The sequence below is a fragment of the Xenorhabdus yunnanensis genome (assembly GCF_028598805.1).
GTDB classification, from domain to species: domain Bacteria; phylum Pseudomonadota; class Gammaproteobacteria; order Enterobacterales; family Enterobacteriaceae; genus Xenorhabdus; species Xenorhabdus yunnanensis.
Map to the genome: position 1 here is coordinate 1 of NZ_JAQRFI010000005.1, position 115,343 is coordinate 115,343.

91 protein-coding genes, 1 tRNA gene and 2 pseudogenes (1 of these 94 running past the window's edge) are annotated in these 115,343 nt (G+C 41.1%); 38 read left to right on the plus strand and 56 right to left on the minus strand.

Annotation, left to right across the window (positions count from 1 at the left end):
- Positions 1 to 152 precede the first annotated feature (152 nt).
- The 15 genes and pseudogenes from PSI23_RS03280 to PSI23_RS03350 form a co-directional block, all read right to left on the minus strand.
- Entirely contained in the window at positions 153 to 476 is a 324-nt protein-coding gene (locus tag PSI23_RS03280) for an IS630 transposase-related protein (protein ID WP_273553739.1), read from the minus strand.
- A gap of 128 nt (positions 477 to 604) precedes the next feature.
- Positions 605 to 973 (minus strand): IS630 transposase-related protein, encoded by a 369-nt coding sequence (locus PSI23_RS03285; RefSeq protein ID WP_273553400.1) that lies wholly within the window; start codon positions 971 to 973, stop codon positions 605 to 607.
- A 48-nt stretch (positions 974 to 1,021) separates the two neighbouring features.
- Positions 1,022 to 1,699, minus strand: a pseudogene (locus PSI23_RS03290) (tyrosine-type recombinase/integrase); the annotation flags it as partial.
- Positions 1,700 to 2,108: 409 nt separating this feature from the next.
- Positions 2,109 to 2,375 carry a helix-turn-helix domain-containing protein gene (locus PSI23_RS03295; protein ID WP_038209717.1) on the minus strand — a complete coding sequence of 89 codons (267 nt, stop codon included), beginning with the start codon at positions 2,373 to 2,375 and terminating at the stop codon, positions 2,109 to 2,111.
- The gene (locus tag PSI23_RS03300) at positions 2,368 to 2,610 is read right to left on the minus strand and encodes a hypothetical protein (RefSeq protein WP_143187370.1); all 243 of its coding nucleotides are present in this window, start codon (positions 2,608 to 2,610) and stop codon (positions 2,368 to 2,370) included. The genes PSI23_RS03295 and PSI23_RS03300 overlap by 8 nt, the downstream gene beginning before the upstream one ends.
- Before the next feature lie 1,450 nt (positions 2,611 to 4,060).
- On the minus strand, positions 4,061 to 5,947 hold the full coding sequence (locus tag PSI23_RS03305) for an AAA family ATPase (RefSeq protein ID WP_273553740.1): 1,887 nt from the start codon (positions 5,945 to 5,947) through the stop codon (positions 4,061 to 4,063).
- 2 nt (positions 5,948 to 5,949) lie between these two features.
- Positions 5,950 to 6,474, minus strand: coding sequence for an ABC-three component system middle component 2 (locus PSI23_RS03310; RefSeq protein WP_273553741.1), 525 nt, complete (start codon positions 6,472 to 6,474; stop codon positions 5,950 to 5,952).
- Entirely contained in the window at positions 6,462 to 7,592 is a 1,131-nt protein-coding gene (locus tag PSI23_RS03315; RefSeq protein ID WP_273553742.1) for an ABC-three component system protein, read from the minus strand. The genes PSI23_RS03310 and PSI23_RS03315 overlap by 13 nt, the downstream gene beginning before the upstream one ends.
- Positions 7,593 to 8,017: 425 nt before the next feature.
- Positions 8,018 to 8,599 (minus strand): hypothetical protein, encoded by a 582-nt coding sequence (locus PSI23_RS03320; RefSeq protein ID WP_273553743.1) that lies wholly within the window; start codon positions 8,597 to 8,599, stop codon positions 8,018 to 8,020.
- Positions 8,589 to 9,305, minus strand: coding sequence for a hypothetical protein (locus PSI23_RS03325; RefSeq protein WP_273553744.1), 717 nt, complete (start codon positions 9,303 to 9,305; stop codon positions 8,589 to 8,591). Before PSI23_RS03325 ends, PSI23_RS03320 begins: the two co-directional genes overlap by 11 nt.
- A gap of 737 nt (positions 9,306 to 10,042) precedes the next feature.
- A complete protein-coding gene (locus PSI23_RS03330; RefSeq protein ID WP_273553745.1) occupies positions 10,043 to 10,615 on the minus strand; it encodes an SLATT domain-containing protein in 573 nt (190 codons plus the stop codon).
- A gap of 7 nt (positions 10,616 to 10,622) precedes the next feature.
- Positions 10,623 to 11,936, minus strand: a complete 1,314-nt coding sequence (locus PSI23_RS03335; RefSeq protein WP_444876144.1) for a nucleotide-binding domain-containing protein — start codon at positions 11,934 to 11,936, stop codon at positions 10,623 to 10,625.
- A gap of 962 nt (positions 11,937 to 12,898) precedes the next feature.
- Entirely contained in the window at positions 12,899 to 15,337 is a 2,439-nt protein-coding gene (locus PSI23_RS03340; RefSeq protein ID WP_273553828.1) for a toprim domain-containing protein, read from the minus strand.
- Positions 15,338 to 15,439: 102 nt separating this feature from the next.
- Entirely contained in the window at positions 15,440 to 16,654 is a 1,215-nt protein-coding gene (locus tag PSI23_RS03345; protein ID WP_273553747.1) for a tyrosine-type recombinase/integrase, read from the minus strand.
- Positions 16,655 to 16,847: 193 nt separating this feature from the next.
- Positions 16,848 to 16,935: transfer RNA gene (locus tag PSI23_RS03350), tRNA-Ser, on the minus strand.
- 182 nt (positions 16,936 to 17,117) lie between these two features.
- Between PSI23_RS03350 and tusE the strand changes: the two genes are divergently transcribed.
- Positions 17,118 to 17,447, plus strand: coding sequence for a sulfurtransferase TusE (gene tusE / locus PSI23_RS03355; protein ID WP_273553829.1), 330 nt, complete (start codon positions 17,118 to 17,120; stop codon positions 17,445 to 17,447).
- Positions 17,448 to 17,462: 15 nt separating this feature from the next.
- On the opposite strand, the gene yccX is transcribed toward tusE, so the two are convergent.
- Positions 17,463 to 17,741, minus strand: coding sequence for an acylphosphatase (gene yccX, locus PSI23_RS03360; protein ID WP_273553748.1), 279 nt, complete (start codon positions 17,739 to 17,741; stop codon positions 17,463 to 17,465).
- A 224-nt stretch (positions 17,742 to 17,965) separates the two neighbouring features.
- Between yccX and hspQ the strand changes: the two genes are divergently transcribed.
- Positions 17,966 to 18,286, plus strand: coding sequence for a heat shock protein HspQ (hspQ, locus tag PSI23_RS03365; RefSeq protein WP_273553749.1), 321 nt, complete (start codon positions 17,966 to 17,968; stop codon positions 18,284 to 18,286).
- A gap of 55 nt (positions 18,287 to 18,341) precedes the next feature.
- Here hspQ and PSI23_RS03370 read toward each other — a convergent pair whose 3' ends face one another.
- Together PSI23_RS03370 and helD are read right to left on the minus strand one after the other, a co-directional pair.
- Positions 18,342 to 18,755, minus strand: coding sequence for a CoA-binding protein (locus PSI23_RS03370; RefSeq protein WP_273553750.1), 414 nt, complete (start codon positions 18,753 to 18,755; stop codon positions 18,342 to 18,344).
- 173 nt (positions 18,756 to 18,928) lie between these two features.
- A complete protein-coding gene (helD, locus tag PSI23_RS03375; RefSeq protein ID WP_273553751.1) occupies positions 18,929 to 20,983 on the minus strand; it encodes a DNA helicase IV in 2,055 nt (684 codons plus the stop codon).
- A gap of 66 nt (positions 20,984 to 21,049) precedes the next feature.
- On the opposite strand from helD, the gene yccS reads away from it, so the two are divergent.
- The 11 genes from yccS (at position 21,050) to PSI23_RS03430 (ending at position 34,352) form a co-directional block, all read left to right on the plus strand.
- Entirely contained in the window at positions 21,050 to 23,260 is a 2,211-nt protein-coding gene (gene yccS, locus PSI23_RS03380) for a YccS family putative transporter (RefSeq protein WP_273553752.1), read from the plus strand.
- Positions 23,261 to 23,568: 308 nt separating this feature from the next.
- Entirely contained in the window at positions 23,569 to 24,597 is a 1,029-nt protein-coding gene (locus PSI23_RS03385) for a radical SAM protein (RefSeq protein WP_273553753.1), read from the plus strand.
- A gap of 4 nt (positions 24,598 to 24,601) precedes the next feature.
- A complete protein-coding gene (locus PSI23_RS03390; RefSeq protein ID WP_273553754.1) occupies positions 24,602 to 25,960 on the plus strand; it encodes an ATP-grasp domain-containing protein in 1,359 nt (452 codons plus the stop codon).
- A 4-nt stretch (positions 25,961 to 25,964) separates the two neighbouring features.
- The gene (locus PSI23_RS03395) at positions 25,965 to 27,176 is read left to right on the plus strand and encodes an MFS transporter (protein WP_273553755.1); all 1,212 of its coding nucleotides are present in this window, start codon (positions 25,965 to 25,967) and stop codon (positions 27,174 to 27,176) included.
- A 34-nt stretch (positions 27,177 to 27,210) separates the two neighbouring features.
- The gene (locus PSI23_RS03400) at positions 27,211 to 28,359 is read left to right on the plus strand and encodes a DegT/DnrJ/EryC1/StrS family aminotransferase (RefSeq protein ID WP_273553756.1); all 1,149 of its coding nucleotides are present in this window, start codon (positions 27,211 to 27,213) and stop codon (positions 28,357 to 28,359) included.
- The gene (locus PSI23_RS03405; RefSeq protein ID WP_273553757.1) at positions 28,356 to 29,207 is read left to right on the plus strand and encodes a hypothetical protein; all 852 of its coding nucleotides are present in this window, start codon (positions 28,356 to 28,358) and stop codon (positions 29,205 to 29,207) included. The genes PSI23_RS03400 and PSI23_RS03405 overlap by 4 nt, the downstream gene beginning before the upstream one ends.
- The gene (locus PSI23_RS03410; protein WP_273553758.1) at positions 29,197 to 30,576 is read left to right on the plus strand and encodes a P-loop nucleotide/nucleoside kinase family protein; all 1,380 of its coding nucleotides are present in this window, start codon (positions 29,197 to 29,199) and stop codon (positions 30,574 to 30,576) included. The genes PSI23_RS03405 and PSI23_RS03410 overlap by 11 nt, the downstream gene beginning before the upstream one ends.
- A complete protein-coding gene (locus PSI23_RS03415; protein ID WP_273553759.1) occupies positions 30,573 to 31,412 on the plus strand; it encodes a hypothetical protein in 840 nt (279 codons plus the stop codon). Before PSI23_RS03410 ends, PSI23_RS03415 begins: the two co-directional genes overlap by 4 nt.
- 1 nt (position 31,413) lies before the next feature.
- Positions 31,414 to 32,499 carry a GNAT family N-acetyltransferase gene (locus PSI23_RS03420; RefSeq protein ID WP_273553760.1) on the plus strand — a complete coding sequence of 362 codons (1,086 nt, stop codon included), beginning with the start codon at positions 31,414 to 31,416 and terminating at the stop codon, positions 32,497 to 32,499.
- A gap of 9 nt (positions 32,500 to 32,508) precedes the next feature.
- On the plus strand, positions 32,509 to 33,672 hold the full coding sequence (locus tag PSI23_RS03425; protein WP_273553761.1) for a hypothetical protein: 1,164 nt from the start codon (positions 32,509 to 32,511) through the stop codon (positions 33,670 to 33,672).
- Positions 33,673 to 33,824: 152 nt separating this feature from the next.
- Entirely contained in the window at positions 33,825 to 34,352 is a 528-nt protein-coding gene (locus tag PSI23_RS03430; protein ID WP_273553762.1) for a nucleoside 2-deoxyribosyltransferase, read from the plus strand.
- 46 nt (positions 34,353 to 34,398) lie between these two features.
- Here the strand turns inward: PSI23_RS03430 and PSI23_RS03435 are convergent.
- A pseudogene (locus PSI23_RS03435) lies at positions 34,399 to 35,022 on the minus strand (TfoX/Sxy family DNA transformation protein).
- A 241-nt stretch (positions 35,023 to 35,263) separates the two neighbouring features.
- Between PSI23_RS03435 and sulA the strand changes: the two are divergent.
- Both sulA and ompA read left to right on the plus strand, forming a co-directional pair.
- On the plus strand, positions 35,264 to 35,836 hold the full coding sequence (gene sulA / locus PSI23_RS03440) for an SOS-induced cell division inhibitor SulA (protein ID WP_273553763.1): 573 nt from the start codon (positions 35,264 to 35,266) through the stop codon (positions 35,834 to 35,836).
- Positions 35,837 to 36,192: 356 nt separating this feature from the next.
- Positions 36,193 to 37,299, plus strand: coding sequence for a porin OmpA (gene ompA / locus PSI23_RS03445; RefSeq protein WP_273553764.1), 1,107 nt, complete (start codon positions 36,193 to 36,195; stop codon positions 37,297 to 37,299).
- A gap of 84 nt (positions 37,300 to 37,383) precedes the next feature.
- Here ompA and matP read toward each other — a convergent pair whose 3' ends face one another.
- Positions 37,384 to 37,833, minus strand: coding sequence for a macrodomain Ter protein MatP (matP, locus tag PSI23_RS03450; RefSeq protein WP_273553765.1), 450 nt, complete (start codon positions 37,831 to 37,833; stop codon positions 37,384 to 37,386).
- Positions 37,834 to 38,035: 202 nt separating this feature from the next.
- Between matP and PSI23_RS03455 the strand changes: the two genes are divergently transcribed.
- A complete protein-coding gene (locus PSI23_RS03455; RefSeq protein WP_273553766.1) occupies positions 38,036 to 39,766 on the plus strand; it encodes an AAA family ATPase in 1,731 nt (576 codons plus the stop codon).
- An 85-nt stretch (positions 39,767 to 39,851) separates the two neighbouring features.
- A complete protein-coding gene (gene fabA, locus PSI23_RS03460; protein ID WP_273553767.1) occupies positions 39,852 to 40,370 on the plus strand; it encodes a bifunctional 3-hydroxydecanoyl-ACP dehydratase/trans-2-decenoyl-ACP isomerase in 519 nt (172 codons plus the stop codon).
- Positions 40,371 to 40,475: 105 nt separating this feature from the next.
- Here fabA and rmf read toward each other — a convergent pair whose 3' ends face one another.
- The 6 genes from rmf to rlmKL all read right to left on the minus strand — a co-directional run bounded on the left by rmf (position 40,476) and on the right by rlmKL (position 48,409).
- A complete protein-coding gene (gene rmf, locus PSI23_RS03465; RefSeq protein WP_273553768.1) occupies positions 40,476 to 40,634 on the minus strand; it encodes a ribosome modulation factor in 159 nt (52 codons plus the stop codon).
- Positions 40,635 to 40,769: 135 nt separating this feature from the next.
- Positions 40,770 to 41,390, minus strand: coding sequence for a membrane integrity-associated transporter subunit PqiC (gene pqiC, locus PSI23_RS03470; protein ID WP_273553769.1), 621 nt, complete (start codon positions 41,388 to 41,390; stop codon positions 40,770 to 40,772).
- Complete coding sequence (pqiB, locus tag PSI23_RS03475) at positions 41,390 to 43,039, minus strand: intermembrane transport protein PqiB (protein WP_273553770.1); 1,650 nt, start codon at positions 43,037 to 43,039, stop codon at positions 41,390 to 41,392. Before pqiB ends, pqiC begins: the two co-directional genes overlap by 1 nt.
- A 1-nt stretch (position 43,040) precedes the next feature.
- Complete coding sequence (gene pqiA / locus PSI23_RS03480) at positions 43,041 to 44,309, minus strand: membrane integrity-associated transporter subunit PqiA (RefSeq protein WP_273553771.1); 1,269 nt, start codon at positions 44,307 to 44,309, stop codon at positions 43,041 to 43,043.
- Positions 44,310 to 44,358: 49 nt separating this feature from the next.
- Positions 44,359 to 46,269, minus strand: a complete 1,911-nt coding sequence (locus tag PSI23_RS03485) for an ABC transporter ATP-binding protein (RefSeq protein ID WP_273553772.1) — start codon at positions 46,267 to 46,269, stop codon at positions 44,359 to 44,361.
- Positions 46,270 to 46,273: 4 nt separating this feature from the next.
- A complete protein-coding gene (rlmKL, locus tag PSI23_RS03490; RefSeq protein WP_273553773.1) occupies positions 46,274 to 48,409 on the minus strand; it encodes a bifunctional 23S rRNA (guanine(2069)-N(7))-methyltransferase RlmK/23S rRNA (guanine(2445)-N(2))-methyltransferase RlmL in 2,136 nt (711 codons plus the stop codon).
- A gap of 120 nt (positions 48,410 to 48,529) precedes the next feature.
- Between rlmKL and PSI23_RS03495 the strand changes: the two genes are divergently transcribed.
- Positions 48,530 to 49,642: a YcbX family protein gene (locus PSI23_RS03495; RefSeq protein WP_273553774.1), complete on the plus strand. Its 1,113-nt coding sequence runs from the start codon at positions 48,530 to 48,532 to the stop codon at positions 49,640 to 49,642.
- A gap of 256 nt (positions 49,643 to 49,898) precedes the next feature.
- On the opposite strand, the gene PSI23_RS03500 is transcribed toward PSI23_RS03495, so the two are convergent.
- The 3 genes from PSI23_RS03500 to pepN form a co-directional block, all read right to left on the minus strand.
- On the minus strand, positions 49,899 to 50,450 hold the full coding sequence (locus PSI23_RS03500; protein WP_273553775.1) for a cell division protein ZapC: 552 nt from the start codon (positions 50,448 to 50,450) through the stop codon (positions 49,899 to 49,901).
- 159 nt (positions 50,451 to 50,609) lie between these two features.
- Positions 50,610 to 51,620: a quinone-dependent dihydroorotate dehydrogenase gene (gene pyrD / locus PSI23_RS03505; RefSeq protein WP_273553776.1), complete on the minus strand. Its 1,011-nt coding sequence runs from the start codon at positions 51,618 to 51,620 to the stop codon at positions 50,610 to 50,612.
- A 404-nt stretch (positions 51,621 to 52,024) separates the two neighbouring features.
- Complete coding sequence (gene pepN, locus PSI23_RS03510) at positions 52,025 to 54,643, minus strand: aminopeptidase N (RefSeq protein WP_273553777.1); 2,619 nt, start codon at positions 54,641 to 54,643, stop codon at positions 52,025 to 52,027.
- Between the two features lie 456 nt (positions 54,644 to 55,099).
- On the opposite strand from pepN, the gene pncB reads away from it, so the two are divergent.
- The 4 genes from pncB to PSI23_RS03530 all read left to right on the plus strand — a co-directional run bounded on the left by pncB (position 55,100) and on the right by PSI23_RS03530 (position 60,796).
- Entirely contained in the window at positions 55,100 to 56,314 is a 1,215-nt protein-coding gene (pncB, locus tag PSI23_RS03515; protein WP_273553778.1) for a nicotinate phosphoribosyltransferase, read from the plus strand.
- A gap of 207 nt (positions 56,315 to 56,521) precedes the next feature.
- Positions 56,522 to 57,922, plus strand: coding sequence for an asparagine--tRNA ligase (asnS, locus tag PSI23_RS03520; RefSeq protein WP_273553779.1), 1,401 nt, complete (start codon positions 56,522 to 56,524; stop codon positions 57,920 to 57,922).
- A gap of 307 nt (positions 57,923 to 58,229) precedes the next feature.
- Positions 58,230 to 59,363, plus strand: coding sequence for a porin (locus PSI23_RS03525; RefSeq protein WP_273553780.1), 1,134 nt, complete (start codon positions 58,230 to 58,232; stop codon positions 59,361 to 59,363).
- 242 nt (positions 59,364 to 59,605) lie between these two features.
- On the plus strand, positions 59,606 to 60,796 hold the full coding sequence (locus PSI23_RS03530; protein ID WP_273553781.1) for an amino acid aminotransferase: 1,191 nt from the start codon (positions 59,606 to 59,608) through the stop codon (positions 60,794 to 60,796).
- Between the two features lie 125 nt (positions 60,797 to 60,921).
- Here PSI23_RS03530 and PSI23_RS03535 read toward each other — a convergent pair whose 3' ends face one another.
- The 5 genes from PSI23_RS03535 to PSI23_RS03555 form a co-directional block, all read right to left on the minus strand.
- A complete protein-coding gene (locus PSI23_RS03535) occupies positions 60,922 to 61,554 on the minus strand; it encodes an MBL fold metallo-hydrolase (protein ID WP_273553782.1) in 633 nt (210 codons plus the stop codon).
- 62 nt (positions 61,555 to 61,616) lie between these two features.
- Entirely contained in the window at positions 61,617 to 62,165 is a 549-nt protein-coding gene (gene mepK, locus PSI23_RS03540) for a peptidoglycan L,D-endopeptidase MepK (protein ID WP_273553783.1), read from the minus strand.
- Positions 62,166 to 62,533: 368 nt separating this feature from the next.
- A complete protein-coding gene (gene ldtD, locus PSI23_RS03545; protein WP_273553784.1) occupies positions 62,534 to 64,252 on the minus strand; it encodes a L,D-transpeptidase in 1,719 nt (572 codons plus the stop codon).
- A 255-nt stretch (positions 64,253 to 64,507) separates the two neighbouring features.
- On the minus strand, positions 64,508 to 65,221 hold the full coding sequence (gene aphA / locus PSI23_RS03550) for an acid phosphatase AphA (RefSeq protein WP_273553785.1): 714 nt from the start codon (positions 65,219 to 65,221) through the stop codon (positions 64,508 to 64,510).
- Between the two features lie 162 nt (positions 65,222 to 65,383).
- Positions 65,384 to 66,238, minus strand: coding sequence for a LysR family transcriptional regulator (locus PSI23_RS03555; protein ID WP_273553786.1), 855 nt, complete (start codon positions 66,236 to 66,238; stop codon positions 65,384 to 65,386).
- A 396-nt stretch (positions 66,239 to 66,634) separates the two neighbouring features.
- On the opposite strand from PSI23_RS03555, the gene PSI23_RS03560 reads away from it, so the two are divergent.
- The 10 genes from PSI23_RS03560 (at position 66,635) to PSI23_RS03605 (ending at position 76,605) form a co-directional block, all read left to right on the plus strand.
- The gene (locus PSI23_RS03560) at positions 66,635 to 67,789 is read left to right on the plus strand and encodes a serine/threonine protein kinase (protein WP_273553787.1); all 1,155 of its coding nucleotides are present in this window, start codon (positions 66,635 to 66,637) and stop codon (positions 67,787 to 67,789) included.
- A 113-nt stretch (positions 67,790 to 67,902) separates the two neighbouring features.
- On the plus strand, positions 67,903 to 69,000 hold the full coding sequence (gene truD / locus PSI23_RS03565; protein WP_273553788.1) for a tRNA pseudouridine(13) synthase TruD: 1,098 nt from the start codon (positions 67,903 to 67,905) through the stop codon (positions 68,998 to 69,000).
- A gap of 16 nt (positions 69,001 to 69,016) precedes the next feature.
- Positions 69,017 to 70,360: a B12-binding domain-containing radical SAM protein gene (locus PSI23_RS03570; RefSeq protein WP_273553789.1), complete on the plus strand. Its 1,344-nt coding sequence runs from the start codon at positions 69,017 to 69,019 to the stop codon at positions 70,358 to 70,360.
- A complete protein-coding gene (locus tag PSI23_RS03575) occupies positions 70,357 to 71,016 on the plus strand; it encodes a 2OG-Fe(II) oxygenase (RefSeq protein WP_273553790.1) in 660 nt (219 codons plus the stop codon). The genes PSI23_RS03570 and PSI23_RS03575 overlap by 4 nt, the downstream gene beginning before the upstream one ends.
- A complete protein-coding gene (locus PSI23_RS03580; protein ID WP_273553791.1) occupies positions 71,009 to 71,620 on the plus strand; it encodes a 2OG-Fe(II) oxygenase family protein in 612 nt (203 codons plus the stop codon). Before PSI23_RS03575 ends, PSI23_RS03580 begins: the two co-directional genes overlap by 8 nt.
- A gap of 16 nt (positions 71,621 to 71,636) precedes the next feature.
- Positions 71,637 to 72,947, plus strand: a complete 1,311-nt coding sequence (locus PSI23_RS03585; RefSeq protein ID WP_273553792.1) for a carboxyvinyltransferase — start codon at positions 71,637 to 71,639, stop codon at positions 72,945 to 72,947.
- 21 nt (positions 72,948 to 72,968) lie between these two features.
- Positions 72,969 to 74,081 (plus strand): pyridoxal phosphate-dependent aminotransferase, encoded by a 1,113-nt coding sequence (locus PSI23_RS03590; RefSeq protein WP_273553793.1) that lies wholly within the window; start codon positions 72,969 to 72,971, stop codon positions 74,079 to 74,081.
- On the plus strand, positions 74,081 to 74,797 hold the full coding sequence (locus PSI23_RS03595; protein ID WP_273553794.1) for a tyrosine-protein phosphatase: 717 nt from the start codon (positions 74,081 to 74,083) through the stop codon (positions 74,795 to 74,797). The genes PSI23_RS03590 and PSI23_RS03595 overlap by 1 nt, the downstream gene beginning before the upstream one ends.
- On the plus strand, positions 74,790 to 75,305 hold the full coding sequence (locus PSI23_RS03600) for a P-loop NTPase family protein (protein ID WP_273553795.1): 516 nt from the start codon (positions 74,790 to 74,792) through the stop codon (positions 75,303 to 75,305). Before PSI23_RS03595 ends, PSI23_RS03600 begins: the two co-directional genes overlap by 8 nt.
- Before the next feature lie 70 nt (positions 75,306 to 75,375).
- Complete coding sequence (locus PSI23_RS03605; RefSeq protein WP_273553796.1) at positions 75,376 to 76,605, plus strand: MFS transporter; 1,230 nt, start codon at positions 75,376 to 75,378, stop codon at positions 76,603 to 76,605.
- A gap of 170 nt (positions 76,606 to 76,775) precedes the next feature.
- On the opposite strand, the gene PSI23_RS03610 is transcribed toward PSI23_RS03605, so the two are convergent.
- The 11 genes from PSI23_RS03610 to cmoM all read right to left on the minus strand — a co-directional run bounded on the left by PSI23_RS03610 (position 76,776) and on the right by cmoM (position 91,612).
- Positions 76,776 to 78,107 (minus strand): hypothetical protein, encoded by a 1,332-nt coding sequence (locus tag PSI23_RS03610; protein ID WP_273553797.1) that lies wholly within the window; start codon positions 78,105 to 78,107, stop codon positions 76,776 to 76,778.
- Positions 78,104 to 79,345, minus strand: coding sequence for an ATP-grasp domain-containing protein (locus tag PSI23_RS03615; RefSeq protein WP_273553798.1), 1,242 nt, complete (start codon positions 79,343 to 79,345; stop codon positions 78,104 to 78,106). The genes PSI23_RS03610 and PSI23_RS03615 overlap by 4 nt, the downstream gene beginning before the upstream one ends.
- A gap of 40 nt (positions 79,346 to 79,385) precedes the next feature.
- Positions 79,386 to 81,275, minus strand: a complete 1,890-nt coding sequence (locus PSI23_RS03620; protein WP_273553799.1) for a hypothetical protein — start codon at positions 81,273 to 81,275, stop codon at positions 79,386 to 79,388.
- Between the two features lie 87 nt (positions 81,276 to 81,362).
- Positions 81,363 to 82,028 (minus strand): 2OG-Fe(II) oxygenase, encoded by a 666-nt coding sequence (locus tag PSI23_RS03625; protein ID WP_273553800.1) that lies wholly within the window; start codon positions 82,026 to 82,028, stop codon positions 81,363 to 81,365.
- Between the two features lie 45 nt (positions 82,029 to 82,073).
- On the minus strand, positions 82,074 to 83,009 hold the full coding sequence (locus tag PSI23_RS03630) for an aldo/keto reductase (protein ID WP_273553801.1): 936 nt from the start codon (positions 83,007 to 83,009) through the stop codon (positions 82,074 to 82,076).
- Positions 83,009 to 83,224: a hypothetical protein gene (locus PSI23_RS03635; protein ID WP_273553802.1), complete on the minus strand. Its 216-nt coding sequence runs from the start codon at positions 83,222 to 83,224 to the stop codon at positions 83,009 to 83,011. The genes PSI23_RS03630 and PSI23_RS03635 overlap by 1 nt, the downstream gene beginning before the upstream one ends.
- Positions 83,225 to 83,601: 377 nt before the next feature.
- A complete protein-coding gene (locus tag PSI23_RS03640) occupies positions 83,602 to 84,189 on the minus strand; it encodes a GrpB family protein (protein WP_273553803.1) in 588 nt (195 codons plus the stop codon).
- A gap of 155 nt (positions 84,190 to 84,344) precedes the next feature.
- Positions 84,345 to 88,808 (minus strand): chromosome partition protein MukB, encoded by a 4,464-nt coding sequence (mukB, locus tag PSI23_RS03645; protein WP_273553804.1) that lies wholly within the window; start codon positions 88,806 to 88,808, stop codon positions 84,345 to 84,347.
- Positions 88,805 to 89,527, minus strand: coding sequence for a chromosome partition protein MukE (mukE, locus tag PSI23_RS03650; protein ID WP_273553805.1), 723 nt, complete (start codon positions 89,525 to 89,527; stop codon positions 88,805 to 88,807). The genes mukB and mukE overlap by 4 nt, the downstream gene beginning before the upstream one ends.
- Positions 89,508 to 90,830 (minus strand): chromosome partition protein MukF, encoded by a 1,323-nt coding sequence (gene mukF / locus PSI23_RS03655; protein ID WP_273553806.1) that lies wholly within the window; start codon positions 90,828 to 90,830, stop codon positions 89,508 to 89,510. Before mukF ends, mukE begins: the two co-directional genes overlap by 20 nt.
- Positions 90,827 to 91,612 (minus strand): tRNA uridine 5-oxyacetic acid(34) methyltransferase CmoM, encoded by a 786-nt coding sequence (gene cmoM, locus PSI23_RS03660; protein WP_273553807.1) that lies wholly within the window; start codon positions 91,610 to 91,612, stop codon positions 90,827 to 90,829. The genes mukF and cmoM overlap by 4 nt, the downstream gene beginning before the upstream one ends.
- Positions 91,613 to 91,781: 169 nt before the next feature.
- Here cmoM and elyC point away from each other — a divergent pair, with 169 nt between their 5' ends.
- Positions 91,782 to 92,639, plus strand: a complete 858-nt coding sequence (gene elyC / locus PSI23_RS03665; RefSeq protein ID WP_273553808.1) for an envelope biogenesis factor ElyC — start codon at positions 91,782 to 91,784, stop codon at positions 92,637 to 92,639.
- Between the two features lie 116 nt (positions 92,640 to 92,755).
- On the opposite strand, the gene kdsB is transcribed toward elyC, so the two are convergent.
- From kdsB to serC, 10 genes are all read right to left on the minus strand, one after another.
- Positions 92,756 to 93,505 (minus strand): 3-deoxy-manno-octulosonate cytidylyltransferase, encoded by a 750-nt coding sequence (gene kdsB / locus PSI23_RS03670; protein WP_273553809.1) that lies wholly within the window; start codon positions 93,503 to 93,505, stop codon positions 92,756 to 92,758.
- Positions 93,506 to 93,508: 3 nt separating this feature from the next.
- Positions 93,509 to 93,688, minus strand: a complete 180-nt coding sequence (locus tag PSI23_RS03675; protein WP_086110168.1) for a Trm112 family protein — start codon at positions 93,686 to 93,688, stop codon at positions 93,509 to 93,511.
- A 127-nt stretch (positions 93,689 to 93,815) separates the two neighbouring features.
- Positions 93,816 to 94,811 (minus strand): tetraacyldisaccharide 4'-kinase, encoded by a 996-nt coding sequence (gene lpxK / locus PSI23_RS03680; protein WP_273553810.1) that lies wholly within the window; start codon positions 94,809 to 94,811, stop codon positions 93,816 to 93,818.
- Entirely contained in the window at positions 94,808 to 96,556 is a 1,749-nt protein-coding gene (gene msbA / locus PSI23_RS03685; protein WP_273553830.1) for a lipid A ABC transporter ATP-binding protein/permease MsbA, read from the minus strand. The genes lpxK and msbA overlap by 4 nt, the downstream gene beginning before the upstream one ends.
- A 35-nt stretch (positions 96,557 to 96,591) precedes the next feature.
- Positions 96,592 to 98,883, minus strand: coding sequence for a ComEC family protein (locus PSI23_RS03690; protein WP_273553811.1), 2,292 nt, complete (start codon positions 98,881 to 98,883; stop codon positions 96,592 to 96,594).
- A gap of 305 nt (positions 98,884 to 99,188) precedes the next feature.
- Positions 99,189 to 99,479, minus strand: coding sequence for an integration host factor subunit beta (gene ihfB, locus PSI23_RS03695; protein WP_273553812.1), 291 nt, complete (start codon positions 99,477 to 99,479; stop codon positions 99,189 to 99,191).
- A gap of 72 nt (positions 99,480 to 99,551) precedes the next feature.
- Positions 99,552 to 101,225, minus strand: a complete 1,674-nt coding sequence (rpsA, locus tag PSI23_RS03700) for a 30S ribosomal protein S1 (RefSeq protein ID WP_273553813.1) — start codon at positions 101,223 to 101,225, stop codon at positions 99,552 to 99,554.
- Positions 101,226 to 101,418: 193 nt separating this feature from the next.
- Complete coding sequence (gene cmk / locus PSI23_RS03705) at positions 101,419 to 102,105, minus strand: (d)CMP kinase (RefSeq protein ID WP_273553831.1); 687 nt, start codon at positions 102,103 to 102,105, stop codon at positions 101,419 to 101,421.
- Between the two features lie 207 nt (positions 102,106 to 102,312).
- Entirely contained in the window at positions 102,313 to 103,608 is a 1,296-nt protein-coding gene (gene aroA, locus PSI23_RS03710) for a 3-phosphoshikimate 1-carboxyvinyltransferase (RefSeq protein ID WP_273553814.1), read from the minus strand.
- 153 nt (positions 103,609 to 103,761) lie between these two features.
- The gene (serC, locus tag PSI23_RS03715; protein ID WP_273553815.1) at positions 103,762 to 104,850 is read right to left on the minus strand and encodes a 3-phosphoserine/phosphohydroxythreonine transaminase; all 1,089 of its coding nucleotides are present in this window, start codon (positions 104,848 to 104,850) and stop codon (positions 103,762 to 103,764) included.
- Between the two features lie 512 nt (positions 104,851 to 105,362).
- Here serC and PSI23_RS03720 point away from each other — a divergent pair.
- The gene (locus tag PSI23_RS03720; protein ID WP_273553816.1) at positions 105,363 to 108,419 is read left to right on the plus strand and encodes a non-ribosomal peptide synthetase; all 3,057 of its coding nucleotides are present in this window, start codon (positions 105,363 to 105,365) and stop codon (positions 108,417 to 108,419) included.
- A gap of 81 nt (positions 108,420 to 108,500) precedes the next feature.
- Here the strand turns inward: PSI23_RS03720 and ansB are convergent, their stop codons facing one another.
- A complete protein-coding gene (gene ansB, locus PSI23_RS03725) occupies positions 108,501 to 109,544 on the minus strand; it encodes an L-asparaginase 2 (protein ID WP_273553817.1) in 1,044 nt (347 codons plus the stop codon).
- Positions 109,545 to 109,692: 148 nt separating this feature from the next.
- Between ansB and ycaO the strand changes: the two genes are divergently transcribed.
- The 4 genes from ycaO to pflA all read left to right on the plus strand — a co-directional run.
- Positions 109,693 to 111,456, plus strand: a complete 1,764-nt coding sequence (gene ycaO, locus PSI23_RS03730) for a 30S ribosomal protein S12 methylthiotransferase accessory factor YcaO (RefSeq protein WP_273553818.1) — start codon at positions 109,693 to 109,695, stop codon at positions 111,454 to 111,456.
- 345 nt (positions 111,457 to 111,801) lie between these two features.
- Positions 111,802 to 112,659 (plus strand): formate transporter FocA, encoded by an 858-nt coding sequence (gene focA / locus PSI23_RS03735; protein WP_273553819.1) that lies wholly within the window; start codon positions 111,802 to 111,804, stop codon positions 112,657 to 112,659.
- A 54-nt stretch (positions 112,660 to 112,713) separates the two neighbouring features.
- Positions 112,714 to 114,996, plus strand: a complete 2,283-nt coding sequence (pflB, locus tag PSI23_RS03740) for a formate C-acetyltransferase (RefSeq protein WP_273553820.1) — start codon at positions 112,714 to 112,716, stop codon at positions 114,994 to 114,996.
- A 279-nt stretch (positions 114,997 to 115,275) separates the two neighbouring features.
- Positions 115,276 to 115,343: the beginning of a pyruvate formate lyase 1-activating protein gene (gene pflA / locus PSI23_RS03745; protein WP_273553821.1), read on the plus strand. It continues 673 nt past the right edge of the window; 68 of the gene's 741 nt are visible here — the first part of the coding sequence; the start codon lies at positions 115,276 to 115,278; its stop codon lies off the right edge, out of view.

A 115,343-nucleotide genomic window follows, 5' to 3' on the forward strand; every position in this document is an offset into this window, starting at 1 on the left:
CGTGTGTACCGAAGCAGCGCCATCCTTTTGTCGAATAGCCGTGTGTACGGGGCATAGATTGCGCAAAGCCGCTTTCATCGAGATAAACAATCGGTTTTCCCGCCTGTTCATCATGGTGAATGCGCTCGACAAATGCCTGACGGATCTGGGCATCAGCGTTGGGAGGTCTTAGCGTTTTTTTTGACAGTAATCGTAAGCTGTTTCAAGGCGTAATGGATAGCAGACTGTGCAACGCCTAAGCGTTTTGCCCTTTCCCATTGATAGTCATCGGGGTAATTTTTGACATCCATAATGCGCGCCTCATCACTGATTTTCGTGGGCGGTTTATCACGGGTCATACAAGGCGCTATTTTATGACTCCACCGAAATAAGGTACGCATAGAAATGTCAAAATGGGCACTGGTTTGTTCGAAAGTCAACGAATGCTTGTCTTTGTATGCCAGTACTCGCTTGCGAAAATCCAAACTGTAGCCCATCTTACTTTATTCCTTGTCAGTTGAATCCAGATATTATGCCATATTAATATGATTCTGCTATATGTTGACGTGGCATCGACTGAGCAAAACCACTTTCATCCAAATACACAATCGGCCTGCCAGTCCGTTCATAGTCGCTGATGCGCTCGATAAATGCCTGACGAGCCTGAAGAGCAGCGCGAGGGTGTTTTAACGTTTTTTTTATGGGTGATCCGAAGCCGTTTCAAGGCGTAATGAATAGCCGATTGTGAGACACCTAAACGTTTTGCTCTTTCCCATTGATAGTCATCGGGAAAGTTTTGGACATCCGCAATGAGCACCGCATCAGGGATTTTTGTGGCGGGTTTATCGCGGGTCATGCAAGGTTCTATCTTATTGCACCACCGAAACAAGGTGCGCATGGAGATTTCAAAATGGGCACTCGTTTGTTCGAAAGTCAACGAATGCTTGTCTTTGTATGCCAGTACTCTCTTTCGAAAATCTAAACTGTAGCCCATCTCGTGTTATGCCTTGTCGTCTAGGGTTTAGGTATTATGTCATATTAATATGATTTGGCTATATTTATCAATAGAACGGAGAAATTCAGGTAATTCATCTACTGAAAGGTGAGCGTAGTGTTCGCGCTGATGAGGAATAAAGGCTCTCGCCAAATCTGGTGCGGGGTTATATTCTGCTCTACCAGTAATGATTGCATATGTCCAAACTTCACCGCAGCGCTGGCGAACTTTCTTTAATTTCTCTGTTGCTCCGCGCTTTTCCATGATAGAAAGCACTTCGAGTAATTCCATCGGTTTAATATCAACAATTGGACGCTCACCAATATAAGGGAAAACGTCTTTTTCAAATGCGTCCATCATATCTTCACGATAACCAACCGACCATCTGTCTTTGCGCCCGTTATACCATTCAAGCGCTATATTCTTAAATGTGTTTTCTGTTTGGTTAATAGCTGCCGTTTTCTCTGCTTTTCTGGCTTCACTGGGGTTAATACCATTAGCCACCAGCTTTCTTGCTTCATCGCGTTTGGTTCTGGCCTCAGTAAGTGTTACCACTGGATAGATACCTAACGATATCATTTTAGTTTTACCAGCGAACTGATAGCGGTATCGCCAACCTTTTGAGCCATTGGTATCAACCAACAAAGATAGCCCGTTACCATCTGCCAGCGTGTATGATTTTTCTTTTGGTTTGGCTCGTTTGATAGCCAGATCCGTCAGCTTCATAAATCACCAATATTGTATAGAAAAATTGTAGAGAGAAATTCTATACAAAAAACTATACAACAAATTGTAGAGATTTAGGAAGATGGTAGTAGACTTTGGGATATTGAGATTTTGCGCTAAGGCTTGATTTATCTGGAGGAGAGCACAATACTGGTATGTTAACATATTAATATTTAATAAATTAATTTTATTAAAAAAATCACATACCCCCAGTTGTACCCCCACATTATTTTGCTACATCAAGTCTGGTAGATTTTACGTGGAAATTAGATTTATAACTTTTTAATCATCACGTTAAAGCAAAAAAGCCATGAGATTTGGAAATGGTCAAATTTGGCTGCCATTTCACGCTCAAGGCTTCATATAAACATTTATCATTTTTAAGAACTAGATCACAAATTAAAACGGGTTATTCCTGTGGTTTATCGCGAACCTTACGTTCAATTAACCGACCATACATATCAAAGTAACGGCTAGGCCAGATTTCAGAGGGATGTATACCGAGATAATCTGCGATTATCCATTCGCCTTTAGGCCAGGGACGACTGAGAGTGTTTGCTAGTGTAGATGAACTGAGTCCCGACTCACGAGAGACAGCCGCTAAAGTTGTACCTCGTTTACGTAACGCAGCAATAATATCGGCTTGATGCCAGTCATTTTTAACATTGTTATTCATTCCTGCTACCCCTTCCATTAATTAATATTGATGGTGGCGATTCAGACAGGGTTCGCGGACTGGGTTCACACCAGCGAGGCATAGCCTCCCCCGCCTGAATCACCATTGAAAGGGCGAATGCAGGCACACTGGTAAAACTTCTTACCAGTGTCTGTGAACACAAGGCCGCGACGCCTTGACCATTGGATTGTGCCAATGGCGGGAATACTTTAACTGATTGTATTATCGGACTCAATAACCGAACGGCTAAGTTTAACGACTATAAACACTCTCAACATTCCGAATGCTTAATTCTTCAATCAACCAGCCCATCAATTTTTTTTACTTATACCTGACAACATGCAATCTCTGGCGCGCGACAATTCGGACAAAACAAAAAATGTCTGCCTTGCCCTTGATCGATATTTGTGCGCCAGAGTGAACGCAAGTTGAGGTATTGCGGGGTATCGGTTGAGTACTCAGTACTGCCGCCTGTATTAACAGGTCATCCCCACCGGCTAAAAGCCAGCCTCGATATCGTCAAGTTCTCCTTTTTCAATCTATAAAATGCAGTGTCAGATTCACAGGGTGGTTAATCAGTCCAGAGCCTGTCAGAGTTGTGTTGCTCTTTGGCTACGGCGTCACTTTCAGCGGTAAACCGGCAAAAAGTGACGCCTTGAGTTCCGCGAACAATCGGCAGAGGTTATGCCAGCGTTGAAATGCCAGCAGACATCGCAAAACGCCGTAAGGTTAAATGTCAAACGGTAGTCATGTTAATGGATTAGCTGTAGAAAAACTGTCTGTTGAATAATTCAAACAGAGATAGATAAGAGTATGTACGGATGCGCAAAAGCTATCCCTTTGCTCATTGAAGATAAATAGGATTTATGTTGCTTTGAAACGCCAGTGTATGAACCCACGTTCAATACACTTTGGTAACAAGATAGATATCCTTTTGGGTTATCTATTAGTTTAAGAGACCTTCATTGCCAGACGATGGTTTAGGTGTCTTGGCAATATCTGCTTCCAAAAGTGTGCAGATGTACCGCAATTATGCTCTCTCTTTCAGGCTACGAGAGTTTTGTTTCGCCACCCGAAGGCGATCCTGACAGGCGATGGATCATTAGTGTACATGGAATATTAGCGGCTGTGGTGAGTAGGGTCAACAAATTATGTTATGGATTAATTGGAATCTAATCTATCAAATATAACTTGTATTAGCCGCGATTTGACCTGACGCTATTATGGTAGGGTGCGATTAAACTTGACGGCCGACTATGAGCGAGGAATAGAAATTGACTTTACAGGAACACAGAATGCTCTGAAAGTGGATGATTCGTTTAATCAAGAGGCTTACAGAAAGAGTATCTCATTACCCCAGAGGCAGTTTTACACCAACAAAATGGTTTCCATATCGTACTGTTCTAAAATAGATTTTTTGGTGTAACCCACATGAAGTACCCTTTTAAGATGATCTAACGTTCTTAAGGAAAAATCACTCTGTTCAGCACGTAGTTAAGCAGAGAATCTACCGTGGTAATGTCTCTTTGTTGATTGGTGGAGTGGGCAATGAACGATGATGATGACTGTGAAAAATATCGAGTCTCAAAAGTCATCATCATACACATTGCTCAACCAATAGGGGGATTATCAACGACTTCATACGAAAAACTTAGAACATATTTTTCAAAAACATCGGTCTCCTCTTACGAGATTGCTGAATTTTCGCCGGGCACTGGAATCAGTGCTGCGCGTTCTTCGGCCTCGGCATATTCACCCGCAAACCATTCGTAATGAACTTCTGTGATAATTGAAGCTGGCGGTTCTTTGTTTTCAATAACAATTACTTGTATGGTATCTGGTAATTGGGCTAGTGAATGCCAGAATCCGGCTTCGACACCCGCGGAAATTGGTTCGTCTGAGCCCGATACCTTGGCCGCCTCTTTCTTCTTGTAACTGGTCAGTGGCGAGTCGATTACCACTATCCCAGGGTGCGGTCGCCCATTGTTAACACAGTACTTTAAGAGTCCAATGATAAAGGCCGAATAGAGTATTGCTCGAACCCCCTTGCCGTGTGACTGCCGAGGTTGACCGTCAACAACAATGTCGTATTCTTTCTCATCAAAGGAAACTCGAGGCTTGGAACTCCATTTCCACTCGGTCAAAATTGCTTCTATCTCTCTGCAAAGGTCAGTCAGTGATTGGGAAGACAGTCCTCCCCATTCCAGTTTTGTTTGGTTGCTTTCGGTAAGCGATTTTTGGAGATCTCTTTGGAGCTTATGCAGTTCCCCCCATCTTTGGAAATCAGTATACTCAGCGTCTCTTTCGGCCCGGTACTCGAGCTTTTTTTCGAGGTGTTCTGCGGTGTGGGTAAGTAGAGGCGTCAAGTTACGGGTGAGATTTCCCTGTAGAATAGTAAGTTCGGTCTGAGCATTGTTTTTTTCTTGTTCCAGCTCTACTTTTCTTTGGTCGAGACTACCAATTGCTTTTTGGAGGTCAGCTAGATACGCATGAATCTTTGCAGCTTCCGCTGTTGCAGAACGCCGAATTTCATCGCTGTTCATCAGCATCTGCGTTCTTTCACTGTGGTAATGGTGGAGAGTTATATTTTGTCCGCAGAGAGAGCAAGGAACCTCTTGAAGAGACTCAAAGTAGTGAGCTCCTTCCGTAAGAAAGTCCAACCGTCTTAGGTCGGAGTGGTATCGTTCTTCGAGCAGGCTATATCTCAATTGGATTTCAGTCACACCCAACAATTGAGATTCAGCTTTTAACGTAAGCGCTGTTGCTACCTGCATTTCCTCGTGTAAACGGGAAATATTGGCTGTTGCTTTTTCGACCTCTTCGGTCAATCTCGCAATCATATCATCAAGCTCATCGTCATATTCCGGATCAGACTGGAGGCTTTCCGAACTAGCTCCAAAGCGTTCTTCAAGCGGCTGAAGCATCTCTTGCACAACCTCAAGTTTCGCTTGCAGCCGTGCTTTTATGATTTCAGTTTTTTCCTCGGTTACAATTCCAGCATCGTCTATGCCAGTGAGAATATACGAGAACATGCGTTTTCGAGCGGTATCGTCAAAACTGGTGCGACCGGTTACTGGCGAGTATTCGTCGATGATGGATACTTCATCGACTAGGAATAGGGGCGCAAGTGTACGGATAGAAAGGCGTTGCGTTGCGCCACGAGCATTCTTGCGCAACTTAGCCTCCTTAATTCCTGCGAATGGGAAAAGTATTGAGGTAACGTCAGGTCTCTGACTCTTGCCTTTACGGACAGGTGCTATCGTCTCGCCTTTTCCATCAATGCCGCGGATTGGGAAGTAATGAGCCACTAGTTTGCCGCCATCCAACGCACGAGTTAGGGTTAGCACCTCGTTTTTGGAATTTTCAAACTCAACAAAAAGATGTGTGTAAGAGATTGCCTCTTTAGGCTTTTTTTTAAGCTTTTCAGCACCAAGGATATAGTCTAAGCAGCTAATAAGATAGCTTTTGCCGGTTTCCGATTCCCCCGCCAGAATGTTCGCGCCACTATCGAAATCCACATAAGCATCTTGAACGCCACTTCCGCGCAAAAGAATTTTTCTTATCCTAAGCATTTTCACAATTCCAATAAGTCTATTGCGGTCAATCGGTCAAATTCAGAGCCCCATCGGCCCACATTTTGTGTCATAAATGAAGCAAGCTCGTCATTTGAGAAGTGACGAAACTGTTTTGTTACCCATAAGGCTCGTTCTGCAAGCTCATTTGCATAAGGGGACGCTAAGAGCTGCACAAACCTTCCAGTTAACTCGGAAGCCTGATACAGAATTCCTTCGGGAGAAAAGACAGCCTCGATCAATTCCCTCGAGAGCATCAAATTAAGCCCTGCTTGTATTGAACTACGCTTCACAAGAAGCTCTGCCCCCCGATGAGGAACCGCTGGGTGAAGACTCTTAGGCCCACCTTGTACGTCGCTGGTATGCACAAGGAGGTAGTCATAAGATACGATTCTTTGTAGATCCATAGCCATATTACCAGCTGCGTATAATATGAAGAGTGCACGAAAACCATACTCTAAGGGTGAGTTAAAAGGCCTTTCTTCAAAGTGTCTCTCTATTTCTGAAATTTCAATTATGGGTTGCACCAGTCAATCACCTTATCGTTGGCCAATTGATGGCAAATCCCTTCACGGTCTTTACTCGTGACGTGAACAGCAAGCGGATGCGCACCAAGTTGTAAAGTTTGTGCAGCCTTTACAGTACTTTTCAGACGGACTAATGGCGTCCCTTCGTGATCTGAGTATGTGTAATACAGCCCATCATTAAATTCACCCAGCAAGGTATTAAAAAATGTTTGATTAGCCATTTGATCTCTAGCAAGCTCCTTCAACCCTTCCGCACAATAAAAGGTAATTCGAGAACGTTCGAAAAGTTTTACATGGCTAATACTGTTTTCAAAATCAGAGAAAGTCCGAACTGGGTTTGCTATATCATTGCTAATGACGGCGTAAAGCTGCTGAATATATACGGTTTCTATAGGATCGACTGCTGATGGAGGGGCTTCGGGCGGATCGCGTTCAATTAGAGGTGCGCCAAAGATCGTGAGATGAAATGAGGTTTTTCTATGTTCTTCGAGTAAATCATGTGGCTGCTTTGCACGAAAAATACTGAAATCAAATGTTTCGATGTAGCTTCGGAGCTCGATTGTCAGGGGGATATCATGTTTTGATGTGATCGCTTTGGCATAAGTCGTCCACCCGGAAAGAATTGCCTGTTTGAGTTTTTCTGGAGTGTCAAGAAGATCTTGAAATGGTGATGTGACACCTTTGTGTGTAACAAAATAGTATTCTTCAGGTGCTGTGTAGTCCCCGGAAAAAGTATAAAAAATAACTTTTGCGATTTCGACACCAGCCTTTGGAAGCCCTAGATTGGCATCATAATGCTTGCATTGATACAGGTACCATCGTCGAGGTAAAACATCTACTGGGTCAAGCCATACAACTATGTCCCGTCCCTTATCCCCAGCACCGCCACGCTGCTGTACTTCATTTACATATTGCTGCTTGGCAAGGTAATCAGATGCCCATTCGAGTGTGAAACGTTCAAATTCGGCAGCACTGAATTGCGCCAGACGCACAAGAGGTGCGATAGGTAGCCCTACACCCAACCCAAGCAACCGAGCATTAGCGCCCGGCCAGGGGGTAGGCACAGATAATTCGCTAAGCGTAGAGCCAAGACCCTGTTTTATTTCCTCTACCACCATACCCTCCATGCAGAAGTGATATCTAAATGTTTTATTTAGTAAATTTCTTTTCCAAAATTACCACATATGGTACATGAAAAGTAAGTAAATATATTGGTTGGCCCTCCCAGTAGACGATCTAGGTCTCTTGATTCAGTGCCACTGGTAAGCCTCATACTTCACATCTTTCTGGTAGAAAGCTTTAATCGTCGTCCGGACCTGCCCCCCATTTGTTAACATACCGTGATTTTAGCTATGTCTGCTTCTGGCACAGGGCTGCCCACACAAAGAATTTCTGGCAACTATGAGCGAGAAGCTGACATGACATCTGAAATAATGAAGCCACTTTAGAAGACTAGGGCAATTGATTTCTTAGGCCAGCCCTCGAAACTTCACATATGGCCCTTAGCCCTAAAAGGGTTCGCTCAAATCTGAGCTAATACACATTACTCTTTCCAGGGAATGCGCCAAATGCTGCCATCGTCACTTTTCCAGGCTCCGCCCTCACGTTCATCCATGCGCAGACATTTTTCTTTCTTGTCTCCACATATCGACCAGCGTAATTTTCCTACCTCCAGTTGCTTATCAAGATTGGTCAGTTCTGCTCGGCGTTGCTGAATCTCATCCATTGATGGCACCAGTATCATCATAAGCACCGACACCAGCAGCACAAACCCCACTTGAGCACCCACGAAATAGAACCAGGATCGAAAATTAAGTTTTTTCTCGGCTTCCTGATATAAATTTGCCGCTTTTTCTGCCGCCTTGTCTGCTTCCTTAAACTTTACACTTAGCAGTTCCGCCGTCCGGTTCGCGGTGGTTTCCACCGACTCACTTATGCTGCGAGTAACGTCGTTTTCCAAATTCCGAAGGCGAGCATCAACCTTTTTGGTGAAAGAAGCCAAAACCACCGTTGCTTCCCGGGACTTTTCTCCGTCGCCTCTCGCCGCCTTCAATAACGTATTAGCCGCTTCAAAAAACAACTGAACATCATGATCCGTCAGATGCTTTTCCCTGCTATCGCTCATAATTCCATCCTCGCTCTTTCTTCAAAATTTTCTCTTTAACTTCCATCTCCAGTGCCTTTGTGCGCCTTATCTCCTTATCATGCTGGTACGTCATCCATTGTCCGTAAGACATATTAAGTTCCATCAAATCTTCCAGGGCAACGAACTCCATAGACCCACCGGAGCCTACAATAACTATTAGCGCCCCTGCCCCAGTTTCTTCCACCCCCTGGCACCAGCGCACCAGTTTTAGATAATCCTTTTCAATCTGTGGTCGCTCATGGTCCCGCTGAGAAATTGCATCATCGACCACTGAGTTGATGAATCTTTCCAGTGCGTAAGGCTGCCGCTTATGAATTTTCGTGTCAAAGGCGTCAAGATAAGGAGAAAAAAAGGTTTCAACACCACTTAATCGTGATGGAGCAGTTTCCACATACCAGTGCACCCGACGGGAGATTATTTCCATCTGCGGCTTCCTTTGCAGGATAACCGATAGTTTCTGGTATCGCTCCACCTCTTTAGTGGAGTAATTTCCTTTCGCTTTAAACTCGATAAGACGTAATGTGCCGGGAAAGGCAATCAAAACATCACCCAGTGCTGTATCTTCGGGAGTCTGCTGTAGCAGGCCCACAGCGCCAGGGATATAACCGGATTTCAGACGCCCGCCTATGGATACACCTAGACCATAGAGAAAATTTCCAATTACCACATTTTCATACAGTTTCACGGATATCCTTCCTTTAAATGAGGCTTTTTCACATCAGGTGGGAAATTCATCCCTTCATAGAATCCCTACATTCGCGTTGCTCCAAGGGTGCCCCATTGAGTTTGACTGACCAATAAAATGCTAAACTCCCTGATTTATCAAGATAAAAATTTAATTCGATGGAAATTGGTAGAGGTGAGAAGACGAAGGGAATCGAACACTTATATAGAGCTTGGACAGCTCTCGCTCTGTATATAAGCGACTCTTTATAGGCCATACTTCTGGTCGTGATTTGTTTTCCCATTGATTAATACACAGCGGTGCTTGCAACGCCTGTTTCGTGGCACGATGCTGCCCACACAAAAAATCTCGGGCAGCTATGCGAGAAATATATACATTCACACATGTACGTCATACCTGCCGGACTACTCTAATGCCAGAGTTAAGGAAATATAGAATATCTCGCTGTAATATTTTTAGAAATACAAGATTTACCGTTTCATTTATTAATGAAAACGTTATTCTTTTAGCAACAAAAATATCCTGAAATATTTACTGTCTCACTTTTTATTCAAAATCTAACTACTGGAAAATGACCATTCTGTATGCTTGAGGTATCAACAATTGAGTCTGCCAAAAATAATATGATGTATTTATTGCTTCCTGAATTTAGCGAATGATATAATTTAGTGAGCAAGAATAAAAAAATATAGTTAGATCTCCTTAAAATATAAGGATGCCAACTGCATGGAACTGTGTTATCTAAACGTAAAAAAAACAATCGTGGTAAGAATAATTAATCCAACAAAAAAACAAAAGGAAAATAGTATCTTGTCTTTGATCGTCAGTTTTAGCTCATCTTCAACCCAGTCTTTCTCAAGTTCACAAAAAAATTTATAATGTGCATACCAATTACTACCAAATATCTGTTTGCTGATCGTTGTATTGTAAAATTTTGTCATGAGTGAATTAACTTCTTCCTGAGTCTTATCATAGTCAAAATTTGTAGCTGATCTAACATTCCGATAAATCACCTCAAGTTCGTTAAAAATCTTAGTCTGTTCAATTCCTGCAGACTCATAATTTTTCTTTTCTGAATCATAGAACTGAATATACATTGTCGCAACACCGAAAAGGATTAAAATTGCAGAAATTATATTCGTAGCAAGTTGTGGTATAAAAAGTGCCAAAATACCAATTGCAAGTGATATAAAGCTAATCCAGCCGGAAGCTTTACAAATTATATCGTAGGTGGCAAAATTTTTTTTAGCCCCAAAACCTACATTATACCCGTAACGCGCAATTACCTTTAACATCTCTGTCTGTGTCATGTAAACCTCAGTTAATGGGTACTTCGATTTGGGCTCGACCAACTACGACCTCATTTTTAATCACATAGCATTCTACGATATGGTCGCCATGGAAATCGGTTGATTCTTTTTTGGTTCGGGAGCCATTATCCGGAAGGAGTTGCCCCCTTATCAGATTTCTTCGCTGTGCTTCATCACCAACGTTAAGCACCTTCCATAACACACTATAAGGCTCTTCCACGGTTATAGAAGATATGTCAATTTTGAACAGCAAACTCTTTTTCGGAGAAAGTCTGAACCTTTTTAGCAGCATATTTCTGAGGCTTTGCGTCTGGAATCCGTCCTGTGTCACTGTACAATCAAGATCAATATGGTGTTTTATATCAATCGGATATCTATCTTCGATGAACTCTTCTGTATCGTCCCAACCTGAACTATCTGTCGCAAGAGATTCAATCCCATTAAATGCTTCGAGCGTAACGGCTTTACGTCTAGGAAATGCTCTACCAAAAACTTTTCGCCACTTATCGTTTTCACTATCTGCGCCCTCTGAATCTATAGCATCACAGCAAAGCGAGTAAGCATCAGCAGCCGCGCGACCAAACCAAGGCGATTTTACCCTTACGTGCTGACCACTTCCGAGGGCATGATATCGTTCTTTTCTTTCTTCATTTGATAAAAATTCAAAAAAATCTCTCGCCAACTCCCCTAGGCTACCACTCCCCGTACTATCATATTTTGAAGTTGAATCGAGAAACCTGTAGGCCAACGTATCTATAAGCAAGCCCCCCATGTTGACACCATTCCTGTTCTTCCATGCCCTGACCATTTTACATAACTTACGCAGATTCTTTGATTTATCGCGAGTAAAAACAGTCATCGCAGCTATTTCTTCGACAGGTTTAGTAAACTTCCAAGAGCCACCATAGTAACTTTCAGGATATTTGAAACCTCCATCTGCCTGCCTGAATACGGGCTGAACTTCTATTTGGAAATTTTTAAATATTACCTGAACTACTAGCCTGTCTTTTTTTACTGTCTGATCAGGATACTCTTCAGCCAGTATTTTCCTGACATCGCTGAGTAAGTTAGACTGACCGTTTTCCCTACTGTTATAGTATTCATATTGACTGGCTGGCATAATATAGAGCATATCAAGATCTGAAATTCCCTTGATGGCTGTATGTCTGCCGATAGAACCGACCTTTAACCTATTTGCTACACGAGAGTCGGTTCCTCGGATTGCAAGGTTCAGCGATTTGGTGATTTTCCTATAGTGGTAGCTGATCTTCTTGGCCTGTTTCAGGTCTACTTTTAAATTTTCCAGTAACTTACTAAACATCTCCTTTTTACCCACTGCATCCCCCACACACATTATAAAATATAAATTAACATTATCATTGAGTTCATGGATTTAACAGCACATTTTGAGCACTAACTTTAGGTTTTCTTACTATTGCAGATTACACAAATTCTCTATTAATCCTTAACGCAGCACATCCTTTTTACAAGAATATCTAGATACTGCACACTAAATCACTCCGATTTACAGATCATCACAGAGTGTTGTTCCTCGTCAACCACTTGCCCTGACTTGTGATTTGTACGCAACCAATATTTTTCCACAACCACTTTTAGGTTAAATTAACTATCAATATGAATAATCATGTAGAGTAATTATTTAACACATCCCTGTTAACTGTTACTACCCCGCATTATTAATAATCCGTAGAATTGGTAACGTTCGCTTCTGGCACAAAGCCGCCTATCTGGTTAGGTTTCATTTAAATCATAAATGATTCCAGATCGAGTCTATTTGGTAATCACATTGGTACAACTAACTCTTCTTGTCCAAAATCAGGCTAAAGGTAATTTCCAATGATTTAGATGTAGTAGTTCAAACCCACACTGACGCGCTACGCTTGTCTTCTCCAAGCTACCGGGTTAATGCATTAGCCCGGTAACTCGGAGAGCTAAAAGATCACCTGCCAGAGAAAACATTTTTACCTACCCCCTCCCTATTAAAGAATTATGGATAAAACTGTTCACCCTGTTCACCTTTGAATAATTTTATTTAAATTCATACCGTTAAAGGGTGATGAGTTGAAATTAAACTCTTCATTACTCTTCACCCAACCGTTCACCTCCAACCAGAAAAAAGGTGAACAGTGATGAATAGTTGTGAACAGTTTTAAAATAACTATTCACCCTATAATACATTGATATATCTTATTTAAATTATAAGGTGAACAGTGGTGAACACTTTTTTATATTTCTTTGAAAAATACCTGAAATCAGAAAAAATTATTCTTCTGGCTGGCTATTCCTTGTCAGTTTCGGCATCCATTCGATAGCAGTATCAAAATTCAGGCTCAGATTGCTACGAATTCCCTGTTTGCTTTTCTTGCGTAAATATTGCTGGCTGTATTCTGCTAGTGCGCCCGGCATATCCATACCGAAGCGAGTCACGGAAACAGGTTTATTCAGGTTATTGCCTTTCATATAAGCAAGATAGGTGTGATAAAGGTACTTACGAGGATTGAACGGCATAATTTCCGCATTGCCGATTAACAAGCCATCAGGTTCATGGGAAGCAATGAGATAACCGCAAAAATCGATCAATGGATCTGTGCCGCGTTTGATATCCAGCGCCTCCGCAGATTTCTGCTGCTCTGCCAGTAAACGCCTTGCTGATTGTGGATCAGCAAATCGATGCAGCAAATGCCGGATAATCACGGGCAATTCTGCCGCAATTTTATCCCGCAGGAGCGGATCACGTTCATTTTCCGGCACGATTTCGGAAAAATTAAAAATCACCCGACGCCGCGATACTCCACCACTGCGATCACTGAAACTCATGGCATTATTGTTCACTGCCAGTACAACAGCGGGAATACGGGTTGAATAGGGTTGTTTGTGCTTTGGATCAATAGCAACTTCATCGCCGCCAGTAATCGCCTTGATTCCTGAACCATCACCCACATAGCGAGTTTGGTCTGGCAGGATAATCAGCGAATAGCCGACAATCAACGCCCGTTCTCGTGGGTTTTCCAGTGCTGCCATACTTGCGGAAACGGTATTGCCTTTACCTGCTAGCATGGAACAAATTTCGGCAAAGATACTTTTGCCACTGCCTCCGGCTCCGGTGACTTCCAGAAAAAGTTGCCAGTCATAACGGTTCGCCAGCACCATAAACAGCGCCGCTAGTACTCTATATGCTTTGCTTTCACAGTTGGCAGTTGCTTGATTGAGCCAGCGCCAGAATTGTGGTGCGTGATCTTGCAGAGTTTCCCACGAAACAGGGGAATTGAATTCAACGTCATTGGCAAGCAATAGACAATCATTTTTGCGGTGAGGCCGAAACTGGCACGTTTTCAGGTCAAAAACACCATTATTGAATCCGATTAAGTGACGTTCTGGAGGCTGCATCATGGGAAGTTGTAATTTCAAAGCGTCTACGGCTGAACTAATACCATGCGGTGAATACGGTAGTTTCCCTTCCATAAAAGCAGCCACCATTTCCCGCCTTAAATCACGGTCACTGACCGGACGCCAGACAATACCGTCATAGTGATGAACGGTTTCTGAAGCACCATCCAGTGCTAAATCACCGTTATAACGTGTCAGCAATACTTCCCCGCGCTGGCTGGCTCCCATTTGGCATAATGTCAACTTAGATGACTCAGCATCATTGGATTGAATAGCTTCTTTTTTCTTGGTTAATGCTGGTTGATAAAGCCCCTGAGCAAAGGCTTGTTGTGCTATTTCCACACCGTGTTGCTGGCGATAATCATCCCAATCAGCTTTTAATTCCGTAGGCGGTAGCGTTACCCATCCGCTGATCGCTTTGGCTGTTTTCTCTGCTGCAACCTTGCCGATATTCTTTTTCAGTCTACCGTTTTTGTCTCGTTCTTCCGGTTCGTGCCAGTCGTTATCGGCGGCAATTATGATTCTGGAATTTGGGTACTGCTCTCTAACCTGCTTGGCAACAATCAATAGGTTACTTTCATCAATCGCTGCCAATACCACGCCTTTATGTAGTTGACTGACAGTTAAAGCTGTAGCATAACCTTCGGTAATGATGATTGTGTCCAGAGTTCCGGTAATCTCAGATACAGGGATAAAACTGCCTTTTTTCTGTGTACCTGCAACAAGGCGTTTTTCGCCATTCGGCTTGATGGTCTGTGCGCCCGTGATTGTGCCATCCAGCATTTGAGTGTTCAGCAACAAAGAACCATCTTTTAATAACCGCTGATTGGGGCATTGCAGTCCCTTTTTCACCAGATATTGAGATTCACCCGTAACAGCAGTCGCAACCAGTGCCGCGATACGTTCAGCAATTGGCTTAGCGTTCCTAGTCAGCGTTTTGGCTGATTTGTGTTCTGGCAAAGGCAATGCCAACGCATCTGCAATAATTTTTGCAGCGTCAAAAATTGAGATCTCTTTGGTTTTAGCCACTAAATCCAATCCATCACCATAGTTCGGAGCGTCACACTGGCGGCAATGCCAGTTGCCGTGATGGTGATCGTCGATAAAGTGGAAACGGTCAGTGCCACCACAGACAGAGCAAGCGCCATGTTTACCCTTTTCGGGAATATCAATACCACAGGCAGGTAGCAGATTTTCCCAGTGATACATGGCGGATTTTTTTACTGCTTGGATAAAATCGAGTGTTTTTTGTTCGTCTGTTTTATCTGAAGATGTAAATTTAGGATGAGTTTGGTTAGACTGTGTATCAGCCATCATCGTTACTCCAATTAACGGTTATTGGTCAGACGCCTCAGATGTGTTACAGCACTCTGGGGCGTTGCTTTTTATGTTACTTTTCTTAAAAAATCTCTATCTTTATGCCCTTTTGCCAAATTTTCCGATCAGCACATTTTCGCCTTGTTCCAGCATCTCCATATAGTCGGCGTACCATTGCAGCATTTCCCTACGGCCATCCAAATATTGAGCGTGGTTGTATGTACCTCGGATGCTGTTTTTATCGACGTGCGCAAGCTGTTTTTCAACCCATGCCGTGTTGAAATCTTGATCATGCAGAATGGTACTCATGGTGTGCCGGAATCCGTGACCTGTCGCCCGCCCTGAATATCCCATGCGGCGGATCATAGTATTGATTGCCATATCAGATATATGCTTTCTGTAATCTGTCCGGCTTGGGAAAACATACTGATAACTGCCGCTGATAGGCTGAATCTGCTTCAATAAATCGATAACTTGCTCTGATAGTGGCACTACATGAGTGCGGCGCATTTTCATTTTTTCGGCTGGAATTGTCCAAACAGCCTTATCTAAATTAATCTCTGACCATTCAGCTTTACGAAGTTCTCCCGGACGAACACCCGTTAATATCAGCATTCGCAAAGACGTTCTGACTATCTGACTTCCCATATATTTATCAATGGAACGGAGAAATTCAGGTAATTCATCTACTGAAAGGTGAGCGTAGTGTTCGCGTTGATGAGGGATAAAAGCACTCGCTAAATCTGGAGCTGGGTTATATTCTGCCCTGCCAGTAATAATTGCATATGTCCAAACTTCACCACAGCGTTGGCGAACTTTCTTTAATTTATCGGTGACGCCTCTCTTTTCCATAATAGAAAGGAGGTCTAATAATTCGAGGGGTTTTATTTCAGCAATCGGGCGATGACCAATATAAGGGAAAACGTCTTTTTCGAATGCGTCCATCATATCTTCACGATAACCAACAGACCACCTGTCTTTTCTTCCCTCGTACCATTCACGCGCAATGCTTTCAAAGGTATTACTGATTTCTCCCTGAGCTGCCAATTTCTTTTGTTTTTTATCTTGGTTGGGATCAATACCTTCGGCTATCAGTTTCTTGGCTTCATCACGTTTTCTTCTGGCCTCTGCCAACGTAATAAGCGGAAAAGTACCAATAGCGAGTAACTTTTCTTTTCCTGCAATTCTGTATTTCAGTCGCCAGTATTTAGAACCGGTTGTCTTTACCAGCAGATATAAACCGCCGCCATCCGATAGCTTAAAATCTTTATTTTGGGGTTTTACTGTTTCAACTTGTCGGGCTGTTAGTTTCATATTTCTAGCATCCTTGCCCCTCACAGTAACGGGGGTATTTTTTTAGGGGGTACAGAAAGTTACCCCTATATATACCCCCTGACTGGGGTACATTGCAATAGATGCCAGTAGACGTTAGTAGAGCTTTATTTGGGAGTTTTCGTTGATTTTACTGGGAAAAGTAGACTTTAAGAGATGCTGCTAGAAGTGTAGATGGCGGAGGAGGAGAGATTCGAACTCTCGGATGGTTTCCCATCGGCGGTTTTCAAGACCGCTGCCTTCAGCCGCTCGGCCACCCCTCCGCGATGTCGAGCACTATAAACATCACTGTTATCAATGTAAAGCATTTATCTGTTCAACTGCCGTTAATTTATTCACGACACTGTCTATTGGTCTATTTATTCAGCATTTTTAGTAATCTTTCTTGGGAATAGAGGTGATTTTTGCTAAATTGCAGCCATCGTTATTGGATGGTAAAAAAGTTATGTTGGTATTTGAAGGTCGTGAGATCGAAACCGATGCACAGGGTTATCTAAAAAATTATAGTGATTGGCAAGAAGCCATAGTTCCTATCATTGCCGAGCAGGAAGCGATTACTTTAACCGAACAGCATTGGGAAGTTATACGTTTTGTACGTGAATTCTATGAAGAATTTAATACTTCACCCGCTATTCGTATGTTAGTCAAAGCGATCTCTCAAAAATATGGTGAGGAGAAAGGAAATAGCCGTTATCTCTATCGCCTATTTCCTAAAGGGCCTGCAAAGCAGGCAACAAAAATTGCTGGCCTTCCTAAGCCAGTCAAATGTATTTGACTTATTCATCCGTCGCTAATGGCGGATGCTAAAATCACTCATCTCTTCTGCTTCACAAAACTGAGATTGGAAATGTTCTATTTTGGCACTCGGCGGCCCTCCCTGCTCTAGCCAATGTATTAACATTTTGATTTGTGCGTCATTGCCGCAAGCAACAATTTTGACGCTTCCATCATTCATATTGCGGACATATCCCACCAGCTGGTTCTTATTTGCCCAACGGTAGGTGTGATAACGGAATCCAACGCCCTGCACCCTTCCGTAAACATAAATAGTAATGTTATATTCAGTCATTGTTGCATTCCTCCCTAATTAAGTGGTAAGAACTTTGAAATGTTAAACCCACTTTTGGTATTGTATTTTATATACGCAACAGCTAACCTAAAAATATGAGGTGGCGATCACATGCCATCTTGGTTTCAAAAATCATGCAGAAATTCCGGTTACCGGGTGTGCGCTTGAAATTTACCTTACTGTCCTTATATAAGAGTCATTGCAAGGTTTCTTTGGAGGTGACTATGATGATCGCCAGCAAATTCGGTATCGGCCAGCAAGTACGACATAGGTTGCTGGGTTATTTGGGTGTTATTGTAGATATTGATGCTGAATATTCTTCAGAACAGCCGCAGGAAAATGATATTGCATCTAATGCTACCTTACGTTCAGCGCCGTGGTACCACGTTGTAATGGAAGGTGACGATGGACAACCCGTCCAGACCTATTTAGCAGAAGCTCAATTGACTTACGAAACATCAGATGACCATCCAGAACAATCTTCTCTGGATGAGTTGGCTGAAGCTATCCGCAGTCAATTTCAAGCTCCGAGACGACGAAATTAAATGCTTATATTCTAATCATAACCGTGAGGTGGTGAATAAAAAATCGCCGCCTTGTTTACTTTTCCATTCCCAAACGCGGGATTTCAATTTTGGGACAACGATCCATCACAACGTCTAGCCCTGCCTTTTCTGCCAGTAATTTGGCTTCTTCATTGATAATTCCTTTTTGTAACCAAAGTACTTTAGCGCTAATGGCAATAGCTTCCTCTGCAATACCATAAGCAGCTTCTACATTGCGAAATACATCAACCATATCAATCGGTTGTTTAATATCAGATAATTGGCCTACAACGGACTGGTTCAATAAAGTTTGCCCTGACAGTTTAGGGCTGACAGGAATAACTTTGTATCCCTGATTCAGTAAGTATTTCATTACCTTATAACTTGGACGATCTGTTTTCTCACTCGCTCCGACTAATGCTATGGTTTTAACCTTTTCCAGTATATCCGCTCTATATTGATCACTCATTTAACCCCCTTATACTATCCTGTGCCATTTGTCTTTCAACTTGTGTTTTTCACTGCCTGCACTGCAATCTGCGGCTTATTGGGTATAAACCATTACTCAATGAAAGATTAGAATGATTCCATCGACAATCATTAGGGAGAAATTAACTCTCCCTATTCTAATAAGAGTTACGCTTAAGGCTTACGCTGAACCGATACTCCCAATTGCACCAACTGATGAATGAAAATCGATGGTTTTTTCGGCTCCTGCATTAACCAAACCTGCTTTTTCGCTCGCGTCAACGCGACATATAGAAGGCGACGCTCTTCCGCATCAGGGAAATCTTCAGGTTGTGGCAACAAAACCTGTTCCATCACGGATTCCCTCTCTGGTGCTGGAAAACCGTCTTTTCCCTGCTGCAACCCCAAAATAATGACATAATCTGCTTGTTGCCCTTTAGATGCATGAATTGTCATAAATTCAATTTTCAAATTCGGCCAGCGCGTAGACGCTTTTTTCAATAATTCTGATTTGAGATGATGATAACGAGCCAATAATAAAATGGTTTCCTGTTTGGTAACATAGCCACTCATTTTATTCAGCAGCGCTTCCAACTGCTCTTCCGATAAAATCACCACCGATTTTTTATTGCCTTTTGTCAGGCTATCGAGTGGCTTGGTTAATTGATGAGGATTTTGCTGTACAAATCGGTTGGCGATTTCCCCGATACGATCATTGAAACGATAAGTCGTATCCAATGCACATTCAGCTCCTTTCCCAAAATAGGTTGCAAATGCTGTCGTTAATGTTAATTCAGCACCACTAAAACAATAGATTGCCTGCCAATCATCTCCCACAGCAAATAAATGGCTTTGCTTATTTTGTGCTTTCAGTGCTGTTAATAACTTCGATCTCAATGGTGAAATATCTTGAAATTCATCCACCAAAATATGTTTCCACGGACTGATAAATCGACCTTTCTGTAAAATATTTACTGCCTGATGGATTAAACCAGAAAAGTCAACTGCGCCCTCAGACTTCAATGCCGATTTCCAAGCTTTCAGCAAAGGTGCCATAAGCCGTAAACGTTTCTGAAATACATCGATATAAGTAGCAGGAGCCTGCTCAATCATCTCTTTTTGGCTACCGCCATGCATACGAATTAACTCTAGCCAACGCTCCAAACGAATTGATAAACGAGCCGCCAATGACTTATCATGCCAATATTCACCTTCCGGCAGTTGCCAATCCAATTCTTCGTTCAACCATTCCCGCCAACCTTTAGCCTGCGCTTTTTTCTCTCCACACTGTTTTTGCCATTCTTGAATGAGAAAATCCCAGCGTTTTTGAGCATCAGTTTCCAGCGCGCTAATCTTCGGTGACTTATTGCTGCCTTGCTGAATAATATGCAATGCCAAAGCATGAAATGTTTTTGCTTTTATTTCTTTTGTTTCCAAACGTGCCTGAATACGTTCATTCATTTCGTCAGCAGCCTGACGACCAAAAGCAAGCAGCAAAATTTGTTCAGGAAGTGCTTGTTGGCGTAACAATAACCATCCAGCACGAGCAACCAAAACAGAAGTTTTTCCGCTACCCGCACCAGCCAATACCAGAATGTTCTGTTCACCATTAATAACCGCCTGACACTGAGAACGATTAAGTGGTGATGTTTCTATTGTCTGGAAAAATTGTCCATATTGCACCAATATGTGATCAATCCATTGCTGGTTCAGAGTTTGAATTGTTTTTTCACCATTATCCAACCAATCCAGACAGGTCTTATAATCGTCACGACAATTTTCAAATTGTGCAATTCGTTGTAATGGTAAAGGTAAAGCCTGAAATGTTTCTTGGATTTGCTGCTGCACAGAAGCTAAATCTGCGGTTTTCAGCCAACGATTTTGTTGTTTGATTTTAACTATTTCATTCAATTGAGCCGCCAAGGCATCAGCACTGACATCACTCATGTCGAGGCTCCACGTTTGCCATTCCTTTAATAAGTAATGATAAAAACGCTGTGTTTGCTGCCATTCAGTACCATGCAGACGAACCACTTTTCCTTCTGGTAATTCAAATTCCAGTTCCCCCCAGACAATCCCTCGCTTACACTGAATACCAATTAATTGATTAAATGGAATAAGGTACTGGTGTCTATCACCACTGACTTCAATGCCAGCATTAAGTAGACGTACCCGATTATAAGGGTGTTGAGCGAGGCGTTGGCCGATTTGCGTTGATTTTAGTTCCATTGTCGTGGCACCGTACCTGAAAATTGTTGAACTACTTCATCACGTAAATGTTGTTAGGGGTATTTTGTGCTAACGGTTTTATCCAGCTCCCGCCATTTCCTGTATAACAGTCACACCCTCTATTATATCCGTATATTCATTGCACTAACAGGAACCACTCTTATCCCTTGGTTATTAGGGGAAGAACTTAAAATAACAATTCCACTGCTATTAGGTGTCGTTGCAGCAGCATTAACAGATTTAGATGACCGCTTGGTCGGGCGTCTGCGCAATCTCACCATTACCTTAATTTCTTTCTTTATCGCTTCCGCGTCTATTACCCTATTGTTTCCTTATCCATGGCTTTTTATGCTTGGTTTGGCTGTATCCACTTGTGGCTTTATCTTGCTTGGTGCATTGGGGCAACGTTACGCGACCATCGCCTTTGGCGCTTTGTTGATTGCTATTTATACCATGCTCGGTTCGTCAATATTCCCTATCTGGTACCAACAGCCTTTATTACTGCTCATTGGGGCAATCTGGTATAACTTGCTGACATTAACAGGCCATTTACTATTTCCTATTCGCCCCTTGCAAGAAAATTTAGCCCGCTGTTATCAGCAGCTTTCAGCGTATCTCTATGCCAAAACAAGCCTGTTTGATCCCGACTCTGAGACCGAGGAATATAAACAATCTGTGTTTGATGTTGCCATGGCGAACAGTGTGTTAGTCGCAACGCTCAATCAGACCAAGAGTTCTTTGTTAAGTCGTTTGAAAGGAGATAGAGGGCAACGGGGTACTCGCCATACGTTGCATTATTATTTTGTAGCTCAAGATATCCATGAGCATGCCAGTTCATCCCATGTTCGGTATCAAAAACTAAGAGAAGTATTTCGCCACAGTGATATTATGTTCCGCGTTCAGCGACTGCTTTCCATGCAAGCCAGAGCATGTGAACAAGTTTCACAAACTATCGTCCTGCGTAAGCAATATCAACATAATCCACGTTTTGAAAACGCATTCAGCTACCTTGAAAGCTCTATTGAGCGTTTGAAAAATCAACAAGGTACTGATGCTAAAATTATGGCATTTGATAATTTGTTGAAAAATTTACGGGCCATTGATGCCCAATTAGCAGGGCTAGGTTCGGATCAATATCTTCTTTCCCAAAACACCTCTTCAAAAGATAAACAAGAAGAAACACAGTTATCTGAGGAAGCTTTAACTGGCTGGCGTGATATATGGTTTAGGATTCGAAGTAACTTGACACCAAAATCTGCCCTCTTCCGCCATGCTATTCGCATGACTGCCTTGCTGTGTACTGGTTATGCCATTATTCAGCTATTTGATTTGCAACGCGGTTATTGGATCTTGCTAACCAGTTTATTTGTCTGCCAGCCAAACTATAGTGCCACACGTCGCCGTCTGGCTTTGCGTGTTATTGGCACACTGGCGGGAATTCTGATTGGCCTGCCAATTCTCTATTTTGTCCCTTCCATTGAAGGTCAATTAGTGTTGATTGTTATTTCTGGCATGCTGTTCTTTGTTTTTCGCAATAGCCAATATGCACATGCAACGCTATTTATCACTTTGCTGGTATTACTGAGTTTCAATTTATTAGGTGAAGGATTTGAAGTAGCACTACCAAGAATCATTGATACGTTAATAGGCTGTGGTATTGCTTTACTTGCCGTTAGTTTCATCTGGCCTGATTGGAAATTCCGTCAATTACCTCAGGTGATTACCCGAACAATGGGAGCCAATTGCCGCTATCTCGGCGCGATTGTAACGCAATACCATCAGGGCAAGAGCAATAGCCTGAATTATCGGATCGCCCGTCGTCAAGCCCATAATTGTGATGCCGAATTGGCATCAGTAATTTCAAATATGGCATCGGAGCCAAAAAACTATCGCATTTCTCAAGAAGCCGCTTTTCGCTTACTGTGCCTCAATCACACCATGTTAAGCTACATTTCCGCATTGGGTGCCCATCGCGATAAACTCAATGATCCAGCAATATTGGATATTCTTAATGATGCAATCTGTTACATTGAATCCACCTTAAAACAGTTCACCTTAAAACAGTCCACCTTAAAACATTTCACCTTAAAACAAGGCGAAATGAATAGTGATGCACTGCAATTTGCAGTGAACCATTTGGTGGAAAAAATCAATCTGGCACCTTCTGAAAGTAACAGTAAAATTCAACTTGTGTTACAGCAAATAGGATTGCTCATCGAATTACTACCTGAATTTGTTAGTTTAACTAAGCAAATTAGTGAACAAGAACCTCGCTAAAAAGTCATTTCGCAGGGGCAATGATGCCCCTAATGACATGACGAAATCACTTTCCCAATTAATGTAATAAATACTGTTATAAAACCACTACAAAATAAACAACACGAATAAACATTCTCTTATTTTTCAAGATAAAGTGATATTTACAAATATTAACACTACAAGTGTTTATTTTTGATATTGATTACATGCAAAACTCCTGTAGAGTCGCAAATCTAAAAAATAAAAAATCACTACATTAATTTGTTCTATTTTTTATTAATAACAAGACCTATCACATTCAGGTTTATCAATACATGGAAAACAATATGGAAGAAACAATCGCCATTGCGAAATACCCTATCGGTCTTGATCCGGAAAATCTTTTTGCTGCGCCTAAACTTAATTATGCCTTTATACGTATGAATAATATTTGTAATGCAAGTTGCGAATTTTGCGATGTATGGAAAACCGCCCAAGTTGATGCACACAAAAAAATAGATATGATTAAACTTTGGCAAGAATTAGAAACACTTTCACCGCAGGAAGTCAACATTCATGGTGGAGAAGCTTTCTTATCAAAAGATTTTCTGGCAATTTTAGATTGTAATAAAAACACCCCGATTTCCATCACAACAAATGGAACTGCTTTATCAAAAAAGATCTTCAATCGTGTACAAAGCAAGAGCCATCTTGTCAGAAAGTTTTACATTTCAATCGATCATGTGGAGCCTGAAAAAAATGGTGATTCACGTGGTATTCGTTGGTTAACCAATAATCTTTATGATGCAATGCAATATATTAAGCAGGAGATACCAGGTTCTGTTATTGTTGTCAATCATGTCGTTACTTCATTGAATTACGATACCATTGATAAATTTCTACTTAAAATGGCCGAACTGAATGTTGATGGCGTTAATCTTATTCCGATCAAAGATTATCCTCTATTGTTCTTGAATACTGTTCAAATTAATTTATTTATGCAGAATATTAACTCCCTACTGGAAAGCAAACAAATTCCACGCCATTTATTCATGGATGCCAATTACGAAATTTTCGGTCGTAATGAGGAGGACTATCAGCGCGCGGAAATGGGCCATTATAATGCTTCCAGCAAAAAAGCATGTGCCATTCCGCTGACAACGTTATTTATTGATGCTGTAACGGGCAATGTTTATCCTTGTGATACTACAATGTATCGACCAAACCCAGAACAATATATTATGGGCAATGTTTTGGAAAATTCACTGCACGATATTTGGCATGGCGAAAAATTCTCTCTGTTCCGTAAAAAAATGTATCCTGTAATTACCTGCGATTGTATTAAAGGCTGTGATCCTGCCAATAGATTAAGGTAAAACTATGTCTCTAGAAATACATATCAATAATCAGGTTAGTTTTCATCGCGGGAAGCCGACTATTTTTTGCATGCCGGATATCAAAGACAGTGAACGTTTTATTCGTCTCTGTTATCAACATAATTTAAATATTATTTTGCTGATCAAGAAAAAATGGCTGGATTCAACGGATTGCTCTTTAGCATTGGCATATTTGGTGATTGATGATCCGCTGGCTGACAATGGCTGTAAAAGAATCATATCAGCACTGAAACAGGTCAAAGACACACTGGCAATTATCACAGATCCTATTCAAATTAACTATTTTATGGCGTTTTCTGAGCTTCATGTTGAATTGATGGCGACTATCGCAGCTTATATTAACCAAGATCCTCACATAATTGATGTAGCGCAATCATTTAGAGATAAATGGATAATGCGTAAGGTTGCCAATGAACATGGGCTTGCTTGCCCTCAATTTACTCTGGCTTCAGAAATACTCACTTCTAGTGAACATTTTCAAACTTTTACCGCATCAGTCGAGCAATCTGCCAGATATAAAGGCAATAAAGTCGGTTTTATTGTAAAACCACGCTCATTCTGGGGTTCTATGGGAGTGACAGAATATTCTGACTGTACCTCTTTGCTCTGCGCATTACAGAAACTTGATACACCTGAAGAGTATCTGGTTGAAGAGAAAATCCAAGGTAAGTTACTGCATGTTGATACGGCTGTATTACAGCATAAAATTATCTATCAAAGTATTGGAGCTTACGCCTGTTCACTACTCTCTTCCAATCAAACAGAACCCGGTCATTTTATGTGGCATACTATGCTGCCAGACTCTCCAGACAGCCATAGACTGTTTGAGTTTAACCAGCAAGTATTACAGGCATTCAACCTTGAATACGGTTTCACTCATACTGAAATTTTTATTGAAGAAAATACCAATAATCTCATACTTTGCGAGACAGCATCACGTCCACCAGGGCTGAGATTATTCGACCTTCATGCACTCGCTTATAATAAACATGCCTTTGATACCTTTATCGATGCATTGATCTCGCCCTCATCTCTTTGTGCATCTTCTATTGGCAAAGAATCTTCTTTTTCCACAGAACACTCAGATGCCAATTGCATTGGCATGATCATTTTCAACCCACCAATTGGTAAAGTAGAATTCCTGACTCCCATAGAAGAAATTATTGATGAACATGTCATTGAATGGGAACAATATGCAAAAACGGGTAGTTATTTTACCAACACTCATTACACTGAAAAAATGGGGTATATTATTTTCTCAGCTAAAAATGAACATGAGTGTATGAAACATTTAAAAAATTACAATACTAAATTTAATTATATAACCATAAAACAAGATTAAAACGATGATAAGATATTTGTTTCTTACTTCTTTATTTATTAATGGTGTTGGCTCAAGTATTCTTGCAGTTGGATATCCCTATATATTATTATCTGAGAATACACCAATGACATACTATTATGCCAACATGGGAGTCATATTTCTATTTACATCTATTGGTGCTTTGTTATGGGGTTATAAGATAGATTATTCAGCAGACATTTGGAAGTTTCGTATCGTTATATTATTGATTGAAATTTTCAGCACCTTGTCACTGTTGATATTGTTACTGATTAAAATAGAGTTTTCTCCTATTATGCTACTTTTATTTATTTCATTATTAGAGTTTCTTTTTGCCTATGAGATTCCGTGGTCACGTGTTGCCTGGCATGAACTTAATGATTGGACAGAGCAACAGGGTGGTAAACATTTGAATGTATCTCTCTATATTGTTATTGCCACCTCACTTATTTCAGCCCTTGGCCCTGGATTTGGAGCTTTACTGGGAATTACTCAAGGGATCGACACGATTGTAACTATCAAATTAGTTTCTCTGCTTCCTTATTTTTATGTCTGCTATCTCATGATGAAAATGAAGATAAAACGTACAGCGGAGCAAAAATCCCAGTTAGCTGTTGGACTACGTTCTGTATTTCAGCAGAGCTATTATAAAACATTTGCCATTGCTGTCGTCTTCACTATTTTTTCCAATGCGTTTCTGATGGTAGCACTCCCCGTTATTGTCATGGGAAGTTTGGCAGATAAAAGCTATGGATTGGTTACCCTGTTCTATTTATTCAGTGCTCTGATACCTATTTTTTGCACAACATTACTCAGTAAAACAAGCGTTGATAATCGTATCCAACGTTATCCCATTTCAATATTTATTGGTATGTTTATATTTGGTATTCTGTTTTTTCAATTACAACCTTTTTATGCAAAATCCTTTTTTTATTTGCTCTATAACATTGCAATAATTTATTTCAATGTATTAATTACTAATATTATTTATCAAAAAGGATTGGAGATGCAACAAGGCCGTCTGTTTTCTTTATTTCAGGTAACAATGAATTTTTCATTCCCAATAGCTGCAATCACGGTATCCATTGCTCCTGATTCTACACAATATTTTTTACCCGTGATTGGCTTCTCGATACTTTTGCTCATTGCAATAGTTGTTTTTTTAATAATTCAAATGAATAAAGTGCCTGCTCCGGTACATGATTGGCACAGATGATTTTAATAAAAATATTTATTATTAGGATAATAATATGTCATATCTTAGACCTTATCTCGGTAACACCAAGATTGCTGATAATGTACGGCTTCGCTTGCAAACTGCCCTTGATAATAAAGCAGTATTCAGATATGCCACAGAGAGCCAATATTGTCGTCAAGCAGAAAAGCTATTACAAAATATCCTGCATACCCAGCATGCTATTCTACTCACAAATGGTACAGTTGCTCTCAAAGCTGCTTTACTTGGGCTCAGGCCACAAATAGGACAATGGGTTCTCATTCCTTCTATCTCATTTATCGCTACTGCCAATGCTGTACTTAGTTGTGGGTTAATTCCTATTCTCGTTGATGTCGATGACAATGGCATGATGTGCCCAGAAGCATTAAACAAAATTTTAAATCAAATGGATACCAAACCTCTGGCGGTAATTATCGTTCACTTGGAAGGTACTCCTGCTTCAATTGCTGAAATCTCCCAGATTTGCCAACAAAATAATATGCATCTGATTGAAGACTGTGCACAAGCTATGGGCGTAAAATATCAAAGTCAGCCTGTAGGTACGTTTGGAGAATATGGCTGTTTCAGTTTTCAGGCCAATAAATTAATCAGCAGTGGTGAGGGAGGCTTGCTTATTGCCAAAAATAATCCACTGTTCATGAATGCCTGTATGATGACCGACCACGGTGCTGAACGTACAGAAGAGGGCTATCCGGATTGGGGCAACAGTATTGGTTTTGGTGACAACAATAAATTTAATGAAATACAAGCTGCATTACTGATTTATCAATTGGAAAATATCGAACAGTTTCGCACCTTATTAATAGAACGTTACCAAGAAATACTGAAACATCTTCCCACTGATTGGGTCACTCCACGTCCAGAAGGTACGATACCAGTATCTGTCTGGTTAAAACGCAGCAAGTTGCCCAAAGATCGTATTAACTCAATGCTGCTATATGATTGGAAAGCATGGGATTTGGCTAATCATCCGATTATAAAAAATCAGCTTTCTCCCTACTCTGATCGCTTCCCTTGGAGCCTGCAAAAAAATCCATTCCCTGTATCTGAATTGGAGAAACACAATGCAATTGTGAGTGACCGAATTTGTCTGCCAGTGCCGATTGATAATGCGATTTATGGAGATGTTTTACAGTGGGTTATGGCAGGAAATCAATCATGAGATTAGACAACCCTTTTTTCACCCAATTCAATTATAACAACCTACCTGTCCAATATGTTCTGGGAGGTTCTTGTATCTGTTACGCAAAAGGTGTTCCTGCCCGACTTTCACTACAGGATTTGATTGATTCTGTAATACCAACAATCATCGCTTCACAACACAATGCGCCTGTTTATCTCTATTTTCAGTCCCATGAAGCGATCATGATGGCGGATTTATTGCATTTTGATCCTCAACAAGCAAACCACAAAACAATGAGGGCATGGTTGGAAGCCGGCATTATTTATACTTTGGAACAACTTAATATTCCTTTACCGCCAATTTATTGGGTGGATACATCCGAAGATAAGTTTCGCCAACATATTGATCGGTTGGTTCCCCATCTCAAGGCTGTTTTACCGACATCAATGCTATATGGTCTCTATGCCAAAACACCGGATGCAACTTATCCGCTGGGAACAGATGAAGAACTAATGATATTGGATGTGTATTACCGCAATATTACCCTTTATACCCCTGAATTTCTCAGCGCAGCACTTGAAATTCCACCAGAACAAGTACTGTTTGTGGAAAATACTACGCAACAAAAAGCAATCCAGATTTACTATCGTGCGATTGGGCAAAATTGCAATATGTTGCTTTACGCTCCAGCACCAAACACACAAGGTAAGGAAATGTGTTTGGGCAATAGCAATCATAAAATTGAGTTACGTCATACCGCAAAACAGATCATGCACCGTGCCGCTAAAATTGGTCATGACGATTATTATAAGGCTGTCTTTGACCTACATTCTATTGTAGATATTATACAAGGCTGGCAATCAAGGGTATTGGGTAATGAAGCATAAATCCGTTGTTGTTGTTAGAGGAACACCAGCAAGTGGCAAGTCCACAGCGTGTAATCAATTAAAAGATGCCATGCTGGCGCAAGGGTTAACTGTTTCCTATTTACCGTGGGATACCTTTCATCATTTCGTCGAACCAAGATCACATCTTACGCAAAAAATTATCATGGAAGATACCTTGCGATTATTAAAGGTTGCTGATGCTTGCCTTGATGCAGGTAGTGATTTGATCATTCTGGATGGTGTATTTATTTATCCTGAAGAAATTGATGCTATCCGTTTCCTATTTACACGAAAAAATATCCGAATTCTGCATTATCGGCTCATTGCGCAGGAGTCAACGCTTATTACTCGTAATCAGGAACGAGCGATAGAAGATCGCTTGCCTGCATCTCGTATCAGAGAAGTCGTTCAAGATAATTTGTGGAATTACAATTTACCTCATGAAACGTTGCTGGATAGCTCGAAATATTCACCAGACAGTATTGCAGTACTGATAAGCCAAGCAATTATGCAACAACCTTTATCAGTGAACTCTTTTGCTAATCCAACCACTTCACATTTATGGCGTCTGGGAACAGTGCTGCGTTACCCAGAACTTAAGCATTTTGAACATGTTGATCTGGTCTGGCAAAAAAACCAACAACAATGGCAAAGCAATACTTTCTTCGATTTCACTTTTACAGCTAAAGAAGAAAAAGAATTATTGTCTCTTTTAAAGCAGCAAACTGTTTTCTTTAAGTATCTGAATACTGAATCCCATGCCTATTTCTACCTACATAATTTAGCGCAACAGCACGGTTTACGGTGTCATGAAGAAAATAAATGGCAGGCACCCATTATCAACATTCCTTCCAAGACAAATGTAGTTGCTTTTTTGAACCAACAGTCCACACGATTAAAACGCAGCCTTAAGAAGGCTCGCACCTACCATACCGTCACACGTTACAGCACTTCAGGACAAACGGAACAGCTATGGCAAGATGCGCTATATATTGATGTCTGGGGCTGGAAAGTCACTCAACAGAGCGATATGCGTAGCCTGAGCCGTGAAGACCTCCAGTACCTTCCTGGCTTGTTATCCAAAAGTAGCCAATATCATTTGGCGGTCACTTATGACGACAAGGGCACTCCTGGTGCTTGGTCCTTAATGATAAATAACGGTTCAGATCAATGGTATGCCGCTAAATGGGGTTGCAGTAATCAAGGCAGAGAAATGTTAATGGGGATTAATTGTCTGATTAGTCATCTGGAAATGCTTTATTGCCCTCACACTGGTCTTCAGGTTGATCTATGGGGCAGAGAAAATGAATTCTATGACCAATTAGCCAATGAGTATATTGAGCGACTTCATCTCAGGATCATGCCATGATATCCCATCGCAATATACTGCCGGACAATATAATAAACTATGGCTGTTCAGTACGGGGGTTTTTCCGTGAAGACCTAAAAGCCGTGGCTCCTCAGGGTTACTGCCTGATGCCAGAGTGGATATGCCAAAGTATGGTTGAATCCATTTACGCCGCCAATTGGCAGCCACTTTTCTACCCTGTTCTGCCACCTGCACAGGCCAGCATGATTTTACAAGCAGATATTCAAGCCATGGTGGAAATGCTAAACCGCCTTCCACAACCATGTGCTGTACTTCTCGCTCATCCTTTAGGTTATATTGACCCGGGATGTATGGAATTTCTGCAAAAAACGCAAAATAGCCACAATATCCATGTATTTCTGGATCTTTCTCAGGGCTATGGAAGACAAGATTGCTTACCAGAAATCCTACATGTTCATGCCGCTTATTATTCTTTCAATGGCAACAAACTTATTCGTACAGGTGGAGCATTACGCCTTTGCCTAACTGGTAGGGAGAATATTCCTCTTTCTGTCAGAAATATTTTCACTGATTTTTATGTCACTGCTGAAGAAAAATTTACAGCATTGAAGGACTATCTAAAATCCCATCTCATTGAAGATGAAATACGCGATATTTCACTATATGCTTCTTACCAATCAAGCCCTTATCGCACTGTATTAAATTGGGGAAAATGTTCTTCCTCTCTGCAAACATTACTTAAACATCAGGGATTAGTGCAACCATTACTTACTGAACCCAGACAAGAAAAAGGGCGCTCAAGCTCAAGTTATCATCAGTGGTGTGAGAAAGTTATGTTGATGTTCAGTTCACCAAGAGTTGAATGGAGTTTGTAAAATGTTAGAACTCAAACAAGTTACCCCTCAATCCCCCTTGTGGAATTCATTTCTTCATCTTTATGGCGAATATTTCCAACGCCATTGGCCGGAAGTCTTTGGGGATCAATCAGAAGAGACTATTGCAAAAGAAAATCACGCAGTCCTTGAACAACGTATCCAGCAAGGTGACAGAGGATTGTTTTTGTTGCTGAATGCCGGGCAATTGGCAGGCTTAGCCAATGTATACCTTGAGCGGGAAGAAAAAGTGACCCTGAATGTTGCTGAATTTTATATCAGGGATGAATACCAACGTCAGAAACTAGGTTATGGATTATGGCATGCCATGCTGCAATGGGGACGTCACCATGGTGCAACACATGTTCATCTGGAGACCGATATAGGCAAAAATGCCAACTGTTTTTGGCAATTTCATGAGCTTTCAAGCCATCAAGTAGACGGGCGCATACACTACAATGGCCCCATCCCTCCCCTGAAAATACTTTGGATCAGGCATGGAAAAGTTATCCCACTTGATCATCTAGATTATTGCCCTGAAGATAATCTGATCGCCCTTGATGCCACTGCAATCAAACAGGCTGAAGAAATTGGTACACGAATACTGGGGAACCTTCCGTGGCAAAATATTTATACCTCACCTCAACGCCGGGCACTTGAAACCGCCAATGCACTCAGTTCGGCACATAAATCTTGTTCAATACAAGAAACTGATGCGCTGTGTGAATTCTTTCCAGAAGAGCTTATTGGCATGAAGTTAGCGGATATTCCGCATCGTTATGGTGACGATTATGCCTATCGGTTACTGCGTACCCCCCTTGATTCACCATTTAAAAATTCAGAACAGGTGATGGAGGCAGCTGATAGAATCCATCGTTTTATCATGCAAATGGGTGACGAACTCTCAATGTCTTCTATGCGGATCATTATCTCCCATCAAAATCTGCACAATGTTTTCTTGGCTAATTTGATGACAAACGATCTCAATCTTTCTGGACGATTGCACCTCCATAACCTTCATGGCAGTACTTTTTTATATTGTCCTTATACTAAACAATTTGATATAGAAAATGTAAATATCCCTTTATGAGATCATAATATGTTGAAAAATATTCCATATATTATTTTTGACGCAGATCCATTCTGTTTTGGTCCAATATCCACCACATTAAATGTGGTGGAACAGTTAAAGCGTCGAAATAAATTAATATCGGGCACTAAGTTTATTTTGTTAGGTACACTCACCTCTTCTCAATTAGGTCAGAAATCCAGTTTATTTGACGCTATTTATGAATGTGATACTACCTCTGTTACCGAGCTTTCACGCTATTCTGAACTTATTTCAGGAGCAAGCCTTTACATTAGTAACACTAACCCTAACTCGATCAATTTTGTTGCAGGACTGGGTACACCCATTATCTATATCGATACTCTATTTTGGATGTGGGATAATCTCCATGTTGATCTGCACCAAACCGAAAAAACCTTCATTCAGAATTTTCATGGAATAGAACGAAATATTGAAAAATTCCGTGACAAGTTAGGTGATTATCAAGTTGTACCACCGATTCTTCCTGACTCTCTGCAAGAATGTATGATGGATGACCATCCACCAGAAGGTGTATTAATCACTCTTGGTGGCATTGATACGGTCTACGCCGATACAACCGATTTTTACTACCATTTCCTTCAGGAATTGTTGTCTATTCCCAATCTGAAAAACGAAACCAACATTACTATTGCAGGCGGCGGCAAAACAATCGTAAATCTGGCAAATATGCTTGCCAAAACACATCCTCATATTCATGTTGGCTGTTTTGCAAGACATGATTTTCTGCAAAAATTACAGCGTGCCCGTAAGGTTTTATCTAATCCGGGACTTACAACATTTTATGAATGTGTCGCACTCAATAAAGATGTTTTTTTCTTACCACCACAAAATTATAGTCAGCAATTACAGCTAGAAGTTTATCTTCAACATTATTATACTTCCGAGTACGGTTTTTTATGGCAACCTGAATATGGATATCCTGAAATCCCCTCATACTTGCCAGAGAAAGATGGTTTAGAGTTAATTAAAAAATGCAACGACTTATTTATTAATAATCCTACAGAAAGAAAACGTGCTATAGCGATGATTAATAAATTCCTCTCAAAAGAGCGGAATAAATATAATTTTCGCCATGATATTTTTAATCATAATTCAAATGACATTATTGTTAATTATATTGAAAATAGAACATCCAATCAAAAATTGACATAATAAAATAACCATATGAATATAGTTAACCATTAATATGGCTAACTTATTAATATAGCTAATTAAAATGATGACCCTATGATATTTGTATAGCAAAATACATTATTATCATCTATTAATAATAATTATATCTTATTTCTATAAGAGGCAATCCTATGTCCATAATATTTTCTGATCTTAAAGTATTTATCGGTGGCCCTATTCAACACGCCTTAAAACTCAAGACACTAGATAATAATTTACAAACTCACCTCAAAACTGCCATTCATCAATTGGAATCGCTCGGTACAGAAGTTTTTTCAGCCCATCGTGCAGAGCAATTTGGAAAAATAACACATCTATTTACACCAGAAGAAGTTTCTCAACGAGATCGCCAATGGATGGAACAGTGTGATATTTTCGTCGCCATTTTGCCAGTTTGTCCACAACAGAAAAAACTAATACGAACAGATGGTACTCATATCGAATTGGGCTGGGCTTCCGCCTTAAAGCGTCCAATTATACTGGTAACCGAAAAACCTTTTGATGACTCTGCCAGCCATTTACTAAAAGGTCTGTCAGCTATTGCTCAGGTTCATCATATCCCTTTGAATGATTTTGAATACGATCCAGCCATATTAAGCCATACGATCCAATCCATAGTAGTAAAACAAGTTGTCCAAAAATCTTCAGCTGTCGCATGAAATTAGGCAATAGGGGCCCACGCCCCTATTCACCAAACTTCACTCATTATGAATGAGTATCTGAATTCTGGTGAACCAGCTCGCTGTGCCAGCTAATTAATTCGTCACGTATCTTTTCTGGTAATACCGCCACATGACACCCTTCTATTGCACCTGCCAATGCAAGCAACAAACTGACATTTGTTTTTTTCCTATGCTGCTGGAGTTTGAGGTAAGTCGCTTTTGCTCCCAACATTCGTAATTCTTCTACTTTAGAGATACCCACTTTCCATAATTGCCTTTCTAAAGCGATCCCTAAATTAGGCAGATCTTTAAGCCTAAGAGGCATTTTCTATCTATCAATTATTTCTTTCATGGTGTATTGATAGGCTAAATTTACATATTCAAGTAACTGTTTTTGGTCCTGCCAAAGCGATTCATTAACACGGTAATACCGCAAAGTCACAGGTATTCCTCTTTTTGAATAAATAAATTTCTCCATTCCCCTAGCCTTAAATAATACTTCGGCGTGACTATTTCCTCGTAAATAAAGTTCCCCATCAGAACTAATAGCGAATAAAATACCATCAATTAACAGCCCAATGCCCCCAAATTGAGATTTTTTCTTAAGCTTTCCCAGTGAAGATACACCTTGTTGCAATTGGGCCAAACGAGCTCCGGATAAAAACATTTTTTATCACTCCATGAATCACATTCCAACGTAATGCTTGATTATGTCTGCTATTAATAAAATAGATAACAAGAACAATTAATTAAAACCATACGCAAACTATTTCCAACTGCCAATCGTTAAGTCAGAAAAATTCTAATTTCTGTAAATTTTTGCGAAGCGCTTTGAAAAAAAGAGACTTGCTTTTAATCAAATAGCGTTATACTGTATAAATATACAGCTTGTTATGACGAGGAACATTATGAGCATCCGATCAGCGTGGGAATATCTCACTGAGAAAAAAACAACAGCTGCTGGCACAACAGTAAACGAACATAAAGCAGACAAAACAATGGTTGGGATAACCGTGAAAAAGCTGTCTTTTGTGGAACCACCTCAATATATTTCACATACGATAAAAGGTACGGTCAGTGAGCTAGTCTACAGTGAACACCAACCTGCCATTCATCAGATTCTTCTTCCTTTATTACATCAGTCTGGAAAAGAAGATCGATGGTTGCTTTGGGTAAACCCCAATAAGAAATTGAGCCGTCAGTGGTTAATAAATGCAGGGCTTCCTCTAAATAAAATCATTCAATTAAATCAAGTCTGCCCTATAGCTTCGATTAGTGCCATGGAAAAGGCTTTGGCAAGTGGCAATTACAGCGTTGTATTGGGTTGGTTACCCGAATTATCAGAATATCAATTAAATACGCTACAACTGGCCGCACAAAAAGGGACTACTCTCGGTTTTATTATGCGTCCACAAAATTTATCACATCAATTTATTTCGCAATCTAATAGATTACAAATTCACTCTAATTACTATCATTGATTTAAATTAGGATTAATCTTAATAATTTTTATAAAAAACAAGCTACCAATTGATATTCATTATTGTTTGCAATAGAAATCAATGTATTAATACCGTAAATATTGTAAACATTCGTCAATAATGCTTAGGGTTTGTCTGGCGGTAATTAAATATTTTGTGTCATGAGTCACAGTGTACTTGTAACTTTTTAACTTCGTTGTAGACTTTACACAGTTTAGGGAGTTGTGCTTACTGCTCTTATATTTCAGAACACATCTTCTGATTAAAGCACGATTACCTAACAGAACATTTTAACCAATGGCTAACAATAAGGCTTTTAAGGCCAATTGCCTATTTGGATGATAACGAGGCGTAAAATGAAGAAAACAGCTATCGCAGTAGCAGTGGCAGTGGCAGCTTTCGCAACTGCTGCTCAAGCAGCTCCAAAGGACAACACTTGGTATACCGGTGCTAAGTTGGGTTGGTCTCAGTACCATGACGTAAATTTCTACGGAAATGATTACGATAACCTGATTGGTAACGGCCCTACCCGCAAAAACCAACCAGGCGCAGGGGCCTATGTCGGTTATCAGGCAAACCCATATTTAGGCTTTGAATTGGGTTATGACTGGTTGGGACGCATGGCCTATAAGGGTAGTATCAATAACGGCTCTTTCCGCGCTCAAGGTGTTCAGCTAACGACCAAACTGAGTTACCCAGTTCTGAATAATCTGGATGTTTATACTCGTCTTGGCGGTATGATATGGCGTGCAGACTCGTCTGCAACTTACCATTCCAATGCAGCAGATCAGCGCAGACTGAAAAACCACGATACCGGGGTCTCTCCTCTGGCTGCGGTTGGTGTTGAATATGCACTGACCAAAAATCTGGCAACCCGTCTGGATTACCAGTGGGTTAACAACATCGGTGACGCTAACAGTGTTGGTGCCCGTCCAGATAACGGTCTGTTGAGTGTTGGTGTTTCTTATCGTTTTGGTCAAGGTGAAACTGCACCAATCGTTGTCCCAGTTGCTCCTCCAGTTGTAGCAGCGCCAACCCCTATTGTTGAAAACAAAAGCTTTACCCTGCGCTCTGACGTTCTGTTCAATTTCAACAAATCAACGTTGAAAGCAGAAGGTAAACAGGAACTGAATAACCTGTACAACCAACTGACCAGAATCGACCCAGATCAAGGCAAGGTTCTGGTACTCGGTTATACTGACCGCATCGGCAGCCAACATTACAATCTGCCACTGTCTCATAAACGTGCTCAATCTGTTGTAGATTACCTGGTTGCTAAAGGCATTCCAGCGAATTCAATCCAAGCAGAAGGCCGCGGTAAGGAAAATCCTGTCACTGGCTCTACCTGTGACAAAATTAAAGTTCGCTCTAAGCTTATCGACTGCTTGGCTCCGGATCGCCGTGTAATTATCAACATTCAGGGTGTTACTAAAGTGGTTACTCATCCACAAGCAGCTAAGTAATACAGCTTCTATCTATTTATTAAAAACCCCATTTTAAATGGGGTTTTATGTTTTGGTTTATTTTCCTATTGGTTATTACTGGGGTTATTTCCCCAATATTGCTTCCAAATCCTGCTTCAAACTCGATATTTGATGAGTATACTTTTCCCGATATTCAGCATCTTCCAACAACTGTATGATCGTTTCTGACAAAGTATTGCCGCGGCGTCGGGAGAGCGCTGAAAGCCGTTGCCAAACATGAAAATCCAGATCAATCGATTTTTTACGTGAATGTTGGTGTTCAGCATTAAAATGACGTTTACGCCGTGCCCGAATCGTTTGCTTCATTCGGTTGGATAAATCCGGATTCATGTGCAGAGAAATCCATTTCAGTACCTTGACTGGTTCTCGTTCTAAATTCATTAGTTCATTGACCGCATCCTGTGCCGCACTTTTTTCAATGTATTTAGTAATCGGCTCACCTTCACGGTGCTTTTTTGCCAAATATGCCCATTTCCAGCCACATTCCAGATTTTCCAATTGTTGATATTTCATTTCATCTCTCAGTGACAGCGTAACTTAAATTAAGCATAGCAACTATTTCTTTGAATTGCTCATAACAACACAGAATACAGGCATATTTTACAAGCAATGAAAGCGCAGGCTCAAATGTCATTTCTTTCAGAATTCAGGCATGTTGGTTCATTGCTTAATCTTGTATAATAAATGTTTCTTTTTACTATATGTAGCTAACACTTTGACGAATATAAAATTAGACTGGCAGGCATTACAGCCAAACAATGCGCCTTATCAAGCACTCTTTAATTCTGTCGCTGAATTGTCCCCCATCACAATGGATGAGGTTCAACCCAGGCTGCACAGTGGATTATCCCTTTTTTGTCAGGCCTCTCTGCGCCAGCCTTTTATGCTGCTGAAGGCGGAAGAGAGTAATGCTTATCTGTCTCTTTTATCCGATACTATTTCCTCTTTGTTGCCGGAAAACCGTCTAAGTCTCGGCGGCTATTATCAGATAGAGCACCAAACCATTACTTGGCACTCCACAGGGGAAGGCTTTTTTGCACCGACTGAACGTGTTGCTTACCGTGAGTGGATTGAACCAGAGCAATTATTTGGCAATATCTATACACATCAAGGGGTGCTTCAACTGCAACCCGGCCTTATCCATCAGGTAAATGGTGGTATCTTGATTCTGTCTCTGCGCACCCTGCTCTCTCAACCATTGATGTGGGTTCGTCTCAAGCAGATGATTATTCAACACCGTTTTGACTGGCTATCACACGATGAAAAGCAACCTCTCCCACTGCCGATACCTTCAATGGAACTGGATCTACGCCTGCTTTTAGTCGGGGACAGACTCAGTCTTGAAGAGCTACAATCCATTGAACCTGAACTGGCGAACAGTGCATTGTATGGTGAATTTGAACTGGATATGCCCTTTCATGAAGAAGATGATCTGACAGTATGGTGTCGGTACGTTAATGGGATCATCCAGCAACAAAACTTGCCTCCATTAAGTGCTGATGCCTGGCCTGAATTGATTAAACTCGCTGCTCGTTATACAGAAGATCAATTCCAGTTACCTCTGGATATTCAATGGGTGCAACAAAAACTGGAAGCCGCAGCCATTTATCATCAGGAAAATCAGATCACCAAAGATTCTCTACAACAAGCGGAAGATAATCGTACTTGGCGTCATGGCTATTTGTCCGAACGCAGTATGGACGAAATTCTGAAAGGTCAGGTATTGATTCGCACACAAGGCTCAGTTATCGGCCAAATCAATGGGCTATCCGTGCTCGAATATCCTGGGCATCCTGACCCAATGGGAGAACCCTCTCGTATCAGTTGTGTTGCACACTTAGGAGATGGAGAATTTATTGATGTGGAACGCAAGGTTGAGTTAGGCGGCAATATTCATGCTAAGGGTATGATGATCATGCAGGCTTATTTAATTTCTGAATTGAAATTAGATCAACCACAGCCTTTCTCTGCTTCCATTGTCTTCGAACAATCCTATGGTGAAGTGGACGGAGACAGCGCTTCACTCGCCGAACTATGTGCCCTTATCAGCGCTCTGTCACAACAGCCTATCGACCAGCAAATTGCTGTTACTGGTGCCGTGGACCAATTTGGTTATGTACAACCCATTGGTGGAGTTAATGAAAAAATTGAAGGCTTCTTCCGTCTATGTCACTACTGCGGGCTAACCGGCCATCAAGGTGTCATTATTCCAACCACAAATGTTCAACATTTATGCTTGAATCAAGATGTTGTTAATGCGGTAAAAAATGGGCAATTTCATATTTGGGCAGTCGAGCATGTCTCTGAAGCTGCATCATTGTTACTCGGCATTCCCTATTATGATCCACAAAAAGAACATCTGTTAGCTATCATACATGAACGCATAACACAGGCTAATATTCAAGAAAGACCTCGATTCCCGTGGTTTCTCCGCTGGTTGGGTTAATTCCATTATTATCTGATCGGAGTTGTTGAGCGTACAAGTGTACGCTATTCTCTAGCCTTACACGATTATAAGGCAATCTGAGAATATGTTTAAAAAACAAGAGTCCTACACGAAAGAAGAACTTCAAGCCTCTGGACAAGGTAAATTGTTTGGTGAAAATGGACCACCGCTGCCTTCTGGCAATATGCTGATGATGGATCGCATCACGAAAATGACAGAAATCGGTGGTACTTACAATAAAGGGTATGTCGAGGCTGAGTTCGACATCAATCCTGAGTTGTGGTTTTTTGATTGTCATTTTGTCAATGATCCTGTTATGCCCGGCTGCCTCGGTCTTGATGCCATGTGGCAGCTCGTCGGTTTCTTCTTAGGCTGGATCGGTGGAGAAGGTAAAGGCCGCGCACTCGGCGTTGGGGAAGTCAAATTTACTGGTCAGATATTACCAACGGCAAAAAAAGTGACCTATCGCATTAATTTCAAGCGTGTCATTAATCGCAAATTAATTATGGGGCTGGCCGATGGTGAAGTGCTGGTAGATGGCAAACTGATTTATACTGCGGCTGATTTGAAAGTAGGCTTATTCAAAGATACCAGTACTTTTTAATGAACGAACAAATGAACTGACATTGGCGACTAACAAATTGATTAACCTCTGTCTCCGATGCTGAAAACCTCCGCAAGTGGCGGAGGTGTTTCCCATTTAATTACCTCAAACACGATCTTCCCACGCTTGACGCCATCCCCCTAACCAATACGAACGAGCATCTAATGAATGATAAGGACAATTCTCCCGTGGCCGTCCCAAAATGCCTGCTTGATAGCCTCTGGAAAGTGCTCTTGCTAAACGGTCTCTTTTTTGTCTTTTCATGTCTTATTTCCTCACTTGTTACCATGAAGATGAATAAATGATCATTTTTTGCCTGATTTTTCCTAGTGATACCTTGTATAAAATGAATATCAAGCAAAGGTAGACATAAAATAGTTATGATAAACATTTACTCGGTTAAGATTGCAAAGAAAGTTGTTTGGCAATTGATTTAGCTAACTGACTGTAACCCTTTGATAAAGTAAGCACTAATTCAGCATAGCCATTTTTTTCCTGTTTTAACTTAAAGTTGAAAGGCCGCTTAACCACCTTATCTGAGTTAGACAGTATCCAATAGCCTTCAATCAACACCTGACCATCATATCGCCCGTGAAAAGCAGTTATTGTGACATCCAACGCATCTGCGTCTTTTTCTAATTCCTGACCAGAAACCAAACGATTTGGAAATGCGGCGCTCAGTTCAGAGCTCAATGCTTGTTGTAACTGCTGCTGCAACGGGCTAGCCCATAAATGGTTTGATGCATTGACATAGCTTACATCTCCTGTTTGATACACTATTCCAGGAGCAGCAAGGTAGTCAGAAAGGTTAACACTTTTTATCCACAACTGCGGTTCATGTTTCGCCCCCAGTTTGATCTCCTGTAATGCAGACTTTTCCGCTACCGCATTGGTCAAAACAGGCAATTGATAATACGTTTTTTGTGGTTGACTACTGCCGCATCCAGAAGTAAATAGACTCCCAACCACAAAAACACTAACGGGAATAAAAAATGCCAATCTTGAAATCAACTTTTTCATTATTTAAGTGCCTTTTTAGGTTCTGGATCTTTTGTTGCTTCAGCTTCGAATACTAATGCATTACTTTTATTATTAAGCGTTTTTAAAACAGGTTGCAATTCACGTAATACTTGATCCAACCGCTGCATATTATCCATCAGTTTATTATAAGCGGGTGAACCTGGTTGAATTCCCTGCATACTGCGGTTCAACTCATGTAATGTATTTTGTATATCTTTAGGAAGTGCCTGTGCTTCTTGACTCGCGAAAATACGATTTAATTCACCCATTGTTTTATGTGCTTCTTTCATCGTCTTCTGGCTTTCTTCGAGTGTCCGTTTTGCCTGATTAAATACTGGCTCAATCGGCATGTTATTGATTTTATCCAATGCCGTTATAATCTTCTGCTGGATTTGCGCTAAACCACCACTGATTGTTGGTAGAGTTTCATAACCTGCAATTTCATACGGATCTTTCCAGACTTTCTCATCAGGGTAAAAATCCAGATCAATAAACAATGCACCAGTCAGTAAATTTCCCGATTTCAAGGAGGCTCTTAGCCCTCGCGCAATAATCAACTTTAATTCTTTGTCTGTATCGAATCCATTTCCTAATTCTTTCTTAAAACGCTCAGGCTCTATATGAATCAATACAGGAATGCGGAAATCATTATCGAGCTGTTGCTTAACCCCTTCAGGATAAAAAGGTACTGCAGCTACAGTACCCAATCGGATACCACGGAATTCTACGGGTGCTCCCGTCTGCAATCCACGCACTGAATCAGAGAAAAATAATAAAAAGTCTTTATGCTCGGTATAAAGTGAGTTTTGGATGCTTCTTTCACTATCATAAAGTTTGAAAACTTCTTTTTCTTTAACAGGATTACCCAGAATCCAACCTTTCGGTACATCAAAACTTACTCCACTCGCAAACAAGGTTGATAATGAAGCTACATCAACCCGTAAACCTTGCGATGACATATCGAAAGATACACCACTGTCCTTCCAAAATCTGACGTTTGTTGTCAATAAACCATCGTAAGGGTCATTAACGAAAATTTGGTATTGAACTTGTCGAGAGTTTGGATCAAAGGAAGCAGTTTCAACCGAGCCTACACGATAACCCCGGAATAATACGGGATCACCAGGTGTTAATCGCCCTGCCTCTTCACTGGTCAGGATAATACGAATGCCTTTTGCATCAGGGGAAGCAAGTGGGGGTGAAGCAAGCAATGAAAAGGTTTGTTCTTCCTCTCCTTGTGTACCGGGCTGTAATTCAATAAATGCACCTGATAGTAATGTACTCAGGCCGGAAACCCCTTCACGCCCAATCTGAGGTTTTACAACCCAAAAGGTGGTATCTTTGCGCAAAAGACGCTCCATACCATAATTAAGGCGAGCGGTGATAATAACCTTGTTCAAGTTATCGCTCAGTGATACGGTTTCGACGACACCAACGTCTACACTACGGCTTTTGATTTTAGTTTTTCCTGCTTCAATCCCCTCAGCACCCGTTGTTGTCAAAATCACTTCCGGCCCTTGGTGACTGAAATGATAAAACAATATCCACGCCCCAATAAGCACAGTGATAACTGGTACAATCCATATAGGTGACCAACTCTTCAGTTTACTGATTCGGGCTTGAGTCAGATCTTCTTCTTTATCCGTCACCTTACGATTCCTCATTTTTATGTAATACAAATTTACTGTTGGATTTATCCCAAGTTAAACGCGGATCAAATGTCATTGATGCAAACATTGTCAAGATTACTACCAAAGCAAACAGTACCGCCCCTATAGCCGGGTAGATGCTCATTAGCTGCCCCATCTGAACCAACGACGATAATACAGCAATAACAAACACATCAATCATTGACCAACGGCCAACAAACTCCACGACTTCATAAATAAAATGCATCGTTTCTGAGTCATGTTTGCCTTGGCTTTTCGCATCCCAGCACAACCAACTGATAGCCAGCATTTTCAATAAAGGCACCATAATACTGGCAATAAAAATAATCATTGCAACAGGGTAAGAACCAGAACTCCAAAGTAGAATAATACCCTCTAGAATAGTGGAGTGAATGTGACTTCCTAATGATTGGGTTATCATTATTGGTAAAACATTCGCCGGAATATAAAGTATGACGGATGTTATCAGTAGTGCCATTGTGTATTGGAGACTATGGTGACGACGAGCATATCCCCTTGTGTGACAACGGGAGCATTGAAACTGATGGGCTGGCAAAATGGCTGAACAACACTGGCACAACCTGACTCCTTGCACCAATCCGGGAACTCCTGCTTGTAATTTGTGACAAATTTCAGGGGCAGCTTCTATTTCATTCCAAAACCAATGTCTGTCAAGGCATTGAAATGCCCTGATTTGAAACAAACAAAATAGACAATAAGGCAAGAAGCTCAAACCAATGCTGATTTCACCGTATGCCATGAGCTTAACAAAGCTCACCAGTACTCCCGCAAGGAAGATTTCTGCCATACACCACGTTTTCATCTTAAACAGAATGCGCGCCAACTCTATTTTCAAGCGGCGCGCCATTTTGACGTTTTGACATAAGAAGATGATGGCAACCATACAAAATGCCGGCACGAGCTGAACGAAGATCAGGAAAAACACAGCCATGCTGGAATAATCTTCACTGAACATCATTTCGGGGATCTGAGTCAACGTTATTTTACTCTCAATCCCCGCAACACTCATGCTAACAAAAGGAAACAGGCACGCGAGAAAAAGCATCATTAATGCGCTTAATGCATAGCCTGTTGGTTGGTTACGCGGCTCTTTCCACTTTGCGGTCAGTAAAGTATTACACCGTGGACAAACCGCCTTTTTCCCTTGTTCCAAATCAGGCACAGCCACCAGCATGTCACACTGGGGACAAAGAACCAGCTTGTTGTGCTGGTGGTTATTGGAACACAAAGTGTTTCTCCTTTAGCAAAACCCACAAGTTTCTTTTATGCAGCAGCTATCATCCGTTTTTCATCATTTCCAATTCCTGCCAACGATCAAAAGCTTTTTCCAATTCTTGTTCTTTATTCGCTAATTCATTCAGAACATTTTGGGTAATTTCATGTGATTGATTGAAGAAATCTGGGTCACTGACCTGAGATTGTAATTTATCTGTCTCTTCTTCCAGCTTTTCTAATAATGATGGTAGTTGCTCTAATTCACGCAGTAAATGGTAACTTATCTTATTGTTTGTCCGTTTAGGCGATTCTTTCGGTTTTACTGCCTTGTCGTCAACATTCACCTTTTTCTCTGAAGCTTGACGCAGGGAAATAGTTTGCATCCGCTGCTGCTGAGCATCGTAATATCCCCCTACATAATTGTTGATTTCACCATTACCTTCAAAAATCCAGCATTCAGTAACGGAATTATCAACAAATTGACGATCGTGGCTCACCAAAATCACGGTTCCGGTATAACCATCAACCAATTCTTCCAGTAGTTCCAATGTTTCAACGTCAAGGTCATTGGTCGGTTCATCAAGAATAAGCAGGTTGCTTGGTTTTAAGAATAGCCTTGCCAATAACAGACGATTGCGCTCACCACCAGAAAGCGCTCGTACAGGCGTCATCGCTCGTTTAGGATGGAAAAGGAAATCCTGCAAATAACCCAGTACATGGCGGGAACGTCCATTGACCATGACTTCTTGTTTACCTTCAGCCAGGTTATCCATGACGGTTTTATCCGGATCCAATGCGGTACGGTGCTGATCAAAGTAGGCCACTTCAAGCTTTGTCCCACAATGAATTCGCCCATTGTCTGCTGACAACCCACCCAGCATGAGCTTCAATAACGTCGTTTTGCCGCAGCCATTTGGCCCCACCAACGCAATTTTATCGCCACGCTGGACTTGAGCCGAGAAATTTTTGACCAATGTTTTATCGCCAATCTGGTAATTTACATTTTCCATTTCAAATACGATCTTACCGGAACGTGTCGCTTCTTCGACCTGCATTTTCGCCGCTCCCATAACATTGCGACGTTCAGAGTGTTCTACACGCAGTGCTTTCAATGCCCTTACCCGACCTTCATTGCGGGTACGCCGTGCTTTAATGCCCTGACGGATCCAAACTTCTTCCTGAGCCAGCTTTTTATCAAATTCGGCATTTTGCAAATCTTCAACCCGTAGGGCTTCTTCTTTTCCTTCAAGATACTTATCGTAATTTCCCGGCCATGAGGTCAGTTTCCCGCGATCCAAATCAACAATGCGTGTCGCCATGTTGCGAATGAATGAACGGTCATGGGAAATGAACACAAGACTGCCATTAAAGTTTCTCAGGAAATTCTCCAACCATTCAATGGTATCGATATCAAGGTGGTTGGTCGGTTCATCAAGAAACAGCACTCTTGGAGAGCAAACCAGCGCCCTGCCTAATGCAGCCTTACGCAACCAACCACCAGATAGTGAAGATAGTTTCGCTTCTGCTGGCAAGGAAAGTTGTTTCAGCACGTCGCTAATACGGCTATCCAATGACCAGAGGCCACGGATATCCAGTATTTCCTGTAATTCTGCCAGACGGATAAGGTTCTTTTCGCTGGGGTCTGTTTCCACCAAACGCAAAGCATTATGGAACGCTTTAATGCACTCCGCCTGCTCTTTTACCCCCTCTGCAACAAAATCAAATACCGTGCCTTCTACATCACGAGGAGGATCTTGCTGTAAACGTGCAACAATCAGATCCTGTTCATAGATAACTAAGCCATCATCCAGTGGTTGTTCTTTTGCCAATACGCGTAATAATGTGGATTTTCCCGCACCATTTCGCCCAACCAAACACACCCTTTCGTTTTCTTCGATATGCAGCTCAGCATTATCCAACAACGGCGCATCACTGAATGATAACCAAGCACCGGATAAACTAATCAATGACATAATGTTATTTTTCCTCGCCAGCGTGACACAGCAGCCAGCAGTTATGGATCTGACGGTTACGGACAAAATCCTGAGATAAAGTTTTTTCTGTTATTTCGTTTGCAACCAGTCCTAACTTATTCAATTCAGCAAAATCCATTTTAAAACCCCGTTTATTATTGGAGAACATTAAGGTTCCACCAGGACGTAGCAGGCATTTTAATTGTTTCATTAATGTAATGTGATCACGCTGAATATCAAAAGTGTCTTCCATTCGCTTGGAATTAGAGAATGTTGGGGGATCAATAAAGATTACATCGAACTGTTCACGGGTCTGAGCCAACCATCCCAAGCAATCAGCCTGAATCAAACGATGCTGGCGTCCAGTTAAGCCATTCACCTGTAAGTTTTTCTCCGCCCACTCAAGATAAGTGCGGGACATATCTACCGTAGTCGTCGAACGCGCACCACCCAATCCTGCATGGACTGTCGCCGAACCGGTATAAGCAAACAAATTGAGGAAATCTTTGCCTCGGCTCATTTCACCCAATTTTTTGCGGGCAATACGGTGATCAAGGAATAACCCTGTATCCAAATAATCGGTCAGGTTAACCCAGAATTTCGCGCCATATTCGTTTACCAAAAAGAATTCTTTCTTCTCGGCCATTTTTTCATACTGGTTTTTGCCTTTCTGACGTTGACGAGTTTTCAAGATCAGTTGGTTGGATGATAAGCCGAGTACATTCATTGTCGCACTGATGACATCAAACAGACGTTGGCGAGCTTTATTGGCATCCACTGTTTTCGGTGGTGCATATTCTTGCACAATGACTTTATCAGCATAGCGATCAACAGCAACATTGTATTCTGGTAAATCCGCATCATATAAACGATAGCAATCAAGGCCTTGCTGTTTAGCCCATTTACTGAGTTTTTTCTCATTTTTACGCAGACGGTTAGCATAATCCTCAGCAATACCTACGTCCAATGACTGAGTTGTATCTGATAATTGATCATTCTTTTGGATAAGATAATTCTTTTGGATGCAATCCAGAGGGCCATTTTTGGCCTTAAACTCACGCTCTGCACGTAATTGCAGGCAGCTCAACAGCTCTGGTGAAGCACTGAACAAGGATAAACGCCAGCCAGGGAAGCGGGCTTTTATCACGCGACCAAATATACTATGCAGTGCAATCAATGCGGGTTCACTTTCAAGACGCTCACCATAAGGCGGGTTACTTAATACCGTACCCACAGGCCCTTCCGGCAATGGATTTTCCAGTTTGCTTGCATCTTCCTGCTGGAACTGGATTAATTGAGACACCCCTGCCCTGCGCGCATTTGAACGTGCCATATCCATGACACGGCGATCAATATCCGTTCCGAAAAAGCGAGAAGTGGTTTCCTGTAATCCCTTACGGAAACGTATTTGTGCTTCTGTAGTAATTTCACGCCAGATTGTTTCATTGAATTTCAACCATGATGTGAATCCCCAATGCTTACGATGCAGGCCAGGTGCGCAATCTGCTGCCATCATGGCCGCTTCTATTAGCAGCGTTCCTGAACCACACATTGGATCAACCATCGGCGTTCCTGCATTCCAGCCAGAACGAGAAATAATCGCTGCTGCAAGATTCTCTTTCAGCGGTGCTTGTCCGGCCAAATCACGGTAGCCACGGATATGCAGGCTATCCCCACTCAAATCGAGTGACACTGTTGCTTTCTCTTTATTCAGAAAGACATGAACACGAACATCAGGTTGTTGTTTAGCAACATCAGGACGTTGCTTTATTTTGCACATAAAACTATCAACAATGGCATCTTTTACTTTCAATGCGCCATATTGCGTATTTCTGATCTCCTCATTCGTGCCGCTGAAGTGCACAGAAAACGTGCTATCAACTGAAAAGATCTCACTCCAGTCAATGGACTGGACACCAAGGTACAGATCCAAATCACTATAAACTTTGAATTCATTAAGCGGCATCATGATACGGGATGCCAGTCTGCTCCACAGCAGACTTTTATACATCACCTGATCATCACCCTGAAAATGAACCCCACCTTGGGCAATCTTACAGGATTGCGCTCCCAGCATTTCTAATTCGTTCTTTAACAGTTCTTCCAGTCCACGTGCCGTGCTGGCAAAGAGAGAATTCATATTATTAATCACCACAAAAAGTTTACCACCAAAAAAATTGCTGCACATTATAGCCAATACCAACAACATGTCATAAAGTTGCTGATACGATAAAAAATAAAAATACTCTGGAAATATTGGATGATAACTCTGTCGCGTCTCTATACCCACCCCGTCAAATCCATGCGCGGATTGCAACTCTCTCATTCCCTCGTTAATGAAAGTGGCCTGATATTTGATCGCAGCTTTATGATAACCACAACAGACGGTACTTTTATTACGGCTCGCCAATACCCACAGATGCTACTGTTTACCCCAACTATGCTCCATAATGGTCTGTATTTACAGGCTCCAAACGGAGAGAGTGCAACTATACTTTACAATGATTTTAAAGAGGAGCGTTTCCCGACCGAAGTTTGGGGAAATCATTTTACTGCTTTGGTCGCCCCTGAGCTGGTGAACTGTTGGCTAAGTGGCTTTTTTGATACACTTGTACAATTGCGCTGGCTCAGTGAGGAACTCACACGACGGGTCAAAAAATTCCCCGGTATTTCTTTATCATTTGCAGATGGTTTCCCCTATTTAATTATCAATGAAGCCTCTTTTCATGCTCTGCAACAACGTTGCCCTGCCGGCATTAAAATAGAGCAGTTCCGTGCCAACATCATTGTCACAGGTGCAGCACCTTTTGAAGAGGATAGCTGGCAAGTCATTCAAATCGGAGATATTGTTTTCGATCTACCAAAACCATGCAGCCGCTGTATTTTGACAACAGTCAGTCCGGAAAAAGGCCGTAAAAATCCAAAAGGTGAGCCGCTGGCTACACTACAGTCTTTCAGAACGGCCAAAGAAAATGGCGCGGTTGATTTTGGGCAGAATGCAATTGCCCGTAATCGTGGCATTATCCGAGTTGGTGATCGTGTCACCATCTTGGAAAAGAAAACACCACGCGAATATGGCTGTGGTGAGAAATCGACTGATTTGACTATAAAAGAAGTTACTCAGCAAGCAATTTCTATTGAATTTAATGGACAGCATTTTGTCGGAAATAATCAGCAAATTATTTTAGAACAGCTCGAAAATCAAGGTATTCGAATCCCTTATTCATGTCGTGCCGGAATTTGTGGCTCCTGTAAGATATCCTTGATTAAAGGGGATGTATTGCCATTAAAATCAACCTCCATCAAAAATAATGGAAAAATTCTGGCATGTAGCTGTATACCTAAAAATGATTTAGTCATTGAATTAAGCTAAGCATTAATAATATATGATGATAGCATTTGCATTAGGCAGTATAAGTAAAACCACCTGTCTGATGTTTATATTCACATTTATCTTATTAATTTTAATAGGATTTTTATTGTTCGGTTTTTAGGCAGGGAAAATATTATGAAAGAAAGTTATTCCGTTGATTGATCTTATAAAGATATCTGATCATATGTGTTCAAACGCAATCAATGACATTGATATTGATAGAAATAACGGGCTTAATAATGTTATTAGAATGGCACTAAATTGCCCTATCATACATCGATAATTGAGCTGGCTCGATATAAGGCATCATGCGATCATTCATTACTTTAATGGGATCACAAAAACTCATTACACGATCACTCAACTCTAACTTTTGCTGTGCCAGCAGGCATAAACTGGCATTATCGCCAACTTCTGCGACCATAAACAGTGCCTTAGTGCCACTATCCTGTAATTGAAGCTGAACAATTTCACCGGATTCTGGTTTTTCTATTAAAGAAAAATGGGAAAAATACCAGCTTTTAGGCATTTGTGGTTTCGTAAAGCGCAGCGCAACCACTCCATTCAAAGCTAATTCAGCTCTAAGCGCCGGAGCGATATGAATAAGACGTGAATGTTCTTCGAAAGCGTAAAAAAGCGCAGCATCATCAACTGAGAATGACATTTCTTTCATTGTAACGGCATAATCAGTCAACATTTTGACAGGAAAGCGAGAACGAAAAACCATGCCATTAGCGAGATCGAGCATGACACGGCTATGCTCAGGATCAAAATACCAACGCCACTGGTCATCAGGTCTAATTTTCATTGATTACCCTTTTATGCTTAAAATAGCTTTTTTGGTTAAAAATAAGCATTATCACCGAAATAAAAAGTCAAAAATAAATAATAAATTTTAATCTATAAAACAAAATATAGACGAATTGAGGGCAGAAATAAACCACCACCCTCAAATTTCAAGAAATATTCAGATATGATTAACAATATCTTTGATGAGTTTTGGCCCTTTATAGATAAAACTGGAATATATCTGAATTAATGAGGAACCTGCTTCCATTTTTTCTCTGGCCGCAACCAATGAATCAATTCCACCGACACCAATAATTGGTATTTCACCTTTTAATTCTTGGAAAAGGCGACGGATAATTTCTGTGCTGCGCAATTGGACAGGGCGTCCACTTAATCCTCCAGCTTGCTGGCAGTGATTCAAACCCTCGATAATCTTTCTATCCAATGTGGTATTTGTTGCTATAACCCCATCAATATGATGGCGCATTAAACTATCAGCAATTTTTATTAATTCTTCTTCTGAAAGATCGGGAGAGATTTTAACAGCAACAGGAACATACTTTTGGAACTTTTGCTGAAGTTCACTTTGCTTATTTTTAACCGCAGATAAGAGGTCGTCCAGTGCATCACCGTACTGTAATGTTCTCAAACCAGGCGTATTAGGAGAAGAAATATTGATAGTGATATAGCCTGCATGAGGATAAACTTTATCCATGCAAATTAAATAATCATCTTTTCCATTTTCGACCGGAGTATCTTTATTTTTACCAATATTGATTCCGATAATCCCATCGTATTTTGCCCGTTTAACATTCTCAACCAGATTATCTACCCCAAGGTTATTAAACCCCATCCGGTTGATGATTCCCTCCGCTTCAACCACACGGAATAATCTTGGCTTATCATTTCCAGCTTGTGGGCGCGGCGTTACTGTCCCTATTTCAACAAACCCAAAGCCCATCGCACCAAACGCATCAATGCAATCACCGTTTTTATCAAGACCAGCGGCTAAGCCGAGTGGATTTTTAAAAGACAGCCCCATGCAAGTAACGGGTTTAGTGGCAACGGACTGGCGGATGAGAAATTCGAAAGGAGTATCGGCAACACGTTTGAGCTGGCGGAAAGTAAGCTCATGTGCCTGTTCAGGATCAAGCTGGAACAATGCCTTCCGTACTAGAGAATAACACATTTAAATTAACCTATTGTTTTTTATAACTTTTTACGTCGGAATTGTCAGTTATACATTTTAAATTATGCACAACCCCATACATATATAATTGCTGCATTGCGTAACTGGAAGAGGAGGCTAATTTACCATTATATGAGTAAACAAAAAAGCCCTTCCATGAGCAGACAAAAAGAATATCATTGCTATTAATTTCACTCAGTTGACTGGTTTGAATATTCATTCCGTATTCTCAACGCAGATATATTTTATTTTTGCCAGCCTAAAATATATCTGCCGGATATGGCGTATAAACGCTGTCTGAACAAGGAAACGATAGGATTATGAAAAAACAAACTCCATTATTTTAAATGGAGTTTGTCAGTAGTCTGATATCCTCTGGCAATAACCAGAGGATATATTACATATTAACTTTCAAGTGCCTTGGTAATTTTTTCAAACAAATCACCAGACAAGTTTTCCAATCCTTTCAACTGTTCCAATGCCGTACGCATTAAGACTTGACGTTTCTTATCGTAACGTTTCAGACGAATTAAGGGATTAATCAAACTTGATGCAACTTGAGGATTTCGGCTGTTCAAATCCGTTAACACTTCCACCAAGAATTGATATCCACTGCCATCTTCAGTATGGAAAGCCACAGCATTGCTGGTAAAGAACGTCCTTAATAGCGAATAAACACGGTTTGGATTGCTCAAGCTGAAAGAACGATGTTCCAGCAAGCCACGGACTTTACCAAGCGCATCGGAGGCCGGATTGGTTGCTTGCAATCTGAACCATTTATCCATGACCAAACCATTCTGATGCCAGCGCTGATCAAACTCATCCATTAACTGATAACTACAAGGCAATTCAGCAGACACCGACGCAAACAAAGCAGCGATACTGTCAGTCATGTTATCAGCCTGATAATATTGTGCCGCCACTAATTTATCAGCCAGCTCTTTGTCATCCATAAAGGCCAGATAATAGAGGCAGGTATTACGCAAATCACGTTTCGCAATATCCTGATGATCCACACGGTATGCGCCTGTATGGAGGCTGTGATAAACCGCAGCAAATTCATCAGCTATTTCATTAGACAGCGCCTTTGCCATTGCACAAATGACATCATGGATAGCTTTAGGATCTACGACCGTAAACAATTCTGCCATTTCATTTTCAGATGGCAAAGTCAAGATCAATGCAGCCAAGGCCGGATCGATATCTTTATCCAGCAATACAGCACGGAAAGCATCAATGACATGCATTGGCAATTCCAGTGACTGGGATTTTTGGCTGCGAACAACATTCAGCTTCACATAATTGGTTAGTAATGTCTGCGCTGCATCCCAACGAGAGAACTCATTGCGAGCATGTTTCATCAAGAATGAAAGTTGCTCATCACTGTATGGATAATCCAATTTCACTGGTGCAGAAAACTCACGCAGTAAAGAAGGAACAGGCCGTGATAAAACATCATCAAATACAAATGATTGTTCTGCATTAATGACATTCAAAACATGGTGTACAGGCTGACCATCACGACGCAGCGGAACTACTTTTCCTTGTTCATCATAAAGCTCAATGTCCAGAGGAATGTGTAATGGTTGTTTCTCTTTCTGATCTGCCGTTGATGGTGTCATTTGACTAACGTGCAAAGTATATTGCTGTTTTTCAGCATCGTATTCGTCACTAACAGTCAGTACAGGCGTCCCAGACTGGCTATACCAGCGACGGAAAAGTGTCAAATCGACATTTGAAGCATCTTCCATTGCCTGAACAAAATCATCACAGGTTGCAGCGCTACCATCATGACGGTGGATATAAAGCTGTATACCTGCCTGAAATTGCTCCTCACCCAATAAGGTGTGGATCATCCGGATAACTTCCGAGCCTTTTTCATAGACGGTCAACGTATAGAAGTTATTCATTTCCATCACCTGATCGGGACGGATAGGATGAGCCATAGGGCTAGCGTCTTCAGCGAACTGTGCAGCACGCATGATACGCACGTTATTGATACGGTTAACAGAACGTGAACCTAAATCAGAACTGAACTCTTGATCACGGAATACGGTCAGCCCTTCTTTCAGGCTTAACTGGAACCAATCGCGGCAAGTAATGCGGTTTCCTGTCCAGTTATGGAAATACTCATGACCAATCACTGCTTCAATAGCGAGATAATCTTTATCTGTTGCGGTTTCAGTTTTTGCCAATACATATTTGGAATTAAAGACATTCAGTCCTTTGTTTTCCATCGCGCCCATATTGAAGAAATCAACGGCGACGATCATATAGATATCAAGGTCATACTCCAAACCAAAGCGAGTTTCATCCCATTTCATCGAATTTTTCAATGATGTCATGGCCCAGTCAGCACGATCCAAGTTGCCTCGGTCAACAAACAGTTCCAGTGCAACCTCACGGCCGCTGCGGGTTACAAACGTGTCACGCAGAACATCAAAATCACCCGCAACCAATGCGAACAAATAAGCAGGTTTAGGGAATGGATCTTGCCATTTCACCCAATGGCGCCCATTTTCCAGCTCTCCTTGCTCAATACGGTTACCATTGGAAAGCAGGAACGGATATTTGGATTTATCCGCAGTAATGCGAGTAGTAAAACAAGCCAGAACATCTGGACGATCCAAATAATAAGTGATGTGACGAAATCCTTCGGCCTCACACTGGGTACACAAGGCATCTCCAGACACATACAGCCCTTCAAGTGCTGTATTTGCTGATGGATTAATTTCATTCACAATTTTCAGAGTGAACTGGGCTGGCAGTTGTTCAATCAGTAATTGCCCATCCTGTGCCTGATAATGCTCCCATGCTTTATCATCTATATAGATGCTTTTTAACGTGAGATTTTCTCCATCCAGAAGCAATGGAGTAATATCATTAGCTAGACGTTTTACCTGACTGATTGCCGTCACTGTTGTTTTTTCAGCACCCAGATCAAAATCGAGATCAATGTCGGTAATTGTGTAATCTGGTGCTTTATAATCCAGACGGTGTTTAACGAGTCGCTGTTGTGTCATAGGGAACCTTTTCCATTACTTTTAATAAGCATATTTTTAACAGGTACGTTTTAGTAGGCATGCTTTTAGTAGGTATAGATGTAACATCTATATAACCTTATATATGACCTTAGCTACAAAGCGCCTGACATATTGCGTTTCCATAGAAACAGACCAAGCGCTAACGCTGCCATAGAGAAACCATTCTTTCAATCAATTAGTCTCTTTTTTCATATGTTAATAACTTATTAAATAAAGGTATAAATGATGTAGTCAGCATATTAGTACTTTCGTGCTAATTGTCATCTCATATCTCATTTAACATGATATTATCTATAAATGGATTAACCTTAATCTTTAGATTCGGGAAAATATATGTACCTATATGGCTTCAATAACCGAATAATCACGGTATACTCTCCCGACTTTATCGATTTAGCTGACACGAATACGCTCCGCGAGGATGCCTGACGCGCCATGACTTTAGACGCTACCCCGATTATTAAATCGCTGCTTGATACTGATGCTTATAAGTTTCACATGCAGCAAGCAGTTTACCACCATTACAACAATATTCCTGTTGTTGCAGAATTTCGTTGCCGTGGCGATGAGCTACTCGGAGAATACGCCGAGACATTACGTCATCAAATTGACATGATGGCAGACTTAGCATTAACAGAACGCGAAGTCGATTATCTTTCTCGCCTCCCGTTCTTTAAAAAGGATTACCTGAACTGGTGCAAAACATTCCGCTTTAATCCCAAACAAGTAGAAGTTTCTGTTACCCATAAAGGACAATTAGCCATCCGTATTTCTGGTTTATGGAGCGAAGTGATCTTGTGGGAAGTGCCTCTGCTTGCCCTGATCAGCGAATTGGTTCATCGTCATCGCTCACCTGAAATAACACCAGAAGATGCCGTTATTCAGCTGAAAAAACTGATTGAACTGTTTTATAAAGACGCTACAGCAGAAAATATCGATCTATCTGGCTTTAAATTAATGGATTTTGGTACGCGCCGTCGTTTTTCTCATGAAGTACAATATGCCATTATCAATGAGCTGAAAAATAGCTTCCCCTATTTGATCGGAACCAGTAATTATCAACTGGCAGAGCAGCTTGATCTCCCTCCTCTCGGTACACAAGCCCATGAATGGTTTCAGGCCCATCAACAAATTAGCCCTGAGCTGGCCAACAGTCAGCGAGCCGCTCTGCAAACATGGCTGAATGAGTATCCAAACCAGTTAGGCATCGCTCTGACTGACTGCATCACCATGGATGCTTTCCTGCGAGATTTTGACAAATCATTGGCAACAGCTTATCAAGGTCTGCGCCATGATTCTGGCGATCCTATAGAGTGGGGTGAAAAAGCCATAGCACACTATCAATCGCTGGGTATCAATCCAATGACGAAAACATTGGTGTTTTCTGACAGTTTGGATCTGCAAAAAGCACTGGCGCTGTATCGTCATTTCCACAAGAGAATTAACGTTATTTTCGGTATTGGCACACGACTAACCTGTAATATACCGGGTATAAAGCCACTGAATATCGTTATCAAGCTCGTCGAATGCAATGGTAAACCGGTAGCGAAGCTTTCAGATAGTCCCGGAAAAACCATCTGTGAAGATGATGAATTTGTCGATAGGTTACGTCGAGCATTTGATATTCCCTATATAGAGAAAGCGGTATAATCCAGCTAATTGTCTTTTGCGTAACCAATATAAAGTTGGTTACGCAAATAAAAAATAACTTTTCCCCTGTTTCCTCATTAAGACCCGCAATTTCCTCTTGTTTCCTGAAATATGACAAGTAAGATAGAAGATCTGCTCCCTGATGAGGGGGTATTTATGGTAAATCTATCTAGTTATTAATCCACTGTATAAAAAAGAGAGAAATTTATGAGCGTAGCGCCTGTAGTCGATGTACTGCAAGGCTGTGTTTCGGTTGACAGCGAAGTCACCGTTCGCGGTTGGGTACGTACAAGGAGAGATTCTAAAGCTGGTATCTCATTCCTCGCCGTCTATGACGGTTCCTGCTTTAATCCATTACAGGCCGTCGTTAATAATAATTTACCTAATTATCAGGATGAAGTATTAAATTTAACCACGGGTTGTTCTGTAGAAATCACGGGGACTGTGGTGGAATCACAGGGTAAAGGCCAGTCTTTTGAACTACAAGCCACTAAAGTCGTTGTCGTTGGTATGGTTGATGATCCTGATACATACCCAATGGCGGCCAAACGTCACAGTATTGAATACCTGCGTGAAGTGGCTCATCTTCGCCCACGTACCAATTTGATTGGCGCAGTTGCTCGTGTTCGCCATACACTGGCTCAGGCTCTGCATCGTTTCTTCCATGAAAAAGGCTTCTTCTGGGTATCATCACCTCTGATCACCGCATCAGATACAGAAGGTGCTGGCGAAATGTTCCGCGTTTCCACTTTAGATATGCAAAACTTGCCGCGCACAGATAAAGGCGAAGTGGATTTCAGCCAAGACTTCTTCGGTCGTGAAGCCTTCCTGACGGTATCCGGTCAGTTAAACGGTGAAGCGTATGCATGTGCATTAAGCAAAGTTTACACCTTCGGGCCAACTTTCCGTGCAGAGAACTCCAATACCAGCCGCCATTTGGCAGAGTTCTGGATGGTTGAACCAGAAGTGGCTTTTGCCGATCTGAATGATATCGCCAAACTCTCCGAAGACATGCTGAAATATGTTTTCAAAGCGGCATTGGAAGAGCGTGCCGATGATTTGGCTTTCTTTGCAGAACGTGTTGATAGCGAAGTTGTCACTCGTCTGGAAAAGTTTGTCGATTCTGATTTCATCCAATTGGATTACACCAATGCGATAGAAATTCTGGAAAATTGCGGCCAGAAATTTGAAAACCCAGTTTTCTGGGGTGTTGATTTGGCATCAGAGCATGAGCGCTATCTGGCAGAAAAACATTTCAATGCGCCAGTGATCATGAAGAACTATCCAAAAGACATCAAATCCTTCTATATGCGCATGAACGAAGATGGTAAAACCGTCGCAGCGATGGATGTTCTGGCTCCGGGCATTGGTGAAATCATCGGTGGTTCCCAACGTGAAGAGCGCCTGGATATGCTGGACAAGCGCATGGAAGAAATGAGCCTGAATAAAGAAGATTACTGGTGGTATCGTGATCTGCGTCGTTACGGCACCGTTCCTCATTCCGGTTTCGGTTTAGGCTTTGAACGTTTGGTTGCTTATGTGACTGGCGTATCCAACGTTCGTGACGTTATCCCATTCCCTCGGACACCAAGAAATGCAAGTTTCTAATGAATCAGGTCAATAAATAAGCTGAAATCAATCCTTCGAAAAGCCAGTGAAAACTGGCTTTTTTCATTTTATGATGAAAAGCACATAAAAAAAGTTCCCTGACATTTACATTTTGAAATATCTATTTTCAATTTGTTACTGATTTTATGCTTTTGTAGCATTTTGAGGGTAGATAAAATTCATTACCAATGGAACACTGGTCGCCGACTAATAAGACACTCGATACCCACAAATAGTTCCAAAAATTTTTAGTGTTCTATTTCTGGCAGTGGCAGGTGTCTAAATAACACCAATGAGGGTAATAATAATGAAACGCAATATTCTTGCAGTGGTAATTCCAGCTCTGCTGGTTGCTGGTACAGCAAACGCGGCTGAAATTTTTAACAAAGACGGCAACAAACTGGATCTGTACGGTAAAGTAGACGTTCGTCATCAATTTTCTGATAAAAGAAGTAAAGAAGATGGCGATGATTCTTACGCTCGTATCGGCATTAAAGGCGAAACTCAGATCTCTGACCAATTGACTGGTTTCGGGCGCTGGGAATACAACCTGAATGCTAACGACACAGAAGGTAAACAAGAGACTAAAACTCGTCTGGCTTTCGCTGGTTTGAAATTCGCTAACTACGGTTCACTGGATTACGGTCGTAACTACGGCGTAAACTATGATGTCAACGCATGGACTGACGTACTGCCAATCTTTGGTGGTGACTCCATGTCTCACACTGACAACTACATGACTGGTCGTTCTACTGGTCTGTTGACTTACCGCAATACTGACTTCTTCGGTCTGGTTGATGGTCTGAACTTTGCTCTGCAATACCAAGGTCAAAACAGCAAAGAGCGCACCAAAAATGGTAAGAACCGCGACGAAAAAACGGCTAATGGCGATGGCTATGGTTTGTCTACCACTTATAACGTAGGTTACGGCATCACTGTTGGTGGTTCTTACGCCAATTCTAATCGTGGAAACAATGATTGGAAAAATGAAAATGCTCATGGTAAGCGTGCTGAAGCATGGAATATCGGTGCTAAATACGATGCTAACAATGTCTACTTGGCAGCTATGTACGGCGAAACCCGTAACATGACTCCAGGTAAAGGTGGTCATGAACACAACCGCGGCACAGTAGATCGCTTTGACGGTATCGCTAATAAAACTCAAAACATCGAACTGACTGCACAATATCTGTTCTCTGACTTAGGTCTGAAACCATCTCTGGCTTACGTTCAATCCAAAGGTAAGGATCTGACACGTAACGACGGTGCCAAAGGTTTCAACGCAGATCTGGTTAAATATGTTTCTGTAGGTACTTACTACTACTTTAACAAAAACCTGTCTACCTACGTTGATTATAAAATCAACCTGTTGGACAAAAACGAAGGCGGCGATACAAACGCTCGCAACGTATTCGGTGTTGGCCTGACTTATCAGTTCTAATCACTGCTGATAAACGGTTTAGCGAAAAGTTAAACACATTTATCTCAGAAAAAGCAGCGCTGGAGCGCTGCTTTTACGTTTTACTTCCCTGTTTTTTCAGGCTCTTTTTCTTACTCCGTAAACTACTTCACAAGATTTTATTCTTTTTGCTACAAGTGGTTGGCAAATGGATTCCTTAAGGTTACCCTGAGCGGCGTACAACTTATTTTGGACTTAACTCTCCGAGTCTTGGAATCAAAAAAATGTTTGAGAAAATCACAACAGCGCCTGCCGACCCTATTCTTGGTTTAGCGGATAGCTTTAAAGCCGATCCCCGTGAAAATAAAATCAACTTAGGTATCGGCGTTTACAAAGACGAAACCGGTAAAACCCCAGTCCTGACCACCGTTAAAAAAGCAGAGAAATTCCTGCTGGAAAACGAAACCACCAAAAATTATCTGGCAATTAGTGGATTACCTGAATTTGGCCGTGTCACTCAAGAACTGCTTTTCGGCGAAACCAATCCTATCGTAACTGACAAACGCGCCCGTACTGTACAAAGCCCAGGTGGAACCGGCGCATTGCGCATTGCTGCCGACTTTATTGCTAAACAGACCAGTGCAAAGCGCGTCTGGATCAGCAATCCAACATGGCCAAACCATAAAGGTGTTTTCTCCAGCGCTGGCTTAGAGATCTGCGAATACAACTATTATGATGCAGAAAATCATGCCCTGAATTTCGATGGCATGTTGGCAAGCCTGTCTGAAGCACAAGCTGGTGATGTGGTTCTGCTGCACGGTTGCTGCCATAACCCAACTGGTATCGATCCAACCGCTGAACAATGGCAAAAACTGGCAGATTTATCTGCTGCAAATGGCTGGCTGCCGGTGTTCGATTTTGCTTACCAAGGTTTTGCCAAAGGGTTGGATGAAGATGCAGAAGGTCTGCGCATCTTTACTAGAAATCACAATGAACTGATCGTTGCCAGCTCTTATTCCAAAAACTTTGGCCTGTACAATGAGCGTGTTGGTGCTTGTACCATCGTTGCAGCAGACAGCGATACCGCAGAAAAAGCATTCAGCCAAGCGAAGTCCATTGTGCGTACCAACTACTCTAACCCACCGGCACACGGTGCTTCCGTTGTTACGACAATTCTGTCCGACGACGATCTGAAAGCGGAATGGATTCAAGAATTGGCAACAATGCGTGAACGTATTCAACGTATGCGCCAACTGTTTGTGAACACCTTACAAGAAAAAGGTGCGAAACAAGATTTCAGCTTTATTATCACTCAAAATGGCATGTTCTCATTCAGCGGTTTGACTAAAGAACAAGTTGATCGTCTGCGTGAAGAGTTTGGTGTTTATGCGGTCAGCTCTGGTCGCATCAACGTAGCAGGCTTAACACTGGAGAACATGGTTCCTCTGTGTGAAGCTATCGTTGCAGTGCTTTAATATCAAGTACTCTAATCTCATTTGAGTATCTGATATCTTTTTCCAAAAGCCGCTGATAAGGCGGCTTTTATCTTCTTTACACACTATCCTTGCGCTATTCGTTACAACAAGAAAAATGTTTCCAATCAATCTTGCAAGAATGGATTGGTTTTTCGTTCGTGTCCCAATGTTGACATGGGTCCATGACCGGGAATAAATTGATATTCATCTCCCAAAGGTAATACTTTTTCCTTAATAGACTGAATCAGCTCATCATAACTCCCGCCAGGAAAATCAGTGCGACCAATGCTACCCTTAAATAGCACATCTCCCATTGAGATTAATTTATCGGCGTGGTTAGCAAGGACGATATGCCCTGGTGTATGCCCCGGACAATGCAAAACGGATAACTCAATATGACCAATTTGCAATGTATCTCCCTCATCTAACCAACGATCTGGCGTAAAAGAGGGGCATGGTTCAACACCAAACATTTGGCATTGAATTTCCAGACCTTCTATCCAAAAAGCATCTCCCTTATGCGGTCCGTAAACAGGGACATCAAAATGCTTCGCAACGTCAACGGTAGCACCAACATGATCATAGTGACCATGTGTCAGCAAAATTTGGGTTAGTTTCAGCTCACGACGCTTTATTTCGGCAATAAGTTGCTCGGCGTTACCACCGGGATCCACAATCGCTGCTTCCTGAGTTTCTTCACACCAAATCAATGTACAATTTTGCATTGCCATCGTGACGGGGATAATGTGGTATTTCATTATATTGTTTAACTCCACAGTCAAGACTCACTATTGGTAATAAGATTAGTTGATTAATAAGATTACCACGTCCTGACCGGGCCTGTATCAATATGAATAAAATGACTCTTTGGATAAAAACCTACGCCCCCTGCCTTCATTTTTAGTGCAGCCTTACGAATATATGTGAGTTGAACACCATCAATATGAAAATCCATCGCTTGCCCACGGGTATGGTAACTATGTTTTGCCACCCCGCCACTGGCTTGACGTAACATGTTATTTGTCATCAGTGAACGATAACCAGAAACTAATTGAACAGGCTTATTTATTCCCATCATCATTTGCAATAAATAGATTTGATCAAATAATTTCGGGTCAATAGTTTTAACCTTATTTTGACGAAAATCGCGAAAGAAATAATTCAGGCGAGATAATTCTGATTTATCATACCGATGACCATCAAAGAATTCAGCTTTGAGTGTTTCTCCGGTATGCAGGTTATCAAAACGTAAAATTCTAGGACGTGGCGTTGTCAATGCAGCTAAAGCGGATTGGGGTAATAAACTTAATCCCAATGCAGCCACACTTACGCCGAGCCACTTTCGGCGATCGTGATCAATGTTATTCATGGATAATATGCTCTGCTAATCTCTGATATCTTAATAAATTTAAAAACTCATTAATATGTTAGCTTAACCGACTAATAAGACATCAGCAAATAAAAATTAGTTTAAATTTTTTTGTATATTATTGTAAATTTATCACTCCATTATTGTGACCAATCTAACATAATGCAAATCATATTAAATATAGATTAAATTTTAGTTATGTTATGTCATTAACAGATATCTTTCGTATTAATTATAAAAGCCAATCAAAAGAAAAAATAATCAGCAATACATAATAAGTGGTGAAGAAAATAATATTTTCTTCACCACTTATAACATATATATAAATCTTAAATTTATACCTTCAAGCATTGTTAGTAACAGAAAAATTATAAAGCATTCTTAGCTACCAAAATCTTGGACAGAAGCTCTGAATGTTGTCTTGCATTCATATCATAATCATAGATATCTGCCCGATATTGTGGTTTCCCTTCCTCATCAACCCAAGCTGTTTGGTAATAGAGGAATACAGGAATTTTTTCGGGAATATTTACATACTTTGTTGACCATGTTTTCAATGAATTACTAACTTTAGTTTTATCCCAACCCGCATCTCCTAATAACATATTAGCCAATTCAGGTGCTTTATTTACACGTACACAGCCAGAACTAACAGCCCTCATTTCCCGACTGAAAGAAGCTTGATTAGGTGTATCATGTAAATAGATTGCTTCTGAATTTGGCATATTAAATTTGAAACGCCCCAATGAATTAGTTGGGCCAGGAGCTTGCCTTATACGATAAGGGAAACTGCCCGGTGTTACTACATTCCAGTCAATCAATGCAGGATCGATAACTTTGGCATCTTTGCTCCAACTGGAAAAAACCGTATAACCACGCATACGAAAATAACTTGGATCACGCATCGCTCTTGGTGCAATATCTTTTCGAGTCATACTAGTCGGCACATTCCACGGAGGGTTGATCACCACATTATTCAATTCACTACTCATGATGGGTGTTTTTCGGCTGGACCGTCCAACAACTACTTTAGAACTTAATACTTCTTTACCATCTAAATAATAGAAAAGCGAGTAATCAGGAATATTAACAAAGATGCCTGTAGGCATACCACCGGGGATAATCCGTAACCGTTGGATGTTTAATGCCATAATGCGGGCACGGGTTTGTGGTGTCGTATTTAACCATGTTTTAGTGGATTTACCGATAACTCCATCGGCTGACAATCCATGTAAGGCTTGAAAACGTTTTACAGCCGCTACTAATTCTTTGCCATAAATCTGATTATCGGGTTTAGCAACAGATAAATCCAACATATCTGAACGAGCCAATATTTTCCTTAGTGCAATAACACTTTCACTGCTTTGCCCAGGTCTTAAAGTTCCTTTAAACGAAAACTCAGTCCATGGATTCTTATCAGCCAATTGAGCCAGCATTTCCTTATGCATATTTTCATACATAGGATGATTAGGTAATAAGCTCGTCATATAAGATAGAGTATTACTATCATTGATATATTTTTGCCATGTATCGATTAAATAGGCGGGAGGTAATTCAATTTTATAGGGAGATTGACTATATAACCATAAACTTCCCTTCTTATTAACATTATTTATAAAATGGAGATAACCTAACATGGCATCAGATAAAATAATATCACGCCCCATGTCACTTAACTCGGGAGAATGAAGTTGTATCAGCCATTTTTCAAATTGAGGCTGAAAACCAGCCAGTGACATTTCAACTAATTGATCTTCAAACTGTTTTATGGATTTTTTATCTGACCATAATGGTTTCATCTTATTATCAGCATATAAAGCTGCCAAACGATCAAGGAATATCGGTTTTACTTGTTGCGGTAACCAAGTTTGCAACTGTTTTCGATTTTCATCAATAGAAATCACTGGAGAAATAGGAATAGTCTTATCAGGTGAAACAATAGAATCTTCTTTTTTTTGCTCTACTGGTAATTGTTGCATACCACTTGATGACAATCCATTTTGTTGATTTGCAAAGGCTCCCTCTGATACGGCCAATGCGCTACAAATAAAAAAAATTCTCAGTAATCTGACTGTATTCTTCGCCATAATAACTCACCTCACCTTATTATGTATGCAGCTATCCAATGATTTATTCTAATTATTAGCGGACCTATTTTATCAGAAAAGAATAGTAGTAATTATATATATAATTTTCCATTGAGATAGAGAACCACAAAATATACCCAATGGTATCGAACAAAAAAAATTTTTCACTATAATGAATTAACTTACTCTTATCTTAAAAAATAAAAAGGCACCTAGAGTGCCCTTACCCAATGTTAATTCTTTAAATTTTTCAGATTAATACTCAGATTTAATGACTACTTCTTCTCCAAATCGGCCCGCTTTAGGTAAAGGCCGGTAAGAAGAATTTGACGCTCTCAAGATACGAATGCCACGGATATTTAGCTCACGTGCCGCAGCAATATCAGCATCTGCATCACCATAGTAGATCTTCAACTTATGATTTTTCATCCAGCTAGTTTTATCATTCTTATTGGGTTCATCTCCTGCAAAAATAATATTATGCATTTTATCAGCAGGAATATGTAAACCTTCTTGTACGTACTTAGTGACAGTTTCTGTTTTAGTTGCTGTACGCCCTGTAATAAAATAAATATCATCACCCCGTTTCAAATGCATCTGAACTAATTCAATACCAATTTTTTTCGGCATACTGAATTTGTCCCATCCATTATTCATTTTTTCCCAGAATTCAGTTTTTTTCAGATAGCTTTCATCATTGGGTGAATATTCCAATTTTCCCCGATAAAATCCTGGACTGGAAAACATGACTGTATCATCAATATCAAACCCAACAGCCATTGGAGGTTGCCCTTTCAAACTTTTTTCAATCTGCTCCACCGAAACCCAATGAATAGCCTGACGTTGAGCTAAATCTGCTGCTGTTACCCCTTGACTAACTTGCTCAGGCATAAACACTTTTGCCTGTGTCACACCGTTTAGGCCAAAAGCAAGCGCAATCACACTGAATGCCAGAATTACTTTACGCATCGTTATTCCTTTCTTATACAGATCATAACTGAACGGGATAATAAACATTATTATCAGATTAAAATGAGACGTACTGCACAATTGCTAAAGGTTATCATTGGGAAAATGGATATTTATCTTTTTATTACAAATACAGATAAAATAGTTAATCATCTAATATAATTAGTTAATATAATGAATCAACTCCGACTCTTTTCTTTTTAAATAATAAATATAACTGGATAATTCAGATAAAAACAATGTATTAGGAATAATTTTCAAACCAGCACTCTTTAGATAATTTGAATCCAATATTGCATTATTAACAACTGAATAACCGATATCAAAGGAAACAAAATCTATAATATGACTAATATCGGGAAATACCAATATTTGAGTGTTAATTCTATTCTCTTTCCTATATGTCAATAATTCATCAAAAAATGGATGTTTTGTTATTCCAGAATGAAGTATCATTTTTTCATTACGAATCAAATCAACTAATGAATTATTCTTATCCAGTAATTTTTCTGAAACAATAAATACTTCAGACTCATGATCATCTATTTTACAGGAAATTCTTTCTAATTTATCTTCCACTGGAGGATGAGTGGAAATAAAAAGATCGAGTTCTCCTGAAAGTAATTTACTACGATGTTCATCGAAATGGTACATTTCACTAATAAGATCAATTTGACCATTCTCAATTACTTTACTTATCAATTTATTAAATGATTTATTGTAACTATCTGTTCCTACTTTGATCTCTTTTTTTGTTAATGAAGTTGGAAAACTAGATTTAATACTTTCGACATTATCACGTATTGGTAATAAATATTTATATAAACTTACCCCTTCTTCTGTCAGAGTTACTCCAGCATTAGAGCGATTAAATAGTTTAAATCCCAATGAATCCTCTATATCAGCAATACTTTTACAGAGTGCGGGCGGACTTATGTGAATATTTTTAGATGCATTTTTAAAAGATCCGCACTCCGCGACACTCAAAAAATGATTTATTTTTTTTGATAAAATCATAGTCCCACCAATAAAAAACAAAAACTTAACAAATGAAATGTAAGGTTATATAATTCATATTTAGGTGTCAAGAATATGCTTTAATACAAAATCTACATTTTGATAAAATCAGCCCATTCCAATTTACCTAAAACCAATAAAAATTAGTTGTCGGTTTAACTTTTAATTAACTCTACAAAATAAAATTCGAATTGATTTTAATGATAATAAACCTCATCTTTAATCAAAATAAATTTTTTATTTTCACTTAAATGAAAATGTCACCTCACTAAACCATTCGTGTGCATCAGATTAATAATGTTATATTTCTATTTTTAGAATAACTATAGCCAATAGATTTAAAGTTAAACGTGGCAGAAACTAGAAATATTAAAAGATATATTAAAGGAGAATGTTTTGACTAAAACTATTGATACCATTAATAACCACAAACCAAACAATATTCCTGTTCATGTAGAATGTCATACAGAATGGGGAAAATTACGACATGTTATTGTTGGTCGTGCAGATAATGCATGTATTCCCCCTCCCGAACCCGCATTTATGGCCCGTATTCCAGAAAATTCAGATATGCGTGGTCGTTATGGACCAAGGAGTCAGGAATCAATTGATGCAGCGAATGTACAACTAGATGGGTTATCTTCGATACTGACTTCACGTGGAATTCGTGTTGATCGTCCAACTCCATTAAATTTTAACACTTCTGTACAATCCCCTGATTTCACTCAAGGCACTATGTTCGGTTGCCAACCACCAAGAGATGTCCTCATTACTGTTGACCGGGAGATTCTAGAAGCAACAATGAGTTTCAGATCTCGTTTCTTTGAGTATTTATGTTACCGACCTTTAATTTCTGCTTATATGAAAGAAGATACAACGATGCGGCATGAATCAGCCCCTCGCCCTCGGTTATCAGATGCCAGTTACCGACATGGTTATTTATCTGAAGAAATCAGCATGGAAACGCGAAAAGAGTGGGTAACGAAAAAAGAGTTTGTCACGACAGAAGAAGAACCGATTTTTGAGGCTGCTGATATTGTTCGATGTGGGAAAGATCTTTTCGTGCAGCATGGTTTTACGACAAACATGAAAGGCATTGACTGGTTGCAGCGCCATTTTCCTGATTATCGCATTCGTCCTATCAATTTTCCTGGTGATCCTTTCCCAAGCCATATTGACTGTACACTATTACCTTTACGTCCTGGCTTAGTTTTAAATAATCCTACCAGACCCTTATTGCCTGAATTCAGACAACTATTTATCCGTAATGACTGGCAAATTATTGAAGCTGCATCGCCCGCACATCATCAATCACCGCCATTATGTTATTCAAGTGTATGGCTCTCAATGAATATCCTGTCACTTGATGAAAAAACAGTTTGTGTGGAAGAAAGCGAAATTTATCAAATAGAACAGTTGGATAAATTGGGATTTGAAGTCATTCCTGTGCCTTTCCGGGATGCCTATCCTTTTGGGGGCGGTTTGCACTGTGCTACAACGGATATTTGGCGAGAAGGAAGCCTTGATGATTATTTCCCTAAAGAAAGTTGATCATTATTAACGCATAACGTTTTTACATACTGTTTTTATATAATTAGTATATAAAAACAGTGAAACTTATCTGACCATTGAAAAACCATGCTTTAAAAATTGGAAATATTTTAATGAATAACAGCGAACTCGCCACACCTTTTTTAAAATATTCACCCGATACCTTTCTCTACAGGGATATTCAGTATTGTCTCAAAAAAGTGCCTACAGATTTTCTCGTTGAGGAAGTTTCTAGATTCTATAAGCCATCAATAGAAAAACAAATCTGGCATTTTCAATTACGCAAAGAGGGAATAACAACCTCTGAAGCCATTACCAATATTGCCAATATATTGGAAATACCACAAAGCTATATTGGGTATGCTGGATTAAAAGATGAAGATGGCGTAACAAGTCAGAGAATATCTATTCAATCTTTATCACAAGAGATAGATATCAGTGCCATCAATGCCCGCTGGGATATGACATCAGGGAAATGGCTCTCATTGCACGAAGTTGGCTGTTTTGAAGAAAAAATAAAGATTGGTCAGCTAGTAGGTAATAGTTTTCGCATTGTGATCCGTAATTTAGATAAAGCCATTTCCCATACTTTGGCACAACAGCCATCACATAATCATGCTTTTATTAATTATTATGATACACAAAGGTTCGGCGTACCTGGAGGACCTTCTACAACCCATCTTATTGGGCAGGCTGTTTACCATAATGAATGGAAAAAAGCCTTATCATTAATATGTCAATCGGAGTCGCCAGAAGCACTGGCAGCCCAAAAATGGCAAGGAAAACCCATACATTTTTTCCATCAATTAGATCCTAGGAGGCTTTCTTTTTATTATGCCTCTTACGGCTCTTATCAGTGGAATCATCTCGTAGCACAAGAATTCCAGCGATATCATGAAGGATTAAAAGTGGTGCGATCATCAATACCCTATATTTTACCCAAGACTTATTCTGATGTAATGGAATTTGCCGCAGCAATGCCTTGGTATCCATTTACCCGCTTCGAAGTTACCGATGGAAAAAAAGCAGAAAAACAGAGTTTGCGGCCAACCATTGTACATACCTACATAAAAGTTATTGATCTGAGTGAAGATCACGAATTCCCTGATCGTTCCAGTTTGACAATAGAGTTTTTTCTTCCATCTGGATGCTACGCGACGATGGCGGTCTGTCAATTTATCTATTTAGCAAATGCTCATTTCACTATTTAATCCAGGAGATTTGTGCATGCGTATATTATTATTAATTCCTCCCTATATTCCTTCTTATTTTAATGCAGGCCATCACCTGCCTTTATTTCAAGTTGCAACATATATCAGGGAAAGAAATCCATCATGGCAAGTCACTGCACTGGACGGTGGCGCATTAAATCTAACTTGGCATGACTTAGCCAAAGAATTAGCAAAAGGCTATGATTTTGTAGGTTTATTTAACGATTTTGATGCAGTGGATAATTTTAACCGTACTACGCTGTATTGCCGGGAAATATTACCGCAAGTGAAAATGTTTACTTTCGGTCGGCTTTCAAAACAGATCCCTGATTGGTTTAAACAATTTGGTTTTGAAGGTATTGTTTTCAGCGGTGATTACGAAAGCAGTGTTGAATCTTTTCTATTGAATTATCGTTCTGATACGACAAATCTTCCTGGTCTCATTGTGAAAACATCCCATGGTTATTTGCAAGGAGATATCGGCCATATGCTAAGTCCAGAGGAATGGATATTGCCTGATACATTGGAGATTCCTTACGCGGCTTATGATCGAATGTATAAGAATGATTTGAATAAATTTTGTGGTATCCCCGATCGACGTGAACTGGTTATTCCTGTCGCACGTGGATGTCCGGTTGGTTGTGAGTTTTGTGATGTACCACCAATGCAGGGAAAAAGCGAACGGCGACTTTCCGTTGAAAGAGTCATTGAATATATCACAGAGCAACAACGTATCCAGCCATTTGATTATGTCTCTTTTTATGCTCCTACGTTTACCCTGAATCGTCGATGGGTAAAAGAATTTTGTCATAAATTCATCGAATTAAAACTCCCCATTCAATGGAAATGTGTGACTACAATTTATCATTTGAATAAGGAATTAATTGAATTGATGGCACAAGCAGGCTGTATCAGAATCAGTCTGGGTGTGGAAACCATTTCCGTCTCTCCAGACCTGAAATTGCCAAAAATAAAGCTAAACACCGAGGCCAAAGTTGAAGAACTATTGGCAATCGCCAAACATAATGAAATAGAGATCAATGCATTCATTATTCTTGGATTGCCAGGAGATACAATGACAGCGTCAATTAAGACGATTGACTGGTTGATCGCTGAAGGGGCCAGAGTCCGACCAACCGTCTATACCCCTTACAACAAATTGCATGAAAACTCCTCAATAGCAGAAGTTGGTAAATATAATCGCCAACTCTTTCACGAAACACCTCAATCCCCAGAAGAACGGCAGCAAGGTTACTCATTATTATTTGCCAATGAGAAAGATCGCCCAACTGAAGTGATGAAAAAAATCACGCAACAAATGAGACATGAGGGAAAACACACATCAGGAGACTGCATATGAATATACGGTGGCATTCCCCTGATTTCAAAAGAAAAAAAGAACCCTTTGAATGGTTCTGTTCAGACCACTTTCTATCTCCAAACATATTTAAGCGCTTGCAGGCAGAATTTCCACATACTGGTTACTGCAAATCTCATCGCGAAGAAGGGGATGGAAAATACTACAGTACGTGGGATCTATTAGCTATCGATAATGGCATTCCTGTTCGGGAAACATGGGATAATCTGACCTCAGCTTGGAAAACCATGTTGAAAGTCATTCTAAGTGATGATTATCGCGATTATTTTTCAACCCTGATGGAACGAGATCTCTCACAAACCCGCTTACATGTGCGTTTTACCATTTACCATGAAAATTGCTGGTTGGCTCCCCACTGCGATCGTCCAGATAAAATCCTGACCCAAACTCTCTATTTTCCAACGGGTGTTATAGAAGGCGGGGAATTACTCATTCTCGGTTCCTCTGATCCTGATGATATCAAAGAAACAGTTGTGCCTAGCCCAAATCGTTCGGTGATCCTCCTGCCCTCACCCAATTCTTGGCACAGTGTGCGTAAGGTGGCATCTGGTTCGCAACATGCACGGCGAGCACTTCTCCTGCATTACGTAAGCCCTGATCACGTTTCAGATAATGAGGATAACAAAACTCATGTTTAATTTATTATTGCCCCACACATTGACAGACATACCCTATCACTGGGGTATCGTATCACCCTTTATTCGCGCAGATATTGCCAAAAACCTGATGGAAACATTTCCTAATGACGGTTTTATGGTTGCGGAAAAAACAGTAGAAAAAACCAATGATAAAAAAACCTACAGTTTGGAAACATTGCGAATTGAAAAAGATACTCCCCTTTCTCCGATATGGCGTGAATTCACCGAATACCTAAAAAGCGATCAATATCGAAAGCGGATGGAAAAATTGATTGGGCAAGATCTCAGTTCAACTATTTTAAATTTAACATTATGGCGATATCGCTCTGCCCAATGGTTAGGCCCACATACTGATAAAACCGAAAAAATCGTGACCCAAATCTTTAACTTTAACCACAATTGGTCACCAGATTGGGGAGGATGTCTGCGTATTTTATGCTCTGATGATTCTCAAGATGTTTACCGTGAAATTCCGCCAGAACTAAACACCGCTGTGATTCTACAACGCTCAGATCAATCATGGCATATGGTAACGCCAATTACTGATTCTGCACCCGAAGCGACTTATAGACGTGTATTGACTGCTGCTTTTGTTTCGGGATAAGGACCGGAGAAATAACATGCAAAAAATTGACGTTATAGGTGGCAATATATTATCAGGCAGAGTACAAGTCTCAGGGTTTAAGCACGCTTTCCCACCTCTGTTTAGTTTGGCATTGACATCAAGCGGGCCTTCTCTGATTAAAAATGTTCCTGATATTGCAGATATCAGAATATTGGGAAAAATAGGCCAATTACTGGGTGCCAATATATTGCATGAACCAGAAAAACGTACCATGTATATTGATCCCCGTGGCTTAAACAACACCAGCATACCGGAGGATTTTAGTACCTTGATTCATGGTGCATGGTATCTTGCGCCTGGCTTACTGGCCCGTTCAGGTCATGTCGTATTAGGAGAAACAGGTGGCTGTAAGATTGGCGTAGGGCAAGGTGGAGAACGCCCCATTGAACAATTATGCTCCGTTTTGCAACAATTCGGGGCCAAGGTAGAAACAACGGGAAATATCATTCAAGCCACCGCGCCACGCCTTTCCCCTGCCAGAATCAATATGGCTCACTTTGCCGACGTTGAAGAAGGAACAGGCAAACTAACTGGCCCACTTTATTCTGGTGCAACAAAAGCCGCCTTATTGTGTGCAGCAAGAGCTGAAGGCATCAGTGAAATTATTAATCCTTATTCTAAACCAGATGTCGTGGCATTAGTGGAAGCCATCAAATATCAGCAAGTTGACATAAATTGGGAAAAAGATCGCATCATAGTTGTAGGAAAACCTGAGGCCGGTGGTTTTCAAACGACTCTTGGACCTGACCTGATCGAAGTTATGACTTACTTGACTCTTTCCGCTTACTGCAATGTTCCAATTTCCATCACGGGTATCTCACGAAACCATATTGAAGCCGGGCTTTCAGCTGAAATCGCCTGTTTGGAGAAATTGGGTTATCAGCTCCAATGGAAAGACAATGATCTCACTATTACCCATTTATTTCCGGCTTCTCGATTAGATATTCAAGTCACCTCTCACGGAATATTCAGTGACAATCAACCCTTTATGGCTCTCTTGCTAATGGCATCTCAATTGGGTGGCAGTATAACAGAGCAAGTTTGGGTCAAACGTTTCCAATATATTGAAGAGTTAGAAAAGATGGGAGCCAAAGTTATACATCGTGCAAGATCAGTAGAAATTATTCCCCATGTTCCCAATAAAAATGGAATAGCAGTCAAAGCCACTGATTTACGTGGAGCCGCAGCCTTAATTATTGCCGCATTGAAAATATCGGGAAAAACGCAAATAGACGGCATTGACCACCTTGAACGTGGTTACCCCGATTTATTGGGACAATTGCGTGCATTAGGCGCCCAAATTTAAAATTCTAATCGGAGTGTATAAATGGCGGGCATAACACCAATTAATTATCCATTACCTCTGGCACCAGAATCACCTTCTCGCAAAAGAGAGTTTTTATCTGATGGCATAAATCTACGCAGTGGTGAGTTACACCATAATGCATTAACAAAAATCATTCAGGACATTGATGTTTCCCCACAAAAGCATCAGTTTTATCCTTATCCTCACGTGGAGCATGAACGTGCAGCGAAAACGTTAGGGATTACTTCATATTCTATTTATTTCACTCCAGGATCAGATATTGCAATTAGTCTGATATTGCGTCTGATTGCCTGTACGACGAAAAGATTAATTATTCCTATACCTAATTATTTTGGCTGGATTGACCACGCCAACCTTAATCAGATCAACATACTGCCAATTTATTTTAATGATCAATGTCCTGATAACTTCTGTATTAAATCATTACTGGAAACAATCCAAACGACCTCTCCATCCATTGTCGCAATTTCAAATCCCAATAGCCCAACAGGAATAGAATTTGATGATAATACGTTATTACAAATTTCTAATTTATGTATGGAAAATGGTCATTTACTGGTTATTGATGAATGTTTTATAGCATTTAGTAATATAAATCATTTGGCTCTTTTAGGTCAGCCTGAACATATTATTTACATCCGATCATTTTCTAAAGGCCATGGTTTAGCTGGTGCTCGTATTGCTGCTACAATAGCCTCTCCAAAAATTATTGATATTTTGTCCCAAGAAAGGACGGAATCCACTATCGCAGGAAGTACATGGACAATACTCCACGGAATTTTAGCCAAAGAGGAGCATATTAAGAAAATTTGCCAATCCATTATTCAGACAAGAAAATATGTTATCAAAATAATCATGGAGTTGCGCCCAAATTGGCAAATTCTTCCTTCAGGAGCTAATTTCATCAATATCAAAACTAATGGTGATAATTCCATTGAGTTAGTAAAAATCGCAGCCTTAGGTGGTTTTTATATTCGAGACATGAGCTCACAGGAAAGAATGAATGGATACATCAGGATTGGAGTTGGAGAATTGGAATTAATGGTGAAATTCCTCAAACAAATTTTTCCCGTGGAATACGATTACAGTGAACGAAATTATAGTGAACAGTAATGAAAACACAGCTAAATAATATCAGCCAATTGAATATCTGCCCAATAGATCACATTGATATTCTGAATGGACGAATGTTGAGAATCAGGCAGGCAACTACAGATATCAAACGGGCAACTGCAAATAATTGTGGAACACTCATTCGTTGTGGTATGCAACGAGGAAAAGAACAAACGGTGTTCAATATATTGTCAGAAATTTTACCCATAAATAGTTGGGTAGATTTACGCACTCCTGAAGAATATGAACCACAATTCAATGGTTATCATTTTCCTGCATCAACAAAATATTTAAATCGTCCTATACGATTTAAACCACCAGAGAATAATCTTACACATATTGTCACAGAATCTGATTATATCGATCTTTATTTCACCATGAGTCATACAGCATGGACAATTGCTCAAGAAGTAGCAGAATTACTGCATACAGGAAATGTTGTGCTTCACTGCAGCTTGGGGAAAGATCGCACAGGGCTTGTGACAGCAGCCACTCTTCACCAGTTCCAATTTTCTGACATCAATATCGCCCATGATTTTGGGCTGTCTGCCAGATTTCTCCGTCGTCAGTATCAATTGATCCAAGATAAAGCCAAAAGAAATGGTGTACCCAACCATCTTCAAGCGCGCCGTTATGAACTATCGGAGAAAACAATTGTTCCTGTGCTAAATGAATGGACAAACATAATCAAACGCAGCAGGAATAAGCATGATTGATAATATGCACCGCATTTTAGTGATTGGCTCTCCGGGAGCAGGGAAATCAACCTTCGCCAAAAAATTGAGTCAAATTTGCTCGATTCCCTTGTATCATCTTGATCAAGAATATTGGCAAGAAGGATGGACAGCACCTTCGGCAGAAGAATGGCAACAGAAACTATGCTCCTTAACGAATCAATCAGAATGGATTATCGATGGTAACTATGGCTCAAGTTTGTCACAACGTTTGGAAAAGGCAGATACCGTAATTCACCTATATATGCCAACTTATATTTGTTTATTTCAAGTATTAAAACGCATATTAAAATGGTATAGAAAACAACGACCAGATATGGCCTCTGGTTGCTATGAAAAAATGGATTTAAATTTTTTACGACAAATTATAAAATATCGAAAACACCAATTTAAAAAAGACAAATTATTACTGGATGATTTTAATGGAATTTATATTAAAATCACCTCACGGACAGAAATGGAAGCATTATTAGAAAAGTTACAAGAATAACTATTGAATAGATATTTTGAATCTAAATTTGAAATATTACCACTCATTAATTGAGTGACAGGAAAAAATCATGGCCTTAAACATTCGAGAACGCCTATTTTTACTGGCAATGGCAATTGGCAGTATGGGTGGAGGTATCTGGCGTCCTGTAGCAATTTTTTATTTAGTATTGGTTCAAGGATTAGATATCGTCGAAGTTGGGTTATCAATGACGATAGGTGCCATGATTGCATTACTTATCGCAGGCTTTCCTGCTGGCTTACTGGCTGATAAATTAGGGCCAGCTCATTCGACTCTACTAGGCAGTCTACTACGATTTATTGCATTTCCTTGGATGTTGGTTGTTTCAGCCCCTTGGCAGGTCGCCATCATTGTTATGTTTGTTTCAATCGGTGAGCGTATTTACTGGTGTGCCAATCCCGCCGCAATAAGGACTCTATTTCCTGTTAAAAATAGCCAGTTAAATGTTTTTGCCATTATAAACAGTTGCAGAAATATTGGACTGGGTTGTGGGGCATTACTGTCCCTATTCTTTATTGATAAAGATGGGATATCCAATTCTATGACTAACTTGATTATTTGGGGTAATTCACTCGGTTATTTTATATCAGGAATCATTATTTTCATCATAACTAAAAATACTGCCAAACAACTTGCTAATGTGACGCTAAATCCGATTCAAACAGATAAGGATAAAACGTCATCTTTTTCTATCCTTAAGGATAGAAAATATCTTATTTTTGTTTTTTTGATTGGCATATTATTACTGGCGGGTAAAAGTATCGAACTGGTATTACCTTACTACTTTCTTATTGAACGCGAACTGCCAGCTTGGTTTGCTGCCTTTGTTTTTACAGGTCTCTGTTTTGGCATTCCTTGCTTTCAAAACATTGCGTTAAGATTAGGCAATAAGTTTGGATGTCTGAAATCGTTGGCATGGTCTGGCTTTTTACAAACTATGGCTTATGGCATTATTTTCTTTCTTAATGGCGATCTTTTATTGCAATTTATCTTAATTTTTATCGTGACTTTATTGCTTAGCCTTTCTGAGGCTATTCTCGGTTCGCAAATGGGAGTAGCCATTTTAATGTTTTCCCTTTCCGGTTATGAAGGTCGCTATTCTGCCGTTCTTCAGTTTGCTTTTGGCGGTTCCACTGTTATTGCCCCTTGGTTGTTCACCCAACTCCTCAGTTTTTCCAGCACCACTTTATGGGGAAGTATCATATTATACGTTACCTTAACTGGTATTGGATTTATTATTCTTAATCGATACCACGACAACAGAAATAATATGATTTAAAAACAATGACATTGAGCTTGAAGAGAGTTTTCTCTTCAAGCCATGCGTATACTCCAGCTCTAATCTATCCAATACATTTCACCAATATATTTCACAAATACACCTCATAAATACATTTAAAATTGCAGTTCAGTCCACAAAGAGATAATTTGCAAGATGAAGGAAATAGGTTATTGGTTTATATCACGGCAGACAAAACTCACATAATGGCGGTTAGAGATTTTACTCGCCAGTTCAGCCACAATATTGCCCAGTAATTTTTCCTGATCCAGAGAACGATAAATAAGTGCATCAACACCTTCAGAAGGAACACCTAGGGCAATCATCTGATCATTCGCTTCAATCTCTACCACTCTTTGTTGTTTTTTATCTCGATCCAATACGATGATATTTTGACCTGAATAATTGCGAATCATATCACGCCATATTATTTCAACCTGAGAAGGATCAAGATCCATAATGAGAGGACAATTCTCCTGAACAGCACGATTAAATAAATAGCAAGGAAATAGAGGGACGGCACGGTGTAAACCCAATCCAGACGCATGACGAGGGTTAATTTCTGTTGCAAAAAATTCACTGCCTGTCCAGATCCCATCAAGACTGAAAATCCCTCGATAACCCACCTCTTCTGCAAGTTTCTCTCCCGCCAGACGAGTGCAATCACGCATATTGTCAGCAAGTTTTCCGGGTTGCCAGCGATTTGATGAACCACAAAACAGAAGCTGATTAGTTGTTTTTTCAAAAACGGTCAATATTTCTATCGGATCAAAAACAGCAACGCCAGTTGGCAAAACCATGGCAAGAATACTACATGGAACTCCTTGTATAAATTCAGCCATACGAAATTTTCTGGTGTGATTACGGAATTTATCCAACACATCTGCAATTTCATCAGGCTCCCTAATCCACACCAAGCCACTTGATCCTGCATTAAATGACTTTGAATTATCAATTGCCAATACAACCCCTTTTCCTTTGTTAAGAAGGTGAAACGCGGCTATTGCATCATTAAGATTAGGATCAATTATTTTGTAAGGAGGCGTATTAATTCCCCATCGACGAAGGCTATCATCAATATAGATTTTATCTTCAAATTTCGCCCATTCAGGTTTTTGCCAACCATAAGTGGTTCTGTCAGCTAATTGAGAAAATGGTAATCTCACTCCTCCCAAGAAAGTGATATTTTTTTCCGGATCAATTTTGTCCAACCAATGTTTAATACAAATAAACTGGTTTTCCAATATTACTTGTAAGGGTTGTTGATCAATATTAACAATATGCCAACACAATACCCCTTCAGGGCGCCAGGATTCCTCTGATACGGATATTATCGCCTTTATTTTGGCACCGCATATTTGCAGCTCAAACATCAAGTTTTTCAACGTATCCAGATTATCTGAATAATCAATTAAAAAACCTATTTCACAATTTTGCCAATATTCTTTCAACCTCTTTGTTATTTCCGTAAACCAATTATCTGGCACCCTTTGTGTAGTCATGTAATCTCCATCCATAAAGCATGTGTTTTCCACCAAGTATTAATTTCAGTAATAACGCTGGCTGGATCACAATCAACTGGCAGCAAGGTAAATGCTTTGGCTATGTGATCTGAAATTGAGTGAGGGGCCTGATAATACTGACCAATACGTGCCATAAGTTGATAATCAATAATGCCATGAATAGGGCAATTTTCCGGCGCATAGCTAAACACGCCCGCTTTGGGAGGAAACCAAGCAAATCCCGCCATAGCCTGGGGGCAAATACTTTGATAAGTTTCTTGAGAACGCAGTCCTGCCTGACCAAGCAGTGTTTCTTTGTACAAATTCAAGCCAAAAGCCATTTCGTACACAGGTACATGCCCCGCTCCTCCCGGACGACACGCAATTTCACACAACACAAGGTGACGTGTTTTTTCACAAAAGAAGGCTTCGGCATGAAATGCAGTAGTATCAGGTGTAGGAGGAAGGCTCATGATCACTTTTGACATGAGGGCCGATAATTGCATTGTCAGAGGATTATCCTGTAATAACATCCAACTAAGCAGGGCTGAATTTCCACTGACAGCAGAGAAATTAGCGGTTGTATGTGAAGGCCAGCAATGCAACATTTCACCATTTCTCATAAGACCATCAATGGTAAAGAACTCCCCTTCAATCCACTCTTCAACTATGTAACCTTGTTTTAATGACGCAAAATTGATGTTCTGTAACTGTGCTGCATCGTGAATGATCTGTACTCCTACTGATCCACCACCATCAACTGGCTTAATGACAATCGGAAACCCCCATTCATTGGCAAATTTCTCCACCGATTGCCTGTCAGTCACTTGCAACATTTTGGCAACTGGAATTCCATTCTTCCGTAATAAGGATTTCATTACCCATTTGTTGCGATAAGCAAGCGCCGACATTTCATTTTGTCCAACTAAGCCTATTTTTTCTCGCACTTGTGCTGCCCGTAATACATCAATCTCTGTTGCCGAAACAATTCGATCAATATGTTTTTCTTCAACTAATTTAAGAATTAATTTATCGACCAAAGGTGAGTCATAATCATCAACAGCATAAATTTCTTTAAAATATTTCTGCATCCTATAAGATGAATTTGTCGATGTTGTTAATAATGCTGATAATAATGCCTTAGGTGTTACAAGAAAAACCTCTATTTCAGTTTCGGCAAACCATGACGCAATTTTTTCCACAATAGGGCGACGATTGAGAACCAGTACTCTCATCATATTTCCCTGCCGTAATTTGATGACATGAAAAATGTTATTCCTATGGCTGTTTAGGTAAACAAACCAGACGGATACGGAGAAAAGCAATATCAAAACCAGATACAGCAATAATTCGAATACTATGTAAATCACATCCCTGATTTTCATCCAATTTAAATTCAAACTTTATTACATTGTCATTTTTTAATTCTGTTGTTTTTAGAGCAGAGGCAAAACATTGTCCGGTAGATTTATCATATCCACGAAGTTCCAAATGTACCCTGTGAGTAATAAGATGAACGGAATGGGGAATATGTAGCCGTATTTTTGCAGTTACACTTTCCCCCTGCCGAGCAATTAATGTTTCCGTCTGATTTTCCAGGCGGATACCCTCACAATGGTAAGCTGAAAGCGGGCCACAGACTCGACACATTCGGGTTTCGCTATATCCCGTGGTTATCCCTGCGTTGCCAAATAAAGAGGTTTCCATCAATGTTCCGCATCGTTGGCATGGCTCAGCTGTTTTTAACGTACTAAGCAATTGATCATAATGCAGCAAATCAAAGGCATCAAAATTTGCACGACTTTCATGCAATAACGACAGCATTATTTTTTCCCATTGAGCAATTAGCAGCTGAATCAGCGCATTATTCCGCAAAAGTTCTTTGTTATTTTCCAGAGAATAAGTAGCTTCATGTTTTTTTAGCGAAAAAAGAGCCAGCCGCTCAATATCCATAAGCTTTGTACGCAAACCAGATAACTGCTCAGCCACCGTATCGCCTAACCACGCATCAATAGAACGCAACAACCGATGCCCATGAATGCTCTCTTCCAATACCGTCTTAATCCATGTAATGGCCCTGGAAACTGATTCCGATTCGTCATGATCATGTTGATCTGTCGGCAAAGATTGTTTTTCATCCTGCAGCGACAATTGCAATGTTGGATCACCAAGCAACGCGAACGTGAAAGGCTGCCCAAGTGCAGTACAAGTGTCATTCAAGGCTGCCGCGATTTGCCCAAGAGGCACTTTTTCTTTCGCCATTTTTCTCAATAGTGTCAGAAGGTAATCCGGAGCAATCAGTGGGCGGATAGGTGCTAAAACAGCAGCAGGCCACCCTTCCGTCAATGCCAAAGTCATTGATACCGGAGAAGGATAAAGTTCCCCCGCAACATTAAAGCCATTGCAACATATATAATTGATGGCATAAGCACGAATATCCAGCCCATAAAATACGTGAGTCTTTCCATGTGCACGCTTACATCGCCGGATGATACTTGAACACCCACATTCAGGCATCAGAGGAAATTCTGTTTCTTCCAACAACCCGCAAACTGTCAATAAAGGCAATTTAGCATGGCTTCCCTCACCATGACTTCTGATCGTTTTCAGCATGGCCGGTTGTGAAAGCAAAATAGCTAACTGCTCTGGATCGCTTTCATCACTTGCATATTTATGTTTCGGTGCATCAATCAGAAATTCATTCTGCTCTGAAAGTGAAGGGATTAATAATGATTTGGCAACCAAATAACTGAGGCTGGAAAGAGTTCTTCCACATAAAAAACCGATTGTTTTGTCGGCTCCAGCAGCCAGTTCCAGCATATTGGCAACAAAACCTACTTTCAGTTCATGCGCCATTGCTATAATCAGAATGCTTTTTTCTCTCACTTTCTGCATCAACAATTTAACGCTATCAATGTCGTTGATTGGAATAACGCGATAACCCATGACCTTTGCATATAACAAAGCCATCGGCCAAGTATTTTCATCCATGTTGAATATCGCAACATCCTTGTTGTAACTGGTGCGCAATTTCTCCGTATACATTTCCTCTATTACTTGGCGCCAGCGAATTTCTTGTGTGGCATTTTCTGGCCGAATAATAGGGATTCCTGATCCAGAATCAACTACGTCATTATATTCAGAAAGTGTATTCAACCAATTTATCATGAGACTATTCCCAGCTAATCAATATTGTCATTAGCCAACAACTGATTACACTTGTTTGTTTCCCGCAGAAAATATGACAGAGGGAAATTAGCTTGCAGGTGTATCCCAAAACCATACTTGCAAAACTTTTCTAACGGCCTGCATGTCCTTAGGAATAGGCGTAACCGCATGCCAAGCTGAATCAGTTCTACGAATAATTGCTGAAGTATTTTTTTTCGGTGCAATTTCAACTACAACATCCAGTGGATCAGCAGAACGCAGTAATTGCAAACAGCCCCCCATTTCAGATACCCAATCATCGGTCAGATACATTAGGTGTGTCACTATTTTATGGGGTTTATCCACATGGGGCTGAAAGAAAGAACCCGGGCCGAACTCCCAAAAATGTGCCTGGAATTGCAATTTTCTGACATTATATTCGCTGACATCACTGATACATTCGAGATAATCATCTGATAAGAGATCTCTTGCTACCGCTAACCAAATATCAGCAAGCTCATCAGGGACGTAAGGCTCTTTTTCACCTAACTCCAGAAGAGGGCGAGTTTTGACATTATGTTGATACCATTCTGGTGATCCTGTCTTGCCAAGCGCTTCTGCGAGTTTACGTTGGGAATGATAAGTCCAGTGACTTACCGGAAAAACATCAGCAGTAATTGTTTCCTTAAACGTATTATCACATGTTGCCCACGGTGAAGGATAATGATCGAGTTTCATACTCCTTAGTGCATCTAAATTCAGGACTTCAGCCATTTTATATATCTCCAATAAATGATGGATTAATTTTTTGGTACATATTCAATCCAGCGCCAAACGTCGCCCAAAAACATAATCAATCGTTTTTTGCTGGAGCAATGATGGATTAAGATCAATCAGGGAAAGTAATTGGTTAGGATTACTGATGCCAACCAGAACAGAAACCATCCCCTCACTTGCCAATATCACTTCCAGCGCCAAGAGAGACGGAGAACGATTTAACTGTTTTGCAGCATGCGTCAATCGGTTGATTGCATTTTTTGTACGTATATTGCGATAACCAAGCCCCTTATAGCCCGACAAAGGATGCGTTTGAGGAACATCTAACACTGAACGGTAACGCCCTCCCAAAAGCCCACGAGCCAGAGGAATAGCCGCCAGTGCGCCGAGCTCAAATGCCTTGAGAGAAGGTTGTATTTCTTTATAGCTCTGGTAATTCAATATATTTATGGGATTTTGTATGCTGGCGGGTGGCTCTCCTGCCATCGCCTGAGCGATACGACAGTAATGTTCTATTTCTGATGATTTAACGTTGCAGATACCATAACAACGGATTTTTCCTGCTTTTACCCATGATTGCAGAGTAGAGATAGTTTCTTCGGCAGGAGTTAATGGATCAGGTGCATGTAACTGATATAAATCGATATAATCCGTTTTCAAACGTTTAAGGCTTTTGTGCAAACACTGGGTCATTGCTTCTCGGCTCGCACCTTTGGCGGCACCATCATGACCAAACTTTGTCGCAATCACAACATCATGTCGGCGCCCATATAACGCATTACCTAATGTACTTTCACTCTCACCTTTTCCATAAATATCTGCGGTATCGAAGAAATTAACCCCCATATCCAATGCCGTAGAAACAATGCGCCTGACATCCTTTCTATGGACACTTACACCAAAATGGCTTCCTCCAACAGCCAAACGAGATACCCGCAAGCCAATGGTTTTCAAGAAATGGGAACTAGAGTCAATCATTACCAACTAACTCTCATCTGCTGGACATGCCTATCCGCCAGTCCTTCATTGATTAAAGCGTCTATATTTCCGTCAGAAAGTGCGCGATATTGTGCCTGGGTAAGCTGGTATTCTTGCATCACTTGTTCAGGTTCATTTTCCCAACGAGTTTGTACTTCAGGTTTGGAAATTAAATCATCCAGCAGATCATTAACATCTTTCATTTTATTTGTCATAGTTAACTTTCTCTATAAATATAAAATAGTTTTACACTTCCAATTGTTATTTATCACCTATTAATAATAAACAATCGGCTTTTATTAAAAAGGTAAAAATAAAAAAGGAATAACTCAACATGATATTTATGCACTTTAATAATTTAACTTGGCAATTTTAAAAATATATTTACTATAACAATGAAGTCTAATTATATAAAAATCAATTAGATTTTTTTGATGGTAATTAACCAGAAGTTTAATCGGACCAGCAGAGTCTTAAAAATAACATTCCTGTTTGTTTTTACAATAAGGCAACAAACAGGATATAAACAGATCAACACAATAATCAAAAGTAACAATAAAAAATAATAATCAAAAAAAACAGTCAAATATTATTACAATAATCCCTTACTTTGAAATATGCGTTGATAAATCTCATGTACAATTCTCTCTTTTTTCTTATTGTAATCCATTACTTGATTGACATTATTTTTAGCAGTTATCTTCGCAGCCATATATCGTTCACAATCTTCAGGGTGTTCTCTAAGCCAATCACGAAACCAAATATGCCGAATATATTCAGGGCAATCAGGGCCAAAGACATGAAGATTGGTGCGAGGCTTCGCCAAACGAAGGCATCTGTGCTGATAAAAGCTCGGTTCGCGAACCGTTAAATCATAACCAAGCCGTTCCAATGCAGGAACATATTTTTCTTCTTGAGCCGGATCTTCCACAATTAGATCAATATCAATAATCGGCTTAGCAGCAAGCCCTGGAACCGCTGTTGATCCAACATGCTCAATATTCAGAGCAATGTTCCCAAGCGCTTGTTTGATAGATAAAGAAAGTTGTTGCCATGTGATTATCCATTCAGGATTGTATTCCACAACATCGATCACCTCTTCAGCCGGTTTACCATGCACCCAGGGATTTTCATTAGGATCTGACTCAGGGAAAAAGATAATGTCTTTAGTATTTATCATTAACTCACTCCTTATTTTTATGCCTATATTTGATACATTAAATCAGGATAGATGAGGACGTATTAAATAACTACCCAGAAGAATTGATCTCAACTGAGGAGGCCATATAATAATATGGCCTCCTGTAATAATAGAGACATTATCCAACGCTGGAGTTATTCTTGCAATATCGCTTGTGACGGCGTTTGTGGCTGTTCAGTAACCGGAGTATCTTGCCCAAAGCCACGCAACCCAACAACATGTACATGTTCTTGATTATTGAAAATCTTACGGACCAGTTTATAGGTTGTCCCTTTTTCTGGACTGATATTTTCCGGCGCAGCGATAATTAACTGCATTTGTAGACGTTCACATAACTCAAACAGCGTTGCAATTGACTTCGCATCCAATCGGGCTGCTTCATCAAGGAACAGCAGTCGGCATGGTGAAATATCTTTACCACGCAGACGACATGATTCCTCTTCCCAGCTTTGTACGACCATAACCAAGATGGACATCCCCGTACCAATCGCTTCCCCTGTAGATAAAGCGCCACTTTCCGCTTTTAGCCAGCCATCTGAACCTCGATTGACTTCAACATCCAACTCAAGGTAATTGCGATAATCCAGTAATTCCTCACCAATGGTCTGAGGTAAACGCTGTCCCATATCAATTTGCGGGTTCAAGCGCTGATAAAGCTTCGCCATCGCCTCTGAGAAGGTCAAGCGTTGGCTGTTGAACAGATCCTGATGCTGTTCCTGTTGCTCGGAAAGCACATCCAGCAAGAGAGCATGACTTTCGCGTACATTTACATTCAGACGGACACCGCCAACCTGCCCAAAGGAAACCGCCTGCAAGCCTTGGTTCAACATACGAATACGGTTCTGTTCACGTTGAATGGTCTTGCGAATGATATTCGCCACGCTTTTGGAACTAATCGCCAGTTTCTGCTCACGAGCGGTTAATTCTTCAGTTAAACGTGCCAGCTCAATTTCCATCTGTTCAATAGCATCAACAGGATCATCCGTACGGATAATATCCTGACGGATACGTTCACGCAGATGTTGGTAAACAGCAACGAAAAATTGGATTTTACGCTCAGGACGTTTCGGATCTTCAGACAAACGCAACGCATCACGCAGGTGCTCATTATCGGATACTGCCAGACGCAATGCCCCCAGCGCTTTATCCGACATTGAACGCAGATCATCACCTTCCATATAGGCCAGTTCGCGGCGATGCAAGCGGCGCTCAACACCATTGTCTTTCACCATGCGCATAACTGCACACCAACCCGCTTTAGAAGAAACCACCTGCTCACGCTTCTGGTAATAATCGCGTTCAGATTTACGCAGTTTTTTCTGGAGGTTTTCCATTTCCGCCTCACAGAATGCGATCTGTTTCTCAAGTTGGTTGATGCGGGAACGGTTAGTATTCACAGCCACGTGGAGTTGATCACGACGTTCACGGGCACGGCTTTCTGCGTTAGTATCCGCCTGAACACCAATATCTTTCATCTCCTGCTCAAGCTCTTTCAACATATCTTGCTTAGTGTCATAAGAACTTTTCAGTGATGCCAATACTTGGTTGAACTGTGCATATTGTGCTTGTTGCTGACGCAATTGTTCACGCGCACGGCTACGATCGGATTCTGCATGTTCAAGGCGCTGACGCAGTTTATCGTTCAGATCAGCATTTTCATTGAGCATACCGGCAGAATCACTGTAACTGAAATGCGCACGGCGTTGCACAACTTCCGTCAAGGAAAAAGCTTGTTGCTTGGCCTTATTCTGGCAGTGTTTCGCGGTCTCATAATCTTTCTGCAACTGTTCATGCTGCTGTGGATCACTTTGCAAAACAGAAACCAGTGGCTCAAGTTTGATCAGTGCATTACCGTGTTGTTGCAGGAAACGCGCGGCATCCTGAGCCTCATTCATTTCTTCACGGACGGTTTCCACTCGATCAAGCAGGGTTTCATCCAACAAAATCGTAATTTGTGGAATCAGACGATTCAATACTGACAGGCTCTCTTTCGCCTGAACAAGTTTCTGCTGATGCTGCTGAGCCTGAGCTTCAAATTGAGATAGCTCACGTTCCAACTCGGTGCGGCGCTGACTCAGGCGGCGAATTTCGGCTTCTGGATCATCATCAAATGCAACAGAAAGGTGTTTACCCACAAAACGGCTGAAAGCCTGATGTGCACGTTGAATTTTCTGAACATCAAACGAAAGTGTCGCATAGCGCTCTGCCAGCGTATCACGCTCAAGACTGAGTGCTTCCAGACGGTTTTCTCTTGCTGCCCGCCCAAATAACGGAACCTCAGGATAACGGGAATAACGCCATTGACGGTCTGATGATTTCACCAGAACCGCGTTTTCCTGCTCTTCAAAATGGAATATGCTGTCATCGAAAGATTGTGGGTCCCCCTCGATCAAATAGAGATCTTCCGGACAATCTTCCAATGCTTCCAGATGTGGGCGAACCAGTGAGAGATCAGGTACGACGATTGCGTGACGCGCAGGGCCATATAGTGCTGAGAAATAAGGCGCATCATCAATGGTAATGTCATCATAAATTTCAGACAATAAAACACCACCAAAACGCTCCGCCAATGCAAGCAAACGGCTATCTTCGGCCCCGCTTGGCTGACTCAGACGCTCAATCTGTTTTTCCAGTTCACGTTTCTGTGCAGCAATATCATCACGCTCGACAGTAATTTCACGCTCTTGCTCAAGCAATTGCTGCATGTATTCAGTAACATCGTGACTATTTTCGAATGTTTCATTGCACTGCTCACAAAGCTGGTTCAAAGCTTCCTGTGCTGCCAACCATACTGGCGCTCGTGCTGTCAGCCCCTGAATTTTTTGCTTGAGCTGTTCGAACTCCTGACGTATTTGAATGCGACGCTCGCCGCTTTCATTGGCACTCAAGCTCAATTCTTCCAGCTGAGCTTCCAATTCACCCTGCAAAACCTCCAAGTCTTCCGCCTGATATTGCTGGTTGTGGCGCTTACAGAACTCTTCCAGCAAACGTTCTGCATTTTGCTGGCTGTTCAGACGTTGCTCCAATTCAGCCAACTGGATACGTAAAGGTTGAACTCGTTCAGCCAAATGGCGCTGAGATGACCATTCACGCAATGCTTCACGGGCTGTTTGCCATGCTTCGCTGCGGCTCACTTCACCAACGATATTTTTTACCAGTTGGTAAGCCTGCTCAAACTGACTATGAGCAGCATCGGCAACATTCAATTTCTGTTCCAGCGCCAGCAAAGTTTCAGTCGCCTGCTGTGCTTTGGCCTGATAGGTTTCCTGCCACTCGTCAGCATTTTCTATCGATAGATCTGGAAGCTGACAAAGTTCACGGGTACGCTCTAACGCTTGCAGTGCTTGCTGATACTGAATGGCTCGAGTTTGCTGAACGTCTAAAGCTTGTTGGTAATCGGCGAGCTGGCTTTTCAGCTCATCAACTTCTTGCTCTGCTGCTTCAGATATGGCTTCATATTCCACCTGAAGATCTTTCGTTTCTTCTACAACTTCGCTCTGTTCTTCCAGACGGTAAGTCAGCTCTTCAATATCAGATTGATAACGATCAATTTTTTCCTGCTGGCGCATCGCCGTTTGAACCAGATTCAGGTGATCACTGGCTGCTTGGTAATCCATTTCTAAATCAGAAGATGCGCCGCTCTGTTCTGCCAGTTCCCTCGACATTTCAACATGACGATATTGTTCAGTAACCAATTGACGACGGCTGCCAAATAATTCACTACGCAAAGCCAACGCCTCATCCAGATGAACGCGACGTTCGTTGGCATGACGCATATAGTCAGCAGAAACATAGGCCGTGGCTTCTGTAATAAGGTGTTTGAAAAGATCACGGTCAGATTGAGTGACACGGATGGCTTCCAGCGTAATACGGTTTTCACGCAAGGCGGCTTCCATATCCTGAAACGCTTTTCTGACACCGCTGTTTTCCGGCAATAAGTAATCACGCAGTGAACGGGTAATCGCACTGGAAATTCCGCCATACAACGATGCTTCTATCAGGCGATAAAATTTGCTGCGGTCACTTGCTGAACGTAAACGTTTTGGGAGCACTCCCAAATCAAACAACAGGGAGTGATAATCCGTAATCGAGTTAAATTGTTTGAATTGAACGCCTTCCATCTCGTCAAGACGTTCCTTTAATTCATTCAATGGCAGAACCCGCGCCTGACGTTCATTGATATTTTCAGTCAGTAGCTGTGTTGGCTGAATCGATGCAGGAACTCCCTGAATCATAAATGGTTTGATATCAACTTTTCGATCACGTCCAGCCACTTGTTGTAAGCGAACACCAGTGATAATCCGCTGATGGCGGGAGTTAACAACATCCAGAGTGGAATAGCAGACACCTGCCCGCAGTTTACCGTGCAGCCCTTTATCGCGCGAACCACTGGTTGCGCCCGCTTCTGTCGTATTCCGAAAATGAAGCAAGGTTAAATCAGGGATCAATGCGGTCACAAACGCCGCCATTGTGGTTGATTTACCTGCACCGTTACCACCGGATAAGGTCGTCACAAGTTCGTCAAGATCAAACGTTCTGGCAAAAAAACCGTTCCAATTAACTAACGTCAGTGAGCGAAATTTACCGCGTTCAATCATGACTGCTCATCCTCCGCACCTTCTGCTGAATGCCTTGATGCTTCTTCATGTTCATTATCTTCCTGCGATATTTCTCTTTCTACCAGCATGGCTTCACCATCACGGATCATCCGTAATTGTGCCTCGCGAGGGTCATCACCGCTGCGTACATCTGCACCGAAGCGAAATACAGCTTCGGCAATCATAAATTTGTTGCTGTCGTTTTGCAGGAAATAAACCATGCCCAGACGGCGCAAGCGGTTTAAAGAAGTGCGTGTTTTTTCCTGCAATTTCTGTTTGTCCAGATCTGAGCCTGTTGAACGTTGGTTCACTAATTTCATCAGCTTATTTTCATCTGCCAATGACAGTAATTCTTCGTACAGTTCCTGAAAGATAAATATTCCCTGATTGGACAAGCGCTCTGGGCTAAGGTAGAGGTAACATAAAATTTTACCCACCATCATATCCAATTCAGACAGAACAGATCGTGGGATCAGCGTTGTTGAACGGGGACGCAGGTAGAAAAAACCTTCTGGTGCACGGATTAACTCGACGTTATAGCGCGCATAAAACATTTCCAACTCTTCCTGAAAATCCATCAAAAAAGCATGATTATCAAGATCATCCAGACTGACATGACGCCCAGCTCGCAGCTGGCTATCTAATTCAGGGAAAAGTGTATTGGATAATGCCTGAGCCAGTTTCACTGGCATAAATTGTTCAATATGTGTCGATGACATGTGCCTGCACCTTGGCTCCGTAATCATTAATCGCTAACCATTCCGCCGGCAATCCAGAGAAATCCGCTTCTGCAACCCCTAACCTTACTGCTTGATCCACCAAGATACGCGCTACATCAAAATGGCGTTTACGTGGATACTGAGCAAGGTAGTCGCGCAGTACAGCCCCCAAATCCAGAGGAAGTTTTGCCTGTTGGTAAACCGCCAGCGCCTGCTCTACCATTTCAGCCAATTGTTCATTGATTTCACTAAACTCTTCGTATTCCATTTCTGGCGGTAATTCTCCCATTACCACTTCATTACGCAGAGTTAGTTCTTCATCCCGCATATCCAGAAAACGTTCTGCATTAGCGACGGTCAATGCCCATGGACTATCAAAATAGTGTTGGACGGATTGACGAAGACGCTGGGCAAAAATACGATTTTTATCCATATCAATGGCGGTTCGGATAAATTTGTGAACGTGACGGTCATAGCCTATCCACAAATCAATAGCTTGTTGCCCCCAACTGATAATACGATCCAGCTTGCTTTGTAAGTCAAAGACCAGTTTATCCACCAGCTCAGAACCACCGCTGTCCATATTAGCAGCCTGAATGCGCAATAAATTGGCCTGCAATTTATCACCTGCCGCCTCCAATGTATCCTGAAGTTCCCGCAGTGTGCCGGAGGTCTCTGACAGCAGTTGTTCACAATTGGCGATGGCGGCCTGCCAATCCTGATTAAGTAGCGCGGCGATATCGGTTTTTACGCTGTTTTGCTGTTCATCCATCAGGCGCTGGGACATATCAATACTGTCAAAAATTTCAGCAACGGAATATTTGAGAGGGGAAAAAACATTGCGATGCCAATGAAGTTCATCACCACCTTCTTCGGCCGCCTCAGCCGCCCGATGTAATTCATTGGCAACGATGGATAACTGCATAGAAAGACGTAACGTGGAGAATTCACGTTGGCGAATATAATAATCACTGATACCGATTCCCAACGGGGTTAAGCGATAAATAGCATTACCATCCGCCAATTCACTGGTAAAACGGTTAAGTAATTTCTGACGAACCATATCGTTAATGGCATTATTCGCTCTGACGGATATCGCTTCAGAAGTCTGCTCAAAACCTTTACACACTTCACGGAAAGCATCCACTAGCTCTCCTTCACTCATTTCACCATCGAACCGTTCACTATTCAATACGGCTATTGCCAGTAAAAAAGCCAACCGTTCTGGCGGCAACGAAATTGAAAAGTCATTTTTTCTGGCCCAGGACACAAGCTCAGGAACAGTCTGGGAATATTCACTCATAATTCGCTCTTTAAGATAGGCTTGCGTGCCATCACATGAATGTAGCGCCCCAGGCTGATATAGGGCTCCTGTCTGCAATAACGTTGTTCAAGTTCAAGCAACGCTGGAAAATCTGCGTTTTGTAATTGACGACTTTGCAGGTAATCGTGAAAAACCCTCACGCCTGTTTTACCTGTTATTTCCATCTTGAGTTCAGTCAACCATTGGTATACCTGCTCGGGCACTAATGGATTCTGAGGTGATAGAGAACGTTTTCGACGGCGCTGAATATTGGGTGTCGCCAAATGAAAATTACCCAAGATGGCATTACGCATGACCAACCCATTTGCATTATAAAACATTAATGAGAGTGCACCACCGGGCGTTATTATATCTCCCAATGTTTCTATTGCGTCTTTTTGGTCAGTGATCCACTCTAATACAGCATGAAATAGAATCAGATCAACGGGCTGTTCAATATGCTGGTGAATTTCCTGTACCGAGCTTTGGATAAATTGCATCTGATGGAGAACACCCCGCTCTTCGGCGTTATGTTTCGCTCTCTGAACCATCTCTTCTGATAGATCACAAAGTATGACCTGATGCCCCAACTCAGCTAATTGGCAAGCCATATTCCCTTCACCGCCTCCCGCATCCAAAATGCGTAAAGGGTGTTGAGGCAAATGATTCAGCAATTCGTTAATATCCTGCCAGACAACGGCCTGCCTGATTTTACCCTTGGTTGTACCGTAAATATTACGTGAAAATTTGTCTGCAATATCATCGAAATTGCGATCTAGCATGAAAAACTGCCTCACTTATTAAGCTAAGTTTAATTTATCTATTGAGTAGTTATGCTATCTACTGCTATTTTTACTACTGTTATTTTGGCACAGTAATCATTTAATTAACTACTTTTAGCCTTAAATTTGTCCCTGTGCGATTATAATTCAACCAGAATAAGGCCAATCAATGTTATTTCTGCTAAAAAAATATATCGGCTCGCTATTAATGCCTTTGCCGTTGATTATTATCGTCTCTTTTGCAGCGCTATTGTTACTGTGGTTCACCCGTTGGCAAAAAACAGGAAAAACCATTTTATCACTCAGTTGGCTTATATTGCTTTTATTTAGTTTACAACCTATCGCAGATAAACTCTTACTTCCTGTCGAAGGGAAATATGTTCAGCGCTATGAGCCAGATACTACAATTCCTGTATCCATAAATCCCGTAAAATATATTGTAGTTCTCGGGGGTGGTTTTACTTATAACCCTCAGTGGGCTCCCAGCGCCAATCTTATCAGCAATAGCTTACCCAGAGTGACTGAAGGTATTCGGTTATATCACCTCAACCCTGGTGCTAAAATGATTTTCACTGGTGGTAAAATGATTTTCACTGGTGGTAAAGGCGTTAATGCAATTAGCAGTGCCGAAGTTGCCGCTATGGTAGCACAATCTATGGGAATTCCTGTAGACGACACGATAGCATTAAAAAAACCTTTAGATACAGAAGAAGAAGCTGCTGAGGTTGAAAAAGTAGTCGGGAAACAACCACTTATTCTTGTTACTTCCGCCAATCATATGGAAAGATCACTCAAGTTTTTTGAACAACGAGGTCTACATCCAATTGCAGGCCCAGCCAATCAATTAGCTGTAACAACACCTTTGTATCCGTGGGAAAAATATATTCCTTCTTCCTACTATTTATCACACACAGAACGCGCTTGGTATGAAACATTAGGGCGTATCTGGCAGGCTATTAAGCCTGTAAATAAGGGTATGAAAACCGAAAAACCAGAAGATTCTCAACAAAAAAGTGATGAGAAATAACACCAGATTGAAAAGGAAAAAGCGGAAGAAGAGAGGGAAAAAAAGAGAATGCGGTATTACATTACGGCATTCTCTTTTAAATCACACCCAATTGGTATTCATATAAAATAAGAAGATCAACACGCTACAAAAGCTTTTCTGGCGGCTTCCAGATCTTCTGGTGTATCAACACCTGCACCGGGTGCTTGCAGCGCTTTTGCTACATGAATTCTTTCACCGTACCAAAGCACTCTTAATTGTTCGAGCATTTCAATACATTCCAATGGACTTGGAGCCCACTGGACATAGCGCCGAATAAACCCTGCCCGATAGGCATAAATTCCTATATGACGCAGAAAATTGTCTCCAATAGTCTCTTTTGATTGCATAAAGAGATCACGTTCCCATGGGATCGTAGCGCGAGAAAAATAGAGCGCATAACCTTTCGAATCCATAACGACTTTGACCGCATTAGGATTGAATGCCTCTTCTGCATCTTGGATCTGCACGGCAAGAGTTGCCATTCCAGCATCACTGTCAGCTAAATTATCGGCCACTTGCTTAATGATCTGTTCTGGAATAAGGGGTTCATCACCCTGAACATTCACAATAATTTCATCATCAGCAAATTGGTATTTATCAATAACCTCAGCCAAACGCTCTGTACCTGAATGGTGATTTTCTCTTGTCATGCAAGCTTCACCACCTGCGGCAGTCACTGCATCAAAAACGTCTTGATTGTCTGTCGCCACAATAACCCGCTCAGCACCAGAACGGACAGCCCGCTCCATCACACGCACAATCATTGGCTTGCCATGAATATCGGCCAGTGGTTTTCCAGGTAAACGCGTTGAGGCAAAACGTGCTGGAATGATAACAGTAAACATGGGTTATTTGTTTTCCTCTGTAGGCAAGACACGTGCTTCATTCTCTAGCAACACAGGAATGCCATCACGGAAAGGAAAAGCGAGACGATCAAGTTTGCAAATCAGTTCAAAGTTTTCTTTATCATAACTGAGCTTGCCATGGCATACCGGACAAGCAATGATTTCGAGTAAACGGTGATCCATATATCCCCCAAGTAACGGGCTTTAAATTTAATGCGGCTCAGAATACCACAAGCCATGTATCACCGTTAACTTTGTTGCTTTGTTTAATTTCCCTTATTTTGTTTAATATGGCGAGAATTGCCCAATATTATTGGCGAGTGTTTAATTCTGGGAGCAAAGCACGAATATCGTTCAATACTTTTTGCCCTTTTTCCTCTGGCAAGTCCGCGTGTACAGGCAAATACCACCAGTTAGATTGAGCAAATTGGAAACATTTAACCGCATCTTTTTCTGTCATCAATAAATTTTGATCGCTATTTGCCAAAGCCAATAGCTGGGATTTGTCGTAAGACTGATGATCAGCAAAAGCGTGTGTTTTCTGTAAGCTAGCCCCTAATTGCTGCAATGTCGCGAAAAAACGCGGTGGATGACCAATCCCTGCCATCGCAATGCCATTGGGAATATCAGTGACTTTCCTCGTTTCCCCAGTCAACAAGTTAACTACCAAATCTCCCTTTAGAGTCATTGGCAATTCACCTGCTTCCGGTGTCCCACCATTGACAATGATCGTGTTAACGCTATTCAAACGTCCTGCCAGTTCTCGCATGGGTCCGGCAGGCAACCAACAGCCATTGCCAAAACGACGAACGCCATCAATCACCACAATTTCATAATCACGCTGTAAGGCATAATGTTGAAGGCCATCATCTGTAATTACGATATCAACCGGAGCATGTGCCAATAATGCTTTAATAGCTTCAGCCCGTTTTGGTGCCACTGCAACAAGCGCACCTGTACGGCGACGAATTAAAACAGGTTCATCTCCTGCCTGTGCTGTTGTGACTTCCTCTGTAACTAGTAGCGGGTAATGTTCCGATTTCCCACCATAACCACGCGAAACAACACCAACCCGATAGCCTTTTTGCTGCAACTGTTCAACCAGCCAAATAACAACAGGGGTTTTACCATTCCCCCCTGCCGTCAAATTGCCGACCACAACAACAGGCACGGGTGCTTTCCAAGAATGACTCAATCCTAGTTTATAGCTTAAACGACGTAAGCCAATCACCAGCCCATAAAGGGCTGATAATGGTAATAATACGATGTAAAGCCATGAGCGGCCTGACCATATGCGTTCAATCATTGGCCAAACTGCATCCTATGCAACTGTGCATATGCCCCTTCGTGTCCCAACAGAGCAGCATGATTACCCCTTTCTATGATATTTCCATCTTCAATGACGATAATTTCATCGGCCTTTTCAATAGTAGAAAGACGGTGGGCAATGACCAATGAAGTTCTGTTTTTCTGCAATTCATCTAGGGCGGCCTGAATTGCACGTTCAGACTCTGTATCCAATGCAGAGGTTGCTTCATCTAAAATTAAAATCGGAGAATCACGCAATAAAGCACGGGCAATAGCAATACGCTGACGCTGTCCCCCGGAAAGCAAAACGCCATTTTCACCAACCATGGTATCAAGGCCGTTATCCAGCTTTTTGATAAAATCCATTGCATAAGCCATTTCTGCCGCTCGCTCTATCTCTTCACGGCTGAATTGTCCTTCGCTGGCGTAAGCAATGTTATTGGCAACCGTATCATTGAATAGATGCACATTTTGTGACACCAACGCAATTTGGTTACGCAGTGAAGCCAACGTATATTCTCGCAGGTCATGATCGTCCAATATTATCCCACCCTTATTCACGTCATAAAAACGAGTGAGGAGATTAGCAATTGTCGATTTACCTGATCCTGAGCGCCCAACCAATGCAATAGTTTTTCCCGCTGGGATCGTCATTGAAATATTTTTCAGTGCAGGATGATCTTTGGTTGGATAACAGAAAGTGACATCACGGAATTCAATATTGCCTTTTGCTTTTTTGACTTCCAATTTACCGTCATCTTTTTCCTGCTCCATATCCAAAATAGCAAATAAAGTCTGGCACGCAGCCATACCGCGTTGGAATTGAGCATTCACGTTAGTCAGAGATTTCAATGGACGCATCAAGGCAATCATGGATGAAAATACGACGGTGATTTTCCCTGCGGTTAAAGCGCCCATAATTTCAGGAAAACTGGCCGCATACAGGATAAATGCCAGTGCAAAAGAAGCAATAAGCTGAATAATCGGATCTGAAATGGAATCAGCGGAAACCATCTTCATACCCTGTTGGCGCATATGGTTGCTGACTTTGTTGAAGCGTTTGGTTTCAACTTTTTGACCACCAAAAATTAAAACTTCTTTATGCCCTTTCAGCATTTGTTCAGCACTGGTTGTCACCATCCCCATGCTGTTCTGCATATTCTTGCTGATGTTACGAAAACGCACGGAAACAAGGCGAATAACACCCGCAACTATCGGTGCAATTACAATCAAAATGAGGGAAAGTTCCCAACTGTAATAGAACATCAGTATAAACAGGCCAATAATTGATGCCCCTTCCCTAACAACCGTCACCAATGCGCTGGAAGAGGAGGAAGCAACCTGTTCTGAATCATATGTAATACGAGAAAGCAAAGTTCCCGTGGATTGCTGGTCGAAGAAGGAAACAGGCATCCCCATCATGTGGTTGAACAGACGACGACGCATCTGCATAACGACTTTACCTGATACCCAAGAGATACAATAACTCGATACAAAACCAGATATGCCACGCAACGACATTAAACCGATAACAACCAGTGGCATCCACTTTAATACGCTAATGTCTGCCTTGCCAAAACCTTCATCAAGCAAAGGCTTCAACAAAGAAATCATCAATGTATCACCGGCAGCATTAATAATTAGTGCAACCGCCGCAACTAACAGGCCGACTTTAAAAGGGGTGATGCTCGGCCACAATCGACGGAAGGTCTGCCAAGTAGAAAGGTCTTTATCATTCATTATTGAGTTACCAAAACCAAAAGAAATAGCGAGTCATTCTACTCATGATCGCCACGAATACCAAACCACTGATGATACCACCGTGACATTATTTGTTGTCGATAACCTTTTAATTTAATGTGATCGCGATAAAAATAGCCTGTTATCTGACCAGATACTGCTGTACTATGCCACTCAACTCCAGCATTCTTATAACGTTGCTTCACTTTCATTGAAGGCAGTCTCCACGGGCTATAGCGTGCTACTGAAGTCAAAGCATATTGAGGCATAACTCTACGTATAAATACCGAAGTAGAAGAAGTGTTACTCCCATGATGAGGTACTTGCAGTATTGTTGCATTCAGATGACTCTTCTCAAGCTCCGATAAGCGATATTCGCCCCGCTTCTCCAAATCCCCCGTTAATAATAGACTACGCTTACCATCATCAATGCGGATCACGCAAGATTGATTATTTCCAACAATAACTGCCTTTTCTGGTGGCCAGAGGACTTTAAAATTCAACCCTTGCCACATCCATTGCTCACCGCGAACACAAGGTAAGTGGGCATGATTCAATGAAGGACTTCTAATTTGGATATCAGGGTATTTTTCATTTATGTACATAACTCCTCCCGTATGATCCAAATGATCATGACTAAGGATTATCTGTTCTGGTAATAATCGATGCCAACGCAAATAAGGTACAATGATTTTTTCTGCCATACTGCCCGTTTCCCAGCGATTACCTGTATCAAAAACGATCGCTTTTCCTCCCTTATCAATCACCACAGCCAATCCATGCCCTACATCCAGCATTGAAAAACGCCATTGATAATCATTGGAACGCTTTGAATAACAGGCAATAATACCAATACAAATTCCCAACAACCATTTATAAGATTTCCACCAACCTAAACGCCAAATCACAACTAAAAACCATCCGGCTAACGTAATAATGATTGGATAATTTCCTGTTTCAACCCATGAATACGTTAAAACAGATAGAGGAGTTACAGCGAGTGAAATACTATAATCAACAAGTTGCCATAAGAATGGCTGGGTAGCCGGAAGAAAAATACAAACTATTGCCAACATAACTAATGGCACAGATAAGAAAGAGATAATCGGAACAGCCCATAGATTAGCCACCAATGATGCAATATTAATACCCTGAAATAATAAAAGCTGTAACGGCAACAGCATTAACATCATGCCCAACTGCATATGCAATCCACGTAGCCATATCCATTGCCAACCGTAGCGTATTTTTTCTGGCAAAGGCATCCAATAAAACCAAAATAACAGTGCCATAACTGCAGTAAATGAAAGCCAGAAGCTATCAGAAAGTATTGCTAAGGGGTCGAAAAGTAAAATAATTGCAGCACTCCATAAAGCCCATTGCCATGAAAAACAAAGCCTGCTTTTACATCGTAAATAAATCCATAAGGTGAGTCCCAATATTGCCCGAACAGCCGGAATTCCCCAACCAGATAACCACCCATACAGCATTGCAGTTAACCAACCCATAATTAATGGGAAACGAAATCCAATCCATTTTGCAGGAAAGAAAAATTGTGCCATTCTCGCCAAACTCCAGCCAAATAAGCTTGCCATTGCGATATGTAGTCCTGAAATCGCCATCAGATGAGCAATACCAGTCTGTTGTAATAACAAACGAGTAGATTTATCCAGCCACGTTCTTTCACCGAACGAAAGTGCTAAAGCAACACCAGCCTGTTTTAGTGGCTGAATTTCTGGCAACAACTTATTAATAATATCTTGTCGGAGGTTACAATTTTTATTGAGCGGTTTTGCCTGAATAATTTTTCCATTCAACGGTTGGCGTATAGAAAGTGAATATCGCTGGCTATCATAACTAGCATGATTTAATTGAGCATGGACAGCTCTCAGTTTCATGGTCACCTGCCACTTCTGACCAGCACATAGCAATTCTTGCGAGTTCCACAATACTGATGCGTATAAAGCGGGAAAAATACGTTTTCCATCACTTTCGATCAATCTAATACGATAACGCGCCTTTTTATCACTCTCCTTCGTTTTACTTTCCAACGATACGCTATCAATCATAACAATTGCGGTGCGGGAAGTTTCGCTGAAATAGGTTATCTGCGCCAATATCTGATGACCATGCCAACATCCAAAAATAAAAACCCATAGACCCAATGATATTATTCGTATGATTTTATAAGGAAAAATCAGCAATGAAAATGCAAGTAGAATCAGGCAATTAATGGTTTTTTGTTGAGGGAGATCAGCAAGGAATAATAAGGGAAGAATTCCCAATACAATGGCTAATGCAGCCAAATTTATATTGATAATAGGCCTCAATTTTCGCCAAATAATGAATAAATAAGTAAAGGGAAAAAATATTATGGGCTTCATCCGTTATGCCTCTATGCTGACATTCCATTCACGCAAGAAAGCCTATTGCATAATAAGCCTGACTGCCAGTCAGAGAAAGTATACTATGGAATCACGTCACAAATTAATTTTCAAACAAAAGAATCAATTCTCAAGATAATACAGTCATCATCACAAAAATCGGATATGAAGAAGTTGGATATGTAAAATTTAGGTATACAAAAAACGGCACCCAGAGGTGCCGTTAGTTTAATTAAGTAATAACTGATATCTTAGCTATTGCTATAGATATTTACGCGATCACGTAACTCTTTACCAGGTTTAAAGTGGGGAACATATTTACCGTCCAATTCCACTTTATCACCCGTTTTTGGGTTACGACCCACACGCGGAGCCCGGTAGTGAAGAGAAAAGCTGCCGAATCCGCGAACTTCAATACGTTCACCTGCGGCTAGTGTTTCTGCCATATGATCAAGCATTTCTTTCACTGCATCTTCAACGACTTTAGCCGACATGTGAGATTGTTGCTCTGTAAGTCTTTCGATTAATTCAGACTTGGTCATGGTACCTCCCTAAACTACCGTATTCGGGTAATATTATCATTATAGAGAATATTACCCGAGTTATGACTTAAATTACTCGCCTTTAGCTGCTTTGAAAGCTTCAGCCATTGCGTTGTTAGCGAAATTTGTGTCTTCTTGTTTGTTCACAGAAGCGATAGCGTCTTTTTCATCAGCTTCGTCTTTTGCACGAACAGACAGGTTGATTACTCGGTTTTTACGATCAACGCCAACATATTTAGCTTCAACTTCATCGCCAACGTTCAGAACTTGAGTTGCATCTTCAACGCGGTCACGAGAAGCTTCTGATGCACGCATGTAACCTTCAACGCCGGCAGCTAATTCAACTGTAGCACCTTTTGCGTCAACTGCGGTAACTTTACCAGTAACAATTGTACCTTTCTTGTTTACAGACAGGTAATTGTTGAATGGATCTTCTGCCAGTTGTTTAACGCCCAGAGAGATACGCTCACGTTCTGCATCTACTTGCAGAACTACAGCAGCGATTTCGTCGCCTTTCTTGTATTCACGAACTGCTTCTTCACCTGCAACGTTCCAGGAGATGTCAGACAGGTGAACCAGACCATCGATGCCGCCGTCCAGACCGATGAAGATACCGAAGTCAGTGATAGACTTGATCTTACCTTCAACGCGGTCGTTTTTGTTGTGAGTCTCAGCAAATTGCTGCCAAGGGTTAGATTTACACTGCTTCAGACCCAAGGAGATACGACGACGTTCTTCGTCGATATCCAGAACCATAACTTCCACAACATCACCAACGTTAACAACTTTGGATGGGTGGATGTTTTTGTTGGTCCAATCCATTTCTGAAACGTGTACCAGACCTTCAACGCCTTCTTCGATTTCAACGAAGCAACCGTAGTCAGTCAGATTAGTTACGCGACCAGTCAGTTTAGTACTTTCTGGATAACGCTTAGCGATTGCTACCCATGGATCTTCACCCAGTTGTTTCAGACCCAGAGATACGCGGGTACGCTCACGGTCGAATTTCAGTACTTTAACTGTGATTTCATCGCCCACATTGACGATTTCGCTTGGATGTTTAACACGTTTCCAAGCCATATCAGTAATGTGCAGCAGGCCATCAACGCCGCCCAGATCAACGAATGCACCGTAGTCAGTCAGGTTCTTAACGATACCTTTAACTTCCATACCTTCTTGCAGGTTTTCCAGCAGCTGATCGCGCTCTGCGCTGTTTTCAGATTCGATAACAGCACGACGGGAAACAACTACGTTGTTGCGTTTCTGATCCAGCTTGATGACTTTGAACTCAAGCTCTTTGCCTTCAAGGTGAGCAGTATCACGAACTGGACGAACGTCAACCAATGAACCAGGCAGGAACGCACGGATACCGTTCAGTTCTACAGTGAAGCCGCCTTTTACTTTGCCATTGATAACGCCAGTGACAGTTTCAGCTTCTTCGTATGCTTTTTCCAGCATCAGCCATGCTTCGTGACGTTTCGCTTTCTCACGGGACAGGATAGTTTCACCGAAACCATCTTCTACCGCATCCAGAGCTACGTCGATTTCATCGCCAACTTGGATTTCCAGCTCGCCCTGAGCATTTTTGAATTGTTCTACAGGAATTGCAGATTCTGATTTCAGACCTGCGTCAACCAATACAACGTCTTTATCGATAGCAACTACGACACCACGAACGATGGCACCTGGACGAGTTTCGATAACCTGTAGGGATTCTTCAAAGAGTTGAGCAAAAGATTCTGTCATGTTAATGATCTTCAAGGTTTTTAATTAACGTCCATTTAGCATCCGGCCGAATGGGGTTGTTTTACATACCTCACAACTTTTCCTTGTTATAAGGTGTTTTAGTGTACCAGCATATTTCACTACCAATACACCAGAATTCTATATACATCTTCTTGATACGCTACTGCAATAGCATATTTACGAAAATTAACGATTATGCAGGTATTTCCAGCGCGTTTTTCGCATAAGCCAGTGCTTTATTAATCACTTCTTCGATAGACATGCTGGTCGAATCCAAGATCAAAGCATCTTGTGCAGGCACTAAAGGCGCAACTGCCCGATTGCGGTCTCGGAAGTCCCGCTCCTGTATTTCGGACAAAAGGCGGTCAAAGTTAACACTAAAACCATTCTCCTGCAACTGTAACATGCGTCTGCGGGCACGTTCTTCCGCACTTGCATCGAGAAATATTTTTACTGGCGCGTCAGGAAATACAACAGTTCCCATATCACGACCGTCCGCTATCAGCCCTGGAGCAACGCGGAAAGCTCTCTGCCGACGTAAGAGTGCTTCACGGACGCGCGGGAATGTCGCTGTCTGTGAAGCCGTGTTTCCAACGGTTTCGGTACGAATTTCATTGCTGACATCTTCGCCTTCCAGAATAACCCGAAGTTTACCATTTGCAGGCACAAAACGAACATCCAGGTTTGCAGCCAGAGGAACCAGAGCGTCTTCAGACTGGATATCCACCTGATGGTGAATGGCAGCCAGTGCCAATACTCGATAAATGGCACCTGAATCAAGTAATTGCCAATCTAACGCTTCAGCCAACGCCTGACATAATGTTCCTTTGCCAGCACCACTTGGCCCATCAACGGTTATTACTGGAGCTATCGCCGCCATCATTATCCTCCTCTTCGCGTGACATTCGTATAACAGACAGGTCATTTACCGAATGCAGAAAATTGCTTAATTAGCAAGCAATAAAAAACCCGTCTTATTATACGCGCTCAGCAGATGAGAGAAACAGGCTTAGCACAATTATCCCCAAATTTCATAGCGAGTCATTTTTTCACCACGAATTTCTCTTGAAAAGCCATTTAGTTATATCTATTTTGTATATTGACTAAGCTTTTCAAGCTGATTGAAATAATCTGGGAATGTTTTTGCTGTACAACCCGGGTCAAGGATGGTGACTGGTGTATCAGACAAAGCCACCAGCGAGAAACACATTGCGATTCGGTGATCATTATAAGTTTCAATTTCAGCATAATTGAGCTTTTCTGGTGGACAAACTCGAATATAGTCACGCCCCTCTTCCACTTCGGCGCCTATTTTTCGTAATTCAGTTGCCATTGCATTGAGCCGATCTGTTTCTTTTACCCGCCAATTGTAAATATTGCGGATAACTGTTTCTCCCTGCGCAAACAGCGCAGTTGTCGCAATAGTCATTGCAGCATCAGGAATCGCGTTCATATCCATATCAACGCCTGTCAATGTACCACGTTCACACTCGACAAAATCATCCCCCCAGCGAATAGTCGCCCCCATTTGTTCCAGCACATTGGAAAATTTGGTATCCCCTTGCAGGCTATTTCTGCCAATGCCTGTGACACGAACTGTTCCACCTTTAATTGCTGCCGCAGCCAGAAAATAAGATGCCGATGAAGCATCACCTTCCACCAGATATTGTCCCGGAGACAAATATTGCTGCTGCCCTTTAATATGGAAAATCTGATATTGTTCATTTTTTATCGTTACACCAAAACTTTTCATCAGTGCCAATGTAATATCAATATAAGGTTTAGAGACCAAATCACCTTGTATATGAATTTCCGTGTCGTTTTCTGCCAATGGCGCTGCCATCAATAAAGCCGTCAGGAATTGGCTGGAAACACTGCCATCAACAGTAACTTTTCCGCCTGAAAATCCTCCCTTTATATGTAAAGGGGGATAATTCTCCTGTTCAAGATAATCAATTTCGGCTCCCCCTTGACGCAGTGCATCGACCAAATGACCAATCGGACGCTCCTTCATACGGGGTTCACCAGTCAACACCAGGCTAATACCGCTATTTCCCAAGCATAGCGCCGCTGCCAATGGGCGCATTGCTGTACCTGCATTACCCAAGAACAGTTCAATTCCGCTTTTTCCGGTAATGGGGCCCCCACCAATACCATCTACTTCACAAATGGTACGGTCGGCGGATAAACGATAAGAAATGCCCAATGCAGTCAGCGCATTAAGCATGTAACGAATATCATCACTGTCCAATAAATTGGTTAGCCGGGTTATCCCTTTAGCAAAAGCCGCAAGTAATAAAGCGCGGTTAGAAACGCTTTTAGAGCCGGGCAAATTAATCGTTCCATTAATACGAGAAATAGGTTGTAACGTCAGGGATTGCATAAAGAGAGGAATCTCCGGTTTTTAATAGGTTATATCCTTTATCTTTCAAACCGTTATTTTTCAAACTACCATTTGAAATCTATTGGGATATATTTTTAGGGTAAATCGAGAGGTTTTAGATCGGGAGATGCCATCCCTCCCGACGATAAAAAATTAAGCGTTGTGGTGTTCAAAATCCGCCATAAATTCAACCAATGTTTTGACTCCCTCATAAGGCATGGCGTTATAAATGGAAGCACGGGCACCTCCTGCCACTTTATGCCCTTTCAACGCATGTAATCCGTGCGCATAAGCTTCTTTCAAGAACTGACCATCTAACATTGGATTAGCCAGCTGGAATGGCACATTCATGATAGAACGATTTTGAGGGACAACACGGTTAATATATAACTTGCTGTTATCAATGGCACGATAGAGATGTTCAGCTTTTGCAAGATTGCGTTTGCTGATTTCTTGTAACCCTCCCTGCTCTTTCAACCACTTGAATACCATGCCAGATAGATACCATGCAAATGTCGGTGGCGTGTTGTACATAGAGTCGTATTGAACCTGCACAGTATAATCCAGAATCGACGGCGTATGCTGGTGTGCTTTACCCAGAAGATCATCACGAATAATAACGACGGTAATCCCTGCTGGACCAATATTTTTTTGTGCTCCGGCATAAATCACACCATAGCGGCTAACATCAATAGGTGCAGAGAGAATAGTTGAAGAGTAATCGGCAATCACAATCTTATCATCACCAAAATCAGGCTCTTCAAAAATAGCAAGACCTTCAATAGTTTCATTAGGACAATAATGAACATAAGCAGCATCACTGCTCAAACCCCATTCACTCATCGGTTTCACACTGGTGATACCATCTGTTTCTACTCTGATATCAATGACGTTTGGTGTGCAATATTTTTTTGCTTCTTTCGCTGCACATTCAGACCAGTAACCACTAACAATATAATCTGCTGTTGATTTATCACCCAATAAGTTCTGTGGCAATGCCGAGAATTGTGCACGAGCCCCACCATGACAAAACAGCACTTTGTAATTCTCAGGTATTGATAATAAATCTCGGAGATCTTTTTCTGCTTCTGCCGCAACAGCCACGAATTCTTTGCTACGGTGGCTGATTTCCATCACAGATGTCCCCAGACCGTGCCAGTTGCAAAGTTCCTGCTCTGCACGTCGTAATACTTCTGCTGGCAACATGGCTGGACCAGCGCTGAAATTATATACCTGACTCATTAACCTCAACCTCACCCTATCAATGGATACAATAAAATCGGATGCATTGGTTTTATCACTCCCGCCCTGCCGCTGCAATGGTTATTAAAAGATTGTTGCAAACTATTGTTACAGCCTATTACATCACTGGCAGATAGATTGTGTTACCGGGAACTTAATTATCAAAAATACCAATAAGAAAGTCAGGATGATATTTTTCATCCTATACATAATATTTAAAACACACCTCAACAATAATCTATATCTATAAATACATGGATATTTCGATCTAATAAAAACATGGAAAAACAACACCCTAGCAGAGGATGTATTAATTAATATAAAAGGTATTAGTTAACAAAATGGAAGTTGTTACCTTAAAAAATGAATTAACCGATTAATAGTATGAGATACTATTTTTAATCTATAAGTAAGATAACTTTTTCTAATTGTCGTAACAGAAAATAGAAGTTTACCCATAAATATTGTTATTGGTCACACCAATATTTTACTGACGTAATAAGGATATATTGATGATTAAAAAAATCACGCCTAATTTCCATCAATTAGAACAAAAAACAAAAAATTCCATTAACTATGATTTAATTGATATTTTTATACAAAAAGCTAAAGAATATCCTGAACATCACGCAATTATTACTGAAGAACGTACTGTCAGTTATCGAAAACTTGCTCAGCAGGCGCAGTCACTGGCTGTTCATTTATATAAAATGGGTATACAACATGAAACTCCGGTAGCTATTTTATTGGAGCCGGGAATTGAGCAAATCATTGCCCAAATCGCTATCTTACTGGTGGGAGGAAGCTGCGTTCCACTCGATCCCACAATGCCTGATGACAGGCTATGTTTTATGTTACAGGATTTACAAATAAACCTGACACTAACAATTCCTCAATTTCAAGAACGCACCTTACCCACAGATTTTATCATTATTAATCAGGATGTACTGGAATCCCCAGAAACGGTTCACTTTCCTTTGGTTCATGGCGGGAAAAATCATCGAACTCATATTTTATTCACCTCGGGAACAACCGGAAGGCCCAAAGCAGTTGAAATTGAAGCTCAAGGTATTCTTCGTCTCGTTGTTAATCCTACTTATGTAGATTTAAGCAGCACTGATAAAATAGCTTGTATTGCCAATCCTACATTTGATGTCTCTCTATTTGAAATTTGGGGAGCATTATTAAATGGAGCTTCCATAGTCATTATTCCGAGAAAAACGGTTGTCGATCCCTATCTGTTTCAAGCAATGTTAGAAAAATTCTCAGTCAGTTTTATGCTTATTACTACCGCTTTATTCAATTTGGTCGCCAATACCTGCCCTCAAGCATTCCGTGGTTTACGCTATCTCATTCCCGGTGGAGAGGCACTAAACCCTTATACCTTGCGTCAAGTTTTGCAATCTGCTCCACCACAACATTTAATAAACGGTTATGGGCCAACTGAAAGTACCGTTATGTCTTTACTCTATGAAATTACACTGGATAAACTGACAGAAGAAAATATACCCATTGGAAAACCAATTGCTAATAGTGAAATTTATATTTTGGATGATCAACAACAGATTGTTGCGCCGGGTCAAATCGGCGAAATCTGTCTTGGTGGAGAGGGATTAGCTCGTGGCTATTGGAATCGCCCAGAAATAAACTCTCAGCGTTTCATTATGGTTGATATTGAAAAAAATAATGAATTAAAAAGGATATATCGCACTGGTGATTTAGGCTGGCAGCGTTCTGATGGTGTTTTTATGTATACTGGGCGAGTAGATAATCAGATAAAAATACGTGGTTATCGCATCGAGATTGAAGAGATAGAAACTCAGCTACTAAAAAGCCAGTTATTGAAATCAACGGCTGTATGTGTAGTAAAAAAAGAGAATATAGAACCTTATTTAATTGCTTTTATCGTTCCTAAAGATTTAAATACTTTTTCAACACAAATGTTAAACCAATGGATTAACCTCTATTTACCAGATTATATGCGGCCCAGACTTGTTGTTGTCGAACATATCCCTCTCACCTTCAACGGAAAAACAGATAGGCCGCGCTTACTAGCAGAGTATGCGGAGAATCAAAAACAACAACAACTATCTCAGCCAAATACAAAAATGAGTGAAGAAGAATCAATCGTTTTAAATAGTTGGCGACAAGCCTTAGATTCTTATGATATTACGCTAGATAGCAATTTCTTCCAGCTGGGAGGAAATTCATTACAAGCAACCAGACTCATTATTGACATTGGACACCAGTTCCAGCGCAGTTTGCCAGTACAGCTCTTGTACGACTCTCCTACACCACGAAAATTAATAGAAACTCTCCAACACAATAAGCTAGAAGCCGTTGATTTATACAACATTATGCTCAAAGATAGTTTACTTCCTGCTAATATTCAGCCCTTGTCTCAGCCACTCCAGCCATGGTTAACACCTGATACAGGACGAGTATTATTAACTGGCGCAACCGGATTTTTAGGGGCTTTTCTCCTGCGTGATCTTTTGTCACAAACCGAGATTAATCAGGTAACTTGTTTAGTACGTGCACACAATAATGATTTAGCTTTGCTGAGAGTTAAAAATAATTTGAAGCAATATGATCTGTGGAAAGATGAATTCCTCTCTAAATTACAGGTTCTTGCCAGTGATCTTGAAAAACCTCAGTTAGCACTCAGCCAACAAATTTATGAAAAATTATCAGTAGAATGTGATGTCATTTTTCATTTGGCTGCCCATGTAAATTATATCCAGCCTTATTCATCTCATTATTCTGGGAATGTTTTAGGAACATTGAATGTATTACACTTTGCTGTCAGTAAGAAAACAAAACCTTTGCATTATGTATCTACTCTTTCTGTTTTTGGCCCAGTAAAACTCTGCTCATCTGTAACCAGAATTTATGAGAATGATGACATCATGCCTTATTTGGATGGTCTGCAATATGATTCAGGTTACTCACAAAGCCAATGGGTTGTTGAGCGGATAATATGGCAAGCCAGAGACAGAGGGATACCTCTTGCTGTATATAGACCCGGTTTTATCATGGGGGATAGTTTGACAGGAGCAAGTAATCCTAAAGACTTTATATCTAGATTAGTTCAAGGTTGTATAAATATAAACGCTTATCCGCTATTAATTAATCAACGACAAGAATTTGTACCCGTAAATTATGTCAGCCAAGCCTTGCTTAATATTTCTATGGATAACCACAGATTAGGAAAAGCTTACCATCTAGGAACCCCTAACAATCAACAATCCATCGATATGAATCCGTTTTTTGAGTTAATTAATCAATTTGGTTATCAACTTAAAGGGTTACCTTATTCTGAATGGCTGAATAAGTTAGAATCAGATCCAAAACTGGCAGAAAATCCATTAATGCCATTGTTGCCTATGTTATCCGAAAAAATTTATGGGCAACTTACCCGATGGGAAGTATACGAAAATATGCCTGTTTATGATGCAAAAAATACAGAGTCTGCTTTAAAGAGAAAATACGATTTCTATTTACCTATGGATAAACATTTATTAGAACGTTATCTCTCTTACTGGATACAAGCTGGTTGTATATCTTAATTAAATGATTTTTTTGCTCAAAAAATAGGAAGGTGCTTTATGCACCTCCCTATTTTTATAGATCGGAAATTAAATCAGAAATTAATACTTACTGAACATTTCCTGAATTTTTGCCACATCAGAAGTCTGCGTCAGAGCCAATTGCAGAAGCACACGCGCTTTCTGCGGGTTCAGGCGCTCTGAAGCCACAAATCCATATTTGCTGTCGTTAACTTCAGCATTCTGAGTTGTGTAGCCGAAAGGAATGCGGCTGGAGCGAACAACAACAACGCCATCTTTAGCTGCTTGAACCAGAGTATCAAAAATGGATGTATAGATGTTACCGTTACCTACACCTGCGCTGATAATGCCTTTATAGCCGTTTTCAACAAAAGCTTTTGCTGGCAGAGCAGATGCGTTGGAGTAGTTATAAACGATACCAACTTTTGGCAATTCATCCAATTTGCTAACATCAAAAGCGGCTTTGCTGGCTTTTACTGGTGCCGCAGAATAGTAGTTCACTTTTCCGTTATGAACGAAGCCCTGTGTACCAGCATTCACAGCCTGAAACGCCTGAACTTCAGTTGTGCTCAGCTTACCAATATCACGACCATGAATAACGGTATCATTCATCGCAAGCAGAACACCACGGTTTGCAGAATTTTTATCCGCAGCAACAACAACAGCGTTGTACAGGTTCAGTGGGCCATCAGCACCCAGCGCAGTAGATGGACGCATTGCGCCAACCATTACGATAGGTTTCTGGCACTGAGTGGTCAGATCGAGGAAATAGGCAGTTTCTTCCATGGTATCAGTGCCGTGGGTAATAACGAAACCATCGGTTTTGTCACAATCTGCATTGATTTTTTTCGCCAGAGTCAGCCACACCTGATCGTTCATATCCTGAGAACCGATGCTGACAACCTGCTCGCCTTTCAAATCAGCAATGTTCTTAATTGCCGGTACAGCATTCAGCAGTGCATCAACTCCCACTTTGCCAGCGGTATAATTAGACTGAGTTGCAGATTCACCACCACCGGCAATTGTGCCACCAGTTGCCAAAACAGTAACGTTTGGCAGAGCGAAAGCAGAGCCACTGACTAAAGCCAGAAAACCGGCTATTGCTGTTATTTTAGTCTTTTTCATTATTCAACCTCTTGTAAAAAAAGCCATTTTATTATGTAAACTCAGAATAAAGAAACTCTAATTAACAATAATTTTTGGGAACTAATAGAGCGGATGAAAAAAACACCGTATGATATGCAGCCTTTAACATAAATTGAAGTGAATCACGATGACGCAAACCTATATCCCAGGCAAAGATGCCGCGTTGGAAGACTCCATTAATCATTTTCAGCATAAGCTGGAGTCTCTTGGTTTTAATATTGAAGAAGCCTCATGGCTGAATCCTGTCCCGAATGTTTGGTCAGTACATATCCGCGATCGTGACTGTCCTCTGTGCTTTACCAATGGCAAGGGTGCCAGCAAAAAAGCTGCGTTGGCTTCTGCATTGGGAGAATATTTTGAGCGTCTATCAACAAACTATTTCTTTGCTGACTTTTACCTCGGTGACGCCGTTGCCAATGGCGAGTTTGTTCATTACCCAAATGAAAAATGGTTCCCGTTACCAGAAGATGATTCTCTGCCAGAAGGTATTTTAGACGAACGCCTGCATCGTTTTTACAACCCAGATAACGCGCTCTGTGCTGGCCAGTTAGTTGACCTGCAATCTGGTAATGAAGAACGGGGAATCTGTGCCCTGCCATTCACTCGCCAGTCAGATAACCAATCTATTTATATTCCAATGAATATTGTCGGAAACCTGTATGTTTCAAACGGCATGTCAGCTGGCAATACCATGAACGAAGCACGCGTTCAGGGATTATCTGAAGTGTTTGAGCGATATGTGAAAAACCGCATTATCGCAGAATGTATTAGCTTGCCTGAAATTCCACAAGATATTATGAACCGCTACCCAAGTGTGGTTGAATCAGTCAATAAATTGCAGGAAGAGGGCTTCCCACTCTATTGTTACGATGCTTCACTTGGTGGACAGTTCCCGGTTATTTGCGTCGTCCTGTTCAATCCTAATAATGGCACTTGTTTTGCGTCTTTCGGTGCTCATCCTGACTTTGGTGTTGCGCTGGAGCGTACAGTCACAGAGCTGCTACAAGGCCGGAGTCTGAAAGATCTGGATGTCTTTACTCCACCAAGTTTCGATGACGAGGAAGTTTCTGAACATACTAATCTGGAAACTCACTTTATTGATTCAAGCGGTGCAATCAGTTGGGATCTGTTTAAGCAAGATGCTGACTATAAGTTTGCTGACTGGAATTTCAGCGGAACGACAGAAGAAGAATTCTCCACCTTGATGGGAGCCTTCAATAAACTGGATGCTGAAGTTTACATTGCTGATTATGAGCATCTTGGTGTTTATGCCTGCCGCATTCTGGTTCCCGGTATGTCAGATATTTATCCGGTCGAAGACCTGCATATTGCCAATAATACTATGGGAACTCATCTGCGTGACACTATTCTGGCATTGCCGGAAAGTCAATGGCAACCAGAAGAATATCTGGCTTTCCTCGAACAGTTGGATGATGAAGGTTTGGATGACTTCACTCGTGTCCGTGAATTATTGGGGATTGCTGCGGGTAAAGATAACGGTTGGAGCAACCTGCGTATCGGTGAATTGAAATCCATGCTGGCACTGGCTGGTGGCGATTTGGAACAAGCACTGATTTGGGTTGAATGGACACAGGATTTCAATGCCTCTGTTTTCACCGCTGAACGAGCTAACTATTATCGCTGTCTGCAAACGCTATTGTTGTTGACCCAAGAAGAAGATCGCAAACCAGAGCAATATTATCAGGCATTTGTAAAAATGTACGGTCAAGACACTGTCGATGCTGCTTCTGCAGCCATTGTCGGAGAAAACTGCTTCTATGGTCTATGGTCTATTGATTCGGAATTAAAAACATTGCCAGCCCATCAAGCATTATTGAATGCTTATGAGAAACTGCAAAAAGCCAAGCGTGAATTTTGGACCAATAAATAAATCATTAAATTAAAGTTTATTAATCATTAAAAGTAAAATAACAGGTTAAATTGTCATTTATTTGTTATTTCAAAATGAATTATATTTAACCTGAATTTTACTTTTAACATCCAAAATACCAAAATCATCTCTGAAAGACCAAAACCTACTATATAAAATATTTTTATAAATTTTAAAAAATATTTTTTCTTTATAAATCATATTATTAATATCAAATTGCCACATTTAGGCCGCCATATTTCATCAGACTTTCAGTCTAACATGATCCATATCAAATTCAGGCCTATGCCCATTTGTTACTATCAATGCGTGCTATAATTAATTAAGGATAAAGAGAGTGTTAGGATGAAAACTGACAACCCTTTTAATTTATTTCCACCTGCTGTAATGGCACAAATCGCTGATGATAGTGGTGTATATAAAGTCAATAAACACCCCGCAGTGACTTATTTATCGGCAATCATGGCAGGTATGTTTATTTCCATTGCTTTTGTTTTTTATATTACGGCAACAACAGGAGCTTCTTCCATTCCTTATGGATTGGCTAAATTAACTGGCGGGATCTGTTTTTCCCTTGGTTTGATGTTGGTAGTGATATGTGGTGTTGATCTCTTCACTTCCACGGTATTGACAATCATTTCAAAAGCAACAGGGCGTATTACTTGGTCTCAAATGGTCAAAAACTGGATTAACGTTTATATCGGTAATCTGATTGGCGCACTGTTTTTCGTGGCCTTGATTTGGTATTCCGGTCAATATGCCGTTGCCAATAGTGGTTGGGGTCTGAATGTATTACAGACAGCAAACCATAAAATGCACCATTCTTTTATTGAAGCGGTATGCCTGGGTATTTTAGCAAATCTGATGGTATGCCTTGCGGTTTGGATGAGCTATGCCGGACGCAGTCTGATCGATAAATTATTCGCATTGATACTGCCAATTGGTATGTTTGTCGCCAGTGGCTTTGAACATAGTATTGCTAACATGTTTTTAATTCCGTTAGCGATCGTTATCAAAAACTTTGCACCAGATGAGTTTTGGGTGAAAATAGGAGCAACCCCTGAGCAGTTTCCTCAACTCAACATTTCAAACTTTATTACTGACAACCTAATTCCGGTAACAATAGGTAATATTATTGGTGGTGCGGTATTGGTTGGGTTGACTTATTGGTTGATTTATTTACGTGGTGGTAAAAAACACTAATTCACCTCCATGTCAGATTTCTTAAAAATTCCACTGCTAAAAGGTAGAAGTATCATGTCCGAGTTAAACAAAAAATTTTCTGTAGCATGGCAAGGTTTTAACGAGGGTAGTTGGCAGAATGAAGTCAACGTTCGTGATTTCATCCAGAAAAACTATATCCCGTATGAAGGTGATGAATCATTCCTTGCAGGTGCCACAAAAGAGACGGATCTTTTGTGGGAAAAAGTCATGGAAGGTATCAAAATCGAAAACCGCACTCATGCGCCGGTGGATTTTGATACTGACGTTGCGTCTACAATTACTTCTCATGATGCTGGTTATATTGAAAAAGATCTGGAACAAATCGTTGGTCTGCAAACCGAAGAGCCATTGAAACGTGCCATTATTCCGTTTGGTGGCATTAAAATGGTTGAAGGTTCTTGTAAAGCCTACAATCGTGAGCTGGACCCAAAACTGAAACAAATTTTCACTGAATATCGTAAGACTCATAATCAGGGAGTATTCGATGTTTATACACCCGATATCCTGAAATGCCGCAAATCTGGTGTACTGACTGGTCTGCCTGATGCCTACGGTCGTGGCAGAATCATCGGTGATTATCGCCGCGTAGCATTGTACGGTATCGACTTCCTGCGCGATGAAAAATTTGCCCAATTCACTTCCTTACAGGAAAAATTGGAAAACGGCGAAGATTTGGAATCTACTATCCGCCTACGTGAAGAACTTGCTGAACAGCACAGTGCCCTTGGTCAAATCAAAGAGATGGCCACTAAATATGGCTATGATATTTCCAATCCTGCTAGCAATGCCAAAGAAGCAGTGCAATGGACTTATTTCGCTTATCTGGCTGCCGTTAAATCTCAAAACGGTGCTGCGATGTCCTTCGGTCGTGTTTCCAGCTTCTTGGATATCTATATCGAACGCGATATTCAAGCAGGTAAATTGACCGAACAACAAGCTCAAGAGCTGATTGACCATTTGGTCATGAAACTGCGCATGGTGCGTTTCCTGCGGACTCCTGAGTATGATGAACTGTTCTCAGGCGACCCGATTTGGGCAACTGAATCACTGGCTGGTATGGGCTTGGATGGTCGTACTCTTGTGACCAAAAACAGTTTCCGTTTCCTGAATACGCTATACACTATGGGACCATCCCCAGAGCCTAACATGACCATCCTGTGGTCTGAAAAGCTACCAATTAGTTTTAAAAAGTTCGCAGCAAAAGTATCGATTGATACCTCATCCCTGCAATATGAAAATGATGACCTGATGCGTCCTGACTTCAACAGCGATGATTACGCTATCGCATGTTGTGTCAGCCCCATGATTATTGGTAAACAAATGCAGTTCTTCGGGGCTCGCGCAAACTTGGCAAAAACCATGCTGTATGCCATCAACGGCGGCATGGATGAAAAAATGAAAATGCAGGTTGGTCCGAAAGAAGAACCAATGAGAGATACCGTGCTGGATTATGACAAAGTCATGGATCGCATGGATCACTTCATGGATTGGCTGGCAAAACAATATGTTACTGCTCTGAACATCATTCACTATATGCATGACAAATACAGCTATGAAGCTTCATTAATGGCACTGCATGATCGTGATGTGTACCGTACCATGGCATGTGGTATCGCAGGCCTGTCCGTTGCTGCTGACTCATTATCTGCCATTAAATATGCGAAAGTTTCCCCAATCCGTGATGAAGATGGTTTGGCAATTGATTTCAATATTGAAGGTGAATACCCACAATTTGGTAACAACGATCCACGTGTCGATGATATCGCTTGTGATCTGGTTGAACGCTTCATGAAGAAAATCCAGAAACTACAAACATATCGCAATGCAATTCCAACACAGTCTGTACTGACCATTACCTCAAACGTGGTTTATGGTAAGAAAACGGGTAATACCCCTGATGGACGTCGTGCTGGTGCACCATTTGGGCCGGGAGCTAACCCAATGCATGGACGTGACCAAAAAGGTGCAGTTGCTTCATTGACTTCGGTTGCTAAACTGCCATTTGCCTATGCTAAGGATGGTATTTCATACACTTTTTCTATCGTACCTAGTGCATTGGGTAAAGACGACGAAGTACGTAAAGCAAATCTGGCGGGCCTGATGGATGGTTATTTCCATCACGAAGTAGATATCGAGGGTGGTCAGCACCTGAACGTTAACGTAATGAACCGCGAAATGCTGCTGGATGCAATGGAAAATCCTGAGAAATACCCACAGTTGACTATTCGCGTATCAGGTTACGCTGTGCGGTTTAACTCGTTGACGAAAGAACAGCAACGAGACGTTATCACCCGTACATTTACCCAAACTATGTAATAAAAATACCAAAAATAATTACTTGAAATAGCGTTACCTCAAAATGTCATTATGTTCTATACCTAATGGATTTCAAGGTGCATCGCGGCGGCAAGGGAACGAATCCCCGGGAACATAGATAACTCTATGTTCATAACAACGGTGACCGGGGTGAGGGAGCGCAGCCAACAAAGAGACAACTTGAAAGACGAAGGGTATATTGAAATAAAATGACATACACTAAAGGCTCCGTAACACTTGGGGCCTTTATTAGCTTGTCAGTTTTGGAGAAGTCCTTTCATGTCCGTACTTGGCCGTATCCACTCATTTGAATCTTGCGGAACCGTAGATGGCCCCGGTATCCGCTT

Coding starts and splice junctions, on each gene's coding strand:
- PSI23_RS03280 (WP_273553739.1), bottom strand. CDS start 476: ATGGGCTACAGTTTGGATTTTCGCAAGCGAGTACTGGCATACAAAGAC.
- PSI23_RS03285 (WP_273553400.1), bottom strand. CDS start 973: ATGGGCTACAGTTTAGATTTTCGAAAGAGAGTACTGGCATACAAAGAC.
- PSI23_RS03295 (WP_038209717.1), bottom strand. CDS start 2,375: ATGAATAACAATGTTAAAAATGACTGGCATCAAGCCGATATTATTGCT.
- PSI23_RS03305 (WP_273553740.1), bottom strand. CDS start 5,947: ATGCTTAGGATAAGAAAAATTCTTTTGCGCGGAAGTGGCGTTCAAGAT.
- PSI23_RS03315 (WP_273553742.1), bottom strand. CDS start 7,592: ATGGTGGTAGAGGAAATAAAACAGGGTCTTGGCTCTACGCTTAGCGAA.
- PSI23_RS03320 (WP_273553743.1), bottom strand. CDS start 8,599: ATGAGCGATAGCAGGGAAAAGCATCTGACGGATCATGATGTTCAGTTG.
- PSI23_RS03330 (WP_273553745.1), bottom strand. CDS start 10,615: ATGACACAGACAGAGATGTTAAAGGTAATTGCGCGTTACGGGTATAAT.
- PSI23_RS03335 (WP_444876144.1), bottom strand. CDS start 11,936: ATGTTTAGTAAGTTACTGGAAAATTTAAAAGTAGACCTGAAACAGGCC.
- PSI23_RS03340 (WP_273553828.1), bottom strand. CDS start 15,337: ATGGCTGATACACAGTCTAACCAAACTCATCCTAAATTTACATCTTCA.
- PSI23_RS03345 (WP_273553747.1), bottom strand. CDS start 16,654: ATGAAACTAACAGCCCGACAAGTTGAAACAGTAAAACCCCAAAATAAA.
- tusE (WP_273553829.1), top strand. CDS start 17,118: ATGTTGGTATTTGAAGGTCGTGAGATCGAAACCGATGCACAGGGTTAT.
- yccX (WP_273553748.1), bottom strand. CDS start 17,741: ATGACTGAATATAACATTACTATTTATGTTTACGGAAGGGTGCAGGGC.
- hspQ (WP_273553749.1), top strand. CDS start 17,966: ATGATGATCGCCAGCAAATTCGGTATCGGCCAGCAAGTACGACATAGG.
- PSI23_RS03370 (WP_273553750.1), bottom strand. CDS start 18,755: ATGAGTGATCAATATAGAGCGGATATACTGGAAAAGGTTAAAACCATA.
- helD (WP_273553751.1), bottom strand. CDS start 20,983: ATGGAACTAAAATCAACGCAAATCGGCCAACGCCTCGCTCAACACCCT.
- PSI23_RS03385 (WP_273553753.1), top strand. CDS start 23,569: ATGGAAGAAACAATCGCCATTGCGAAATACCCTATCGGTCTTGATCCG.
- PSI23_RS03390 (WP_273553754.1), top strand. CDS start 24,602: ATGTCTCTAGAAATACATATCAATAATCAGGTTAGTTTTCATCGCGGG.
- PSI23_RS03395 (WP_273553755.1), top strand. CDS start 25,965: ATGATAAGATATTTGTTTCTTACTTCTTTATTTATTAATGGTGTTGGC.
- PSI23_RS03400 (WP_273553756.1), top strand. CDS start 27,211: ATGTCATATCTTAGACCTTATCTCGGTAACACCAAGATTGCTGATAAT.
- PSI23_RS03405 (WP_273553757.1), top strand. CDS start 28,356: ATGAGATTAGACAACCCTTTTTTCACCCAATTCAATTATAACAACCTA.
- PSI23_RS03410 (WP_273553758.1), top strand. CDS start 29,197: ATGAAGCATAAATCCGTTGTTGTTGTTAGAGGAACACCAGCAAGTGGC.
- PSI23_RS03415 (WP_273553759.1), top strand. CDS start 30,573: ATGATATCCCATCGCAATATACTGCCGGACAATATAATAAACTATGGC.
- PSI23_RS03420 (WP_273553760.1), top strand. CDS start 31,414: ATGTTAGAACTCAAACAAGTTACCCCTCAATCCCCCTTGTGGAATTCA.
- PSI23_RS03425 (WP_273553761.1), top strand. CDS start 32,509: ATGTTGAAAAATATTCCATATATTATTTTTGACGCAGATCCATTCTGT.
- PSI23_RS03430 (WP_273553762.1), top strand. CDS start 33,825: ATGTCCATAATATTTTCTGATCTTAAAGTATTTATCGGTGGCCCTATT.
- sulA (WP_273553763.1), top strand. CDS start 35,264: ATGAGCATCCGATCAGCGTGGGAATATCTCACTGAGAAAAAAACAACA.
- ompA (WP_273553764.1), top strand. CDS start 36,193: ATGAAGAAAACAGCTATCGCAGTAGCAGTGGCAGTGGCAGCTTTCGCA.
- matP (WP_273553765.1), bottom strand. CDS start 37,833: ATGAAATATCAACAATTGGAAAATCTGGAATGTGGCTGGAAATGGGCA.
- fabA (WP_273553767.1), top strand. CDS start 39,852: ATGTTTAAAAAACAAGAGTCCTACACGAAAGAAGAACTTCAAGCCTCT.
- rmf (WP_273553768.1), bottom strand. CDS start 40,634: ATGAAAAGACAAAAAAGAGACCGTTTAGCAAGAGCACTTTCCAGAGGC.
- pqiC (WP_273553769.1), bottom strand. CDS start 41,390: ATGAAAAAGTTGATTTCAAGATTGGCATTTTTTATTCCCGTTAGTGTT.
- PSI23_RS03485 (WP_273553772.1), bottom strand. CDS start 46,269: ATGTCATTGATTAGTTTATCCGGTGCTTGGTTATCATTCAGTGATGCG.
- rlmKL (WP_273553773.1), bottom strand. CDS start 48,409: ATGAATTCTCTCTTTGCCAGCACGGCACGTGGACTGGAAGAACTGTTA.
- PSI23_RS03495 (WP_273553774.1), top strand. CDS start 48,530: ATGATAACTCTGTCGCGTCTCTATACCCACCCCGTCAAATCCATGCGC.
- PSI23_RS03500 (WP_273553775.1), bottom strand. CDS start 50,450: ATGAAAATTAGACCTGATGACCAGTGGCGTTGGTATTTTGATCCTGAG.
- pyrD (WP_273553776.1), bottom strand. CDS start 51,620: ATGTGTTATTCTCTAGTACGGAAGGCATTGTTCCAGCTTGATCCTGAA.
- pepN (WP_273553777.1), bottom strand. CDS start 54,643: ATGACACAACAGCGACTCGTTAAACACCGTCTGGATTATAAAGCACCA.
- pncB (WP_273553778.1), top strand. CDS start 55,100: ATGACTTTAGACGCTACCCCGATTATTAAATCGCTGCTTGATACTGAT.
- asnS (WP_273553779.1), top strand. CDS start 56,522: ATGAGCGTAGCGCCTGTAGTCGATGTACTGCAAGGCTGTGTTTCGGTT.
- PSI23_RS03525 (WP_273553780.1), top strand. CDS start 58,230: ATGAAACGCAATATTCTTGCAGTGGTAATTCCAGCTCTGCTGGTTGCT.
- PSI23_RS03530 (WP_273553781.1), top strand. CDS start 59,606: ATGTTTGAGAAAATCACAACAGCGCCTGCCGACCCTATTCTTGGTTTA.
- PSI23_RS03535 (WP_273553782.1), bottom strand. CDS start 61,554: ATGAAATACCACATTATCCCCGTCACGATGGCAATGCAAAATTGTACA.
- mepK (WP_273553783.1), bottom strand. CDS start 62,165: ATGAATAACATTGATCACGATCGCCGAAAGTGGCTCGGCGTAAGTGTG.
- ldtD (WP_273553784.1), bottom strand. CDS start 64,252: ATGGCGAAGAATACAGTCAGATTACTGAGAATTTTTTTTATTTGTAGC.
- aphA (WP_273553785.1), bottom strand. CDS start 65,221: ATGCGTAAAGTAATTCTGGCATTCAGTGTGATTGCGCTTGCTTTTGGC.
- PSI23_RS03555 (WP_273553786.1), bottom strand. CDS start 66,238: ATGATTTTATCAAAAAAAATAAATCATTTTTTGAGTGTCGCGGAGTGC.
- truD (WP_273553788.1), top strand. CDS start 67,903: ATGAATAACAGCGAACTCGCCACACCTTTTTTAAAATATTCACCCGAT.
- PSI23_RS03570 (WP_273553789.1), top strand. CDS start 69,017: ATGCGTATATTATTATTAATTCCTCCCTATATTCCTTCTTATTTTAAT.
- PSI23_RS03575 (WP_273553790.1), top strand. CDS start 70,357: ATGAATATACGGTGGCATTCCCCTGATTTCAAAAGAAAAAAAGAACCC.
- PSI23_RS03580 (WP_273553791.1), top strand. CDS start 71,009: ATGTTTAATTTATTATTGCCCCACACATTGACAGACATACCCTATCAC.
- PSI23_RS03585 (WP_273553792.1), top strand. CDS start 71,637: ATGCAAAAAATTGACGTTATAGGTGGCAATATATTATCAGGCAGAGTA.
- PSI23_RS03590 (WP_273553793.1), top strand. CDS start 72,969: ATGGCGGGCATAACACCAATTAATTATCCATTACCTCTGGCACCAGAA.
- PSI23_RS03595 (WP_273553794.1), top strand. CDS start 74,081: ATGAAAACACAGCTAAATAATATCAGCCAATTGAATATCTGCCCAATA.
- PSI23_RS03600 (WP_273553795.1), top strand. CDS start 74,790: ATGATTGATAATATGCACCGCATTTTAGTGATTGGCTCTCCGGGAGCA.
- PSI23_RS03605 (WP_273553796.1), top strand. CDS start 75,376: ATGGCCTTAAACATTCGAGAACGCCTATTTTTACTGGCAATGGCAATT.
- PSI23_RS03610 (WP_273553797.1), bottom strand. CDS start 78,107: ATGACTACACAAAGGGTGCCAGATAATTGGTTTACGGAAATAACAAAG.
- PSI23_RS03615 (WP_273553798.1), bottom strand. CDS start 79,345: ATGATGAGAGTACTGGTTCTCAATCGTCGCCCTATTGTGGAAAAAATT.
- PSI23_RS03620 (WP_273553799.1), bottom strand. CDS start 81,275: ATGATAAATTGGTTGAATACACTTTCTGAATATAATGACGTAGTTGAT.
- PSI23_RS03625 (WP_273553800.1), bottom strand. CDS start 82,028: ATGGCTGAAGTCCTGAATTTAGATGCACTAAGGAGTATGAAACTCGAT.
- PSI23_RS03630 (WP_273553801.1), bottom strand. CDS start 83,009: ATGATTGACTCTAGTTCCCATTTCTTGAAAACCATTGGCTTGCGGGTA.
- PSI23_RS03635 (WP_273553802.1), bottom strand. CDS start 83,224: ATGACAAATAAAATGAAAGATGTTAATGATCTGCTGGATGATTTAATT.
- PSI23_RS03640 (WP_273553803.1), bottom strand. CDS start 84,189: ATGATAAATACTAAAGACATTATCTTTTTCCCTGAGTCAGATCCTAAT.
- mukB (WP_273553804.1), bottom strand. CDS start 88,808: ATGATTGAACGCGGTAAATTTCGCTCACTGACGTTAGTTAATTGGAAC.
- mukE (WP_273553805.1), bottom strand. CDS start 89,527: ATGTCATCGACACATATTGAACAATTTATGCCAGTGAAACTGGCTCAG.
- mukF (WP_273553806.1), bottom strand. CDS start 90,830: ATGAGTGAATATTCCCAGACTGTTCCTGAGCTTGTGTCCTGGGCCAGA.
- cmoM (WP_273553807.1), bottom strand. CDS start 91,612: ATGCTAGATCGCAATTTCGATGATATTGCAGACAAATTTTCACGTAAT.
- elyC (WP_273553808.1), top strand. CDS start 91,782: ATGTTATTTCTGCTAAAAAAATATATCGGCTCGCTATTAATGCCTTTG.
- kdsB (WP_273553809.1), bottom strand. CDS start 93,505: ATGTTTACTGTTATCATTCCAGCACGTTTTGCCTCAACGCGTTTACCT.
- PSI23_RS03675 (WP_086110168.1), bottom strand. CDS start 93,688: ATGGATCACCGTTTACTCGAAATCATTGCTTGTCCGGTATGCCATGGC.
- lpxK (WP_273553810.1), bottom strand. CDS start 94,811: ATGATTGAACGCATATGGTCAGGCCGCTCATGGCTTTACATCGTATTA.
- ihfB (WP_273553812.1), bottom strand. CDS start 99,479: ATGACCAAGTCTGAATTAATCGAAAGACTTACAGAGCAACAATCTCAC.
- rpsA (WP_273553813.1), bottom strand. CDS start 101,225: ATGACAGAATCTTTTGCTCAACTCTTTGAAGAATCCCTACAGGTTATC.
- cmk (WP_273553831.1), bottom strand. CDS start 102,105: ATGGCGGCGATAGCTCCAGTAATAACCGTTGATGGGCCAAGTGGTGCT.
- aroA (WP_273553814.1), bottom strand. CDS start 103,608: ATGCAATCCCTGACGTTACAACCTATTTCTCGTATTAATGGAACGATT.
- serC (WP_273553815.1), bottom strand. CDS start 104,850: ATGAGTCAGGTATATAATTTCAGCGCTGGTCCAGCCATGTTGCCAGCA.
- PSI23_RS03720 (WP_273553816.1), top strand. CDS start 105,363: ATGATTAAAAAAATCACGCCTAATTTCCATCAATTAGAACAAAAAACA.
- ansB (WP_273553817.1), bottom strand. CDS start 109,544: ATGAAAAAGACTAAAATAACAGCAATAGCCGGTTTTCTGGCTTTAGTC.
- ycaO (WP_273553818.1), top strand. CDS start 109,693: ATGACGCAAACCTATATCCCAGGCAAAGATGCCGCGTTGGAAGACTCC.
- focA (WP_273553819.1), top strand. CDS start 111,802: ATGAAAACTGACAACCCTTTTAATTTATTTCCACCTGCTGTAATGGCA.
- pflB (WP_273553820.1), top strand. CDS start 112,714: ATGTCCGAGTTAAACAAAAAATTTTCTGTAGCATGGCAAGGTTTTAAC.